This is a genomic window from Neomoorella sulfitireducens (genome assembly GCF_024733845.1).
Lineage (GTDB): Bacteria > Bacillota > DSM-521 > Neomoorellales > Neomoorellaceae > Neomoorella > Neomoorella sulfitireducens.
The window spans coordinates 1-115,343 of sequence record NZ_JANRHG010000008.1 but is presented as its reverse complement, the minus strand read 5'-3'; the positions used below and the strand labels follow the sequence as shown (position 1 = coordinate 115,343).

Annotated in this window: 108 protein-coding genes, 2 tRNA genes, 1 other RNA gene, 4 pseudogenes and 3 riboswitches; of the genes and pseudogenes, 94 read left to right on the top strand and 21 right to left on the bottom strand. The window is 54.9% G+C overall.

The window, feature by feature from the left end:
- Positions 1–98: 98 nt before the first annotated feature.
- The 9 genes from NWF31_RS09785 to uppP all read left to right on the top strand — a co-directional run bounded on the left by NWF31_RS09785 (position 99) and on the right by uppP (position 9,420).
- Entirely contained in the window at positions 99–1,355 is a 1,257-nt protein-coding gene (locus tag NWF31_RS09785; protein WP_258360311.1) for a glutamate-5-semialdehyde dehydrogenase, read from the top strand.
- Positions 1,356–1,392: 37 nt separating this feature from the next.
- Positions 1,393–2,046: a nicotinate-nucleotide adenylyltransferase gene (gene nadD, locus NWF31_RS09780; RefSeq protein ID WP_258360310.1), complete on the top strand. Its 654-nt coding sequence runs from the start codon at positions 1,393–1,395 to the stop codon at positions 2,044–2,046.
- Between the two features lie 45 nt (positions 2,047–2,091).
- Entirely contained in the window at positions 2,092–2,337 is a 246-nt protein-coding gene (locus tag NWF31_RS09775; protein ID WP_258360333.1) for an RNA recognition motif domain-containing protein, read from the top strand.
- A 69-nt stretch (positions 2,338–2,406) separates the two neighbouring features.
- Positions 2,407–2,973, top strand: a complete 567-nt coding sequence (gene yqeK / locus NWF31_RS09770; RefSeq protein ID WP_258360309.1) for a bis(5'-nucleosyl)-tetraphosphatase (symmetrical) YqeK — start codon at positions 2,407–2,409, stop codon at positions 2,971–2,973.
- A gap of 3 nt (positions 2,974–2,976) precedes the next feature.
- Positions 2,977–3,324, top strand: a complete 348-nt coding sequence (gene rsfS / locus NWF31_RS09765) for a ribosome silencing factor (protein WP_258360308.1) — start codon at positions 2,977–2,979, stop codon at positions 3,322–3,324.
- Positions 3,325–3,459: 135 nt separating this feature from the next.
- Positions 3,460–5,949 carry a leucine--tRNA ligase gene (leuS, locus tag NWF31_RS09760; protein WP_258360307.1) on the top strand — a complete coding sequence of 830 codons (2,490 nt, stop codon included), beginning with the start codon at positions 3,460–3,462 and terminating at the stop codon, positions 5,947–5,949.
- Positions 5,950–6,182: 233 nt separating this feature from the next.
- Positions 6,183–7,631: a sodium:proton antiporter gene (locus NWF31_RS09755; protein WP_258360306.1), complete on the top strand. Its 1,449-nt coding sequence runs from the start codon at positions 6,183–6,185 to the stop codon at positions 7,629–7,631.
- Positions 7,632–7,874: 243 nt separating this feature from the next.
- Entirely contained in the window at positions 7,875–8,543 is a 669-nt protein-coding gene (locus NWF31_RS09750) for a ComEA family DNA-binding protein (RefSeq protein ID WP_258360305.1), read from the top strand.
- A gap of 91 nt (positions 8,544–8,634) precedes the next feature.
- Positions 8,635–9,420: an undecaprenyl-diphosphatase UppP gene (uppP, locus tag NWF31_RS09745; protein WP_258360304.1), complete on the top strand. Its 786-nt coding sequence runs from the start codon at positions 8,635–8,637 to the stop codon at positions 9,418–9,420.
- 74 nt (positions 9,421–9,494) lie between these two features.
- Here the strand turns inward: uppP and NWF31_RS09740 are convergent, their stop codons facing one another.
- Both NWF31_RS09740 and NWF31_RS09735 read right to left on the bottom strand, forming a co-directional pair.
- Positions 9,495–9,665 (bottom strand): hypothetical protein, encoded by a 171-nt coding sequence (locus NWF31_RS09740; protein WP_258360303.1) that lies wholly within the window; start codon positions 9,663–9,665, stop codon positions 9,495–9,497.
- Positions 9,666–9,667: 2 nt separating this feature from the next.
- Positions 9,668–9,790: a hypothetical protein gene (locus tag NWF31_RS09735; protein WP_258360302.1), complete on the bottom strand. Its 123-nt coding sequence runs from the start codon at positions 9,788–9,790 to the stop codon at positions 9,668–9,670.
- A gap of 145 nt (positions 9,791–9,935) precedes the next feature.
- Positions 9,936–10,025: riboswitch (cyclic di-GMP riboswitch) on the bottom strand.
- 488 nt (positions 10,026–10,513) lie between these two features.
- Between NWF31_RS09735 and NWF31_RS09730 the strand changes: the two genes are divergently transcribed.
- The 8 genes from NWF31_RS09730 to NWF31_RS09695 all read left to right on the top strand — a co-directional run bounded on the left by NWF31_RS09730 (position 10,514) and on the right by NWF31_RS09695 (position 18,793).
- Entirely contained in the window at positions 10,514–12,124 is a 1,611-nt protein-coding gene (locus tag NWF31_RS09730) for a sensor domain-containing diguanylate cyclase/phosphohydrolase (RefSeq protein ID WP_258360301.1), read from the top strand.
- 258 nt (positions 12,125–12,382) lie between these two features.
- Positions 12,383–13,138, top strand: coding sequence for a phosphate ABC transporter ATP-binding protein (locus tag NWF31_RS09725; RefSeq protein WP_258360300.1), 756 nt, complete (start codon positions 12,383–12,385; stop codon positions 13,136–13,138).
- A gap of 2 nt (positions 13,139–13,140) precedes the next feature.
- Positions 13,141–13,935: an ABC transporter permease gene (locus tag NWF31_RS09720; protein ID WP_258360299.1), complete on the top strand. Its 795-nt coding sequence runs from the start codon at positions 13,141–13,143 to the stop codon at positions 13,933–13,935.
- Between the two features lie 209 nt (positions 13,936–14,144).
- Positions 14,145–14,248, top strand: a riboswitch (SAM riboswitch).
- Between the two features lie 97 nt (positions 14,249–14,345).
- On the top strand, positions 14,346–15,548 hold the full coding sequence (locus tag NWF31_RS09715) for a homocysteine biosynthesis protein (RefSeq protein ID WP_258360298.1): 1,203 nt from the start codon (positions 14,346–14,348) through the stop codon (positions 15,546–15,548).
- Between the two features lie 34 nt (positions 15,549–15,582).
- A complete protein-coding gene (locus NWF31_RS09710; protein WP_258360297.1) occupies positions 15,583–15,990 on the top strand; it encodes an NIL domain-containing protein in 408 nt (135 codons plus the stop codon).
- 2 nt (positions 15,991–15,992) lie between these two features.
- Positions 15,993–16,754 carry a UPF0280 family protein gene (locus NWF31_RS09705; protein WP_258360296.1) on the top strand — a complete coding sequence of 254 codons (762 nt, stop codon included), beginning with the start codon at positions 15,993–15,995 and terminating at the stop codon, positions 16,752–16,754.
- A gap of 375 nt (positions 16,755–17,129) precedes the next feature.
- Positions 17,130–18,416: an ammonium transporter gene (locus tag NWF31_RS09700; RefSeq protein ID WP_258360332.1), complete on the top strand. Its 1,287-nt coding sequence runs from the start codon at positions 17,130–17,132 to the stop codon at positions 18,414–18,416.
- A gap of 38 nt (positions 18,417–18,454) precedes the next feature.
- Complete coding sequence (locus NWF31_RS09695) at positions 18,455–18,793, top strand: P-II family nitrogen regulator (RefSeq protein WP_054936376.1); 339 nt, start codon at positions 18,455–18,457, stop codon at positions 18,791–18,793.
- A gap of 174 nt (positions 18,794–18,967) precedes the next feature.
- Here the strand turns inward: NWF31_RS09695 and folB are convergent, their stop codons facing one another.
- Positions 18,968–19,339 carry a dihydroneopterin aldolase gene (gene folB, locus NWF31_RS09690; protein WP_258360295.1) on the bottom strand — a complete coding sequence of 124 codons (372 nt, stop codon included), beginning with the start codon at positions 19,337–19,339 and terminating at the stop codon, positions 18,968–18,970.
- Between the two features lie 39 nt (positions 19,340–19,378).
- Positions 19,379–19,936, bottom strand: coding sequence for a GTP cyclohydrolase I FolE (gene folE, locus NWF31_RS09685; protein WP_258360294.1), 558 nt, complete (start codon positions 19,934–19,936; stop codon positions 19,379–19,381).
- A 136-nt stretch (positions 19,937–20,072) separates the two neighbouring features.
- On the opposite strand from folE, the gene NWF31_RS14625 reads away from it, so the two are divergent.
- The 6 genes from NWF31_RS14625 to NWF31_RS09650 are packed head-to-tail and all read left to right on the top strand — an operon-like array spanning position 20,073 to position 25,648.
- Entirely contained in the window at positions 20,073–20,807 is a 735-nt protein-coding gene (locus NWF31_RS14625) for a globin-coupled sensor protein (protein WP_277998942.1), read from the top strand.
- Positions 20,808–20,814: 7 nt separating this feature from the next.
- Positions 20,815–22,251, top strand: a complete 1,437-nt coding sequence (locus tag NWF31_RS09670; protein ID WP_258360293.1) for a menaquinone biosynthesis decarboxylase — start codon at positions 20,815–20,817, stop codon at positions 22,249–22,251.
- Complete coding sequence (locus NWF31_RS09665; RefSeq protein ID WP_258360292.1) at positions 22,238–23,095, top strand: UbiA-like polyprenyltransferase; 858 nt, start codon at positions 22,238–22,240, stop codon at positions 23,093–23,095. The genes NWF31_RS09670 and NWF31_RS09665 overlap by 14 nt, the downstream gene beginning before the upstream one ends.
- A gap of 28 nt (positions 23,096–23,123) precedes the next feature.
- Positions 23,124–24,107, top strand: a complete 984-nt coding sequence (locus NWF31_RS09660) for an ABC transporter substrate-binding protein (RefSeq protein WP_258360291.1) — start codon at positions 23,124–23,126, stop codon at positions 24,105–24,107.
- Complete coding sequence (locus NWF31_RS09655) at positions 24,104–24,844, top strand: ABC transporter ATP-binding protein (protein ID WP_258360290.1); 741 nt, start codon at positions 24,104–24,106, stop codon at positions 24,842–24,844. The genes NWF31_RS09660 and NWF31_RS09655 overlap by 4 nt, the downstream gene beginning before the upstream one ends.
- A gap of 57 nt (positions 24,845–24,901) precedes the next feature.
- Positions 24,902–25,648, top strand: a complete 747-nt coding sequence (locus NWF31_RS09650) for an ABC transporter permease (protein WP_258360289.1) — start codon at positions 24,902–24,904, stop codon at positions 25,646–25,648.
- Position 25,649: 1 nt separating this feature from the next.
- On the opposite strand, the gene NWF31_RS09645 is transcribed toward NWF31_RS09650, so the two are convergent.
- Complete coding sequence (locus NWF31_RS09645) at positions 25,650–26,258, bottom strand: phage terminase large subunit family protein (RefSeq protein WP_258360288.1); 609 nt, start codon at positions 26,256–26,258, stop codon at positions 25,650–25,652.
- A 103-nt stretch (positions 26,259–26,361) separates the two neighbouring features.
- Here NWF31_RS09645 and NWF31_RS09640 point away from each other — a divergent pair, with 103 nt between their 5' ends.
- Positions 26,362–27,597: a D-alanyl-D-alanine carboxypeptidase family protein gene (locus NWF31_RS09640; RefSeq protein ID WP_258360287.1), complete on the top strand. Its 1,236-nt coding sequence runs from the start codon at positions 26,362–26,364 to the stop codon at positions 27,595–27,597.
- 62 nt (positions 27,598–27,659) lie between these two features.
- On the opposite strand, the gene NWF31_RS09635 is transcribed toward NWF31_RS09640, so the two are convergent.
- Positions 27,660–29,078, bottom strand: coding sequence for an FMN-binding glutamate synthase family protein (locus NWF31_RS09635; RefSeq protein WP_258360286.1), 1,419 nt, complete (start codon positions 29,076–29,078; stop codon positions 27,660–27,662).
- Positions 29,079–29,186: 108 nt separating this feature from the next.
- On the opposite strand from NWF31_RS09635, the gene splB reads away from it, so the two are divergent.
- From splB to holA, 4 genes are all read left to right on the top strand, one after another.
- Positions 29,187–30,218: a spore photoproduct lyase gene (gene splB / locus NWF31_RS09630; RefSeq protein WP_258360285.1), complete on the top strand. Its 1,032-nt coding sequence runs from the start codon at positions 29,187–29,189 to the stop codon at positions 30,216–30,218.
- A gap of 239 nt (positions 30,219–30,457) precedes the next feature.
- Complete coding sequence (locus NWF31_RS09625; RefSeq protein ID WP_340674371.1) at positions 30,458–32,761, top strand: DNA internalization-related competence protein ComEC/Rec2; 2,304 nt, start codon at positions 30,458–30,460, stop codon at positions 32,759–32,761.
- A 103-nt stretch (positions 32,762–32,864) separates the two neighbouring features.
- Positions 32,865–32,972: riboswitch (TPP riboswitch) on the top strand.
- Between the two features lie 53 nt (positions 32,973–33,025).
- On the top strand, positions 33,026–34,324 hold the full coding sequence (gene thiC / locus NWF31_RS09620; protein WP_258360283.1) for a phosphomethylpyrimidine synthase ThiC: 1,299 nt from the start codon (positions 33,026–33,028) through the stop codon (positions 34,322–34,324).
- 195 nt (positions 34,325–34,519) lie between these two features.
- On the top strand, positions 34,520–35,515 hold the full coding sequence (gene holA / locus NWF31_RS09615) for a DNA polymerase III subunit delta (RefSeq protein WP_258360282.1): 996 nt from the start codon (positions 34,520–34,522) through the stop codon (positions 35,513–35,515).
- 13 nt (positions 35,516–35,528) lie between these two features.
- On the opposite strand, the gene NWF31_RS09610 is transcribed toward holA, so the two are convergent.
- The 3 genes from NWF31_RS09610 to spoIIP all read right to left on the bottom strand — a co-directional run bounded on the left by NWF31_RS09610 (position 35,529) and on the right by spoIIP (position 37,237).
- A complete protein-coding gene (locus NWF31_RS09610; RefSeq protein ID WP_258360281.1) occupies positions 35,529–35,732 on the bottom strand; it encodes a hypothetical protein in 204 nt (67 codons plus the stop codon).
- Between the two features lie 139 nt (positions 35,733–35,871).
- Positions 35,872–36,135: a 30S ribosomal protein S20 gene (gene rpsT / locus NWF31_RS09605; protein WP_258360280.1), complete on the bottom strand. Its 264-nt coding sequence runs from the start codon at positions 36,133–36,135 to the stop codon at positions 35,872–35,874.
- A gap of 52 nt (positions 36,136–36,187) precedes the next feature.
- Positions 36,188–37,237 (bottom strand): stage II sporulation protein P, encoded by a 1,050-nt coding sequence (gene spoIIP, locus NWF31_RS09600; RefSeq protein WP_258360279.1) that lies wholly within the window; start codon positions 37,235–37,237, stop codon positions 36,188–36,190.
- Positions 37,238–37,365: 128 nt separating this feature from the next.
- Here spoIIP and larB point away from each other — a divergent pair, with 128 nt between their 5' ends.
- The 18 genes from larB to NWF31_RS09510 all read left to right on the top strand — a co-directional run bounded on the left by larB (position 37,366) and on the right by NWF31_RS09510 (position 55,736).
- Positions 37,366–38,121: a nickel pincer cofactor biosynthesis protein LarB gene (gene larB / locus NWF31_RS09595; RefSeq protein ID WP_258360278.1), complete on the top strand. Its 756-nt coding sequence runs from the start codon at positions 37,366–37,368 to the stop codon at positions 38,119–38,121.
- 52 nt (positions 38,122–38,173) lie between these two features.
- Positions 38,174–38,512, top strand: a complete 339-nt coding sequence (locus NWF31_RS09590; protein WP_258360277.1) for a phage holin family protein — start codon at positions 38,174–38,176, stop codon at positions 38,510–38,512.
- Positions 38,513–38,651: 139 nt separating this feature from the next.
- Entirely contained in the window at positions 38,652–40,457 is a 1,806-nt protein-coding gene (lepA, locus tag NWF31_RS09585; RefSeq protein WP_258360276.1) for a translation elongation factor 4, read from the top strand.
- Positions 40,458–40,460: 3 nt separating this feature from the next.
- Positions 40,461–41,804: a radical SAM family heme chaperone HemW gene (gene hemW / locus NWF31_RS09580; protein WP_258360275.1), complete on the top strand. Its 1,344-nt coding sequence runs from the start codon at positions 40,461–40,463 to the stop codon at positions 41,802–41,804.
- A 97-nt stretch (positions 41,805–41,901) separates the two neighbouring features.
- Positions 41,902–42,936, top strand: coding sequence for a heat-inducible transcriptional repressor HrcA (hrcA, locus tag NWF31_RS09575; protein ID WP_258360274.1), 1,035 nt, complete (start codon positions 41,902–41,904; stop codon positions 42,934–42,936).
- A gap of 76 nt (positions 42,937–43,012) precedes the next feature.
- Positions 43,013–43,741: a nucleotide exchange factor GrpE gene (gene grpE, locus NWF31_RS09570; protein WP_258360273.1), complete on the top strand. Its 729-nt coding sequence runs from the start codon at positions 43,013–43,015 to the stop codon at positions 43,739–43,741.
- A 99-nt stretch (positions 43,742–43,840) separates the two neighbouring features.
- Positions 43,841–45,685 (top strand): molecular chaperone DnaK, encoded by a 1,845-nt coding sequence (gene dnaK, locus NWF31_RS09565; RefSeq protein ID WP_258360272.1) that lies wholly within the window; start codon positions 43,841–43,843, stop codon positions 45,683–45,685.
- Positions 45,686–45,701: 16 nt separating this feature from the next.
- Entirely contained in the window at positions 45,702–46,850 is a 1,149-nt protein-coding gene (gene dnaJ / locus NWF31_RS09560) for a molecular chaperone DnaJ (RefSeq protein WP_258360271.1), read from the top strand.
- A 54-nt stretch (positions 46,851–46,904) separates the two neighbouring features.
- On the top strand, positions 46,905–47,645 hold the full coding sequence (locus NWF31_RS09555) for a 16S rRNA (uracil(1498)-N(3))-methyltransferase (protein ID WP_258360270.1): 741 nt from the start codon (positions 46,905–46,907) through the stop codon (positions 47,643–47,645).
- 314 nt (positions 47,646–47,959) lie between these two features.
- Complete coding sequence (mtaB, locus tag NWF31_RS09550) at positions 47,960–49,339, top strand: tRNA (N(6)-L-threonylcarbamoyladenosine(37)-C(2))-methylthiotransferase MtaB (RefSeq protein ID WP_258360269.1); 1,380 nt, start codon at positions 47,960–47,962, stop codon at positions 49,337–49,339.
- 16 nt (positions 49,340–49,355) lie between these two features.
- On the top strand, positions 49,356–49,700 hold the full coding sequence (locus tag NWF31_RS09545) for a histidine triad nucleotide-binding protein (protein ID WP_258360268.1): 345 nt from the start codon (positions 49,356–49,358) through the stop codon (positions 49,698–49,700).
- 87 nt (positions 49,701–49,787) lie between these two features.
- Entirely contained in the window at positions 49,788–49,964 is a 177-nt protein-coding gene (rpsU, locus tag NWF31_RS09540; RefSeq protein ID WP_106004464.1) for a 30S ribosomal protein S21, read from the top strand.
- A gap of 144 nt (positions 49,965–50,108) precedes the next feature.
- Complete coding sequence (gene yqfC, locus NWF31_RS09535) at positions 50,109–50,387, top strand: sporulation protein YqfC (RefSeq protein WP_258360267.1); 279 nt, start codon at positions 50,109–50,111, stop codon at positions 50,385–50,387.
- Between the two features lie 96 nt (positions 50,388–50,483).
- Entirely contained in the window at positions 50,484–51,734 is a 1,251-nt protein-coding gene (gene yqfD, locus NWF31_RS09530) for a sporulation protein YqfD (RefSeq protein ID WP_258360266.1), read from the top strand.
- 70 nt (positions 51,735–51,804) lie between these two features.
- Positions 51,805–52,809 (top strand): PhoH family protein, encoded by a 1,005-nt coding sequence (locus NWF31_RS09525; protein ID WP_422880272.1) that lies wholly within the window; start codon positions 51,805–51,807, stop codon positions 52,807–52,809.
- Entirely contained in the window at positions 52,791–54,956 is a 2,166-nt protein-coding gene (locus NWF31_RS09520) for an HD family phosphohydrolase (RefSeq protein ID WP_258360265.1), read from the top strand. The genes NWF31_RS09525 and NWF31_RS09520 overlap by 19 nt, the downstream gene beginning before the upstream one ends.
- The gene (ybeY, locus tag NWF31_RS09515; protein ID WP_258360264.1) at positions 54,925–55,395 is read left to right on the top strand and encodes an rRNA maturation RNase YbeY; all 471 of its coding nucleotides are present in this window, start codon (positions 54,925–54,927) and stop codon (positions 55,393–55,395) included. Before NWF31_RS09520 ends, ybeY begins: the two co-directional genes overlap by 32 nt.
- Positions 55,395–55,736 carry a diacylglycerol kinase family protein gene (locus tag NWF31_RS09510; protein ID WP_258360263.1) on the top strand — a complete coding sequence of 114 codons (342 nt, stop codon included), beginning with the start codon at positions 55,395–55,397 and terminating at the stop codon, positions 55,734–55,736. The genes ybeY and NWF31_RS09510 overlap by 1 nt, the downstream gene beginning before the upstream one ends.
- A 26-nt stretch (positions 55,737–55,762) precedes the next feature.
- On the opposite strand, the gene NWF31_RS09505 is transcribed toward NWF31_RS09510, so the two are convergent.
- Positions 55,763–56,245 carry an NUDIX hydrolase gene (locus tag NWF31_RS09505; protein ID WP_258360262.1) on the bottom strand — a complete coding sequence of 161 codons (483 nt, stop codon included), beginning with the start codon at positions 56,243–56,245 and terminating at the stop codon, positions 55,763–55,765.
- 87 nt (positions 56,246–56,332) lie between these two features.
- Between NWF31_RS09505 and NWF31_RS09500 the strand changes: the two genes are divergently transcribed.
- The 11 genes from NWF31_RS09500 (at position 56,333) to NWF31_RS09450 (ending at position 68,086) form a co-directional block, all read left to right on the top strand.
- Complete coding sequence (locus tag NWF31_RS09500) at positions 56,333–56,722, top strand: cytidine deaminase (RefSeq protein WP_258360261.1); 390 nt, start codon at positions 56,333–56,335, stop codon at positions 56,720–56,722.
- A gap of 12 nt (positions 56,723–56,734) precedes the next feature.
- The gene (era, locus tag NWF31_RS09495) at positions 56,735–57,640 is read left to right on the top strand and encodes a GTPase Era (protein ID WP_258360260.1); all 906 of its coding nucleotides are present in this window, start codon (positions 56,735–56,737) and stop codon (positions 57,638–57,640) included.
- Between the two features lie 71 nt (positions 57,641–57,711).
- Positions 57,712–57,930, top strand: a complete 219-nt coding sequence (locus NWF31_RS09490; RefSeq protein ID WP_258360259.1) for a hypothetical protein — start codon at positions 57,712–57,714, stop codon at positions 57,928–57,930.
- Between the two features lie 2 nt (positions 57,931–57,932).
- Complete coding sequence (gene recO / locus NWF31_RS09485) at positions 57,933–58,736, top strand: DNA repair protein RecO (RefSeq protein ID WP_258360258.1); 804 nt, start codon at positions 57,933–57,935, stop codon at positions 58,734–58,736.
- Entirely contained in the window at positions 58,687–59,121 is a 435-nt protein-coding gene (locus NWF31_RS09480; protein ID WP_258360257.1) for a DUF4342 domain-containing protein, read from the top strand. Before recO ends, NWF31_RS09480 begins: the two co-directional genes overlap by 50 nt.
- Positions 59,122–59,245: 124 nt before the next feature.
- Complete coding sequence (gene glyQ / locus NWF31_RS09475) at positions 59,246–60,175, top strand: glycine--tRNA ligase subunit alpha (protein WP_258360256.1); 930 nt, start codon at positions 59,246–59,248, stop codon at positions 60,173–60,175.
- Positions 60,176–60,178: 3 nt separating this feature from the next.
- Entirely contained in the window at positions 60,179–62,263 is a 2,085-nt protein-coding gene (gene glyS, locus NWF31_RS09470) for a glycine--tRNA ligase subunit beta (protein WP_258360255.1), read from the top strand.
- A gap of 92 nt (positions 62,264–62,355) precedes the next feature.
- A complete protein-coding gene (gene ccpN / locus NWF31_RS14800; protein ID WP_258360254.1) occupies positions 62,356–62,991 on the top strand; it encodes a transcriptional regulator CcpN in 636 nt (211 codons plus the stop codon).
- Between the two features lie 15 nt (positions 62,992–63,006).
- Positions 63,007–63,819 (top strand): pyruvate, water dikinase regulatory protein, encoded by an 813-nt coding sequence (locus NWF31_RS09460; RefSeq protein ID WP_258360329.1) that lies wholly within the window; start codon positions 63,007–63,009, stop codon positions 63,817–63,819.
- Complete coding sequence (ppdK, locus tag NWF31_RS09455; RefSeq protein WP_258360253.1) at positions 63,809–66,481, top strand: pyruvate, phosphate dikinase; 2,673 nt, start codon at positions 63,809–63,811, stop codon at positions 66,479–66,481. The genes NWF31_RS09460 and ppdK overlap by 11 nt, the downstream gene beginning before the upstream one ends.
- Before the next feature lie 348 nt (positions 66,482–66,829).
- Complete coding sequence (locus NWF31_RS09450) at positions 66,830–68,086, top strand: MFS transporter (protein WP_258360252.1); 1,257 nt, start codon at positions 66,830–66,832, stop codon at positions 68,084–68,086.
- 194 nt (positions 68,087–68,280) lie between these two features.
- Here NWF31_RS09450 and NWF31_RS09445 read toward each other — a convergent pair whose 3' ends face one another.
- Positions 68,281–68,862, bottom strand: coding sequence for a hypothetical protein (locus NWF31_RS09445; RefSeq protein WP_258360251.1), 582 nt, complete (start codon positions 68,860–68,862; stop codon positions 68,281–68,283).
- Positions 68,855–69,097 carry a hypothetical protein gene (locus tag NWF31_RS09440; RefSeq protein ID WP_258360250.1) on the bottom strand — a complete coding sequence of 81 codons (243 nt, stop codon included), beginning with the start codon at positions 69,095–69,097 and terminating at the stop codon, positions 68,855–68,857. Before NWF31_RS09440 ends, NWF31_RS09445 begins: the two co-directional genes overlap by 8 nt.
- Before the next feature lie 308 nt (positions 69,098–69,405).
- On the opposite strand from NWF31_RS09440, the gene NWF31_RS09435 reads away from it, so the two are divergent.
- Both NWF31_RS09435 and NWF31_RS09430 read left to right on the top strand, forming a co-directional pair.
- The gene (locus tag NWF31_RS09435) at positions 69,406–70,101 is read left to right on the top strand and encodes an Hsp20/alpha crystallin family protein (protein WP_258360249.1); all 696 of its coding nucleotides are present in this window, start codon (positions 69,406–69,408) and stop codon (positions 70,099–70,101) included.
- 59 nt (positions 70,102–70,160) lie between these two features.
- A complete protein-coding gene (locus NWF31_RS09430; RefSeq protein WP_258360248.1) occupies positions 70,161–70,628 on the top strand; it encodes an Hsp20/alpha crystallin family protein in 468 nt (155 codons plus the stop codon).
- A 69-nt stretch (positions 70,629–70,697) separates the two neighbouring features.
- Here NWF31_RS09430 and NWF31_RS09425 read toward each other — a convergent pair whose 3' ends face one another.
- Both NWF31_RS09425 and NWF31_RS09420 read right to left on the bottom strand, forming a co-directional pair.
- Entirely contained in the window at positions 70,698–70,889 is a 192-nt protein-coding gene (locus NWF31_RS09425) for a hypothetical protein (protein ID WP_258360247.1), read from the bottom strand.
- Positions 70,890–70,965: 76 nt separating this feature from the next.
- On the bottom strand, positions 70,966–71,964 hold the full coding sequence (locus tag NWF31_RS09420) for an SDH family Clp fold serine proteinase (protein WP_258360246.1): 999 nt from the start codon (positions 71,962–71,964) through the stop codon (positions 70,966–70,968).
- A 157-nt stretch (positions 71,965–72,121) separates the two neighbouring features.
- Here NWF31_RS09420 and NWF31_RS09415 point away from each other — a divergent pair, with 157 nt between their 5' ends.
- A complete protein-coding gene (locus NWF31_RS09415) occupies positions 72,122–72,367 on the top strand; it encodes a YlcI/YnfO family protein (RefSeq protein ID WP_258360245.1) in 246 nt (81 codons plus the stop codon).
- The gene (locus tag NWF31_RS09410) at positions 72,368–72,781 is read left to right on the top strand and encodes a type II toxin-antitoxin system VapC family toxin (protein WP_258360244.1); all 414 of its coding nucleotides are present in this window, start codon (positions 72,368–72,370) and stop codon (positions 72,779–72,781) included.
- Positions 72,782–72,799: 18 nt separating this feature from the next.
- On the opposite strand, the gene NWF31_RS09405 is transcribed toward NWF31_RS09410, so the two are convergent.
- Complete coding sequence (locus NWF31_RS09405) at positions 72,800–73,291, bottom strand: 2-thiouracil desulfurase family protein (RefSeq protein ID WP_258360243.1); 492 nt, start codon at positions 73,289–73,291, stop codon at positions 72,800–72,802.
- A 111-nt stretch (positions 73,292–73,402) separates the two neighbouring features.
- On the opposite strand from NWF31_RS09405, the gene NWF31_RS09400 reads away from it, so the two are divergent.
- From NWF31_RS09400 to NWF31_RS09280, 26 genes and pseudogenes are all read left to right on the top strand, one after another.
- On the top strand, positions 73,403–73,717 hold the full coding sequence (locus NWF31_RS09400) for a YbjQ family protein (RefSeq protein ID WP_258360242.1): 315 nt from the start codon (positions 73,403–73,405) through the stop codon (positions 73,715–73,717).
- A 126-nt stretch (positions 73,718–73,843) separates the two neighbouring features.
- On the top strand, positions 73,844–74,302 hold the full coding sequence (gene rnhA, locus NWF31_RS09395; protein WP_258360241.1) for a ribonuclease HI: 459 nt from the start codon (positions 73,844–73,846) through the stop codon (positions 74,300–74,302).
- Between the two features lie 106 nt (positions 74,303–74,408).
- Complete coding sequence (gene rd / locus NWF31_RS09390; protein WP_258360240.1) at positions 74,409–74,567, top strand: rubredoxin; 159 nt, start codon at positions 74,409–74,411, stop codon at positions 74,565–74,567.
- A gap of 196 nt (positions 74,568–74,763) precedes the next feature.
- Positions 74,764–75,369 (top strand): flavodoxin family protein, encoded by a 606-nt coding sequence (locus NWF31_RS09385; RefSeq protein ID WP_258360239.1) that lies wholly within the window; start codon positions 74,764–74,766, stop codon positions 75,367–75,369.
- Positions 75,370–75,381: 12 nt separating this feature from the next.
- Positions 75,382–76,371 carry a deoxyguanosinetriphosphate triphosphohydrolase gene (locus tag NWF31_RS09380; protein ID WP_258360238.1) on the top strand — a complete coding sequence of 330 codons (990 nt, stop codon included), beginning with the start codon at positions 75,382–75,384 and terminating at the stop codon, positions 76,369–76,371.
- A 727-nt stretch (positions 76,372–77,098) separates the two neighbouring features.
- Positions 77,099–78,919 carry a DNA primase gene (gene dnaG, locus NWF31_RS09375; RefSeq protein WP_258360237.1) on the top strand — a complete coding sequence of 607 codons (1,821 nt, stop codon included), beginning with the start codon at positions 77,099–77,101 and terminating at the stop codon, positions 78,917–78,919.
- 2 nt (positions 78,920–78,921) lie between these two features.
- Positions 78,922–80,007, top strand: coding sequence for an RNA polymerase sigma factor RpoD (gene rpoD, locus NWF31_RS09370; RefSeq protein WP_258360236.1), 1,086 nt, complete (start codon positions 78,922–78,924; stop codon positions 80,005–80,007).
- An 81-nt stretch (positions 80,008–80,088) separates the two neighbouring features.
- Positions 80,089–80,163 (top strand) — tRNA-Asn (locus NWF31_RS09365).
- A gap of 4 nt (positions 80,164–80,167) precedes the next feature.
- Positions 80,168–80,242: transfer RNA gene (locus NWF31_RS09360), tRNA-Ile, on the top strand.
- 47 nt (positions 80,243–80,289) lie between these two features.
- Entirely contained in the window at positions 80,290–81,066 is a 777-nt protein-coding gene (locus tag NWF31_RS09355; RefSeq protein ID WP_258360235.1) for a tRNA (adenine(22)-N(1))-methyltransferase, read from the top strand.
- On the top strand, positions 81,039–82,151 hold the full coding sequence (locus tag NWF31_RS09350) for a Nif3-like dinuclear metal center hexameric protein (RefSeq protein ID WP_258360234.1): 1,113 nt from the start codon (positions 81,039–81,041) through the stop codon (positions 82,149–82,151). The genes NWF31_RS09355 and NWF31_RS09350 overlap by 28 nt, the downstream gene beginning before the upstream one ends.
- A gap of 87 nt (positions 82,152–82,238) precedes the next feature.
- Positions 82,239–82,584: RNase P RNA component class A (gene rnpB / locus NWF31_RS09345), an RNA gene on the top strand.
- A gap of 226 nt (positions 82,585–82,810) precedes the next feature.
- Positions 82,811–83,206 carry a HEPN domain-containing protein gene (locus tag NWF31_RS09340; protein ID WP_258360233.1) on the top strand — a complete coding sequence of 132 codons (396 nt, stop codon included), beginning with the start codon at positions 82,811–82,813 and terminating at the stop codon, positions 83,204–83,206.
- Complete coding sequence (locus tag NWF31_RS09335; RefSeq protein WP_258360232.1) at positions 83,170–83,514, top strand: nucleotidyltransferase domain-containing protein; 345 nt, start codon at positions 83,170–83,172, stop codon at positions 83,512–83,514. Before NWF31_RS09340 ends, NWF31_RS09335 begins: the two co-directional genes overlap by 37 nt.
- A 97-nt stretch (positions 83,515–83,611) precedes the next feature.
- Entirely contained in the window at positions 83,612–84,517 is a 906-nt protein-coding gene (locus NWF31_RS09330; protein WP_258360231.1) for an alpha/beta hydrolase, read from the top strand.
- Positions 84,518–84,858: 341 nt separating this feature from the next.
- Positions 84,859–87,534 carry a site-specific DNA-methyltransferase gene (locus NWF31_RS09325; protein WP_258360230.1) on the top strand — a complete coding sequence of 892 codons (2,676 nt, stop codon included), beginning with the start codon at positions 84,859–84,861 and terminating at the stop codon, positions 87,532–87,534.
- Positions 87,531–90,647, top strand: coding sequence for a BPTD_3080 family restriction endonuclease (locus NWF31_RS09320; protein WP_258360229.1), 3,117 nt, complete (start codon positions 87,531–87,533; stop codon positions 90,645–90,647). Before NWF31_RS09325 ends, NWF31_RS09320 begins: the two co-directional genes overlap by 4 nt.
- A 24-nt stretch (positions 90,648–90,671) precedes the next feature.
- Positions 90,672–90,888: pseudogene (locus NWF31_RS15000) on the top strand (IS3 family transposase); the annotation flags it as partial.
- Positions 90,889–91,032: 144 nt separating this feature from the next.
- Entirely contained in the window at positions 91,033–96,543 is a 5,511-nt protein-coding gene (locus NWF31_RS09315) for a metallophosphoesterase (protein WP_258360228.1), read from the top strand.
- A gap of 339 nt (positions 96,544–96,882) precedes the next feature.
- The gene (locus tag NWF31_RS09310; protein ID WP_258360227.1) at positions 96,883–97,080 is read left to right on the top strand and encodes a hypothetical protein; all 198 of its coding nucleotides are present in this window, start codon (positions 96,883–96,885) and stop codon (positions 97,078–97,080) included.
- Positions 97,081–97,648: 568 nt separating this feature from the next.
- Positions 97,649–100,738: an SIR2 family NAD-dependent protein deacylase gene (locus NWF31_RS09305; RefSeq protein WP_258360226.1), complete on the top strand. Its 3,090-nt coding sequence runs from the start codon at positions 97,649–97,651 to the stop codon at positions 100,736–100,738.
- Complete coding sequence (locus NWF31_RS09300) at positions 100,735–101,265, top strand: DUF4020 domain-containing protein (RefSeq protein ID WP_258360225.1); 531 nt, start codon at positions 100,735–100,737, stop codon at positions 101,263–101,265. The genes NWF31_RS09305 and NWF31_RS09300 overlap by 4 nt, the downstream gene beginning before the upstream one ends.
- 391 nt (positions 101,266–101,656) lie before the next feature.
- A complete protein-coding gene (locus NWF31_RS09295; RefSeq protein ID WP_258360224.1) occupies positions 101,657–102,580 on the top strand; it encodes a nuclease-related domain-containing protein in 924 nt (307 codons plus the stop codon).
- A gap of 50 nt (positions 102,581–102,630) precedes the next feature.
- Entirely contained in the window at positions 102,631–104,205 is a 1,575-nt protein-coding gene (locus tag NWF31_RS09290) for an MBL fold metallo-hydrolase (protein ID WP_258360223.1), read from the top strand.
- A gap of 356 nt (positions 104,206–104,561) precedes the next feature.
- Positions 104,562–104,834 carry an AbrB/MazE/SpoVT family DNA-binding domain-containing protein gene (locus NWF31_RS09285; protein ID WP_258360222.1) on the top strand — a complete coding sequence of 91 codons (273 nt, stop codon included), beginning with the start codon at positions 104,562–104,564 and terminating at the stop codon, positions 104,832–104,834.
- Positions 104,831–105,241, top strand: a complete 411-nt coding sequence (locus tag NWF31_RS09280) for a putative toxin-antitoxin system toxin component, PIN family (protein WP_258360221.1) — start codon at positions 104,831–104,833, stop codon at positions 105,239–105,241. Before NWF31_RS09285 ends, NWF31_RS09280 begins: the two co-directional genes overlap by 4 nt.
- A gap of 68 nt (positions 105,242–105,309) precedes the next feature.
- On the opposite strand, the pseudogene NWF31_RS09275 reads toward NWF31_RS09280, so the two are convergent.
- Positions 105,310–106,098, bottom strand: a pseudogene (locus NWF31_RS09275) (serine hydrolase).
- Between the two features lie 351 nt (positions 106,099–106,449).
- On the opposite strand from NWF31_RS09275, the gene NWF31_RS09270 reads away from it, so the two are divergent.
- Both NWF31_RS09270 and NWF31_RS09265 read left to right on the top strand, forming a co-directional pair.
- Positions 106,450–106,926 carry a MarR family winged helix-turn-helix transcriptional regulator gene (locus tag NWF31_RS09270; RefSeq protein WP_258360220.1) on the top strand — a complete coding sequence of 159 codons (477 nt, stop codon included), beginning with the start codon at positions 106,450–106,452 and terminating at the stop codon, positions 106,924–106,926.
- A 15-nt stretch (positions 106,927–106,941) separates the two neighbouring features.
- Positions 106,942–108,327, top strand: a complete 1,386-nt coding sequence (locus NWF31_RS09265) for an MATE family efflux transporter (protein ID WP_258360219.1) — start codon at positions 106,942–106,944, stop codon at positions 108,325–108,327.
- A 7-nt stretch (positions 108,328–108,334) separates the two neighbouring features.
- Here the strand turns inward: NWF31_RS09265 and NWF31_RS09260 are convergent, their stop codons facing one another.
- The 5 genes and pseudogenes from NWF31_RS09260 to NWF31_RS14795 form a co-directional block, all read right to left on the bottom strand.
- Positions 108,335–108,505, bottom strand: coding sequence for a hypothetical protein (locus NWF31_RS09260; protein ID WP_258360218.1), 171 nt, complete (start codon positions 108,503–108,505; stop codon positions 108,335–108,337).
- A 167-nt stretch (positions 108,506–108,672) separates the two neighbouring features.
- Positions 108,673–108,879, bottom strand: a complete 207-nt coding sequence (locus NWF31_RS14995; protein WP_422880271.1) for a hypothetical protein — start codon at positions 108,877–108,879, stop codon at positions 108,673–108,675.
- Between the two features lie 163 nt (positions 108,880–109,042).
- Positions 109,043–109,159, bottom strand: a pseudogene (locus NWF31_RS14990) (aminofutalosine synthase MqnE); the annotation flags it as partial.
- 53 nt (positions 109,160–109,212) lie between these two features.
- Positions 109,213–109,614, bottom strand: a complete 402-nt coding sequence (locus NWF31_RS09250) for a phosphorylase family protein (RefSeq protein WP_340674372.1) — start codon at positions 109,612–109,614, stop codon at positions 109,213–109,215.
- Positions 109,551–109,862 carry a phosphorylase family protein gene (locus tag NWF31_RS14795; RefSeq protein WP_340674370.1) on the bottom strand — a complete coding sequence of 104 codons (312 nt, stop codon included), beginning with the start codon at positions 109,860–109,862 and terminating at the stop codon, positions 109,551–109,553. The genes NWF31_RS09250 and NWF31_RS14795 overlap by 64 nt, the downstream gene beginning before the upstream one ends.
- Before the next feature lie 17 nt (positions 109,863–109,879).
- Here NWF31_RS14795 and NWF31_RS09245 point away from each other — a divergent pair, with 17 nt between their 5' ends.
- From NWF31_RS09245 to NWF31_RS09225, 5 genes and pseudogenes are all read left to right on the top strand, one after another.
- Complete coding sequence (locus tag NWF31_RS09245) at positions 109,880–111,247, top strand: TrpB-like pyridoxal phosphate-dependent enzyme (RefSeq protein ID WP_258360328.1); 1,368 nt, start codon at positions 109,880–109,882, stop codon at positions 111,245–111,247.
- Positions 111,248–111,709: 462 nt separating this feature from the next.
- Positions 111,710–111,997 carry a hypothetical protein gene (locus NWF31_RS09240; RefSeq protein ID WP_258360216.1) on the top strand — a complete coding sequence of 96 codons (288 nt, stop codon included), beginning with the start codon at positions 111,710–111,712 and terminating at the stop codon, positions 111,995–111,997.
- Positions 111,991–112,278, top strand: a pseudogene (locus NWF31_RS14985) (DUF1015 domain-containing protein); the annotation flags it as partial. The gene NWF31_RS09240 and the pseudogene NWF31_RS14985, both read left to right, overlap by 7 nt.
- Before the next feature lie 520 nt (positions 112,279–112,798).
- Entirely contained in the window at positions 112,799–113,929 is a 1,131-nt protein-coding gene (locus NWF31_RS09230) for a flavodoxin family protein (protein WP_258360214.1), read from the top strand.
- A 52-nt stretch (positions 113,930–113,981) separates the two neighbouring features.
- Entirely contained in the window at positions 113,982–115,208 is a 1,227-nt protein-coding gene (locus NWF31_RS09225; RefSeq protein WP_258360213.1) for an MFS transporter, read from the top strand.
- The last annotated feature ends 135 nt before the right edge of the window (positions 115,209–115,343 follow it).

Genomic DNA, 115,343 nt, shown 5'->3' with positions numbered 1-115,343 from the left:
ACCACAAAAGTTGAAAATTTACCTGGACGTTTAGAGCGGGGATATGTCCCCACCAAAAGGTACCGATAGAACCCTATTTGCGGAAAGGAGTGTTTGCCGTGAATGTAGCTGCAGAAGTGCAGGCCAAGGGTAAGCTGGCCAGGGAAGCGGCGCGCGTACTGGCCAACCTGAACACCGGTATTAAGAATGAAGCCCTGCTGGCCATGGCCCGGGCCCTGGAGAAAGAACAGGACTTTATCCTGGAAGCCAATGCCCGGGATATGGCCGCCGGCAAAGAAAAGGGGTTATCCCGGGCCCTGCTGGATCGCCTCCTCTTAAATGAGAAGCGCATCAAAGATATGGCCGTGGGCCTGAGGGAACTCTCAGCCTTACCCGATCCCGTGGGTGAAGTTACTTCCATGTGGAAGCGGCCCAACGGCCTGGAGATCGGCCGCGTGCGGGTACCCCTGGGAGTGATCGGCATTATCTATGAAGCCCGGCCCAATGTGACGGTAGATGCGGCGGGCCTGTGCCTGAAAACTGGTAATGCCGTCATCCTGCGGGGTGGCTCCGAGGCCTTTAATTCCAACCAGGCCCTGACCCGGGTCATCAGCCGGGCGGCGACGGCCGCCGGTATACCGGAGGGTGCCATCCAGTTAATTGAAACCACCGATCGCGAAGCGGTCAACCTTTTGCTAAAGGCCAATGAATACCTGGACGTCCTGATACCCCGGGGGGGCGCCGGCCTCATCCGGGCGGTGGTAGAAAACGCCACGGTACCGGTGATTGAGACGGGTGTGGGCAACTGTCACGTCTACGTCGATGCCGCAGCCGACCTGGAAATGGCCAGGAATATTGTGATCAATGCCAAGACCCAGCGCCCCGGTGTCTGCAACGCCATGGAGACCCTGCTGGTTCACGAAAAGGTAGCGGCGGCATTCCTGCCTTCCCTGGCGGGGGCCTTGAAGGAAAAAGGAGTTGTCCTGCGTGGCTGCGAGCGTACCCGGGAACTTGTCCCCTGGGCGGAAGCAGCTACCGAAGAGGACTGGGCCACCGAATACCTTGACCTGATCCTGGCTATCAGGGTGGTCAACAGCCTGGAAGAGGCGCTGGAGCATATCCACACGTATGGTACCAAACATTCCGAGGCCATCGTCACCAGTGATTACCGGACGGCGCGGGAATTCCTGGCCCGGGTTGACGCCGCCGCCGTTTACGTCAATGCTTCTACCCGCTTTACCGACGGTTATGAATTCGGTTTCGGGGCCGAAATCGGCATCAGCACCCAGAAGCTCCATGCCCGCGGTCCCATGGGTCCGGAGCAATTGACAACTTTTAAGTATATTATCTTTGGTAGTGGACAGATTCGTCAGTAATTGTTAAAATAACAGCATGGGGAACCGGGAGGGTGTCATGAAAACCTTTAACGACTACCGGCGGGTAGGTATAATGGGGGGAACCTTTGACCCCATTCATTTCGGTCACCTGGTAACGGCCGAAGCCGCCCGCTGGGAATTTGCCCTGGAAAAAGTGGTGTTTGTCCCTTCCGGGCGACCTCCCCATAAAAAGGGCTACCCGGTCACCGATCCGGAGCACCGTTATCAAATGACAGTCCTGGCTACGGCCAGCAATCCTTACTTTGAAGTGTCCCGGAGCGAGATTGACCGGCAGGGTTATTCTTATACCATCGATACGGTACTTGAGTTTCGCCGTCTTTACGGTCCTGAAGTCCAGCTTTTCTTTATTACCGGTGCCGATGCCATCCTGGAGATCTTGACGTGGAAGGATGTCGACAGGCTCCTGCAAGAGTGCCGTTTTATTGCCGCCACGCGTCCCGGTTTTCAGTTGAACCGCTCAGGGGATTCCGTGCCCATGTTAACGGTTGAGGGTAGGCACCGTATCCATCTCATTGAAGTCCCGGCTCTGGCCATATCTTCTACCGACATTCGCCTGCGGGTACAAAATAAAAAACCCATTAAATACCTGCTCCCGGAGGCGGTGGAAGATTATATCCACTTCCACGGGCTGTACCGGCCCCGGGACGGTGGTGTATACGAAAAGAGCTAGGACTATATACTACTATTAATATTGAAGAAGAGGTGAAGTGCATTGGTGCGTACCCTGTATGTGGGCAACCTACCCTGGGCCACAACTGAAGAAGAACTGGCCAGGGCGTTTGCTGCCCACGGCGAAGTGTTGAGCGCGCGGATTATCACCGACCGCCAGACAGGCCGGTCCCGTGGTTTCGGTTTCGTGGAAGTTAACGATGCCGACGCCGAGCGCATGATTGCCGCCATGAACGGTGCGGAACTCGGCAACCGGGTCTTAACCGTCAACGAAGCCCGGGCCCGTTCTTAAGACCCGGATTGAGGCCGACCTCCTATTAAAAATAGGGGGTTTTTGTTAGCTGCCGGGCGGGGGTTAAAAATGAAAAAATACCTGCAGCTTCTAGCAGCCAGGCTGCCGGCAGGCCGTTACCGCCACAGCCTGGGTGTAGCTGATACCGCAGCCGGACTGGCAGTAAAAAATGGTGTTGACCCGGAACAGGCCCGCCTGGCGGGCCTGTTACATGATTTCGCCCGGGATATGCTGCCGGAGCAGCTCCTGGAACTGGCCGGGAAGGCGGGGCTAATAACTTGCGACCTGGAAAGGCGGGTACCCGTTTTACTCCACGGCCCGGTAGGAGCCCTGCTCCTGGAACGGGAGCTGGGAATAACCGATAGAGCCCTCCTCCAGGCTGTAGCCCGGCATACGGTAGGAGCACCGGCCATGACGGCCCTGGATAAAATTATTTACCTGGCGGATATTATTGAACCCGGGCGCCAGTTTGCCGGCGTCCAGGCAATTCGTAAAGCAGCGGCCACCGACCTGGAGGCAGCTTTGTTGAAGGCTTTTGAAACCAGCATTATTTACGTTCTCGATAAAGAGCAACCCCTTCACCCGGCCACGGTGGAGGCCCGCAACTATATTTTACTGGCCAGGGGAGGTTACTAATTAATGGATGCAGCCCGGGTAGCTGAGCTGGCGGCCAGGGCAATAGTCGAAAAAAAGGGACTGGAACCGGTAATCCTGGATCTTAGAGGTATCACCCTCATTGCCGATTATTTTGTTATCGCCAGCGGCACATCGGCGACCCAGGTCCAGGCCATTGCCGGCCGGGTAGAAGAGCTCCTGGAGGAAAACGGGATCAAGCTCCTGCACCGGGAAGGCTGGGATGGGGCCCGCTGGATTTTACTCGATTTCGGCGCCGTTGTGGTACATATCTTTAGGGAAGAAGAACGCCGTTTCTACGACCTGGAGCGCCTCTGGCGGGACGCCGGGGTGATAAAAATAGATTCCGTGTAGCACAAGATAGCTATGCCGGTGATGCGGTACCAGCAGAAGGATTAAAATAACGGGCTGGCATTTGTTTGGAGCGAGCAAAAACAATGCCAGCTTGGGGCGCAGTTATTTTAGGGTAAATTTTGGGAGTGAAAGGTCATGGAAGCAAGGTACAATTTTAAAGAAATCGAGCCCAAATGGCAGCGCCGCTGGGAAGCGAGCGATCTTTACCGGGTAACGGAAGACAGGAGCAAGCCCAAGTTTTACTGCCTGGAGATGTTCCCTTACCCATCCGGCAATTTACATATGGGTCATGTGCGTAATTATTCCATCGGTGATGTAGTCGCCCGTTTTAAACGCATGCAGGGCTACAACGTTCTCCATCCCATGGGATGGGATGCCTTCGGGCTGCCGGCGGAAAACGCGGCCATCAACCGGGGTATCCCGCCGGCGGAATGGACCTGGAGCAATATTGCCAACATGCGCCGCCAGCTTCATACCATGGGCATCAGCTACGACTGGGAGCGGGAGGTGGCTACCTGCCACCCGGGCTACTACCGCTGGACCCAGTGGCTCTTCTTGCAGATGTACAAACACGGCCTGGCCTACCGCAAAAAAGCCGCCGTCAACTGGTGCCCTTCCTGCGCCACCGTCCTGGCCAACGAGCAGGTAGTTGACGGCGCCTGCGAGCGCTGCCATACTCCCGTCATGCGTAAGGACCTGGAACAATGGTTTTTCCGCATCACCGCCTATGCCGAGCGGCTTTTGCACGACCTGCAAAAGCTGCCCGGCTGGCCGGAAAAGGTTAAAATCATGCAGGAAAACTGGATCGGCAAGAGCACCGGTGCCGAGGTAATTTTCCGGGTGGAAGGCAGCGACGAGGAAATACCGGTATTTACTACCCGTCCCGATACCCTGTATGGCGTCACTTATATGGTCCTGGCTCCCGAACATCCCCTGGTGATGAAGCTCGCGGCAGGGAAACCCCAGGAAGAGGCAGTAAAGCAATTTGTTGAGGCAGCACGCTTTTTAAGCGACCTGGACCGGACGGCTACCGAGAAGGAAAAGGAAGGCGTATTTACCGGCGCCTACGCCTTAAACCCTGTAAACAAAGAGAGGGTGCCCATCTGGATTGCCAATTATGTCCTCATGGAATACGGCACCGGGGCGGTCATGGGGGTGCCGGCCCATGACCAGCGCGATTTCGAGTTCGCCCGCAAGTACGGCCTGCCGGTCAGGGTAGTCATCAAACCCCGGGGTCAGGAACTCGACGGCGCCACCATGACGGAGGCTTTTGTTGAGGACGGCATCATGGTCAACTCCGGTCCTTTCAACGGCCTGCCCAACCGGGAAGGTATTCATAAGATTACCGAATACCTGGAACGTACAGGCAAAGGCAAAGGGCGGGTGAACTACCGCCTGCGGGACTGGCTGATTTCCCGCCAGCGTTACTGGGGTGCGCCTATACCCATGATTTACTGCGACTGCTGCGGCCTGGTACCCGTGCCCGAGGAAGACCTGCCAGTCATCCTGCCCGAGGGGGTGGAGTTCAAACCGACGGGTGAATCGCCGCTAAAGAGCTGCCCTGAATTTGTTAACACCACCTGCCCCCGCTGCGGCGGCCCGGCGCGGCGGGAAACGGACACCATGGATACCTTCGTCTGCTCTTCCTGGTACTTCCTGCGCTACACCAGTCCCCGCAGCCAGGAGAGGGCCTTTGAGCGGGATAAAGTCGACTACTGGATGAACGTAGACCAGTATATCGGCGGGGTGGAGCACGCCATCCTGCACCTCATGTATGCCCGTTTCTTTACCAAGGCCCTGTACGATTTTGGCCTGGTTGGGGTTGAGGAGCCCTTCCAGAACCTGCTGACCCAGGGTATGGTTTTAAAGGACGGCAGCAAGATGTCCAAATCCAAGGGTAATGTGGTCAGCCCCGAGGAAATAATCGAACGCTACGGCGCCGATACCGCTCGCCTCTTTATCCTCTTTGCCGCTCCCCCGGAGCGAGACCTGGAATGGAGCGACCAGGGGGTGGAGGGCTGTTACCGCTTTTTAAACCGGGTCTGGCGCCTGGTGGCCGCATATGCCGATGGCGTGCGCCACGACGGCGGTAGCCCGGCGGTAAAGACTCCTGCCGACCGGGAGCTCTGGCGTCTCCTCCATGCCACCATCAAGAAAGTTACGGAGGACATCGAGCAGCGTTTTAATTTTAATACGGCCGTCAGCGCTATTATGGAGCTGGTTAACGGCTGCTACCGCTACCAGGATACCGTCCCGGCAGGAGAGCAGAACCTGCCTTTAATGGGCGAGGTCCTGCGCAAGCTTGTAACCCTGCTGGCGCCCTTTGCCCCCCACATCGCCGAGGAGTTGTGGCAGGGCCTGGGAGGCCGGGAAAGCGTTCATTTAGAATCCTGGCCCGGCTATGACCCCGAAGCCCTGGTGGAGGAAGAGGTAACCCTGGTGGTACAGGTGAACGGTAAAGTCAGGGACCGGGTGCAGGTCCCGGTTGGGCTGCCGGAAGAAGAGGTTAAGAAGCTGGTCTTAAAAAGGGAGAAAGTGGCCGGGCTCCTTGCCGGCCAGGAAGTAGTTAAGGTCATTGTAATCCCGGATAAGCTGGTCAACGTCGTCGCCCGCCGGGCGAGTTAAAAGCGATCCGGCCATCAGGGTTGGTAGGCTCCGGGAGGGCAGTCACAGGTCTACCTGCGACCCTCCCGGCTTACAGCACAGGGCGTGATTATAAAAGGCGGTATCCCACCCCATTGGTAAAAGAGGGTATCAACGGTTCCTGCCCTGTTTTCGTCAAAAAGGCTGGAAAAAATGGCTCTAGTAGGGTTAAAATGTTGCGCGTATCGAGGGAAACTGGAGAAAGGATGGATGGGATGTCTCTTAAACGAATTCTACAGTTAGTGCTGCTGGTGTTCGGTTCTTTTCTCGCCTTGAGCGATGTGGCGTGGGCATCGGGCGGCAATGAGCTGGGTCATTTTTTACCCTTGTGGAGCGTACTGCCCTTTGTAGGCATGTTGCTGTCCATAGCCATCTTCCCCCTGGTTAACGTCCACTGGTGGGAGCACAACATGGGCAAGGTAAGCGCCTTTTGGGCCCTGGTTTTCTTTATTCCCTTTTTTATCGCCTTTGGCAGCGGGACTGCCATTTACCAGGCTTTAGAAGTATATCTCCTTGATTACCTGCCCTTTATCATCCTCCTTTTTGGCCTCTTTGTGGTGTCGGGGGGTATTATCCTGCGCGGGACCCTGCGCGGGAGTCCCACCGTCAACGTCCTGCTCCTGCTGATTGGTACTGCCCTGGCCAGCTGGGTAGGAACGACGGGCGCCAGCATGCTCCTCATCCGGCCGGTGATCCGGGCCAACGAATGGCGACGTTACAAGGCCCATATAATTATCTTCTTTATCTTCCTTATCTCTAATATCGGCGGCTCCCTTACACCTGTCGGCGACCCGCCCCTGTTCCTGGGATATTTGCGGGGCGTACCCTTTTTCTGGACGATGCGCTTGATCGTTCCCATGGGTTTTAATGTGATCATTCTCCTGGCCTTGTATTATTTCCTCGATAATTACTTTTACCGCAAGGAAAGCGCCCCGGAATTGAAGGGCGGGCGGGAACCCCTGCGCGTCGAGGGGTTACACAACCTTATCTATCTGGGCATTATCCTTGCTGCCGTCATTTTAAGCGGCGTCCTGGCCAAGAACCCCGCCTTCGCCGATCTGAAAACAGGCGAGCTTTACGGCGTTACCCTGTTCCGACACGGTGAGGAAAAGGTAGTGTTGCCCTTTACAAATCTAATCCGTGACGTGGCCATTCTCCTGGCGGCCTTCCTGTCTATAAAAACTACACCCCAGATTATCCGCAACGATAATCGCTTCACCTGGGGTCCCATCAAGGAAGTGGCTATACTGTTTGCCGGCATCTTCATGACCATGATCCCGGCCCTGGCCATCCTCCACGCCCGCGGCGCCGAGCTGGGCTTAACCCATCCAGCCCAGTTTTTCTGGGCTACGGGGGTCCTTTCCAGCTTCCTGGACAACGCCCCTACCTACCTGGTATTTTTGACCACCGCCGCCAGCCTGGGAGCGACTGCCGGTGTCCAGACCACAGTAGGAATGGTGGCTTCCAAGATGTTGATGGCCGTATCCTGCGGCGCGGTGTTTATGGGAGCCAATACCTATATCGGCAATGCGCCTAACTTTATGGTGCGCTCCATAGCGGAAGAGAACGGCATCCGCATGCCGAGCTTTTTCGGCTATATGGCCTGGTCGATTGGGATTTTAATTCCCCTCTTTATCCTGGACACGCTTCTCTTTTTCCGTTAAATCCTTACATGTTTACCTGCGGGTAATAGCCTGTCACAAAGCCGGTAGTGAATTACCGGCTTTGTCCGTTTATTTACCCTGGTGGCACCACGTTAGCAGGTAGCGGGATTATATTATAGCTTCTTCCTTCTATAGGGAACTTTTTTACTTCATTGGTGGTATAATATGGCGTCGATGGCAGGAAAAAGACGATTAGAGGCGTATTGTTAATTACTTAAAGGACTTTTCCCGGGGTGATAGGAAGTGTGGGAATGGGACGGCCGGGTGCGCTGGCTGGCTATAGGTCTTGTGGCCGCCTTCCTCTTTGGCGCCGGGCTCCAGTACGGCCGCTGGCAGGAACGGCAGGCAGCGAAAGAGGTACCGTGGGTGGTGGCGGGGGACCAAGCCGCGGCAGCTCTCACTGGCGCCGAAGCTGTCGCGGGGGAAGGGTTGGCTGACGATTCTAAACCGTCAACCATCCAGGTCCACGTAACCGGCGCGGTGCAGAGACCCGGGGTATATGAGCTCAAAGCCGGGGCCAGGGTCAATGAAGCCGTCGGCCTGGCAGGTTTATTGCCGGAAGCGGATGCCAATGCCCTGAACCTGGCCGCGCCTTTATATGATGGCCAGCAGGTGATTGTTCCCCGCCAGGGAGAAGCTGGCGGGGTGGGGGGCAGCAGCCTGCCGGCGGCTCAGGGATTTTCCGGGGGAAGTTCAGCCGGTATCGCTAAGAGCGGCGGCAAAATTAACATAAACACCGCCGGCCTTGCAGAGCTGGACAGCCTGCCCGGGATCGGCCCCACCCTGGCACAGCGCATCATAGACTACCGCAACCAGAAGGGACCCTTTCGCACTATCGAAGACCTCCAAAATGTTTCCGGTATCGGGCCCAGCCGGTTTAACGACATCAAGGATTTGATAACCGTATATTGATTTACCATAATTTAAACCCCTTCATACTTGACACTGTGGCGGGGTGAAGATAAACTGGCTATGTAACTTAAACTTTGAAGGAGCGCATGCGATGAACGTTATCCAGGCCGTTGTCCTTGGCCTGGTCCAGGGTCTCGGAGAGTTTTTACCTATATCCAGCTCCGCCCACCTGGTCTTGCTCCCTTGGTTTTTCCGCTGGCCCGACCCGGGCTTAACCTTTGACGTGGCCCTGCACCTGGGGACCCTTATTGCCGTAATCCTTTATTTCTGGCGGGATCTTATTGAACTGGTTGTTTGCGGTTTATTTCAGCCTCGCAGCCAGGACGGGCGCCTCTTCTGGTACCTGGTTGTTGCTTCCATACCGGGGGCAATCTTTGGCTACCTCCTGGAAGACCAGGCGGCTACAGTTTTCCGCTCGCCCCTGCTCATTGCTTTGGCCCTGGTCCTGATGGGCGCCGGCCTGTGGTGGGCCGACCGGGTGGGGCGCAAGACCAGGCAAATGGATGATATTACCCTGGCGGACAGTATTATTGTCGGTATTTCCCAGGCCCTGGCCATAATCCCGGGCGTCTCCCGTTCCGGGATCACCATGTCGGCTGCCCTTCTTACCGGGATGCAGCGCGAAACGGCGGCCCGCTTTTCCTTCCTCATGTCGGTGCCGATTATTGGCGGGGCGGCCCTGCTGCAGCTAAAGGATTTAACCCCGGCCGACATCAACCAGGCTTTTATTTTAGGTGTCCTGGCGGCAGCCGTCGTCGGCTTTTTAGCCATTAAGTTTTTACTGCAGTACCTGCGCCACGGCAGTTACCTCCTGTTTACCTGGTACCGGATTTGCCTGGCCGCCCTGGTGGTAGCTGTTTTTTATTTACGACGTTAAAAACGGTGGCGACTTCCCTGCCTCCTCAAGCGGGAAGATTGCAAGGATATTTTAGTTAAAGCAGTGGTTTTATGCTAGTCCTGCCGGAATACAGGTCCAGCTCTAAGCACGGCTGCTGCCATCCTGTCAGGGGCGATTACCAGCTGCCAGCTCCCCTCCAGGCGTTCGTTCTGGGGGATGAGCGTAACGCTGTCCTGCCGGGTAACTACAATTTTATCCTGGCGCTCGTTACCGTTAACGATCACCTTTAATCACCTTTAATCCCTTTTCCGGGGATAATAACGGGATAGGGACCACCTTCAGGGTGCTCGATTACAAGTTTACCGTCTTTAACTGCAGCCCAACACTGGTGCCCTTGCCAGCCGTTCACAGCAATCACCGCCTTTTAAAGGCCGTACCGTGTTATTTTAGAAGGCACCTCTGCTCTCTACCGCAGCAAAAGACAGTGGCTTAAATAAAAAACCAGGCAACCGCCGTTATTTTTGACTGCGCCTGGTGCTGTCCCGCCGCTTCCTACCGGCAGCCCGGCTGCCGTATCTCAAAGATGAGATCAAGGCCCGTGGCTTTGCGTCCCCGTCTTTCGAACGGGTTTGCCCTTGGTGGTAGAGAAAACTTATTTTTCAATTTGTTGTGCTTTCATATTAACTTTACAAGCTCCCTTTGTCAAGGGGAGTCTAATGGCTTATTACCAGGAATACGGGGCAAGGAAAAAGACTGCTTCTCCTGGCAGTTAAACGTAAAAAGTATAAACTCTTTGCGAAGATCGGATAACCTTAGAGGAAACTGGGAGGTTGTGTCGAATTTTTAACTTGATTAGCGGGAACGGAAACATAGCAATATGAACTTTTAGACGAGGAAGCCGGGGCAAACATTTCGATCCGGCATTTATCCCTGGGGGATAAAAAGGGATAAAACCTTTGACAAATTTAAAATAGATTCCGGTACCGGAAACGGTCTCGAAGGGAGGGCTGAAAATCCTGCTAGCCTTGCCGGAAAAGAGCGTCCTGCTTGTGGAAGACTCGACCCTCACCAGATTTTTATGAAAAAGAAAAAATAGTCATAAAAAAGATGCGCAAAGGAGACGGCGGAGCGCATGAACCCAAACCAGCAAAAAGATGAACTTCACCAACTAGTGGATGCTCTCCCGGAGGAAAAAACCGGGACGGCCAGGAGACTTCTGGAACTCCTGCTCAGTGACAGCAGCGGGGTTCATCCGGAAAGCTCAGAGGAGAGGCTGGAACTTTTTGAAAGGATCATCGATTGCCTCCCGGACGCCACCCTTGCCGTGGACCGCGAGGGGAGGGTGCTAGTGTGGAACCGGGTCATGGAGGAAATGACAAGGGTCAAGAAAGAAGAAATCCTGGGCAAAAGCGAATACGCTTACGCGGTTCCATTTTTCGGCAAACAGAGACCCATTCTCGTGAACATCCTGCTCGGTAACGGTAATGATTGGGAGCAAGAGTACGAGAAAATAGAGAGGAAGGGTCATATTCTTGTCGGCGAAGGTTTTGCCCCTTTCGCCTGCGGCGGCAGGGGGCTTTATTTCTGGACCCTTGTAGCCCCAATCTACGACGATAAGGGAAACCTGCTCGGGGCAGTCCAGTGCATCCGCGACATTGGCGAGCGCAAGAGGATGGAAGAGGAACTGAAGCGCTTGAGTACCCGTGATGCCCTCACCGGGCTTTACAACCGCACGTTCTTCGAGGAAGAACTGGGGCGGATGGAGAAGAGCCGCTCTTTTCCCATCAGCCTCGTTCTCTGTGACCTCGACGGCTTAAAAATAGTCAACGACATGCTGGGGCACGAGCAGGGCGATGAGCTTTTACGCCGTGCGGCAAAGGTGATCGCGAGCAGTGTCCGGGAGTCTGATGTTGTGGCCCGGGTTGGCGGGGACGAGTTTGCAATAATCCTGCCGCAAACAGGCCGGGAGACTGCTGAGGAAGTGGCCAGGCGCATAATTGAAGTAACGGAAAGGGACGCCGCCCAGCACCCGGATCTTCCTTTAAGCCTCTCTGTGGGGGCGGCGACGGCAGAAGATGCGGCGCGCCCCCTGCGGGAGGTCTACAAGGAAGCAGACGATGCGATGTACATGAACAAGCTGGCCAGCGTGAAAGACCCGCGGGCGACGGTAATCCGCGCCCTCAAGGCAGCCTTAGAGGAGAAAGACTTCCACAACACGGAACGCATGAAAGAGATTGCCTGCTTGCTGGGAGAAGCGGTGGGTTTATCGCGCGAAGAAATGGATAATCTCCGCCTCCTGGTGGACGTGCACGACATCGGCAAGCTGGCAGTACCGGATAGTATCCTATTAAAGCCCGGTCCTCTTACAGAAGAAGAATGGAAAGAAGTACGGCGGCATCCTGAGGTGGGGTATCGTATTGCCCTCTCTTCCGGGGAACTGGCTCCGGTAGCCCCTTATATTCTTCAACACCATGAACGGTGGGACGGGCGGGGTTATCCCCGGGGCTTGCGGGGAGAGCAAATTCATCTTTTGAGCCGCATCCTGGCTATAGTTGACGCCTACGATGCCATGACGTCGGAGAGGCCCTACCGCCGTGCGCTGGCGCACGAGGAGGCCTTGGAAGAGCTTAAGAGATGCGCGAGAAAGCAGTTTGACCCGCATCTCATGGAGATTTTTGTAGAACTGCTGTCAGGGAAAAAGGACGCCGGGGCAAAAGTAGCACCGCGCCTGTGTGGAATTTAAAGTATGCCCATTTGGATATTGTAGTTTAATAGTAAACCCGCCAACTCCGGTATTGAGCCGGAAGGTGCCAAGTGTCACAGGAAAACTTCTGCTGGAAACCTTCTGGAAGATAAAGTGACCAGGCTCCAACCTCTTCTTATATCCGGGAAGAGTTTTTATTTTACCCGGGATGGAAGATTTCCTGAAATGTAGTTCTGATTGGCGGGGGAGAACTTTTGCCCGGGACGAAGCGGTTCCCTGGGTGGGAGGGGAGTATATATGGGGGAAGCAAAATTTGAGCTAAATGAGGTAACCCTGAAGCGTCCCGGCCGTAATACCGCCGGGAACGTAACGACCGTCATTATCCTGAACAGGATAACTACATCCTTTCTTAAAGGGAAAATCACCGCCGTTCTCGGGCCCTCCGGTTCCGGTAAATCCAGCCTGCTCAGGCTTCTAAACCGGTTGGAGGATCCGGCTGCCGGCCGTATTACCCTTGACGGCCAGGACTTGAAGGGCCTCAATATATTTACCCTGCGCCAGCGGGTGGGGATGGTCTGGCAGCTACCAACCCTCTTTCCCGGCACAGTGCTGGAGAACATCAGCTTCGGTCCTCGCCTGCGTGGCATCTCGCTGTCCCGGGCCAGGGCCAAGGAATTAATCCTGATGGTGGGCCTGGGGACAGAACTCCTCGACCGCCGGGCGGACAGCCTCTCCATTGGCCAGCAGCAGCGGGTCTCCCTGGCCCGCACCCTTGCCAACGAACCGGAGGTTTTGCTCCTTGATGAGCCGACGTCGGCCCTCGACCCTACGGCGGCGGCCAATATCCTGCACTTGATGGTTGACCTGAAATCCCGTTTAGGACTAACCATTATCTTTGTTACCCACATCCTGGACCAGGCTCGCCAGGTTGCCGATGAAGTCCTTTTTCTGCATCACGGCGAAATAGTCGAGGCAGCTCCGGCCCAGCAGTTTTTTACTGCCCCGCAAGACCCCCGCAGCAGGCTTTTCCTGTCCGGGCAGTTGGAGGGATAAGGATGCAGTATATCAATATCGGCTACGGCAATCTCCTCCTAGCCCTGATCCTCGTAGGAATTACCCTGGCCGTTTCCTTGTGGCAGCGCCTGGACCTCCACGGGGATCTATTTATCGGTACCCTCAGGACTTTTATCCAGCTCACGGCCGTCGGTTACCTTTTGCAGGTGATCTTTAACCTTAACCGCTGGTACCTGGTGATACTGGCCTTAGGTATTATGTTACTGGTGGCTGCCGCCAACGCCTACCGCCGGCAACAGGAGCGCTGGCCCGGCCTATTTTTCATTATGCTCCTGGCCATAGCTCTGGGCGGGATTATAACCCTGGCCATTGTCATCGGCATTGTTTTAAAGGTAAAACCATGGTATCAGCCCCAGTATATTATCCCTATCGCCGGAATGATTGTGGGCAACGCTATGATCGGTGCCGCTCTGGCCATCAACCGCCTGACAGGGGAGATCAAGGCCCACCGGGGAGAAATCGAGGCGGCCCTGTCCCTGGGGGCGACTGCTTACCTGGCGGTCCTGCCATACCTGCGTTCAGCCCTGCGGGCGGCCATGTTACCGACCATCAGCACCATGATGACGGTGGGCATCGTCCAGTTACCGGGAATGATGAGCGGCCAGATCATTGCCGGGGCCAGCCCGGCGGCAGCCGTCAGGTATCAGGTGGTCGTCACTTATATGGTGGCCGCCGCCACGGCCCTGACTACCATTATGGCCACCCTGCTGGCCTATCGCTATTACTTTACGCCCAACCACCAGCTAAAACCTCCGGCGCAAAATAACAAAACTTAAAAGCCAGATTAGGTGTTTGCCGTTAGCTTAAAAACCCGTCAACCCTAAACAGTGTAGTGGTAACAAAGACTAGGTTTCGGGCTAGATGGTGAAGCTTATTTCGAAAAAAAATCCTACAGTGGCTTGACACTATCGCCATTTAATTTCTTCTTGACACCTTAACCCCGGCATGATATTAATTTAATAGTAAAATTGCATAACTGCCTCACGGCTTATCGAGAGCAGGTGGAGGGAAGGCCCCGATGAAACCCGGCAACCCCGGTACTTTGCCGGAAGGTGCTAAATGCCGCAGGAAGACCCTGAGAGATAAGTTGATGGCTATTCAACCTCTTCTTATACTTTCGGGAAGGGGTTTTTATTTTTCATATAGCGTTTTAGAGAAACCGGCATAGTTCAGGGAGGGAACAGCAGTGGCAGTGGAAAAGTCCCTGGCTGAAATCAACGCCAGGATAAAAAGCGGCAAGGTTGTAGTCCTGACGGCCGAAGAGGTCATTCCCCTGGTCCGGGAAAAGGGCGTCCGGCAGGCGGCAGCTGAAGTTGACGTCGTAACCACCGGCACCTTTGGTACCATGTGCTCATCGGGCGCCTATTTCAATTTCGGCCATACCAAACCCAGGATGAAAATGAGCAAGGTATGGTTAAATAATGTCCAGGCCTACGCCGGCCTGGCCGCCGTTGATGCCTTTTTGGGAGCCACCGAGGTCCCGGATAATGATCCTTTGAACAGCATCCACCCCGGGGAATTTCGCTACGGCGGCGGCCATGTCATCCATGACCTGGTAGCCCGGAAACCGGTAAGCTTAAGGGCCATTGCCTACGGTACCGATTGCTACCCGCGCCGGGAAATCAATACCGTCATTACCATAGATGACCTGAACCAGGCCGTCCTTTTTAACCCCCGTAACGCTTACCAGAATTATAACGTTGCCGTCAATCTATCCGACCGGACGATATATACTTATATGGGTGTTTTAAAACCTCATATGGGGAATGCCAATTACTCAACCTCCGGGCAGCTAAGCCCGCTCCTCAAAGATCCTTACTTTCGGACCATCGGCATCGGTACCAGGATATTCCTGGGCGGCGGTACTGGCTATGTGGTCTGGCAGGGTACGCAGCATTGCCCCGGCCTGACGCCCCTGCCTGAAGGTGGCCAGCTTGTATCCGGCGGTACCCTGGCGGTGATCGGTGACCTCAAACAGATGCGCCCGGAGTGGCTGGTCGGCGTTTCCTTCCTGGGCTACGGCGCTTCCCTTACGGTAGGCCTGGGTATACCCATCCCCATTCTCAACGAAGAAATCATGTACTGGGCCTCCCGCAGCGATGAAGAAATCTACGCCCCGGTAGTTGATTATGGCCTCGACTATCCGGCAGGTAATCCTCAACCCCTGGGTTATGTAACTTACGCCCAGCTAAAGTCAGGGACCATTAACTTGCAGGGACGGGAAGTACCCACGGCGCCCCTATCGAGCTATCCCCGGGCACGGCAGATCGCTGCTATCTTGAAAGATTGGATTCGCGCAGGCGGTTTCCTCCTCAGTGAGCCGGTAGCCCTGTTACCTTCTATTAATGAAGTTACGCCTTTAAAATCCTTGCAGGAAAAAGAAGCCTGAGCACCTCTGATCCTGAGAAAGGAGGGTGGGGAAATTGTCCCCCAAACGGGTAGTCCTCCGTTTCATGGCCGAGACGGCCGATAAACCCATCATCTACCAGCTAATTCGTAACTATGACCTGGTGGTCAATATCCTCAAAGCCCACATCAATCCCCACAAAGAAGGGATGATGGTCCTGGAAATCCAGGGCGAACCGGAACAGTATGCCCGCGGCCTGGAATACCTGCGCTCACTGGGTGTTACCATCCAGCCTTTGAGCCAGGATGTCCACCGCAATGAAACCATCTGCAGCCATTGCGGTGCCTGCATTAGTGTCTGCCCCTCCGGCGCTCTATACCTGGAACGTCCGGATATGACCGTTAACTTTGATGAAGATAAATGCGTCGTCTGCCTGATGTGCGTCAGGGCCTGCCCTTATAAGGCCATGGAGGTCCGTTTCTAAAGTTGGCCTACGAAGAGAGAAGCTACCGCCGGCTTTTTGCCCAGGAAGACCTGGTCCATTTCCAGGTGGCCTATAAAGAAACCGACCTGGACATCGGCATCCCTAAGAAGCAGTTTAAACCGGAACTGGTCAGGCAGGCGAAAGAGATCATTCGCCATTATCGCCGGCAACTGGAGGCTTATCTCGCCAGGGACCCTGTTTTTGCCCGTACCCTGGCACCCCATGATGTACCGGGGGAAGCCCCGCCTATAGCCAGGGAAATGGCGGCCGCAGCCAGTCTGGCTGGCGTTGGACCCATGGCGGCGGTAGCCGGGGCCATGGCCCAGTATGTTGCCACCGACCTTGTAGGGCCAGGGGGAGAAATCATTGTGGAAAACGGCGGCGATATTTATTTAAACAGCAGCCGTTCCCGGCTCATCGGCATTTTTGCAGGCGCTTCACCCTTCAGCCACCGCCTGGCCTTAAAGGTTGAGCCACGAATGTGCCCTTTAGGCATCTGCACCTCTTCCGGCACCGTTGGCCCTTCTTTGAGTTTTGGGCGGGCCGATGCGGCCGTTATCCTGGCCACTTCCGCAGCCCTGGCCGACGCCGTGGCCACAGCTGCCGGTAATACCGTCCAGGAACCCGCTGATGTGGAAAAGGCCGCCCGCCTGGCCGCAAAAATTCCCGGTGTCCTGGGGGCGGTAATCATTGCCGGTGATAAACTCGCCGCCTGGGGCTGGGTAGATCTGGTTCGTATTGAAGGTCAAACAAAAACCCCATAGGAAAGGAGTGCCCCCATGAATAAGAATAGCACGGTAAGAGCCTTTTATTTATTGACATTGGGGTTCCAGGTAGTTATAATAAAAACAAAGTAAATAACGTAAGCAATGGTGTTTACAAGGCGATGAAGCCGCTATCGTTTATAAAATAGCGGCTTTATTATTTTCCTAATGATGGGAGAAAGCAAAGGCGCTAACCGGGGGGTGAAACCTCCTGGGGTAGCGCCTTTTTTAAACTCTTTAATACCAGGGAGGAGGTAGCCATGGGCAAACAGGTTAGGAAGAGCTGGTAATTTTCGTTTAAAAAAGTTTTGGGGAGGTAAAATCATGCAAATTTCAAGATGTAGAATCTGTCTGGTTCTTCTCGTTGTAAGCGTAATGTTATTTCTCCCTTCTGTGGCCTGGGCCGAGGAGCCGGCGGCTGCCGGCAACGCGACTGCCCTTGATACCGTATGGACTTTAATAGCTGCTTTTCTAGTTTTCATTATGCAGGCTGGCTTTGCCATGGTCGAAACCGGCTTTACCCAGGCCAAAAATGCAGCCAATATTGTCATGAAGAACCTCATCGACTTTTGTTCCGGTTCTATCATCTACTGGCTGGTTGGCTTTGCCATCATGTTTGGCGTTGATGCCGGCGGCTTTATTGGGACCACCGGCTGGGGAACAACAGGCACCTTCGAACACCTGGGACTGGAGATCCCCCTCTACGCTTTCCTGATTTTCCAGACGGTCTTTTGCGCTACAGCAGCTACCATCGTTTCCGGCGCTATGGCTGAAAGGACGAAGTTTGTTGCTTACCTGGTTTACAGCATCTTTATCAGTGCCGTCATCTACCCTGTAGTTGGCCACTGGGCCTGGGGCGGCGGCTGGCTATCCCAGCGCGGCTTCATCGATTTTGCCGGTTCCACTGTAGTCCACTCGGTCGGGGGCTGGACGGCCCTGGTAGGCGCGGCCATGGTGGGTCCCCGGCGCAGCAAGTTTGGCCCTGACGGTAGTGTGAGGGCTATTCCCGGCCACAGCATTACCCTGGGAGCCCTGGGTGTCTTCTTACTCTGGTTCGGCTGGTTCGGTTTTAACCCGGGCAGTACCCTTTCCGGTACCACACCGGACATTGCCCGCATCGCCGTCACGACTAACCTGGCTGCGGCGGCAGGGGCCTTTGGCGGCCTCATCCTGCCCTGGCTGCGTTTTGGGAAACCCGATGTCAGTTTGACTCTGAACGGTACCCTGGGTGGACTGGTGGGCATTACGGCCGGGACGGCTGCCGTCAGTCCCCTGGGAGCTGTGATTATCGGCTTCCTGTCGGCCTGCGTAACGGCCCTGGGAGTGGAATTTATGGATAAGGTTTTAAAGGTTGATGACCCCGTTGGCGCCGTTTCGGTTCATGGTTTTAGCGGTGCCTTTGGAACCATTATGGTCGGTCTTTTCGCCGTCGAGGGAGGCCTTTTCTACGGCGGCGGCGTCTCCCTGTTGATCACCCAGTTAATTGGCGTGGTGGCAGTTTTTGCCTGGACTGTACTTACAGCAGCCATCCTTTTTGCAATCATCAAAGTTACTGTAGGTTTGCGGGTATCTGAGGAAGAGGAAAGCGAAGGGTTGGACATTTACGAGCACGGTATCCAGGCCTACGGTGATTTCGTCCTGCGGGGTACGCAAGTTCACTGAGGCAGGATACCGTAGTTAAAAGGAAAGGCGGGGAAAAAATGAAAAAGATCGAGGCCATTATCCGGCCGGCCAGGCTGGAAGCTGTGAAAGAGGCCCTGGGTAAATACGGCATCAATGGGATGACCGTAACCCATGTTACCGGTTGCGGCCTGCAAAAGGGCAAGACTGAAGTCTACCGCGGCAGCCAGTATACTATTGACTTGTTACCTAAAGTTAAGGTAGAAATTGTTGTCCTGGATAAAGATGTAGATGAGGCGATTAACCTCATCTTGAGGGAAGCCCGTACCGGTTCCATCGGCGATGGTAAAATCTTTATTTATAATATAGAAAATGCCATCCGGATTCGTACCGGTGAAATGGGTGAAGCAGCTATTTAAGGCAGGAGCTTGCCTGCGTGCTGGAGTAACTTTTTATTTTGTTGCCAGCGGTCTCAGGTTATCCCTTCACGAGGGTAGCCGGACCGTCTTTTTTATCCCAGCCCGGATATTTAAGCCCGGCTCAAATGGTAAAATAAAATCAAAACCGCGAAAAAGGGTGGCCTGCCTGGAAGGCTAAGGGCCTTTCCGGCTGCGCCGGATTTCAACGGCGGCGTAATTGAAGGTCCCGGGCAGGGGTGCCCGGGGTTTTTTTACCCGCACCAGCACCTCTTCCACCGGGAAACAGGTGAGGATTTTTTGCGCTACAGATTCCGCCAGGGCTTCCAGGAGCTTGTAGCGTTGCCCGGTTACTATCTCGCGGATCAACTGGTAAACCGTGTCATAGTTAACAGTGGCCTGCAAATCGTCGGCCTGCCCGGCCGGGGCCAGGTCCAGGTAAAGTTCGACATCGACGATGAAGGGCTGGCCGAGCTCTGCCTCGGCAGGTTGGCAGCCGTGGTAAGCATAGAATGCCAGCCCGTCCAGGATTATTTTGTCTTTAGCCATAAAGCCCTCCATGAAGATAGTGGTGATAGCCATGGACGTTTATTTACCACGGATCAGCGCCATGGCCTCGGCCCGGGCGGCCTGGTCACGGCGGAAAAGGCCGCGGACGGCGGAGGTGATGGTTAGATGGCCGGGCTTTTTAACCCCGCGCATGCTCATACATAAATGCTCGGCTTCAATAACTACTACCACGCCGTAGGGATTGAGCTTCTCCATGATAATGTCGGCAATCTGGGACGTTAAGCGCTCCTGGACCTGGGGCCTCCGGGCAGCGATGTCTACTACCCGCGCCAGCTTGGAAAGGCCCGTAATCCTGCCGCGCGGGATATAGGCGACATGGGCTTTGCCCAGAAAGGGGAGAAAATGGTGTTCGCAGACGGAATAAAGGGGGATATCTTTGACCAGCACCATTTCTTCATGGTTCTCATCAAAGACGACAGTGAGTTCTGCCCCCGGGTCGCGATTAATACCGGCGAAGATTTCGGCATACATATCGGCGATGCGGCGCGGTGTTTCCCTTAAGCCTTCCCGCTCCGGGTCTTCACCTACAGCCTCAATGATCATCCTTACCGCCTGGCGGATCTTTTCTTTATCCATAGTTCTTCCTCCCCGGCCAATTACCACTATTTTTTTGTCATTAAAACACATATCTTGAGGCCAGTCAACTCTGGAGAAGGAAAATGGTTTTCAAAAGCGAAATATGTTTCTTAAGTAAAATGCGGGGGGTGACAATATGGCTATTGCGGCTAACTATACCGAGCAGCTACGCTTTTTGGGCATTGGTGAGGCGGAGCTGGCTCTTATGCACGGGCAAAAGGATATTTTTGCCCAGGAGGCTGATACTGTAGTTAAAACCTTTTATGATGAGCTTGTTCGGCATCCTTACCTGGATGCTTTAATTAAAAACCACAGTACAATAGAGCGCCTCTCCCGGACCCAGAAGGAATATTTTATCAGTCTAACTGCGCCGGTTATAGATGAAGAATATATCTCATGGCGCCTGCGCATTGGTAAGAAGCACCAGGAAATTGGCCTTTACCCCCGGTGGTACCTGGGGGCCTACCGTATCTATCTCACTGAAATCCGCCGGATAATCTGGCGATATCACGGCGGGGATCCTGAACTGGCCTTGAGGCTGCTGGAGGCCTTTACTAAAAGGGTTGTCTTTGATATGCAACTGGCCATTGAAAACTATATCGTTGACCAGCTCCAGCACCTGACCCGTTTCCAGGATGAAATTGCAGCGGTGGCCGGTATTATCGACGATATTGCCGAGCAGACGAAGATCCTGTCCCTCAATGCCTCCATTGAAGCGGCCCGGGCCGGGGAACACGGGCGTACCTTTTCGGTGGTAGCCCAGGCAGTGAGGGACCTCGCAGCCAGGACTTCCCAGTCGGCCAGAGATATCACCCGGAAAGTCCAGGAGAACCACCGGCTCCTTGTCACGATGCAGCAAAAGGGGAAGTGAGAATAAGTTGCCCCATGATGATCTACAGGCCTATCTGGCCTGTCTGGAAGAAAAAGGATTGCTCCACCGGGTAAAGGTGGAAGTCGATCCGGTCCTAGAAATTGCCGCGATAAGCGACCGGGTAGTGAAAAAAGGGGGACCGGCCCTCCTTTTTGAAAGGGTGAAGGGTTCCCGGCTACCTGTAGCCACCAACCTTTTCGGCAGCGTGGAGCTGGTAAAAGAGGCCCTGCAGATTGCCGACCTAGAAGAGCCGGCCGCAAGATTGAGGGCTTTACTCGATTTACCCGGCAGGGGAGGCGGCTGGCTGGAGAAGATAAAATACCTGCCGCAGCTGGCCGAACTGGGCCGTTACTTCCCGCGCCGGGTTAAAACCGCCCCCTGCCAGGAGGTGCGGGTCGAACCGCCTTCCCTGGCCGAACTGCCGGTGCTGCAGCTGTGGCCGGAGGATGGCGGCCGCTTTATTACTTTGCCCCTGGTTTTCACCCACGATCCGGTCACCGGCCGCCGCAATGCCGGCATGTACCGCATGCAGGTATTTGACGACCGCACCACCGGCATGCACTGGCAGCTCCATAAGGACGGGGCGGGGCACCTGCGCAAAAGCGGGGACCGCCTGGAAGTGGCCGTAGCCCTGGGGGCCGACCCGGCGGTGATTTATGCCGCGACTGCCCCCCTGCCGCCGGGATTTGATGAAATGCTTTTCGCCGGGTTCTTACGCCGGGAGCCGGTGGAGATGGTCCCGGCCCTGACGGTGAATGTTGAGGTACCGGCCCGGGCGGAAATCATCCTGGAAGGTTATGTGGACGCCCAAGAGAGGCGGCTGGAAGGTCCCTTCGGGGACCATACGGGTTATTATTCCCCGGCCGACTATTACCCCGTTTTCCACCTTACCTGCATGACCATGCGGCGCCGTGCCGTTTACCCGGCCACGGTGGTGGGGCCGCCGCCCATGGAGGATTTTTATATAGGCAAGGTAACGGAACGCCTCTTTTTGCCCCTGATCCAGCTCCAGTTGCCGGAGGTTGTGGACATAAACTTTCCCGCCGAGGGAGTATTCCACAACTGCGTCATCGTTTCTATCCGCAAGAGCTATCCCGGGCAGGCGCGCAAGGTCATGCACGCCTTCTGGGGCATGGGGCAGATGATGTTTACCCGCCTGATCATCGTTGTTGACGACGACGTCAATGTCCATGACCTTAACGAAGTGCGCTGGCGGGTCCTGGGCAACATAGAACCCCGGCGGGATACGGTGATTGTAGACGGGCCGGTGGACATCCTCGATCATGCCTCTGCCTTCACGGGATACGGCAGCAAGATGGGCCTGGACGCTACCCGCAAGCTGCCGGAAGAAGGGCACCCGCGGCCCTGGCCCCGGGAAGCGCGTATGAGCCGGGAGATTTTAGAACTCATCGACAGGAAGTGGCACGAGTATGGCCTGCCGTAAGTTGAAAATCTTCCTGGAAATGATCAAGTTTGAGCATACCATATTTGCCCTTCCCTTTGCTTACCTGGGTGCCTTCCTGGCGGCGGGCGGCCGGCCGTCCCCGGCCCAGCTCGGCTGGATTACCCTGGCCATGGTCGGGGCGCGGACGGCAGCCATGTCGTTGAACCGCCTCATTGACCGCCATATTGATGCCCTGAACCCGCGTACGGCCGGACGGGCCCTGCCCCGGGGTCTCCTGTCTGTTGCTGAAGTATGGCTTTATACCCTGCTTTCCTTCGGGCTTTTGTTTTACGCCGCCCTGCAGCTCAACTGGCTCTGCGTAAAGCTGCTGCCCATTGCCGTTTTTATTCTGGTTATCTATTCCTATACCAAACGCTGGACCTGGGCCTGTCATCTGGTACTGGGCCTGGCCGACGCCCTGGCCCCCGTCGGGGCATGGGTGGCCATGCGGGCGGCCGTAGAAATGCCGGCTGTAGTCCTGGGACTGGGTATGGGGAGCTGGGTGGCTGGGTTTGACATTATTTACGCCTGCCAGGATTATGACTTTGACCGGCAGCACAGGATTCATTCTATACCGGCGCGCTTTGGCAAAGCCCGGGCCCTGATCGTCGCCCGTGGCCTGCACGCCTTCGCCGTCCTGATGCTGGCCGGTGTGGGCTTACTCCTGCACCTGGGCACAATTTATTTCCTGGGGGTAATACTGGCGGCTGCCATCCTGACCTATGAGCACCGTATCGTCTCCCCGGAAGACCTGTCCCGTTTGAACCTGGCCTTTTTAAACCTGAATGGCTATTTAAGCGTGCTGATGTTTGTTTTTACCTTTTTAGCGTTAACCTGGCGCTAAGGAAGCAGGCTAAAAAAGGAGTGGAAAAATGAACGGGAAATCTTTAAGATTTTTTTTGTTTATCTTATTGCTTGTATTCGTGGTCTCCGGCTGCAGTAAGCCGGCGGGAAAGGCAGGGGGCGGGGAAAGCCTGAAGCTGGGCCTGATCCCGGTTGAAGATAACTTTCCCTTTTTTGTCGCCGAAGCGGAAGGCCTTTTTAGCAGGGCCGGGCTGGAGGTCGAGTTAGTTCCCTTCAACAGCGCCCGGGACCGCGACCTGGCCCTGCAGGCTAAAAGCATTGACGGGGAAGTGGCCGACATCGTGGCCACGGCCCTCCTGCGGAAGGGCGGGACGCCGGTCAAGATCGTCTCCCTGACCATGGGTTCGACACCGGCCGAAGGACGCTTTGCCCTGGTCGCCCGGCCGGGTACTAATATCGGCCGCCCGGAACAGCTGGAGGGCGTAACAGTCGGTATATCAGAAAATACCATTATTGAATACGTGGCCGACAGGCTCTTAGAGGGCGCAGGGGTAGATCCCGGCAGCGTGCAGAAGGTGGCCGTGCCCCAGATCCCGGAACGCCTGCAGCTCCTGCTGGGAGGCAGGCTGGAAGCAGCCCTTCTGCCCGATCCCTTTGCTACCCTGGCCGAGAAGAAAGGCGGCCGGGTCATCCTGGACGATACGAAAATTGACCGCAACCTGTCCCAGGTGGTCCTGATCTTCCGGGAAGAAACCCTCAAGGAGAAAGGGCCCGCCATCAAGAAATTGTTGGAGGTCTACGCCGAAGCGGCCGGCCTGGTAAGCAGCAATGCCGATAAGTACCGGGAACTCTTTGTCGCCAGGGCCCGGATTCCCGAGGAACTCAAGGACACGTACCTATCACCAAAATTTTCACCACCCCGGCTGCCGGCAGAAACCGAAGTGACCGACGTCCAGCAATGGATGGTGGCGAAAAAGTTGCTTCCCGCGGCGTACGGCTATGATGAACTGGTGGATCCAACCTTTGTCCCTGCCGGCGGGGAGAATAAGTGATCCGGGTTATTAACCTCGATTACACCTACTACACTGCCGGGGGAGCCGTGCCGGCATTGATTAACCTTAATTTTACCGTGCCGGCGGGGCAGACGTGTGTTCTTATAGGCCCCTCGGGCTGCGGTAAAACGACCCTGCTTTACCTGCTGGGCGGCCTTCTGCAGCCTGCCCGGGGAGAAATATGGATCGGCGGTGAAAAAATAAAAGGGCCGCGGCAGCGGACGGCGATGATTCTCCAGGATTACGGGCTCCTGCCCTGGAAAACTGTATGGGAAAACGCCGCCCTGGGCCTGGCCTTGCGTAAATTAACCTCCCGCCAGCAGCGGGAGCGCCTGCAGCCTTTGCTGGCCGGCCTGGGGTTGTCCGGCCTGGAAAAACGCTACCCGTCCCAGCTGAGCGGGGGGCAGAAACAAAGGGTAGCCATTGCCAGGGCCCTCTCCCTGGAACCGGATGTCCTGTTGATGGACGAGCCTTTTTCCGCCCTGGATGCCCTGACCCGGGAGGGCCTGCAGCAGACCCTGGTAGAAATACAAAACCAGCGCCGGTTGACTACGGTGCTGGTTACTCATAATATTGAGGAAGCCGTTTTCCTGGGACGGCAAATTATCGTGTTGACGGGCCCCCCGGGCCAGGTAAAGGCGGTCCTGGCCAACGAAGGAGCCGGCAGGGAGGATTACCGCTTTGCACCGGAATTCCATCAGCTTTGCACCCGTGTACGCCAGATCCTGCAAAGATAGGGCTCCGGGGCTGTATGCCTGATAACGGCGCGGGCAGTGCGGGAGGTGGATAAATAAGTGCCGGATTGCCGCCGTGCTTTGTCTTACCTGGCATCCCTTTTCTTTTTGTTTGCTTTCTGGTGGTTCCTGGCCACCATCATCAACAACCCGGGCCTGCCGGGCCCCCTGCCGTCCCTCCAGAGCCTGGTTGAGGTGTGGTGGCCGGACCTGGCACGGCACCTTTGCATCAGCACCTACCGGGTGCTGGGGAGCCTGGCCCTGGCCCTTATAACCGGCGTGCCTTTAGGTCTCCTGGCGGGGCGCCATCCGGTTTTAGATTCCTTCCTGGCGCCCCTGGTCTATTTACTCTACCCGGTTCCCAAGGTGGCCCTGTTACCAGTAGCCATGGTTCTTTTAGGTATTGGTGACGCCACCAGGATGCTGGTCATTTACCTGGTTATCGTCAACCAGATCTTGATTACGACCAGGGACGCGGCGCGGCAAATTCCCCCCCAGTTGCTGCTGTCCGTCGCTTCCCTGGGTGCCGGGAAAATCAGCCTTTACCGCCAGGTAATAATACCTGCCTGCCTGCCGGAGATCATTACAGCCGGCCGTATATCCCTGGGTAGCGCCATTTCCGTCCTTTTTATAAGCGAAACTATTGCCGGGAACAGCGGGGTGGGCTATTTTATCCTGGACGGCCTTTTCCGGGCCGACTTCGGTGCCATGTTTGCCGGGATAATGGCCATGGCCGGCATGGGGCTGGTGCTGTACATGATGCTTAATTTAGTGGAGTATCTCCTCTGCCCTTGGCAGCGGCAGTAGTTTATTTTTGCGGCTGCCGTCCCGCAAGGGCTTTATTGGCCAGGTAGCGCGCTTTTTGCACGACCTGCCAGGCAGGGTCGTCCAGGTCCCTGTCTCCGGCGGCTATAATCTTCGTCACCTGTTCGATTATCCCGGGTTCAAGGCCGGCCCTGGCCATGCTCTCCCGGGTAGTGGAACTGCCGGTCCCGTTTTCCCCGGCTTTCTCCACGTCGTAGAACAGGCAGGCGGCGATGGCCACCAGGGGCTGCACGCCTTCATCCCTGGCTATTTTTTCGGCAAAGGAGGCGGCCTTTAAGGCCAGGCTGAGCAATTCCCGGTGATGGGAGAGGTTTTTCCGGGCTTCCACTTCCAGCTTATCTCGTATTACCCGGGGCTGGTGCTGGTAAACCGCCGCCATTTCTCCCAGGCACTTGCTTGCGTAGGAGCACCAGGCGGCACAGCCGGGGTCAAAGCGGGGATTGGTTACAACCCTGCGGCAGTGGGGACAGCGCAGGGTGACGTCGTCTTTCCAGAATTCAATCATCCCGCCGCAGTGGGGGCAAGGTTCCTCGAAAATATCCCCGGGTTTCCAGTAGCGCCGGTCCTGGCCGGGGCAGCGTCCCACACTCATTCTTAAGTCCCCCTTTGTAAAATTAACGTTACCTCTATTCTAACACCCGTCCTTCCAGGCAGCTATGACGGAGATCACATGGAAAGGGGATTTCACAGGATTAATGCCTCTGGCAGACAGAGCAAAAAACGTTGCTTTCGCGGTCATTACCATCGTGCTCCTTATTTTTATCGCAGCAGCTCCCGCCCCGGCGGCAAGTACTACCGCGACCCTCGAACTCACGGCGGCGGCAGCGGTACTTATGGATAGAGCTACAGGGGAGATCCTCTTCGCGAAAAATCCCGACGAGCGTAAGGCCCCGGCCAGCACCACGAAAATCCTTACCGCATTGATTGCGCTGGAAAAAGGACATCTTAATGACTTGATCACCGTAGGAGCAAACCCGCCCCGGGTGGAAGGGACCCGGGTTTACCTGGTGGAAGGGGAGGAAGTCACCCTGGAAAACCTCCTGTACGCCATGCTTCTTAACTCCGGCAACGATGCCGCCCTGGCCATAGCCGAACATTACGGTGGTTCCCAGGAAGGCTTCGCCCGGCTGATGAATGAAAAGGCAGCCGCCCTGGGCGCCCGGGATTCCCATTTTGTAACCCCGAACGGCCTCTCGGAACCGGGCCATTATACCACCGCCAGGGACCTGGCAACAATCGCCCGGGCCGCCATGGAGAATGAAACCTTTCGCCGGATCGTAGCTACGAAAACCAGGCCCTGGCACGGCCGGGAATGGGAAACGACCCTGATCAACCAGAACAAGCTCCTCTGGAACTACGAAGGTGCCGACGGGGTAAAAAACGGTTATACTTCCGACGCCCGTTTTACCCTGGTAGGCGCGGCCAGCCGCCAGGGACAGGGCTTCATTGCCGTTGTCCTGGACGAGCCCAGTTCCCGGGAGGCCGAAAAGGACGTAGCCGCCCTCCTGGATTACGGTTTTAAAGAGTTCCGCTCTTTCCAGCTGGCCCGGGAGGGAGAGGTAATGGGGGTAATTGACCCGGGAAACGGCAAGAAGGTAGAACTGGTCGCTGCCGGTGACCTGGCCGTAGTCCGTAAAAATGATAATGGCGCCGGCCTTCCTGCCGGCCGGCTGGAAATACATTCCCTGCGGGGGCCCCTGGCGGCGGGCACGCGGGTAGGGGAAATGGTATTCCTGCAGGATGGAGAAATAATTGGCCGCGTTGATATCATCAACCGCCAGGCCATCCCGGCCCGGCCCTTGAGCCCCGGCGACTGGTGGCTGCGGTTGAGCCTGGCAATGGCTGTCCTATTCGTGTTATACCGCCGGGTTTTGGTGAGGCGACAGCGACGCCGTGTCATCAGGAGCAGGGTTTTCAGCGATTATTCCTGAGTTTATAAAGACTTGCCCGGTCCGCAGCCGGCCCCCTCTGGTCACACGGCTATCCGGCCATATCAGGAGAGGAAGCTGCTTCCGGCCCGGGTAGCCAGGGGGATACCCAGGGCCCTGGCCGTTACCGGGTCCAGGGCAGCCAGGTCGGTCTTGTTGACCTGCCGGACGGATTTCTTGCCCAGGGCGCGGACTCCTTCCATGATCTCGGCGTTGCAGGCCCGCAAGAAATTGGCAAGGTTGTGGGCGGCCTTATCAACGTCCAGCCGGTCCTGATAGCGGCCGCAGGCAAAAACTACTTCTACCGGGGGCTCCCAGGGCATGGCTTTCAAGACTTGAGTATGGGTGAGGGCGAAAAGGGCGATAGTACCGATATATACGGCGTCGGCCCCCAGGGCCAGGACCTTTAAAAAGTCGCCCGGGGTAACCAGCCCGCCGCCGGCGATGAGGCTTACCCTGTCTTTTACCCCCTGTTTTTTTAGAAAAGTGGCCGCGCGGTTGACGGCGTAGACCGTGGGCACGCCAAAGTCGTCCTGGATAATGGGCGGGGAGCCCTTGGAGGCCGCCCCGGCGCCATCGATGGCAATAAAGTCTACGCCTGCTTCCACGAGGACGGCCAGGTCCTTCTCCAGGTCATTGCCGGCACCAATTTTAGCGCCGATGGGGACACCCCCGGTCAGGCGGCGCAACCTGGTGACCAGGCGTGGCAGGTCTTTTTGCGGGTTTTTGATACCGGGCATACGGGCATGGGTAACAGCCGCCTGGCCTGGCTTGAGCCCCAGGAGGCGGCGGCCCTTGGGAGGTATCTCTGCATAATTGCTGCTATGGCCCAGGCCGCCGATGGCTGCCTGGCCGAACTGGATCTCTATCATGTCGGCCTGTTTTAGTATGTCCGGGTGGTGATTCCAGCCGCTGCGGGTGTACTGGAGGATGAGGTGCCTGGCAGCCTGTCTCTCGGAAGCCAGGAAGGGCCCCTCGCCGGTATTGGTGGCGGTACCGGCCAGGCTGGTCCCCCTGGCCAGGGCTATCTTGGTTTTTTCGCTTAAGGCCAGCCCGTAGGCCATGCCGGAAATGACGATGGGCATGCTTATTTCCAAGGGCCTGGCGGCCTGCGGCCCCAGGGTTACCTTCGTATCAACGGGAACACTTTCCTCAACAGGAAGCCTGGCCAGCTGCGCCAGGTTAAAAATAAGGCCGTCCGTACCTGGGGAACGCCAGGGGCTGCCGAAAGGGCGGTGGATGAGCTTCCCGTGGTGGGCACGTAAATTGGTTTCCACAATTTTCTGGAGGCCGGTCCGGGTGGCTGCCGACGCAAACTCCCATAAATTCTCTTCATAGGGATCGGTCATTACGGTTTTAAGAAAAGAATCGTGCAGGCGGTTCAACAGGGGGCGGCGTAATAGCCACAGTCCCAGCAAGGTCAGGCCTGCAGAGCCCAGCACCGGTTTCCAGATTAAGGTGTTGCCGGCTTTTTTATTTCCCATCTGGCCATCCGTTCCTTGAACAGTGTATGATCAGTATCTCCCTAAAGGGGAAAATTATATTCCCTGCTCATCACATCGCCTGGAACTGGACAGACTAGGGCCAGGCAGGTGATAAAAACGAGCGCGGATATCAAACGGGTTGTTTTTGAGCCGGCAGCCCTCAATTATCCCCTGGGTAAAAAACTATACCATGATTTTCGTAAAAAAGGCCTGGAGATACTTTTTACTCCATCCCACAACCGGGTAACCTGCATCCCGGGTAAATCTGTGCAAGAAAGTTTCGTGGAAGCCAAAGGAACCCTGGTGGTGGGGGTAAGACGAAGCAGGCGTTTAGAAACCTGCAAACCTTCTGCCCACTTCCAGTTACCCCTGGCTACCAGTTGCCCGGCGATGTGTGAATACTGCTACCTTTTTACCCATTTTGGACGCAGGCCTTACCAGAGAGTTTACGTAAATATAAGTGAGATCCTGGAGCTAGCCGGGGACTATATTGAGCGCAGAAAACCAGAGATTACGGTTTTTGAAGCGGCGGCTACTTCAGACCCCCTTCCGGTAGAAAAATATACCGGCAATCTGGCCCGTACCATTGAATTTATGGGTAATCAACCGTTAGGACGCCTGCGCGTTGTTACGAAATTTACAAATGTAGCCGGCCTTTTAGGATTAGACCACCGGGGACATACCCGCTTTCGCTTTAGTATTAACGCCGCGGATATAATTAAGCGTTTTGAGCATGGTACACCGCCCCTGGCGGAAAGGCTGGCAGCGGCCCTGAAAATAGTAAAGGCCGGTTACCATCCGGGTTTTATAATAGCCCCCATATTTTACCTGGACGGCTGGCAAGAGCAATACCGCGCTCTTTTTCAAGAAATTGCCCGGCAAACTTTACTGGCAGAACATGATGACTTGACCCTGGAATTAATAACCCATCGCTTTACAAAAAAAGCAAAAAACACCATAGAGACTTTATTTCCAAAGACAGAATTACCTTTAGATGAAGAAACCCGCACTTTCAAATACAGCCAGTTCGGCTACGGCAAGTATGTTTACCCCGCCGGGGTAAGAACAGAGATGGAAGCCTTCTTTAAAAAGATGGTAGCTGCTTACTTGCCCCGGGCGACCATTGAATACTTTATATAGCAAACAAGCACCACCGCCCCGGCCAGGCATTCCATATCGGCTACCTTTTCTCCTCCGGCATTGACAATTCAGTGTATCACAAAGTTTAAGAACCGGAATCATAAACGCCGGCAGGAATTTTGCCCCTCCCCGGCGAAATTTGCCTTATGCTGGAAGCACCTCTAGTCCGGGTTACCCTGGCGTATATTTGCGGTTTACTGCTGGCATCCCGGGTAACTGGGGAGCCTGGTTGGGCCCTTGTGCCAGCAGTTATTGCTTTCTCCCTGGCTTACCTGTTCCGGCGGCCGCCGCGGCGGGCGGAATGGCAGGCCTTCCTCCTGGCCGGTTTTATGGCCCTGGGCTTTTTTACCGGCACCTGGGACAGCAACTATCACCGGAGCCAGCTTACGGGCGACAGGGAGACCTTCCTCGATCTTACCGGGGTGGTAGTAGCGGAACCCCGGGTTTACGCCGGCCGGGTCGTCTATATCCTGGAGGCCCGGGAGATAAGGCAGGGAGACTACCATAAAAGGGTAAAAGAAAAGGTAGAGGTTGTTCTTTACCTGCCGGCAAGGGGCGAGATAGAAGTCCTTTACCATTACGGCGACGTCCTCCGTATCCACGGCCGGCTCACCGCGCCCCCGCAGGCCCGTAATCCCGGCGAACTGGACTACCGCGCCTACCTGGCGCGGCAGTACATCTATAACCGCATGTTAATCAACGACTCCCGGGCCATAGTAAAGCTGGGAACCGTACCGGGCCACCCCCTGGTGCGCCTGGCCCTGGCGGCCAAAGGGAGGATTGAAACGGTAATCACTGCCGCCCTGCCGCCGCGCCAGGCGGGGATCCTGGCGGCCCTTTTATTCGGGGATGTTAACGAACTGACGGATACCGACAGCGATACCTTCAAAAACCTGGGCGTCTTTCATTTCTTTGCCGTCAGCGGTTCCAACATGGCCCTGGTTTTACTGATCCTCATGGCCATAGCCGGCCTGCTGGGCCTCAGGCCGGGGGCGGCAGTGATCGTCGGGCTTGCCGGGCTTCTCTTTTATGCTGCCGTTACCGGCTTTACCCCCTCTGTCAGCCGCGCCGGCATCATGGCCGGCCTGGAGTTGATAGCGTACCTGCGCCGGGAGCGGCGGGATTTTTACTCCGCCCTGGCCCTGGCGGCCCTGGTAATCCTGCTCTTCCGCCCCCGTTTCCTGTATGACAGCGGCTTTCAGCTTTCCTTTGCCGCCGCCTGGGGAATTTTTTATCTTTACCCGCTGCTGGACGACTTCCTGGCCCGTCTCCCGTCCTGGCGGGCTTACCTGGTGGTCCCCCTGGCGGCCCAGGTTTCCACCCTGCCCCTGGTGGCCTATTATTTTAACTTTATACCCCTTTTAGGTGTCCCGGCCAACCTGGTGACTGCCGGCTTGGTAGGGGTCATTGTCACCCTGGGCCTGGCTGCCTCTACCCTGGCCCTTATCACCCCGGCCCCGGCAGTTATAATATTTGCCGCCCTGGAACCCCTTATAAACCTGCTGCTGGCCGTTCTGGAACGCCTGGCCGTTTTCCCGGGAGTAACATTGCCCCTGGCTACCCCTTCGCCCCTGGCAGTGGGCGGCTGCTACCTGGCATTAATTCTTTTTCGGGAATTCTGGCTGCACCGCCATGAACCCCGGTGGCAGGCTTTGTGGCAGTGGCACCGCCGCCGGCTGGCCCTGCTGGCCTTCCTTACCCTGGCCGTCCTCCTGGTTTTTCTTTATCCCTGGGACCGGCGGCAGGAACTCCGGGTCACGTTTATCGACGTCGGCCAGGGGGACGCCGCTTACCTGTCCACCCCTGCCGGCCGGCACCTCCTTGTTGACGGCGGCGGCCGGCCTTACGACCAGGGCGATTTTGACGTCGGGGAGAGGGTGGTAGTACCCTTCCTCCACCGCCAGGGTGTGCGCCGCCTGGATGTGGTAATCAGCACCCACCCCGACGCCGATCATCTAGGGGGCCTTATGGCCGTGATCCGGGAAATGCCGGTGGCCCTGGTGGTGGTCCCGCCCCTCCGCGGGGAAATGGCGGACGCCTACCGCCCTTTCCTGGCCGAACTCCGGGCCAGGGGGATCCCCTGGCAGCAGGCCGGCCGCGGCGACGCCCTGGCCCTGGACCCGGCCCTGAGTATCCAGGTCCTGCACCCTGGCATGGAAATCAGCGGCAGCAACTTCGACAGCAATAACAATTCCCTGGTCCTGAAGGTTGTTTACCGGCAGTTCAGCCTGCTCCTGAGTGGCGATATCGAGGCCGAAGCCATGGCCGATCTGAAGGCCAGCCGGGCAGACGTCTGCAGTACCGTTTTTAAAGTGCCCCACCACGGCAGCCGTTACGGCCTGGAACGGGAGTTTTTAAAACAGGTGAACCCTCAAGCGGTGGTGATATCAGTCGGGGAGAATAATAATTTCGGCCATCCGGCGCCGGAAATTTTGGCCTACTGGGAAGAGCAGGGGGTTCCCGTTTATCGCACCGACAGGCAGGGAGCAATTACCTTCAAGAGCGATGGGGAAAGCTGGCAGGTTAATACCACCATCCATTGACGATATATTGACCCTATTGCCGGAAAAATTCTTTTCCCGGGAGGAAAAAGTTAACCTGAGGCGAATATGTTATTACAAAACCGGCGGAGCCGGGACAATTGCATACTTACCCCGGGGGTGCCCGCAAGGGCTGAGAGGTGCGGCTGTGCACTAACCCTAGGAACCTGATCTGGGTCATACCAGCGTAGGGAAGTGGGGGCAAAGGTTTAATGAAGATCACCTGCTTGCCGCAGGTGTTTTTCTTTAAGAAGGGGGTAATAACAAATGACGCAGCTAGAGGCGGCCCGGGTGGGACAGGTAACGCGGGCCATGGAAAAGGTGGCGGCAAAGGAAGGCATCCGGGTAGAGGACCTGATGGCGGCGGTGGCGGCCGGACAGGTAGTGATCCCGGCCAATAAAAACCACCACAACCTTGAACCCTGCGGTATTGGTAAAGGTTTAAGGACCAAAGTCAACGCCAACCTGGGTACATCCACATCCTTCCCGGATATCGAGCCGGAACTGGAAAAACTTCAAGAAGCCCTGGACGCCGGGGCCGATGCCGTTATGGACCTGAGCACCGGCGGCGATATCGATGGGTGCCGGCGCCGGATTATAGCCCATTCCCCCGTGGCCGTAGGTACGGTGCCCATTTACCAGGCCACGGTTGAAGCCCAGGAGAAATACGGCGCCCTTGTAGAGATGACGGCCGAAGACCTGTTTAAAGTAATCGAAAAGCAGGCCGAAGACGGGGTGGATTTCATCACCGTCCACTGCGGCGTTACCCTGGAAGTAGTAGACCGACTGCGAAGGGAGGGGCGCCTGGCCGACATTGTCAGCCGGGGCGGTTCTTTCCTGACGGGGTGGATGCTGCACCACGGGGAGGAGAACCCCCTTTATGCCCGGTACGACCGCCTGCTGGAGATTGCCCGGCGTTATGACGTCACCCTGAGCCTGGGCGACGGTCTCCGGCCCGGCTGCCTGGCGGATGCCACCGACCGGGCGCAGATCCAGGAGTTAATTATCCTGGGCGAACTGGTAGACCGGGCCCGGGAGGCCGGCGTCCAGGCCATGGTCGAAGGACCCGGACACGTGCCCTTGAACCAGGTGCAGGCCAACATCCTCCTGGAAAAACGCCTGTGCCACGAAGCGCCATTCTATGTCCTCGGGCCCCTGGTAACCGACGTTGCCCCGGGCTACGATCATATCACGGCAGCCATCGGCGGTGCCCTGGCTGCGGCAGCAGGGGCGGATTTCATCTGCTATGTTACCCCGGCCGAGCACCTGGGCCTTCCCACCCTGGCCGACGTGCGGGAAGGGGTAATCGCCGCCCGGATTGCCGGTCATGCCGCCGACCTGGTCAAGGGCGTACCGGGAGCATGGGAATGGGACCGGGAGATGGCCCGCGCCCGCAAGGCCCTGGACTGGGAGCGTCAGCTGGAACTGGCCATTGACCCCAAGAAGGCGCGGCAGTACCGCCGGAACCGCAACGAAGCTGCCGCCGTTACCTGTTCTATGTGCGGCGATTTCTGCGCCATGCGCCTGGTAGGGGAGTACCTGGGCAAGGCAGTAGAAAAGTGCTAAAATGAAGGGGAACCGAAGGAACGGCATAGCATCCCCCCAGCAGGGGTTGCTATTGCGACAGGAGCCGCAAATAAGGCTAGGCGCCCGTCCCACGAAAGAGGAAAAATTGCGTAACTCCTGAGCGGCGGAGGGAAATATCCCACCCGACAGAGGGTATCATTTCTGGCGGTATTTTAGCCAGGGAGGGCTTATCATTTGGACTGGCAGGAACTGGACAGGGAGCTGGAACAGGGTAATATAGCTCCGGTATATCTCTTTTATGGCACCGAAGGCTATCTCCTGGAAAGGGCTATAAAAAAACTCCGGGTAAAATTAGTACCGGAGGAAGCCGCAGCCTTTGATTACCAGGAGCTTGATGGGAAAAAGATAACGACCGGAGCGATTGTTCTTGTAGCCGTCACCCTGCCAGCCCTGGCCGAAAGGCGGCTGGTGGTTGTTAAAGATCCAGCCCCGGAAATGCTGCAGGCCGGAGCCGGAGAACTCTATGACTACCTGCAAAACCCGTCCCCGTTAACCTGCCTTGTACTGGCAGTTAACGGCAGCATCGATAAGCGATTGAAAATAATAAGGGCAATCCAGCAGGCAGGCCGGGTGGTAGAATTCACACCCCTCAAGGCGGCAGAACTGGAGAAATGGCTGCAGCAGGAAGCCGGCGAGGAAGGTTATATTTTGCCCCCGGCGGCGGCCCGGGGCCTGGCCCTGGCCGCCGGGGGAGACCTGCGCCAGGCCAGGAACGAGTTGTACAAAGTTATGACTTATATAGGGCAACCGGGTGCCATCACCCCGGGAGATGTCGAGGCCCTGGTGCCGGCTGCAGCCGTAGAAGCTACCGTATTCCAATTGGTGGACGCCCTGGGAAACCGCAATGCCTCCCTGGCCGTCAGCTCCCTGCGCCGGCTACTGGAAAGGGGCGAAGCCCCTTTAGCTATCCTGGCCATGCTGGCCCGCCAGCTGCGCCTCATTTACCAGTATCACCTGGCGGCGGACAAGGCCGAACTGGCGGCCACCCTGGGACTGAAGCCTTTTGTCATGCAAAAAATTGCCACCCAGGCCCGTAATTTTTCCCCGGCCGCTGCCGCACGGGCCCTGGAGGAATTATTTAAGGCAGACACCGGCATCAAGACCGGCCAGGGAAGCGCCGGTGCCCTGCTGGAAAAGGCCATCTGGACTATTTTAAAAGGGGAGCATTAACGCTCCCCAACCTTTACTCTTCACCGGCGGGCCGCTTCTGATCCTTCCCCCGGGCTGCCCCGGCGGTACCCCTGGCGGTACCGGCTACTTTAGTACCGGGAGTGGTAATTTCGGTACCAAATTCATAGGCGGTATCACGGGTACCTTCGGCGGCATAGCCCTTCTGGGCGGCACCTTTTTCCGGGCGCTCCTTGGCGGCACCAGGTTTTTCCGGCAATTAAAATCCCTCCCTTCTAAAACCTGTTTTTATTATGGCATGCTGAAGGGAGGAAAATACCGACCGCAGCGCCATTTGTGCGGGGCAAATTTAAAACCCCCTTGTATAGGCGGGGGTTATGTTGCGGCATTATGCAGGATTAAGCAGAAGTTTTATTGAACAGGCGCTGCAGCCTTGATTTTTTCCGGGCAGCTGTGTTCGGATGGAGAACCCCTTTGGTAACGGCTTTGTCGATGGTACGAATGGCCTGGCGTAATCTTTCAGCAGCTGTACTATCACCCTGATCCAGTGCGGCCCGGAATTTTTTCATAGCCGTTTTTACGCGTGACTTGACGGCCTTGTTGCGCTCGGTACGAATGCGGGTCAGTTCAACGCGTTTAATGGCCGATTTAATATTGGGCATCCCAGCTCACCTCCCGCCTTATTTTATCACGGCAAACCGGTAAAAGCAACATTCAACCAGACTGGGCGGGATTTTCCCGTCGCAGTTCGTCAATTAATGCCGCCAGGACCCTGGCGACCAGGCGGGCGGAGCGTTCCGCTTCTTCCAGGGTATTGTTGTCGCTGCCAATTTCTAAGAGGAGGGCCCGGGGATGGAGGTGCTGGTTGTAGCGTCCTTCCTGGACCCGGACACCCAGGGATAAACCGGGATAAAATGCATCCATTTTACCCGCCAGCCGCCGGGCAAAGGCTTCATTCTGGCGCCATCCGGGGTGTTCCAGGCGGGCATCACTACCAACGATAATGAGCACCTGGGCCACTTTCTGGTTCTCGATTTCCACTACCGGCGGTGCCGGCAGGCCGGCGTTACGGTGGATATCCAGGACTACCAGGACGGAAGGATTTTCCGCCAGCATTCTTTCCAGGGTCTTTTCCGAGTTGGCATAGGACAGGGCGAAGTCCGGATAATCATGAATGGTAGTTGAACGTACGACCGGTACGCCGTAGTCCTTACTTAAAGTTTCGGCCAGCACGGCTGCCACCTGGCTGACACCGCCGTTTTTCCCGGGAAATTTAGCCTGCCCTTCACTCGCCTGGTAGGATTCGGCATTATGGGTGTTGTATATAGCCACAAGGGGCTGGGTGGCGTCGGGGGGTTCTATTTCTAACGGTGCCGGCGGTACACTTTCCACGGGCAGGGGCTGGGGTAACACATACTCTTCTTCGGTTAGAAGGCGCGTTGTTCCGTAGCTACCGGGCAAAACTACCAGGGGTGAGGCCAGGACCTGGACAGCGGCCGCCAGGGCTCTACCGGTGTCATCCTGCTGGTTGCCGGCGGCGTTTAAAGCAATCGCCGGCAGGCCGGCTTCTAAAACCCTTTCCAGCAGGGGCAGCGGGAGTTCCCCATGGTAAGGAGGTAATGCCAGGGAGAGCAGGGTGCCTTGTTTAAGAACGTGCCTTGTACCGGCAAGTAAGGAAATAATAATCAGGCAGGCCAGTATTATTTTTACCAGGCGCGACAGGATGAGCCTGGCCTGCCAGCGGGTAATAAGATGAATGCGCATGCTAATGCCCCCCTGCTGGTAGGCATTTTATTCCTGTGAGGTATAATTTAGACCTGGTGCAAAGGCAGGCAGGGCAATGGCCCGGGAATTACTTGAGATTAAATTTTATATCCGGAGGAGGTCGCCAAGTGACCGAGACCAGGCTGAAAAATCTCTTACAGGCTTTCAAAAACGGGCAGGTTGACCTGGATACCGTTATGGCGAATTTAAAAACTTTAATAGAAGAAGACCTGGGTTTTGCCAAGGTCGATCACCACCGGGCTTTGAGAAACGGCTTCCCCGAGGTCATCTTCGGCCAGGGAAAAACAAAGGAACAGGTAGCGGCCATAGCGGCCCGCCTGGCGGCCGCCGGTTCAACGGTCCTGGTGACCAGGACCACCAGGGAGGTATACCAGGAGGTTGCCGCCCGCCTGCCGGCGGCTGAATTTAACGACTTGGCCCGTACTATTGTAGTGAGTGCCGGGGAAATCGAATCTACCGGCGGCAGGGTGGCAGTTTTGAGTGCCGGGACGGCCGACCTGCCCGTGGCTGAAGAAGCAGCGGTGACGGCAGCGGTAATGGGCAACGAGGTAGAGAGGATTTACGACGTCGGCGTCGCCGGCATTCACCGCCTGCTGGGGCGGGTGGAATGCTTTCGCCGGGCCGACGTAGTCATTGTCGTGGCGGGCATGGAGGGCGCCCTGGCCAGCGTTGTGGCCGGTCTGGTAGACCGGCCGGTGATTGCCGTGCCGACAAGCATCGGCTACGGTGCCAGTTTCGGGGGGTTGTCAGCCCTGCTGACCATGCTCAACAGTTGTGCCGCCGGTATCGGCGTCGTAAATATTGACAACGGTTTTGGTGCTGCCGCCCTGGCGACGGCCATAACCCGCCTGAAAAAAGTATAATTTACCACCTTTTTGGGCAATGCTATAGGCAAAACCTAAGGAGGTGAATTATATGACCAACTGGGTGGGTACTATTGTCCGTTTTATTGTCTCGGCCCTGGTTCTGATGCTGGTAGGTTTTATTCTTCCCGGCATCAGGGTAGCGGGTTTCACCGGTGCACTGATTGCAGCCGTGGTTATAGCCCTCCTGGGCTGGCTGGCAGAAGCCGTCCTCGGCAAACGGATTTCTCCCCGTAGCCGCGGTATTGTCGGTTTTATCGTAGCGGCAGTAGTAATCTATCTTGCTCAATTTATCGTCCCCGCTTACTTAAGTGTCAATATCCTGGGAGCTTTACTGGCGGCTTTAGTTATCGGTGTAATTGATGCCTTTGTTCCGACCGAACTGCGCTAGAAAAAGGCAGCTGGAGCGGGCCGGGCTTTTAGCCCGGCCCGCTTTCTGTTATAATAATAAAGCTAACCACCGGCGGGATTAAAAACTTACGCCGGTGGGGGGATCTTGCTTCCGATTTGTCTGGGGAGGAACCTGTCCGGTGACGGAGCAGAACTACATCCGCAATTTTTGCATCATTGCCCATATAGACCACGGCAAGTCAACCCTGGCCGACCGCCTCCTGGAATATACCGGGGCCCTCAGCAAGCGGGAGATGGTGGACCAGGTCCTGGATACCCTGGAATTAGAGAGGGAACGGGGCATCACCATCAAGCTCCAGGCCGTCCGCCTGCATTATAGAAGCCGTGACGGCAAGGAATATGTTCTAAATTTGATTGATACCCCGGGGCACGTGGACTTTACCTATGAAGTATCCCGCAGCCTGGCGGCCTGCGAAGGGGCGCTGCTCGTGGTTGATGCGGCCCAGGGCATTGAAGCCCAGACCCTGGCCAATGTTTACCTTGCCCTGGAACACAACCTGGAAATTATCCCGGTCATTAACAAGATCGACCTGCCAAACGCCGAACCGGAACGGGTACGGCGCGAGATAGAGGACATTATCGGCCTGGATGCCAGTGAGGCCATCCTGGCTTCGGCCAAGACCGGGGTGGGGACGGAAGCGATCCTGGAGGCAATCGTTAGACGCATCCCTCCCCCCCGGGGCGACCGGGAAGCACCCCTCAAGGCCCTGATTTTCGATTCTATCTTTGACAGCTACCGGGGAGCCATTCCCTACATCAGGATAGTTGAGGGACGGGTGCAGAAAGGCGACCGCATTCGCTTCATGGCCACAGGGGCCGAATTTGAAGTCAATGAGGTCGGTGTTTTCACCCCGGCGCCGCGGCCGGTCATAACCCTGGCCGCCGGCGAGGTAGGCTTTCTTTCGGCCAGCATTAGAAATGTCAAGGATACCCGCGTCGGGGATACCATTACCAGCGCCACCCGGCCGGCGAAGAATCCCCTGCCGGGTTACCGCAAGGTCATGCCCATGGTATACTGCGGCCTGTTCCCGGTGGACTCGGAGGAATTCGACAGCCTGCGGGATGCCCTGGAAAAGCTGCAGTTAAATGACGCTTCTCTGCGCTTTGAACCGGAAACGTCGGTGGCCCTGGGTTTCGGCTTTCGTTGCGGCTTCCTGGGGCTCCTGCACATGGAAATTATCCAGGAGCGGCTGGAAAGGGAATACGGCCTGGAACTCATTACAACCGCCCCCAGCGTAGTTTACCGGGTGGTGCGTACCGACGGCCAGGTGGAGGAGGTCGACAATCCTACCGCCCTGCCGGCGCCAAACATGATTGACCATATAGAAGAGCCCTACGTGGAGGCCACCATTATGACGCCCAAAGAATATGTAGGGCCGGTAATGGAACTCTGCCAGGAAAAACACGGCACCTTCCTTAACATGGATTACCTTTCCGAGCAAAGGGTAGCCTTGAAATACGACCTGCCCCTGGCGGAAATTATCTATGATTTCTTTGACCAGTTAAAAAGCCGGACCCGCGGCTACGCCTCCCTGGATTATGAAGTCAAGGGGTACCGCCCGGCAGAACTGGTGAAGATGGATATCCTGATCAACAATGAAGTGGTGGACGCCCTGTCGGTGATCACCCACCGGGACCAGGCCTACCACCGCGGCCGGGCCCTGGTAGAACGCCTGCGGCAATTGATTCCCCGCCAGCTCTTCGACGTGCCCATCCAGGCCGCCATCGGCAGCCGCGTAATCGCCCGGGAAACCATCCCGGCCATGCGTAAAAACGTCCTGGCCAAGTGCTACGGCGGCGACGTCACCAGGAAACGCAAGCTCCTGGAAAAACAAAAGGAAGGCAAAAAACGCATGAAGCAGGTCGGCACGGTGGAGATTCCCCAGGAAGCCTTTATGGCCGTGCTGAAGGTAGGGAAGTCGTAGGAAATGGTAGCTGGCTTTGTTTTCGCTCGCTCCATGGCCCTTGCGGAGTGGCCTAATGTTTCAGCCGTAAGGCTTAAGGCGGGGTTCCCGGCCTATTCGGCATCCTTGCCTCAAAGGCCGGCCTCGGACCTCCTGTCCTCGGCCCCGCCCTCACTCTTCGGCTTCACCAAGGCCACTTCACCGCTCGGAGAAGCTCGCTCACTCCAAACAAAAGCCAGCCACGCCCTCTACATCCATATCCCCTTCTGCATCCGCAAGTGCCATTACTGCGACTTTGTCTCTTATCCCGGCCGTTCACCGGCGGAAATGGCCGCCTACTGCACGGACCTGGAGCGGGAAATGGCCTTAGTTGCCGGGAAGTGGCTGCCGGGACCGGCGGCCACCGTCTATATCGGCGGCGGTACCCCCACCGTCCTCCCGGCCTGTAATTTAGAGCAGCTCCTGGCCGCCGTGGATCGTTTCTTCGGCCGGCGGCAGGGGGCGGAGGTCACCATAGAAGCCAACCCCGGTACGGTGGACGGCGCCAAACTCAGGGCCCTGGCGGCAGCCGGGGTGAACCGCCTTTCCCTGGGCGTCCAGGCCTTTGACGACGACCTCTTGAGAGCCATGGGCCGTATCCACCGGCGCCGGGACATCTACCGGGCCTGGGAACTGGCGCGCCGGGCCGGTTTTAACAACGTCAACCTGGACCTGATTTTCGGCCTGCCGGGCCAGGATCTTGACGCCTGGCGGGCTGCCTTAAAGGAAGCCGTTGCCCTCCAGCCCGAGCATATTGCCGCTTACAGCCTCCAGGTGGAGGAAGATACCCCCTGGGGAAGGCTGGCGGCTGCCGGTGATCTACCCCTGCCCGGGGAAGAACTGGAACTGGTCATGTACCAGGAAGCACGGCAAATCCTCGCCGCCGCCGGTTACAAGCAGTACGAAATATCCAACTTTGCCCGCCCAGGTTACCATTGCCGCCACAACCTTACCTACTGGTTAAACGGTCCCTACCTGGGCTTAGGGGCGGCGGCGGCCTCCCACTGGCAGGGCCGGCGCTGGCGCAACTACAGCGAGCTACACCGGTACCGGCATGCCTTATCCAGCAGCCGGCTGCCCCGGGAGGAAATAGAAACCTTAACGCCCCGACAGCAAATGGCCGAAACCATGTTCATGGGCCTGCGCCTGATGGCCGGTGTCGACTTAGAGGCCTTCCGGCAGCGTTTTGGTGTTGACGCCTGCACGGTTTACGCCCGTGAGATTGAATGCCTTTACCGGGCGGGGCTGATAGAGGAAAAAGACGGCCGTTTAAAGCTTACCGAAAAGGGTTTGCCCCTGGCCAATGAGGTTTTCGTGGAGTTTATCTAGCTTTTACTTTCCCTTGACAAAACGAAAGGCCGGTGGTATGTTTTAAGTAAGCTCTTAGCACTCTTGGCTTAAGAGTGCTAAAAAAGAAGGTGAGATCATGCGGATGGATGAGCGGAAAAAAAGGGTCCTGGCCGCCGTAGTGCAGGATTATATCCTTACCGGCGAACCGGTAGGTTCCCGTACCATTGCCCGGCGGTACAACCTGGGAGTAAGCCCTGCTACCATCCGGAATGAGATGGCCGACCTGGAAGAGATGGGTTTGCTGGAGCAGCCCCACACCTCGGCCGGCCGCATACCTTCGGATTCCGGTTATCGTTACTACGTTGACTGCCTTATGGCACCGGAGAAACTGACACCGGCAGAAGAGGAATACGTGCGCCGGCGTTACAACCAAAAGATGCTGGAAATAGAGCAGGTCCTGGAAGAGACGGCCCGTTTGCTGTCCGAAATGACTGCTTACACGGCCGTAGCCCTGGGTCCCTACCAGAATAATGCCGTGCTGGAGCAGGTGCAGGTTTTACCTGTCTATTCGACCAATAAAGCCCTGCTGGTGGCTATTACCAGTACCGGTTTGGTTGAACACCGGCTTTTTGTAATCCCGGAAAACGTAACCCCGGAGGATTTAAGCCGTATCTCCAGGGTCCTCAATGCCAAACTCCAGGGGCTGGCCCTGGAAGAACTGCGCCTGGAAGTGCTGAAGGATATTTACCGGGAAGTAGCCGAGCACCGGGGGTTAATTAAACAGGTCATTGACCTTTTACAGCAGGTGCTGGCCCTTGAAAGCGGCGAGAAAGTTTACCTGGAAGGTATCCTCAACATCCTGAGCCAGCCGGAGTTTAAAAATTTGGAGAAGGTCAAGGACATCCTTGCCTTTCTTGAGCGGGAGGAGGCGTTAAGGCGTATTTTTAATGCCGCTCCCGGAAGTGGCCTGACGGTGAGGATCGGCCAGGAAAATAAAGAAGAAGGAATTGATAAATGCAGCGTAGTAACTATAAGTTATGCCGTCGAAGGGAGAATAAGGGGTAAAGTGGGCTTGCTCGGACCGACGCGGATGCACTATTCCCGGGCCATATCGGTCCTCCAGTGTGTAGCCGATAGTTTGTCCCGCGCATTAGAGCAATTTTATCGCTAAAAGCTGCAGGCCACCTGGATAAGGCCGGTGCCTTTGGGTGCTGGCCTTTTTTACGGAAGGGAGTGACCGAAAAGTTATGGAACCCAACCGGGATAATAAAATGAATAACGGGATGATAAATAACGAAAGGGAAGATGGGCCGGAAGCTCTCCGGGAAAGGCCCGCCGGGGAGGCGGGGGAATGTCACGGCCGGGATGAGGAGAGCCCGGGGGCAAGGGTTGAGGAGCCTGCTGGGGCTGGCGGCGAACCGGCCGGTGCAACCGGCCGGGAAGAATTGAGCCGCCTTGAAGAAGAACTGGCCGCCAGGGCGGCGGCTTTATCTGAGCTGCAGCAACGTTTTTTACGCCTGCAGGCCGATTTTGACAACTACCGCAAGCGTACCCGCCGCGAGCAGGAAGAGATGACCAGGCTGGCCAATGCCAGGCTCATCGAGAGCCTCCTGCCCGTATTGGATAACCTGGAGCTAGCCCTGGCTACAGCCGCGGGAACGGGAAAGCAGGCCCTGGAGACGGGGGTAGAGATGACCCTGCGGCAATTGCAGGAAATCCTGGCGCGGGAAGGTTTAATGCCCGTAGCCGCCCTGGGCCGGCCCTTTGATCCCGAGGTTCATGAAGCGGTAGCGCGGGAAGAAACTGCAGAGCCGGACAAGATCAACCAGGTGGTGGAAGAGTTCCGCCGTGGTTACACTTTGCACGGCAGGCTCCTGCGGCCTGCCATGGTCAAGGTGGCAGTGGCGGCCGGTGCCGGAGAACAGGAAAACCAAGAAGACCCTCATGCCGCCAACGCGGCAGCATCAGAAGAATGAAAATAAAGTGGCAGGCATTTGTTTGGAGCGAGGAAAAACAATGCCGGCCGGAGCGAATTTATTTTGGGTAGAAGCTGGGGAACAAGGAGGTAGATCATAATGGGTAAGGTAATCGGTATTGACCTGGGTACGACCAACTCCTGCGTAGCCGTTATGGAAGGTGGGGAAGCAGTAGTTATCCCCAATGCGGAAGGCGGCCGCACCACGCCTTCAGTAGTGGCTTTTACAAAGGACGGGGAAAGGGTCGTCGGCCAGGTGGCCAAGCGCCAGGCCATCACCAATCCCGACCGGACCGTCATGTCCATTAAACGCCATATGGGCACCAATTATAAAGTTAAAATCGATGACAAGGAATACACACCCCAGGAAATCTCGGCTATGATCCTGCAAAAGCTGAAGGCCGACGCGGAAGCCTACCTGGGAGAAAAAGTGACCCAGGCGGTCATCACCGTACCGGCCTACTTCACCGACAGCCAGCGCCAGGCTACCAAAGACGCCGGCCGCATTGCCGGCCTGGAGGTGCTGCGTATTATCAACGAGCCGACGGCTGCCTCCCTGGCCTACGGCCTGGATAAAGAAGAAGACCAGACCATCCTTGTTTATGACCTGGGCGGCGGCACTTTTGACGTTTCCATCCTGGAACTGGGGGACGGCGTCTTTGAAGTCAAAGCCACCAGCGGTAATAACCGCCTGGGCGGCGACGACTTTGACCAGCGGATTATGGACTACCTGGTAGACATCTGCCGCCGGGAGCACGGGGTGGACCTGAGGCAGGATAAAATGGCCATGCAGCGCCTGAAGGAAGCGGCGGAAAAAGCTAAAATCGAGCTTTCCAGCATGACCAGCACCAACATCAACCTGCCCTTCATCTCGGCAACGCCCAATGGCCCCATCCACCTGGATGTAAATCTTACCCGGGCCAAGTTTGAAGAATTGATAGCCGACCTGGTAGAAAAGACCGTGGGCCCCACCAGGCAGGCCCTGGCCGATGCCGGGCTGGAGCCCAAAGATATTGATAAGGTCTTGCTGGTGGGCGGCTCCACCAGGGTGCCCCTGGTCCAGGAGACGGTGCGCAAGATCCTGGGCAAAGAGCCCCATAAGGGCATCAACCCGGATGAGTGTGTCGCCCTGGGCGCAGCCATCCAGGCCGGGGTCCTGGCCGGCGAGGTCAAGGACGTCCTGCTACTCGACGTCACGCCCCTTTCCCTGGGTATTGAGACCCTGGGCGGCGTTTTCACAAAGATAATCGAGCGCAATACCACCATCCCCACGTCCAAGAGCCAGATCTTCTCCACCGCCGCCGACAACCAGACCACGGTGGAAATCCACGTCCTCCAGGGCGAGCGGGCCATGGCCGCCGACAATAAAACCCTGGGCCGCTTCCAATTGACGGGTATCCCGCCGGCGCCCCGGGGCGTACCCCAGATTGAAGTCAAGTTTGATATCGACGCCAACGGCATCGTGCACGTCTCGGCCAAAGACCTGGCTACCGGTAAGCAGCAGGCCATAACCATTACTTCTTCCAGCGGCCTGACGGAAGAAGAAATCCAGCGCATGGTTAAGGATGCCGAGGCCTATGCCGAGAGCGACCGCAAGCGTAAAGAGGAAATTGAGACGAGGAACCAGGCGGATTCCCTCATCTACCAGGCCGACCGCACCCTGAAGGAGTTTAAAGATAAAGCCAACAAGGCCGACGTGGACCGCATCGAACAGGCGAAGAAAGAACTCCAAGACGTCCTGGACAGCAAGAATTCCGCTAAGATCAAAGAAAAGATGGAAGCCCTTTCCCAGGCCCTCTATACCCTGACCACAAAAGTGTACCAGCAGGCCGGTGCCCAGGCCGGCGGCGGGTCCCAGGGTGGAACCGGTCCTACCGGCGGGGCGAAACAGGACGGCAATGTCTATGATGCCGACTACAAAATCGTCGATGACGATAAGAAATAAAAACCGGTGACCAGCCATGGCCAAGCGCGATTATTACGAGGTCCTGGGGGTTTCCCGGGATGCCTCCGAGGCGGAAATCAAGAAGGCTTACCGCCAGCTGGCGCGCAAGTATCACCCGGATATGAACCCGGGGAATAAAGAGGCCGAAGAAAAGTTCAAAGAGGTCCAGGAAGCCTACGAAGTCTTGAGCGACCCGGAGAAGCGGGCCCGTTATGACCAGTTCGGCCATGCCGGCATGGAGACGGGCGGGCCCGGCTTCGGCGGCTTTGACTTCGGCGGCGCCGGTGCCGATTTCGGCACCTTTGGCGACATCTTTGACATGTTCTTTGGCGGCGGTTTTGGCCGGACAGCCAGGCGCCAGGGTCCCCAGCGGGGCGATGACCTGCGCCTGGATATAGAAATTTCCTTTGAAGAAGCTGCCTTTGGCGGGGAAAAGGAAATCGGCGTACCGCGCCAGGAAAAGTGCCCTGCCTGTGACGGCAGCGGCGCGGCGCCCGGTACCAGGCCCAGGACCTGCCCCACCTGCCACGGCACCGGGCAGGTCCGCATCTCCCAGAGTACGCCCTTGGGCCATTTCCAGACGATACGCACCTGTCACCACTGCCACGGCCAGGGGACCATTATTGAAACGCCCTGTCCCACCTGCCGCGGCCGGGGTGTAGTCCAGCGCACCCGTAAGATAAAGATCAAAATTCCCCCGGGGGTGGATACCGGTGCCCGCCTGCGCATGGCCGGCGAAGGCGAGAGCGGCATCCGCGGCGGGCCGCCGGGCGACCTCTATGTCTATATTAACGTCCGGCCCCATCCCTTTTTCCGGCGCGACGGGTATGACGTCTTCTGCGAGGTGCCGGTAACCATGGTCCAGGCGGCCCTGGGCGACAGGATCCTGGTGCCTACCCTGGACGGTAAAGCCGAACTCAATATCCCTGCCGGGACCCAGAGCGGGGCCACCTTCAGGCTGAAGGGTAAAGGCATCCCCCGCTTGAACGGCGCCGGCCGGGGAGACCAGCATGTGCAGATTCACGTCGAAACGCCTACCAACCTCAATGAAAAGCAGAAAGAATTACTGCGGGAGTTTGCCCGCCTGTACGGCCGGGAACCTAAAGGCACCGGGGAGCAGGAGAAAGGTTTCTTTAAGAAAGTACGGGACGCCTTTATGGGTTAGTTCCTTTCCTGGCGGTTGATAGGTTTTAGCAATACAGCGGGAGGGTGAGCCGTAGTGGCCCACCATTTTTTTCTACCCGTGCCTGTTTTTCCCGGCGAAACGGCCGTCCTGGAAGGGGAAAATGCCCATCACGCCCTGCGCGTCCTGCGCCTGCGGGTGGGAGAAACCATTTCCCTGGCCGATAGCAGGGGGCAGGGATACCAGGCGGAAGTCGTCGCCATTCACAAAGACCGGGTAGTCGCTGCTGTCAAGGCCCCCCTGGAAAGCCCCGAGCCGCGGGTTAAAGTCACCCTTTACCAGGCCTGGCCCAAGGGTGACAAAATGGATTTGATCGTAGAAAAGTGTACAGAATTAGGGGTAGCAAGGATTGTCGTCATCAATACAGAGCGCTCTATCCCCCGGCCGGACCGGGAGGCCTGTGCCCGGCGGCAGGAACGCTGGCAGCAGAAGGCCCGGGCGGCGGCCAGCCAGAGCCGGCGGCACCTGATACCGGCGGTTGAGGGTCCCCTGGAACTTTCTGAGGCCCTTGCCGGCCTTGACCAGGACACCCTGTTGCTGGTACCCTGGGAAGAAGAACGTTCCTGTAACCTTAAGTCCGTCCTTGAGGCGAGCCCGGGGGTACAGGAACTGGCCGTACTCATTGGCCCCGAAGGGGGCTTGACCCGGGCGGAAGTGGACCTGGCACGTAAATTCGGGGGGCGATCCGTAACCCTTGGCCCCCGTATCTTGCGAACGGAGACGGCCGGCCTGGTCTGCCTGGCCGCCATCATGTATGCCCTGGGGGAGCTGTCATAAACCCCGCTATTGAGGCAAGCAAGACAAGATACCTGTGCCGCTGGCGCGGTACCAGTAGATGGCTGAAAACAACAAGCTGGCATTTGTCGGAAGCGAGCGAGCTTCTACCGAGTGGCGAAGCGGCCCAGGCGAAGCTGAGGAGCGAGGGCGGGGCCGAGGACAGGATGTCCGAGGCCGTCCTCTGAGGCAAGGAAGCCGAATAGGCCGGGAACCCCGCCCGAGCCCGAGGCTGAGCCGTAGGCCGCTCCACAAGGGCCATGGAGCGAGCGAGACATGCCAGCCTGCGATAGAATTATTTTCAGGGTAGATCAGAGGTGAAACTCGTGCCCATATCCCGGGTTGCCCTGGTGAGCCTGGGTTGTAAAGTCAATCAGAACGAGCTGGAAGCCATGAGACACCTCTTCCGGGAAGCCGGCTATGAGCCCGTGCCCTTCCCTGAGAAGGCGGACGTGTACGTCATCCACACCTGCACGGTCACCCACACCAGCGACCGCAAATCGCGGCAGCTTATCCGCCGCGCCGTCCGGGCCAACCCGGAGGCAGTGGTGGTTGTTACCGGCTGTTATGCCCAGGTAGCCCCGGAGGAGGTCCTGTCCATCCCCGGCGTCGACGTAGTAGTGGGCACCCGGGACCGGCACCGGCTGGTAGAACTGGTTGAAGAAGCCCGTAAGGGAGGCACTCCCCTTAATGCCGTGGGCGTTCATGAACCCGGCGAAGAATTTGAAGAGCTGCCCGTGGTGGAATTGAGCAGGGCGCGGGCTTTCCTGAAGATTCAGGAAGGTTGCGAGGAATACTGTACTTACTGTATTGTCCCTTATGCCCGCGGGCCCTTCCGCAGCCGGGCACCGGAAGCGATCCTTAACGAGGTGGAGCGCCTGGTAGCTAAAGGCTACCTGGAGATAGTCCTCACCGGCGTTCACACCGGCGCCTACGGCCGCGATCTTACGGGGGGGATAGACCTGGCCGGCCTGCTGAAAAAAATTGTCAGGATCCCCGGGCTGCAGCGCCTGCGGATCAGCTCAGTTGACCCCCTGGATTTTACCCCGGAATTGAAGGCGATGCTGACGGGAGAAGAGGTCATCTGCCCCCATTACCATATACCCCTCCAGAGCGGGGATGACACCATCCTGGAAAGAATGGGGCGCCGCTACAGCAGCAGTTACTACCTGGATTTAATAGCTTCCCTGCGTTCCAGGCGGCCGCGGGCGGCCTTTACCAGCGATGTCATGGTCGGTTTTCCCGGGGAGACGGAGGAACAGTTCCAGAACACCATGGCGGTAGTCAAAGAAGCGGCCCTGGCCGCAATTCATGTTTTTCCTTTTTCCCCGCGCCGGGGTACGCCGGCGGCGGCCATGCCGGGGCAAATAGCGCCCGAGGTAAAAAAAGAGCGGGAACGGCGGCTGCTGCAGCTGGGGCGCCGCCTGGCCCGCCAGTATGCCCGGGAATTTTTAAACGAAACCATGGCGGTACTGGTGGAAAGGCCTTTACCCGGACATCCCGGGGTATATGAAGGCCATACCGGCAATTACCTGAACGTAGCCTTTCTGGCGGCAGGGGATTTGACGGGACAACTGGTCCCGGTAAGGCTTGAAGAATTGCGGGGAGGTTTAATTTGGGGCCAATTAGAAAAAGATGTTAGGGAGAAGCAGGAAAATAGGCCTGGAGAGAGAAATAAAGATTTAGCACAGCACTGAGAAGGGAGCAAAAAAAGTGGCCGAGGAATGCATATTTTGCAAAATAGCCGGGGGCCAGCTCCCGGCCGAGATAGTTTACCAGGATGACCGGGTGGTGGCCTTTAAAGACATCCGGCCGGTAGCCCCGGTACATATTTTAATTATCCCCAGGAAGCACATACCCGACCTGACGGCTATTGAACCGGAAGACAGGGAACTCATCGGCCACATCCACCTGGTGGCGGTACAAATAGCCCGCGACCTGGGGCTGGCCGAACGCGGCTTCCGGCTGGTAAATAATTGTAAAGAAGAAGGCGGGCAGGTCGTTTATCACCTTCATTTCCATTTGCTGGGAGGAAGGCAGCTGCGCATCCTGGGTTGACGCCAGGAGGAGTATAGAGTATAATTTAATTTATGTTGAGCTTTAGAAGGACAGCGTCCACCGGGTGGCGGGGGGAGGGAAGTAAGGTTGAGCGAGGTTAGAATTGGCAAGAATGAATCCATCGATGCCGCTTTAAAGCGGTTCAAGCGCATCTGTCAGAAGGCAGGCATCCTTTCCGAAGCACGGCGCCGGGAACACTACGAAAAGCCCAGCGTCAGGCGCAAGAAGAAATCCGAAGCGGCCCGCAAACGCCGCTGGCACTAAAAAGAACAGGCATCTCCCTCTGGATGATAATCTTTCCGGTGGAACAGCTATCCCGGGTATAACAGGCCCGGTCCGTGAGGACCGGGCTTTTTTGCGGTCTTTTTTCCCCTGCTGCTGCATAAAGTATTGACAGGAGGGGGCAGGATGGGGAAAAACCGTTCCCGGCGCCTGGAAAAGGCGGTTACCGAATATTTAGAGCTGCCGGCAGATGCCGTCCTGGACCTGCCGCGCCTGACCCTGGTAGGGAACAGCCGGCTGGTAGTGGAAAACCACAGGGGCATCAGCGAGTACCGGCCGGATCTGGTGCGCCTGAAACTCAGTACCGGGGAACTGGCGATCAAGGGGACAGGCATCCTCCTGCGGGAAATACGGCCGGACGCCATTGCCCTTGAAGGTACCATCCAGTCCCTTTCCTTTTCCTGAGGGAAACCTTAAAGATCTGGCTCGCCCGGGACCCTCCCCGGGGTTTCATAGCGGGAGCGTCCTGGAAAAGGGCTTTTTTGGAGGGGGAAGAAACCGGTGGCCTGGAACAGGAGGCTGGCTTACCTGGAGGGCTACCTGGTGATCACCATCGAGGGTGACGATCCGGAAGCCTTTCTCAACCTGGCCCTGGCCAGGAGTATTATCCTTTGGGATATTACCATTAATAATAACGGCAGTATCCAGGCCAAAATGAAGGCCGGTGAATATCGTGCCCTGCGTTCCCTGGCCCGGCAGAGCCGCTGCCGGGTCCGTATTGTGGACAAGCGGGGCCTGCCCTTTTTCAGCCGGCGCCTGCGGGGCCGGCAGGTGCTGGTCCTGGGCAGTTTTTTCTTTTTACTGGCCATCTATTTTCTTTCTACCTTTATCTGGATAGTAGAAGTAAAACCGGGATGCGGGCCGTTACACCTGGTGACGCCGGACCAGGTCCTGGCCGCGGCCGGGGCAGAAGGTTTAAAGCCGGGAGCCAGGAAAAAGGACCTCGATACCCGCGCCCTGGAGCTCGCCCTGGAGCGACGCCTGCCCCAGGTGGCCTGGATAGGCATCAGCTTCCATGGCACCAGGGCCGAGATCACCGTGGTAGAAAAGGCGAATATTCCGGGAACGGAAGCCCCCGACCGGCCGGCGAGTATTATTGCCGCTAAGGACGGGGTAATAAAGGATATCCTGGTCATCGATGGTGAGGGCAGGGTAAAGGCCGGTGATACGGTGCGGCGGGGACAAATTTTAATCTCCGGCCTGATCCTGCCTCCCCGGCCGGAAAATAACCCGGGGGAAGCCGGTCTTACCGCCAAACCCGTGGCCCCGCGCCTGGTCCGCGCCCGGGGTATTGTGCGGGCCCGGGTGTGGTATGAAGGAGAAAAGGAGGTCAGCCGCCTCCAGGTCCAGGAAGTGCCAACCGGGCGGCAGCAGACGGCCGTTACGGTGCAGGTCCGGGGCCGCCGCTTTCTCTTGAAAGGGCCGGAACTGCCTGCCTATACCAGTTATCGCCAGGAAAATAAAGTGGTGGCCCTGCCGTCGTGGAGGAATTTTCTCCTCCCCGTCGAACTCATTATTACGACCTATTACGAAGTCCGGACCCGGTACCGGCAGCTTTCTTATGAAGAGGCTGTGAGGGTTGCCGGTGAGGAGGTCCTGGCGAGAATCAAGGAAAAAATACCACCCGGAGCCAGCATAACCGGGCAGAAGATCACCTCCTTAAGTAAGCCCGGGGATGCAGTTGTTCGTGTCCGGGCCTGGATCGAAACAGAAGAGGACATCGGCCAGGTTGTCCCCTTGAGTGGCAATTAGAGGCCGGGGGGGTCGCCTTTACTCCGGTTTATGTATATGCTAGAATAAAGAGATTAATGGTCAAAAGGAGATGATTGATAAAACCTTGACAAACAATTACGAAATGCGGCTGACAGTTGGCAGCAACGGTGAGGCGGTCAATCTTTTTGGTCACCAGGATGAGAACCTGAAATTTATTGAAAGCCATACCTCAGCCCGCATCGTGGCCCGGGGTAATGAACTGATCTTGACGGGGACGCGCCGGGAAGTCGAGGAACTGGAAAGACTATTCCGGCAGTTGATTAAACTGGCCCGTTCCGGCACGATTATCAACACGGCAACAATTAACTATACCTGGAATCTAGTCCGGCGCCAGGACGGCATGGCGGAAAAGACCGATCTGGCCCAGGCCCTGGGGGAGGTACTTTACGTTAACCCCCGGGGCAAGCAAATCCGGCCGAAGACCCTGGGACAGCTCCGCTATGTCCAGGCCATGCGCCGTTACGATATAGTTTTTGGTATTGGACCGGCCGGGACGGGGAAGACCTACCTGGCCGTAGTGATGGCCGTCAATGCCCTCCGGAACCGCAGCGTGGAACGGATAGTCCTGGCGCGGCCGGCGGTTGAGGCCGGGGAAAAGCTGGGTTTCCTGCCCGGAGACCTGCAGGAAAAGGTCAACCCTTACCTGCGGCCCCTTTATGACGGCCTTTATGACGTTTTAGGTATGGAAACGGCACAAAAGTATATGGAGAAAAATATTATAGAAGTGGCTCCCCTGGCCTATATGCGGGGGCGTACCCTGGATGATGCCTTTATTATCCTGGATGAGGCCCAGAACACGACTTCCGAACAGATGAAGATGTTCCTCACCCGGATCGGATTTGGCTCCCGGGCCGTCATTACCGGCGACGTTACCCAGGTGGACTTGCCCAGGGACACCACCTCCGGCCTGGTAGAAGCCCAGCAGATATTAAAGGGCATTGAGGGTATTGCCATTGAGCACCTGACCGAGGCCGATGTTGTTCGCCACCCCCTGGTCCAGGAGATCATCAAGGCCTATGAGAGGAGTGACCGGATGTGCCATGGCAGCGGTTAAAAGGGTTAATGCACCCGCTGCTGGCCTGGATTGGTCCTAATTTTATACGCGCCAGGGTCATCTGTGGTATGGCCCTGTTTGTCGTGGCCGTAGCTATTCTAGCCCTGGATTACCTGCCGCAAAAGCTGGATTTAAAAGAGGGCCAGCCCAGTCCCCGGGATTTTAAGGCGCCCCAGGGCATTGTTTATGAAAGTGAGGTCTTAACCCAGAAGGCCAGGCAAGAAGCGGCCGGGCAGGTTACACCCGTTTACCGGGTGGACAGCACGGTAGTTGCGGAGTTGACTACCCGGGTTGAAGGTATATTCCGGGTGATAAGGGAGATTAATGATAATACAGAAGCAAGCAGCGAACGGGTAACCAGGCTAAAGGAGCAGTTAAGCCAGCTGCAGCTGTCGGATGCCGCCTTTGAAGCCCTGGCAGGAGCCAGCAATGCCGAACTGGATAGCATTGCCGGGGCTATAAAAGATGTAATTGGCCGGGTAATGAATGAGGCCGTACCCCAGGATGCCGTGAATACCGCCCGGGACAAGATGCTGGCTGCCCTTGAGACGGCGGGAATAGAAGCCGGCTATAAACCTGTAGCGGCAGCAATAATCCAGGGCCTGGAATTAAAGCCCAACCTCATTTATGACGTTGCCGCCACCTTGCAGAAACAAGAGCAGGCCGCCGCCGAGGTGAGCCCGGTCCTGGTAACTATCCGCCAGAACGAAAAAATTGTCAGCGACGGGGAACTGGTGACGGCAGAAGACATTGAAGCCCTGCAGAAGCTGGGTCTCCTGCGCTCCGGGGCGTCCTGGGGAGCACTGTTTGGCCTTTTCTTTTTCCAGGTCCTCCTGGTAGCCCTGGGCCTCCTGTATTTACGCTTTTTCAAACCGCAGGTTTATAACAACAACAGATTGCTGCTCCTTCTCGGCCTGTTATGGGTAATATTTCTAATCTTTTTCCGGGGTATGGCCGCCATCAGCCTGGGCGGCCGGGCAGAATTTACCCGCCTGGCCGGGTTTCTCATGCCGGTAGCTGCCGGGTCCATGCTGGCGGCTATCCTCATCGATGCCCAGGTGGCCATTATTTTTACCATTTTCCTGGCTATGGAGGCAGGGATCATCGGCGGCATATACTACCAGTTTGCGGCCACGGGTATCGTCAGCGGCCTGGTGGGTATTTACTGCGTTACCCATTTAAGCCAGCGTTCCGACCTTGTCCGCTCGAGCCTCTATTTGATGCTGGCCAACCTGTTGAGTGTTGTCGCCCTGGGCCTCATGCTTAAATATACCGTTTCCCAGCAAAGTATTACTGCGATTATGGCCCTGACCAACGGCCTGCTTTCGACGGTTTTAACCATCGGCTTCCTGCCCTTTCTGGAGAACAGCTTTGGCATAACCACGGCCTTAAAGCTCCTGGAGCTTTCCGATCCCAATCACCCTCTTTTGAAACGATTGCTCCTGGAAGCCCCGGGTACCTACCACCACAGTATCCTGGTAGGTAACCTGGCCGAAGCGGCGGCCAATGCCGTGGGGGCCGATTCCCTCCTGGCCAGGGTAGGGGCCTACTATCACGATATTGGTAAACTCAAGCGTCCTTATTTTTTTATTGAAAACCAGGTAACGGCCGAAAACCCCCATGACCGCCTGGCACCGACTTTAAGTACCCTGATTATTTCCTGCCATGTGAAAGACGGCCTGGAAATGGCGCGGGAGCACCGCCTGCCCCAGGTAATCCAGGATATTATTGCCCAGCATCACGGCGAAACATTAATCACCTATTTCTACCAAAAGGCCCGGGAAAACAGCCGGGATGATAGTGTCAAGGAAAATGACTTCCGCTATGAGGGGCCGATCCCCCGGAGCAAAGAAGCTGCCATCGTTATGCTGGCCGACAGCGTCGAAGCCGGCATCCGTTCCATGCCCAGGTTCACCCCCGGCCGCATGGAAGGGTTTGTACGCAAGATTATCAGGGAAAAGCTGGAAGACGGCCAGCTGGAGGCCAGTGACCTGACGTTCCGGGAACTGGCTGTTATCGCCGAGGCCTTCATGCGCGTCTTAAACGGCATCTTCCACACCCGGGTGGAATATCCGGAAGTGGTTCTTAAGGAAATAGAAAGGAGAAAGAACCGCAATGGAGTGCTTCATAAACAATCAGCAGGATAGTTATCCCCTGGGTGAGGAAATGATATCCCTGCTGGAAAAGGTCCTGCAGGTGGCCGCCGCGGTAGAGGGCCTGGATCAGGAAACCGAAGTAGGGCTGACCCTGGTTGACGACGCTGCCATCCGGGAACTTAACAGGGCCTACCGGGGTATCGACGCTCCTACCGACGTCCTGTCCTTTGCTTTAAATGAGACCGGGCCCGGCGAACCTGTTTGTCTTGACCCCCGGGGAGACAGGCTCCTGGGCGATATCATTGTTTCGGTACCCACAGCAACCCGCCAGGCGCAGGATTACGGTCACTCCCCGGCCAGGGAGCTGGCCTTTCTCACCGTTCACGGTTTCCTGCACCTCCTCGGTTATGACCACGATACGGAGGAAGCAGCCGCCAGGATGGAGGCGCGCCAGGAAGAAATACTTGCCAGGGTGGGGCTGGGGCGGTAATGCTGGTTAAATTCAAGGCCGCCCTGGCCGGGGTCGTCTACTGCCTGCGCACCCAGATAAATATGGCCGTCCACCTGGTGGCCACGGCGGCCGTCATTGGTGCCGGCCTGTATTTTCACGTGCAGCCGTGGGAGTGGGCGATCCTGGCCATAACTATTACCATGGTCCTGGCCGCCGAGGCCTTCAACACGGCGGTAGAAGTGACAGTAAATCTATATACCCGTAAATACCACCCCCTGGCGCGCGTTGCCAAGGACGTCGCCGCGGGTGCGGTTTTAATCACCGCCCTGGGGGCGGTAGCCGTGGCGTACATAATTTTTGGCCCGCGCCTGGGCTTGTAGACGGCCTGCACGGGTGCCGGCATATTTTAAAAGGCCTGGTTGTGGATGGTGTGGTAAAGGATCCCGGGCGGCGGCGTACCCTCAAGGAGATTCCAGGCAGCCAGGAGTTCCCTTAACCCCCTGGTGAGGGAATAAGCAGCTACCTCATGCAGGGGTATCCAGCCGGCGTCGGCAGCATCGGTAGCCGGGCGCAAGTTCCCGCCCCGGTATTCGGCCCAGAAGTCGATGAGGACGTAGTGATATTTAATCCGGCCGCTGCCATCGATATAGATGCTGTCCAGGACGGCTATGGGTGGCCCGGCAGTTACCCTGATGCCGCACTCTTCAAAAACTTCGCGCTCTACCGCTTCCCGGGCCGTTTCCCCCGTTTCCTGGGCGCCGCCGGGCAGGCTCCATAAACCTGCAGCCGGGGGCTTTCCCCGGCGGACCAGCAATATGTTCCCATCCTTAACGACCACTGCCCCTACTCCTACCACCGGGCGGGGGGAGTAGCTTCGTTCTACCGTCATGGCTAAACACCTCCAGCCAATATTATATCCCATAAAATTGACCGGCAGCTTAACCTGATGGTAAAATTAGATCGGGAGGTACCCGGGGTGACATATAATCACCAGGAACTTATCGCTGCTGCGGCCCGGGCTAAAGAGAAGGCCTACGCCCCTTACTCCCGTTTCAAAGTGGGAGCAGCCCTCTGCACGGCCGGGGGGAAGATCTATATCGGTTGCAATATCGAAAATGCCTCCTACAGCTTGACCATCTGTGCCGAAAGGGTGGCTTTATTTCAGGCCATAGCTGCCGGCGAACGGGATTTTGTCGCCCTGGCCGTAGTGGGCGGCGACCAAGCCGCCTGTTTTCCCTGCGGCGCCTGCCGCCAGGTCCTGGCCGAATTTGCACCCGAACTGGAAGTCATAACCGGCCAGCCCGGCAGCCCCCTTTATCGCCGTTTATTAAGGGAACTATTACCGGATACCTTTACCTTGAAATGAGGTGCCTGCTCCTTGGCCGCTGATTATGTTTCCGGCTTTGCCGGGCTTATCGGCCGGCCCAATGCCGGCAAATCGACCCTTTTAAACCGGCTGGTGGGCCGGAAGATTGCCATCATGTCCGACAAGCCCCAGACGACGCGCAATAAGATTCTGGGGGTACTGACGGCAGATAATTATCAAATTGTTTTTTTAGATACCCCCGGTATCCATAAGCCCCGGCACCAGCTGGGTGAGTATATGATGGCCGTGGCCCGTAGCACCCTGGCCGAAGTGGATGTTATCCTCTACGTGGTTGACGCCGCCGTCCCTCCGGGACCTGGCGAGGAATATATCATCGAGCAATTAAAAGGGGTGACCACCCCTGTCATCCTGATTCTCAATAAAATTGACCTGGTGGATGCCGCCACCCTGCAGCAGCGGGAGGAATTTTTCCGGGCCCGCCTGGATTATAAAGCCGTCCGGGCCGTGTCGGCCCTGGCAGGTACCAACACAGCTACCCTGCCGGAGATGATTAGTTCTTTCCTGCCACCGGGCCCCCGGTATTACCCGCCGGATATGGTAACCGACCAGCCGGAGAAATTCGTCATGGCCGAGCTGATCCGGGAACAGGTTCTCCAGGTGACCCGGGAAGAAGTTCCCCATGCCGTGGCCGTGGTGGTGGAAGAAATAGCCCAGCGTCCCAATGACTACCTCTACGTCGACGCCGTGATTTACGTCGAACGCGATTCCCAGAAGGGCATTATCATCGGCCAGGGGGGGCAGCGGTTGAAAGATATCGGCACCGAGGCCCGCCGGGAAATGGAAGCCCTGCTGGGCAGCAAAATTTTTTTAAACTTAAGGGTGCGGGTAAAGAAAAACTGGCGCCAGCAAGAATTGACTTTGCGGCAGCTGGGTTATGACCGCCGGCTTATCCAGTAGAAACCTGGTATAAGACCCGGCATTACGGCCAGCCTAATAAATACCTGACCACCAGGAGAAACCCGGAAAGGATGACACCCATGACATTAAACGAAGTGTGGTGGCATTTATTTACCCTGACGGGCAGTATTGAGGCCTACCTTCTTTACCGCGGCCTCCTGGAACCGGTTGAATCTTTACCTGCGGCAGATGGTAGCAAGGTAGCAGGGGCTCCCGCCCGGGCAGGGGACCGGATGCATGGCCAGGGACTGAAATTGGGGCAGGAGGGGAACTCTTTTCCGGAGGTATAGAAATGGCGGGCTATTTCCGGGATGAAGGTATTGTCCTGAAAAGCAGGGATTACCAGGAAACGGACCAGTTGCTGACCATTCTTACGCCCCGTCACGGCAAGCTAGACGCCATCGTCAAAGGGGTACGTAAACCCAAAAGCAGCCTGCGCAGCGGTACCCAGCAGCTCTGCCGGTCCCGCTTTTTATTTTATGCGGGTAAAAGCCTGGCCACCATTACCCAGTGTGAAGTACAGTCGATTTATGCCCCTTTGCGCCAGGACCTGAAGCGCCTGGCTTACGCCTTTTACCTGGTAGAAATAGCCGACAGCGCCGTCATGCCCGGCCAGGTGAACCCCGCCATGTACATTCTTTTAAAACAGGGACTGGAGATACTGGCCGGGGCGCCTCCGGTCCTGGTTGCCCGCGCCTTTGAAGCCAGGGTGTTAAAAATCCTGGGCCTGGAGCCCCGTTTGGACCGATGCGCGTCCTGCGGGGGGGATTTAGATGGAGGGGGCCGGCCGGCCCTGTCCCCGGCGGCCGGGGGTATCCTCTGCGCCCGGTGCCGCGGCCGGGAAGGACCGGAATACCAGGTAATGCTGGGCAGCATAAAGGCCTGGCAGCAGTTGAATCGCATGAACTGGCAGCACCTCCGGCGCATGCATCTCACCCCAAATCTAACCAGGGAACTGGAAGAAATTTTACCCGCCTTTTTGGAATACTATTTAGACAGGAAACTCAAATCCCGTGCTTTAATTAATGAAATAGGGGGCAGTGAAAATGACGGAACTGGAAAAGATCGACCAGCTACGCGAACGCCTGGGGATTAGCTACCGGGAAGCCAGGGAGGCCCTGGAGCGGGCCGGGGGGGATGTCTTAGAGGCCTTGATCCAGTACGAAGAAAGTACGAGGGCAGGGATGCAAAAGGAACTGGCCGGATGGAGCGAAAAACTTATGGAGCGTATTCGCGGTATCCTGCACCGCGGGAATGTAACACGGATTAAAGTGAAGAAGGATGGTAAAACCGTGGCCGAAATACCGGCCACCGTCGGCGCCCTGGGAGTGCTGGGCATTCTTGCCAGCAGCGAGCTGGCCGTCCTGGCCGGCTTGAGTACGGTAGCGGCCCTCTTTAACCGCTACACCCTGGAAGTAGAGCGCACCGACGGCAGGGTAGAAGAACATCCCCTGGACGTCGATGACCAAGTTGACAAGTAGAGGAGATTTTTGCTAAAGTATTGTTATGTCAGGCTGGCAGGGGCCGGCCGCTGTCTTGCCACGAAAAATTAGCTCCCGTCCCTGGCAGGGCGGGTGCTTTTTTTAATGAGGGGAGTAATTGCATTTGAATTTCCAGGAACTCATCATGAACCTGCAGCAGTACTGGGCGGCCCGGGGCTGCGTCATCCAGCAGCCCTATGACCTGGAAAAGGGCGCCGGCACCATGCACCCGGCCACCTTTTTACGGGTCCTGGGGCCGGAGCCCTGGCGGGTAGCATATGTCGAACCCTCCCGCCGGCCCACCGATGGCCGCTACGGCGAAAACCCCAACCGCCTTCAGCATTATTACCAGTACCAGGTCATCTTAAAACCTTCCCCAGACGATGTCCAGGATTTATACTTAAAGAGCCTGGAAGCCATCGGCATCAACCCCCGCGAACACGACATCCGTTTTGTCGAGGACAACTGGGAATCACCGACCCTGGGGGCCTGGGGGCTGGGGTGGGAAGTCTGGCTGGACGGCATGGAGATAACCCAATTCACCTACTTCCAGCAGTGCGGCGGGTTTGACTGCCGGCCGGTGAGCGCCGAGATCACCTACGGCCTGGAACGACTGGCCATGTATATCCAGCAGGTGAACAGCGTCTTTGATATTGAATGGGTAGACGGCATCACCTACGGCGATATTCACCACCAGACCGAGGTCGACTACTCCCACTACAACTTTAATGCCGCCGATACCGCCATGCTGGCCACCCTTTTCAATGCCTACGAGGCCGAAGCCCGGCGGGTAGTGGAACAGGGCCTGGTCCAGCCAGCCTACGACTACGTCCTCAAGTGTTCCCACACCTTTAACCTACTGGATGCCCGGGGAGCCATCAGCGTCACCGAGCGGACGGCCTACATCGGCAGGATACGTCACCTGGCGCGCTTGTGTGCCGCCGCCTACCTGGAGCAACGGCAAAAACTTGGCTATCCCCTGCTTGCCCCATCCCCGGCCGCCGCAGTTTCCGGCCAGGACCATAAAGACCCCTACGATGTCAAGGAGGGATAGCCCGTGACCCGCGATCTTATCTTTGAATTAGGTACCGAAGAGATCCCGGCCCGCTTTATGCCCGGGGCTTTGGAACAAATGGCGGACCTTGCCGGGAGGCTTTTGGAGGAATATCGTTTAAAATACCGGCAGGTGACAACCTACGGCACCCCCCGGCGGCTGGCCCTCTACATAAGCGGCCTGGCCGAAGTCCAGGAGGAACGGGTCCAGGAGATCAAGGGACCGCCGCTAAAAGCCGCCTTTACTGCCGACGGCCAGCCCACGAAGGCCGTCCTGGGTTTTGCCAGGAATAACGGCGTAGAGGTAGGGGAACTGGTCACCCGCAGCATAAGCGGCGGGGAGTATGTCTTTGCCGTCAAGAAGGAAGCCGGGCGGCCGGCCCCGGAGGTCCTGCCGGACCTGCTCCTGGCCGTAGTCAATGGCTTGAGTTTTCCTAAACCCATGCGCTGGGGAACCCTTGACATGCGTTTCGCCCGCCCCATTCGCTGGGTCCTGGCCCTCTTCGGCGAGGACGTCGTTCCCCTGGAGGTGGCCGGCCTTCAGGCAGGCCGTGTCACCTACGGCCACCGCTTCCTGGCTCCCGGGCCCCATGAAGTACCGGCTGCCCCTGCCTACCTCCAGGTCCTGGAAAAAAACTACGTCCTGGTCGACCAGCACCGCCGTCGCAAGCTTATCTGGGAGCAGGTAACGCAACTGGCCGCCCGGGAAGGAGGCCGGGTGGAGGAAGACCCCGATTTACTGGAAGAGATTAATTACCTGCTGGAGTACCCCACCGCCCTGGCGGGCCGTTTTAATCCGGACTACTTAAAGCTCCCGCAAGAGGTAGTCATTACCCCCATGCGCGACCACCAGCGCTATTTCCCCGTGTGGAATGACCGGGGCGAACTCCTTCCCGTTTTTATCACCGTCCATAATGGTACGGCCGACCACGTGGACATAATCGGCCGCGGCAATGAAAGGGTACTGGCCGCCAGGCTCGCCGACGCCGCTTTCTTCTACCGTGAAGACCAGAAAATCCCCCTGGCCGGCAGGGTAAACAAGCTGGCAGAGATTGTCTTCCAGGAAAGCCTGGGGACCATGCTGGATAAGACCCGGCGCATCATGCGCCTGAGCCGCTTGCTGGTCGCTGAGCTGGACCTGCCGGGGGATATGGCCGCGGTTGTCACGCGCACGGCGGAGCTGGCCAAGGCCGACCTGGTAACCTCCATGGTTTACGAATTTCCTGAGCTCCAGGGAATCATGGGCTCCTATTACGCCGCCCACGACGGCGAAGCCGCCGAAGTTTGCCGGGGCATCCGCCAGCACTACTGGCCCCGCTTTGCCGGCGACCGCCTGCCCGATTCCTTAATGGGAATGGTCGTGGGCCTGGCCGACCGTTTGGATACCCTGGTAGGCTGCTTCGGCGCCGGGTTAGTCCCCACCGGTTCTCAAGATCCTTACGCCCTGCGGCGCCAGGCCACGGGTTTAGTGACTATGGCCGTGGAGCTGGATTTAAAATTTTCCCTGGCAGAGGTCATTACCGCTGCTTATGAAGGTTATAAGGAAGGCGGCATCAGGCTGGCCCGTGATTTAGATACCGTCCAGGAACAGCTGGCCGCTTTTTGCCGCCAGCGCCTGGAGCATCTCCTGGACGAAAAGGGCATCCGTTTTGATGTCATCCAGGCCTGTCTGGCCGCCGGCAGTGACGACCTGGCCGGCGTCTACCACCGTGCCCGGGAATTAAACGCCTTCCGGGAAGAAGAAGGTTTTGCCGCCCTGCAGACGGCCTTCACCCGCGCCTTCAACCTGGCCCGCCAGGCGGGAGAAAGGTATGTCCTGGACCCGGGGAAATTAAAAGAAAAAGTGGAGTTCGACCTCTACCGGGCCCTCGAAGAGGTGCGGCGTCTGGCACGGCCAAAGCTTGAAGCAGGCAGCTACCTGGAAGCCTTAAAGGCCATGGCCCTCCTGCGGGAACCCATTGACGCTTTCTTTGACGGTGTCCTGGTCATGGCCCCGGAAAGGGAAGTTCGCACGAACCGCCTGGCCCTCCTCCAGGAGGTAGTGGACCTGGTCTTCCAGGTGGCCGATTTTTCTCGCCTGGTACCGTGAGGGGAAACTTTAAAAGTTTAGAAGGAAAATGCTCGGGTATGTGGTATACCTTACAGAGTATACAGGATGGGGGCCGGGAGGAGGGGTAAAAGGTGCAGCTTTCCCCGCGGCAACAGCAGATAGTAGCCATCGTTAAACGTTCCGGGCCCATTACCAGCCAGCAGATTGCCGAAGAGTTAAACCTTACCCGTGCCGCCCTGCGCCCGGATCTGGCCGTCCTCACCATGTCCGGCATCCTGGAAGCCCGCCCCCGGGTAGGCTATTTTTTAAGCAGCAAGCCTTCCCAGGCCCTGGTAGCAGAAGAGATTAAAAAGATCAAAGTAAGCGACGTCAAAGGCCTGCCACGGGTCATAAGGGCTAATGCAGCTGTATATGATGCCATTGTGAGCATGTTTATCGAGGATGTCGGTACCCTGGTGGTAGTCGACGAGGAAGGGCACCTTGAGGGCGTCGTCTCCCGCAAGGATTTGCTGAAGGCCGCCATTGGCGGCGGTGACCTGCACAGGATGCCGGTCTCGGTTATTATGACGCGGATGCCCAATATCATCTGCACCACGCCGGAAGAATCCGTCCTGACGGCAGCCCGGAAAATAATAGAACATGAAGTCGATGCCCTGCCGGTAGTCCGCCCCGTGGAGGGGCAGGGGAAAAAACTGGAGGTAATAGGCCGCCTGACCAAGACGACCATCACCAGGCTTTTTGTGGAACTGGGGGAAGGCGGACGCTAGGAAGGAGGGTTTACCATCGGCGTTATCTACATCATTTCCGATTCCTTGGGGGAGACGGCCGAATATGTGGTCCGGGCGGCGGCCAGCCAGTTTGACGGCGGCGAGCTGGACATCCGCCGGGTACCCTATGTAACCGACACCGAGCACCTGGAAGAGGTAATAAACGAAGCGGCCCAGGAAAAGGGCATTATTGCCTTTACCCTGGTCCTGCCAGAATTAAAAAAGCGGCTCCAGGAACTGGCTGCGGGGCGCGGGCTGACGGCAGTCGATCTCCTCGGTCCCCTGATGGATGCCATTGGCAGGGCAACCGGGGTAGAGCCGCGGCTGGAGCCGGGCCTCATCCGCCGCCTGGATGAGGAATATTTTCGCAAGATGGAGGCCATTGACTTTGCCGTCAAATACGATAACGGCAAGGATACCCGGGGCCTATTATATGCAGACCTGGTTTTAATCGGCGTTTCCCGGACTTCCAAGACGCCGGTCTGTATGTACCTGGCCCATCAACGCCTGCGGGCCGCCAATCTTGCCCTGGTGCCCGAGGTGCCCCTGCCCGAAGAATTACTTTCCCTGCCGCCGGAAAAGATAATAGGGCTGACTATAGATGCGGAAAAGCTGTACCAGATTCGCCAGGAGCGTTTGAAAACCCTGGGCCTTCCGGGTCAGGCCGGCTATGCCACCCGGAGCCGTATTGAACAGGAGCTGGCCTATGCCCGCCAGGTAATGGAGCGGCTGGGCTGCCCGGTGATCGACGTTACCAATAAGGCCGTCGAAGAGACGGCCGGTAAAATACTCCAAATATATTATCGGAGGGAAGGTTATGGCAAATAAAAAGTATGTCTACCTGTTCAGCGAGGGTAGGGCCGACATGCGGCGCCTCCTGGGTGGTAAAGGCGCCAACCTCGCCGAAATGACCAACATCGGCCTGCCCGTGCCCCAGGGGATTACCATTACCTGCGAGGCCTGCAATGAATACAACCGCCTGGGCCAGCAGTTCCCACCCGGCATGGAGGAAGAAGTTGCCGCTCGTCTGAAGGATCTCGAGGCCATTAACGGGAAAAAACTCGGCGACCCCCAGAATCCCCTGCTTGTCTCCGTCCGTTCCGGGGCGCCCGTATCCATGCCCGGTATGATGGACACCATCCTGAACCTGGGTTTAAACGATGAGTCAGTAAAGGGCCTGGCCGCCCAGACCAACGACGAGCGCTTTGCCCTGGACTGCTACCGCCGCTTCATCCAGATGTTTGGCAATGTCGTCCTGGGAATCGAACATAACAATTTTGAAGCTGTCCTGGAAAAACATAAAGAACGCCTGGGTGTCAAATTTGACAACGAGTTGACCCCAGAAGCTTTACGAGAGGTTATTGCCGAGTACAAGGATGTCGTCAAGAACCACAGCGGCCGCGACTTCCCCCAGGACCCCCAGGAACAGCTTTACATGGCCATCCGCGCCGTCTTTGGCTCCTGGAACAACCCGCGGGCCATCGTCTACCGCAAGATTAATAAGATTCCCGATGACCTTGGTACAGCCGTCAACATCCAGACCATGGTCTTCGGCAACATGGGCCCCACCAGCGGTACCGGCGTGGCCTTTACCCGCAACCCATCCACCGGCGAGAAGGGCGTCTATGGCGAGTACCTCATCAACGCCCAGGGTGAAGACGTAGTGGCCGGCATCCGCACGCCCAAGCCCATCAGCAGCCTGAAGGAAGAAATGCCGGAAGTCTACCGCCAGTTTGAAGATATCTGCCAGCTCCTGGAGAAGCACTACCGCGACATGCAGGATATCGAGTTTACCATTGAGAAAGGCAAGCTCTTCATCCTCCAGACCCGCAACGGCAAGCGCACGGCGGCTGCGGCCGTTAAAATTGCCGTCGACATGGTCAACGAAGGCCTGATTACCAGAGAAGAAGCCGTCCTGCGCGTCGACGCCGATCAATTAGGCCAGCTCATGCACCGCCGCATCGACCCCAAAGCCAAACTGCAGGTGGTAGCCAAAGGCCTGCCGGCTTCCCCCGGCGCCGCCTCCGGCCAGGTGGTATTTGACGCCGATGAAGCCGAAAAAATGGGCCTCGACGGGCAAAAGGTCATCCTGGTGCGTACCGAAACCACCCCGGATGACATCCATGGCATCGTCCAGGCCCAGGGCGTGCTGACGGCCCGGGGCGGCATGACCAGCCACGCGGCCGTGGTGGCCCGGGGCATGGGCAAACCGGCCGTCACCGGCTGCGACGCCATTAAAATTGACGTCGAAAACAAGCGCTTCTTTATTGGCGACCTGGTGGTTAAAGAAGGCGACATCATCTCCATCGACGGCTCTACCGGTAACGTCATGCTGGGTGAAGTCCCCTTGATTGACCCGCAGCTGACAGGTGAATTTGAAACCATCCTGGAGTGGGCCGATTCCTTCCGCCGGCTCAAAGTCCGCGCCAATGCCGACACGCCGGAAGACGCCCAGAGGTCCCGGGAATTCGGCGCCGAGGGCATTGGCCTCACCCGTACCGAGCACATGTTCATGCAGGTCGACCGGCTGCCCGTTGTCCAGGAGATGATCCTGGCTAAGACCAAAGAAGAACGCGAAGCGGCCCTGGCCAAGCTCCTGCCCATGCAGCAGGGCGACTTCTACGGTATCTTGAAGGCCATGGAAGGGCTGCCGGTGACCATCCGGCTTCTCGACCCGCCCCTGCACGAGTTCCTGCCCAATATTGAGGAACTGCTGGTGGATGTCACCCGCCTCCAGGCTACGGGTGGCGATCCCAAAGAGCTGGAAGCCAAGCAAACCCTCCTGCGCGAGGTGCGGGCGCGGCACGAATTTAACCCCATGCTGGGTCACCGTGGCTGCCGCTTAGGGATCACCTACCCGGAGATCTACGCAATGCAGGCCCGGGCTATCTTCCAGGCCGTCGCCCAGCTGGTCAAAGAAGGGGTTAAAGTCCTGCCGGAAGTGGAGATCCCCCTGGTCATCCATGTCAATGAATTAAAGCGCCTCCACGAGCTGGTGGATGAAGTGGCTGCGGCCGTCAAGAAAGAAACAGGCGTCGACTTCGAGTACAAGGTCGGCACCATGATCGAAATGCCGCGGGCCTGCGCCACGGCCGATGAAATTGCCAGGGAAGCCGAGTTCTTCTCCTTTGGCACCAACGACCTGACCCAGACCACCTTTGGCTTCAGCCGTGACGACGCCGAAGGCAAATTCCTGCACCAGTATGTCGATGAAAAGATCCTGAAAGAGGATCCCTTCATCGTCCTCGACCGCGACGGCGTAGGCAAATTCATGAAAATGGCCGTCGAACTGGGCCGCAGCACCAATCCCAAACTGGAAGTCGGCATCTGCGGCGAGCACGGCGGCGAACCCAGCTCGGTAGAGTTCTGTCACCAGATCGGCCTCAACTACGTCAGCTGCTCACCCTTCCGGGTGCCGGTAGCCAGACTGGCCGCCGCCCAGGCCGCTTTGAAGGAGAAAAAGGGCCAGCTGGAGCAAAAGGGAGAATAATAAGGCTTGCGGGCACTTTAAGCAGCCGTCCATTTAACTCATGCTAACCTGGCAGCGGCCGGTCGAAAAGATCGGCCGCTACTAATATCGCCCAACACGGGTGGTCAGGTTGCGTTCCCGCAGTGTCCGGATTGGATGAGGGCCTAGGGCCTGCCCTCAAAAGCAAGGGATTATTAAATAAGTAAACATAAAATTATGTATAATCAACTTTTCTCATTACACTGATTAATAGTTGATGAGTAATACTTTTTTTTGATAATAGGTATTCTCCTCTAGAATTTCCGTTATGACAAATAACATAGTAAAATATAAACCAGAAAGTTAAAACTAAATTTGGAGGGAAAAATTTTGTTTGAAAACCCTGCTTTTAGGAAGAGGGCGCTGCCGGTTCTGATCTTGGGTATATTCATGATGTATTTTTATTCCGGTCTCCAAAATGACCACCTCAATGTTTTAACGGCTTACTATCAGAACCTGGGGTGGAATGCTATTACCATCACCAATCCGGTGACAATTGCCGGCTTTATTATTATCTTAATTACACCCATAGTAGGTACTTTGATGATTAAATACGGCGTAACCAGGGTTATGGTACCCTGCACAATCGTCCTGGCACTGGCCACCATCGGTTTGGCTCTTGCCGGCACTAATGTCGTCATGTACAGCATATCTCTCTTCCTCGTGCGCCTGTTTGTGCTGCCTTTGCAGATGGGAGCATTCATGCTCTGCACCAACTGGTTCGTAAACTTTCGCGGCCGCGCCCTGGGCTTGATAACCATAGGCAACCCCCTCTGTACCGCAACCCTTATCGCCGGCCTCACTGCCGGTGTGGCTGCACTCGGGTTCACCTGGACTTATTCTATAGTCGGCATTATTGTTCTAGTACTAGCAATCCTTATCGGTATCTTTATTAAGTCCACCCCCGAGGAGTGCGGGCTGTATCCGGACGGTTATAATCAACCTCCTCGTACAACAGAAAATACCCACATCATGACCCTGAAAGAAGTCTTTGCCAATAAAGGTTCTTATCTCTTGATTATTTCCTTCGGTTTCCTCCAGTTCTGCATTGTCGCCATTATGGCCTTCTTCGTGCCCCGGATGAATATGACGGGTACCGATATGAGCGTTACTTTGACATGGTTGTCCATTGCCGCTGTCTGCGCTTTACCCGTCAGCTATATCCTAGGAATTATCGATGATAAATTTGGTACCGTAACCGCCAGTTTGATTCTGTGCCTTACTTACCTGTTGGCAATCATTTCACTGCTTAAGATGACCGCCAACAACATACCCCTAATAGCGATGGCTGCTTTCGGTATTGCCGGCGTCACGGGTGGTACCCCGAACCTGCATCCTTCCATTACGGCTTATGTCTACGGGCGGCAAAACTACCAGGCTGCCAACCGCTGGATCATGGCCATCCAGGCAATTATTATGGCCTTTGCCATTTACTTCATGTCCGCCATCCTTGATGCTACCGGCAGCCTGGACCTGGCTTATAAGATCATGGTTGTAATGGTTATCATCGCCATGTTCTGCCTGGTTTTAATCGGCAGGAAACCGGACTTCGACCGCGGCTACAAGGGTGCGAGAACCAGGAGTTAAGATACCAGGCATCACCTTAAAGTGCAGCTCGCTATGCCCGCCTATCTAACCAGGCGGGCTTTTATATTTCCTCGTGTAGAGAGGGCATTAACAACCGCAGTTCCGCGGGGAAGTCTGGCCAGGAAGTGGCTCCTTTTACCGTCGAATATCTGCTTCCTTGCTGAAAGCAAGAAGCTGGAGGAAGAATTTAAAATTTACGTTAGTTTCACATATCCTTTGCCCTGTTTAATAGCCTCTTTTAAAACATCGTCAACTTGTTCTTTGCCGGCTGCCTGTCTGAGATACTCCATATCTATTTCCTCTCGATGGAGAGCAAGCAGTTTCGCCGCCCACCGGGCATCGGCAGGGCTCTTCCAGAATTTTGCTGCCGCCAGCCGGTCAATTATCAAGTCTTCAACCCCGATTATATAAACCTCCAGGCCGTTTATTTCCACCGTCGTCAGCTTGTCTAAAGAACCGGCAAGGTATTCGACGGGTATTTCCAGTGCCAGGTCAAGCTCTTCATGATACCAGTGCCGCTCACCGGGCCGGTGTAAAAAACCCATTTCAGCAAGAACAGCCCCGGCCTGCTCCCTGCCGTTGACGACCAGGTCCATATCTTTGGTCGCGTACCCACCCAAGGTATAAAATTCCAGCGCCCGCCCACCTACCAGGATGGGTTTTATACCTAAAGGTTTAAGGGCTGACGTCAAAACAGCCAGTACCCCCAGGGCTTTTTTAAGCTGGTCTTTTTCTTGCATTAACGGTTCTAGCATTGTTATTAAATCCTTATCCATTCCACCTGTACCTCCGGGGTCCGATCTTTTCCAGGCGCTTGCTGGCCAGAGCTTGCTGCCAGCGGTGCCGGTCCAATAGAAAAAGGATTTTTTCCTCTTCAGGGTCGCGAGGTTTACGAGAATAATCGCCCCTGCCTGTATGTGCCGCCCAGCGGGTATAAAGGTGGAGCGATTTTTTGCGTAACTCTTTCATGTATTCATCGTAATCTATGCGTCGCATCAAATCACCCGTCATTTGTAATCTCCCGGTCGTTTTGTGGCAATACTTTCTGAAAAGTTTCTAGCGTTTTTCGTTCTCATACCTGTTTAACAATCGGCGAATTTTTATGGCACCTGGTGTTCCGGTGAAATTTGTAGTGCCTGGCTGGCTTTTTATTAGTTGCAACACTTTTATGCTAATCCATCCGGTAAATATTGTCAACAATAATTGAAAACCTTCGGGGTGTCACCCGCCGTCCTTTACCAGGCATGTTTACATATTTCCCGGTGGGAAGGGCAATAATATTCCCCGGATGGAAGCAGGACCGAAGGGGAGGTAGCTACATGTATATTAGCAACATCAGTCCCGGACCGGGAATGGGGATGCAGAGCGGTTTCGCCGGATTTTCCGGCTTTCCCGGCAGCGCGGTCTTCAATTACAGCTTTATCCCCACGGCGACAGGCTGGCGGGCCGGGGCGGGAACCGGCTATCCGGCCATGGGCTTGAGCTACAACCCGGCCCTCGGCTGGCATGCCGATATCCAGGCAGCGCCCTATTCCGGCATAGGACAGTACTGGGGCGGCTTCGGGCAACCAATGATCAGCGGCTTTAACCCCGCCATGTTCTCCGGGCAGTTTGCCGGTATGGGCGGGTTTGCCGCTTCGGGCCAGCCCTTGAGCAGTGGTTTTCCGGGTTTGATGGGCGGTATCGGCATGACCAGTGCCATAGCTCCTGCCGGCGGGATGATCCAGCCCCGCATTGAGCTGGCCGAGACCAACAGTGACGTAGTAGTCACTGCGGAACTGCCCAACATCAATCCTAACAACCTGCAGCTGACTGTAACCGACGACTCGTTAAGTATTTCCGCCCTGGCAATTTCCGGCGGCATGACTACCAGCCTGCACCGGACGGTAGCCCTGCCTTGCTCGGTAAGAGCTGAGCATGTCGATGCTACCTACAGCAACGGCATCTTGGAAGCACGCCTGCCGAAGTCGGACCTTACAGCCCGGCGGCGGGTCAAGGTAAACGTTACCGGTTAGAAAAACTGATTAAATCCGGGCCTGCTTCCATTCCAATCTTACCTTCGAGGTGAACTGATATGCTCCAAACCCAGGGTCACTGGCCCATGACGGCAATGCCCATGCCCGGATGGACGCCTGCCCCGGCCGATGTACTGGTAGCGCCTGTGAATGTTCTGGAAAGAGATAACGACATAATTTACATATTTGCCGTTCCCGGCGCCCGCCCGGAGGATATGCGGGTAGAGATCCGCCGGCAGATTCTAGAAATAAAAGGGAACGCCTCTCTGCCGGGCGATGGCCAGTATGTTTACCGGTACCAGGAATGGCCGGCAGGGAGTTTCTATCGCTTCGTGCCCCTTCCCCCGGAATTAGACCCTGAAAAGGCGGTGGCCAGCTTCAGCCAGGGCCTTTTGACGGTACGCTTTCCCAAACCTGGCGGCGGCCGGCAGGTAGCCGTTAACATCCAGGCGCCGGTACAGGAGCAGGGACAGGAAAGTACGCAGGATAGCCAACCTGGCCACCAGGTGCGGGCCCATTTGATTTAAACCCCGGTTAAGATATTTGCTCCTCAACAGGCAGCCACGATTAGCTTTCCTGCCTGGCGCGGCAGCTGGTTAAGGCCAGCTGCTGCTGTTTTCCTGGTCGTCCCGGATGACTAGGTAACTCCCGGAGACAGGAGCACCGAAAGTGGCCGGGTAACCCGAGGAGGACGTCAGGGCGCGGTAGGGATTGCGGGTCGGGATGACCCGGATGTTTGGCCGGGGCCGGCCGGGCTGCGACGGGTTGCTACTTGCGGTATTGTGCATATGTTTCTCCCTTCCTTCCCGTTTTCTTTGCGGTCAAGCCTTTACCCCGCCTCTCTTTTCTCGTCGCCGGAGGGTATTAAACCAGCCGGCGCCAGCCCTGGCGGGTAAAGGTGACGTTGACGGGCGGGGCGCCTTCCCGGGGCTGGTTTTCCCGGGTGATAGTGCCGTTAAAGATGAAGGCATCCAGGCAGGGGACACTTTCGATAATGCCGCCGGTGGCCTCAAATTCTACGGCGTATTCCTGGGGTTTCAAGAGGGCCGCCGGGTTAAAAGGTTCCAGGAGCTTCAAATCGGCTTCGTAATCCAGGTAAAGCTGCCATATTAATTCCTCGAGTCTCGCCGGTGGGGCGGTTATATTGAGTTTGATATCCTGCACCGCTTCCCTCCGGGAAATCATGTGGTTGTGGGCATATAGCCTCTCCGTCAGGTTTTTGATGATATCCTCCACGCGGCCGCCTTCGTCTGCCGGCATGTGCAGTTCCAGGAGTTTCCTGGCCAGGGAGCGGATCAGGGCGTAGTTGCGGTGCACGTTGCCCAGGGCCAGGGGATGAACCTTTTCAACCAGGCGGTTAAACACTGCCGCCAGGCTGTTTTCACTTTCCAGGCCGGCAATTTCCCGGGCCAAGGAAAGGTAGGCCATGACGTCTTCCACGCTGACGGGCAGGCGGGCAACCGGATTGGCCGGATCCTCGGGGTTAAAGGCGTTGGCTACGCTGGGGTCGATAGGCCCCAGCTCGCCCAGGGGACCCATAACGATTTCGTCCGCTCCCAGGCAGATGAGGGTGCCGGCGCTGGCGGCGCGAAAGGGCACCAGGACGCCCAGGTGCCGGGTAAATTCCCGCAGCAGGTTTACCAGGCGCCAGGGGGTCAGGATATCGCCGCCGCGGGTATAGAGGAAGAGATCGAGACGGGGCCGGGGGCCTAGGGCCAGGAGGTGGCGGTAAAAGACGCGGATGACGTCGGGAGCTATGCGGGTACCAAGGTTTTCCCGGTCGCCGGTAAAATAGCAGATAAGCGCCGCCTGGCGTTCGGCTTCGATCTGCTGTAAAAGTGGCAGGCGTTCGGCCCTTCCCACATGTATCGCCCTCCCGAGGCGAGGTTAAAGATAGTATTTCCCGCCGGGGGATGAAAAACACTTCGTTGATCCTTAATCCTTTAATTGTTATACTATAAGTAATACAAAAAGAAGGGGGTGATATGTCATGGCTAGTATTTCCGGCAGGGTTTCCAAAATGACAGCAGTAAGATTGCCTTTAAAGGTTATTCATGAAATTGATACCATGGTCGGTAAGGGAAACCGGTCGAAGTTCATTGCCATGGCTATTGAAAAAGAACTCAAACGGCAAAAACGCCTGGCCTATGTACAAAATTCCGAAGGCCTATTCAAAGAGGACCTGGTACCGGATAAGAAGCCCGGGGAAGATGACACTCTGGCTTTTGTGAAACGCTTGCGAGAGTTAGATGCGAGGGAAGAGTAAATGATCCTGGAGGTAGAAGCCGGCGGGGCTTTGGTTGACACGGACTTCTTGATTGATTTAAACCGTGGTAAGGGCAGCAAATGGCGCCAGAAGGCAGAAAAATTGCTGTATGATATTAATTACGAGAATCTTTTTGTATCCAATATTACCGTGACAGAATTCATAACTGGCATCCCGCGAGATAAGCGGGAAGAAGTTCAAAATATGCTACGCCAGTTATATTATTATATTGCCCCAACCTATGATGAGGCTTTCCTGGCCGGCACATTGCGGCAAGAATGGCGGAGTAAAGGGTATTCTATATCCATCGCTGATGTAACTAACGCTGCTATAGCCATATCGAGGAAACTTGTATTGGTTACAAGAAATACGAAACACTATCCCTTTGAACAACTTCTGATTAAAAGCTGGTAAATATAATAGTTGTATCCATCATGGAGCGATGTCTTCGCTACCTGATTTGCAGTCTTTAAAAACAAATCCCACTTCACTGATCACCTTAAACCCATGTTCCCTGAGTAGAGCCGCCGTCACGCCGGGGCCGGGACGGGTAGTACCGGTAAAAGAACCGTCATAGATTAGTTTGCTTCCGCACGAGGGGCTTTTTTCTTTTAAGACCACCAGTTCCGTACCCATCTCCCGGGCCTTTGCCAGGGTGGCTACCGCACCGCGGAGGAAGGCATCCGTCACATCCCGGCCTTCCTTATCCACCACCCGGGCCCTGCCGGCCAGGACGTCATGGCCGTCGCCGCCCTGGATTTCCGCCGGCGGCCGGGGTATGGTTAAACCTCCCAGGGTTTCCGGGCAGACAGGTGTGGCCTTTCCCTCCCGGACCAGGGCAGCTATAGCCGGTACCAGGTTGTGGCCGCCGCTGTATTTACACTTTTCGCCTGCCAGGCAGGCGCTGACCAGGATTCTCACCATTTAATCACCCTATATCAATTTAACATTATTATTACCGGTGCGTCAAATTTCAGCTTACACCGTAAACAGTCTGTGGTAAAATAAGAAAAATGCCTGTGCGGGGGGAGAGTTATGATTATTACTACCACCAATACAATAGAGGGTCATCAGATACGGGCATACCTGGGGATAGTGGCTGGCGAGGCCATTATGGGAGCCAATATCGTCCGCGATCTTTTTGCCAGCATTACCGATATTGTGGGCGGCCGCTCGGGAGCCTACGAAACAAAACTGGCCCAGGCCAGGGAGATTGCCCTGCGGGAAATGGTCGACAAGGCCAGGGAACTGGGCGGGGATGCCGTAGTTGGGGTCGACATTGACTATGAGGTAGTAAGGGAAGGCATGCTTATGGTGACGGCCGCCGGTACGGCCGTGAAGCTTGATTAGAGGTGCGGTTTATTTTAAAAGGTATCGGCCCGGGGATTTGATGTGGACGGACATCACTGCCGGTACTGCAGCCTGCGCCGTACCAGTCATTTAAGCCGTGCAAAGGGGGCCGGTTGAAGCGGGAAAATGAAAGAAGTAACCATCTACACCGACGGCGCCTGTTCCGGCAACCCCGGTCCCGGGGGATGGGGGGCCGTCCTGATCTACGGCGACAAACGCAAAGAGATCTCCGGGGCCGAAACCCGTACTACCAACCAGCGCATGGAGATCACCGCAGCCATCGCCGCCCTGAAAACATTGAAGGAGCCGTGCCACGTCCGCCTTTACAGCGACAGTGCCTATCTTGTCAACGCCTTTCGCCAGGGGTGGCTGGACCGCTGGCAACGTAACGGCTGGTTGACGGTTAAAAAAGAACCGGTGGAAAACCAGGATTTGTGGCGGGAACTGCTGCAGGTCGCTTCCCGGCATCAGGTGGAATGGTTAAAGGTCAGGGGCCATGCCGATAATGCTGAAAACAACCGCTGCGATGAACTGGCCCGGGCGGCAATTAGGCAGTTATTACAGCAGGAAATTCCATCTTTATAGCGAATAGTAAATATTATCAACTATCTCCGGTGCCTCCGGCGGTGCCTGTTCCTGCCGGGCATGACATCTTATAAATGGACGAAAGCTTAATAAAGGGGGGCCTCTAATGGCCAAATGGTCATGTTTAGCCTGCGGTTATATCTATGATCCCGGGGAAGGGGATCCAGACGGCGGCATTGCCCCGGGGACGGCCTTTGCAGACCTGCCGGAGGATTGGGCCTGTCCTAACTGTGGCCTGGGTAAAGAGAACTTTGAACCCCTGTAGCCGGTTATGGGCGGCGCTGCCAGCGCCGCCTTAATGTTATCCATCCCCTGGCAACCGGCGTACCGGGTGCGGTTATACGACCGTTTTAAGCAGGAGAAGGAGTTCTCGTGGCGAAAAAAGTATTAATTGCCGGGGTGATAAAGCAGGCCGGTCCGGTCGCCCGGGCAAGGAATATTAACAAAAGGGGAAATGGGTCATGTTAATTGTCGGCATTAACGGCAGCCCCAAAAAAGAAGGCAATACAGCCTTCCTGGTACGGGAAGGGCTGGCGGCTGCCGCTGCATCCGGGGCAGAGACGGCCCTCATCCATGTTGCCGATGCCCTGGCCGATCAGAAAATACCTTATTGTACCCAGTGCTCAACCCCCTGCCGGGGAGCCTGTTCCCGGGATAATCTCCTGGGTGAGGCCTTTAACCTCCTGCGACTGGCGGACGGGGTTCTTATCGGCAGCCCGGTATATTTCGGCAGTGTTTCGGCCCAGCTTAAGGCCTTCTGGGATAAAGGCCGGGTCTTACGCAAAGAAAAGGCCCTGTACAACGTCGCCGGCGCCGGGGTCACCGTGGGCGGCAGCCGTTTTGGCGGCCAGGAGACGACCCTTAAAGCCCTTTTTGACATGATGCTTATCCAGGGCATGATGATTGTCGGCGACGGTTTCATCGAGGCCGACTGCGGTCACCAGGGCAGTTGCGGCCAGGCCCCGTCCGGAAGCGATGAATTTGCCGTCACCAGGGTTCGCCTTACGGGCAAGCGCCTGGCCGAGGTGGCGGCGGCCACCACAGCCTTACGCCGGCACCGCGGTTAGGGGGGTGAGGGTATGCTCCTGCGGTTGGAAGCCGAAAAACGGGAAGAAGCCATTTTAAGCCCCCTGGCGAGTTTAAGCAGCCGTACCAGGGGCCGTCAAGTACCGGAGGAGCCCTGCCCCGTCCGTACCGAATACCAGCGGGACCGCGACCGGATTATCCACTCCAAAGCCTTCCGCCGCCTGAAGCATAAAACCCAGGTTTTCATCGCCCCGGAAGGAGACCATTACCGCACCCGGCTGACCCACACCCTGGAAGTAGCCCAGATCAGCCGTACCATTGCCCGGGCACTGCGTCTCAATGAAGACCTGACCGAGGCCATTGCCCTCGGTCACGACCTGGGCCACACCCCTTTTGGCCATTCTGGTGAAGAAGCTTTAAACGAAGTAGTGCCGGGCGGCTTTAAACACAACCTCCAGAGCCTGAGGGTGGTTGAATTCCTGGAAGACGGCCGCGGTCTTAACCTTACCTGGGAAGTCCGTGACGGTATAGTCAACCATACCGGGCCGGTCAAACCGGGGACCCTGGAAGGCCAGATTATCTGCTATGCTGACCGCATCGCCTACATTAACCATGACATTGATGACGCCCTGCGGGCCGGCATTATTACCCGGGAACAACTCCCGGCCGATTGCCTGCAAATCCTGGGCGACACCCACCGCCAGCGCATTGATACCATGGTGACGGACATAATCCGCTTCAGCTGGGAGCACGGCCGTATCGCCATGAGCCCCGGGGTCCAGAGGGCCACGGATAAACTACGCGAATTCCTTTTTAAAAATGTCTACATCGGTTCCCCGGCCAAGGTAGAGGAAGGCAAAGCAAAAAATCTCTTAAAACAGCTCTACTTTTACTACCTGGAGCACCCGGATGCCCTGCCGCCTCCCGTCCACACCGGTGACGAACTGCCCCGGCGGGTCTGTGACTATATAGCCGGAATGACCGACCGTTTTGCTATCATCCAGTATACCCGGCTTTTCGTTCCTTCCGGCTTTCCCTCCTGAAACAGCTAAAAGCGCAAAAGCCAAAAGGCCGGTTCAACCAGGTGGCAGGAGGTGCTTCAAAGGCATAAAAAATGGGAAGGCGAAGGAACCTCTTCGCTCGTCAGGCTATCCGCTCGCTGACGATACGGCGGCAGGATTCCTCTCGCCTTCCGGAACATATTTTAACCATATAATGCGAACTTTATACCAGACAAAAAAGGAATACCTCAAACGGTACTCCTTGAAAAATAGAAAAAGGGAGGTTGAGAAAAGGATGAAGGTTGCCCTTCAACGTATAGTATAGCATACAAATATATAAAAGTCAGCACCCGGATCACCGTGGCTGTCGCAAGGCAAGATTTGGCATAAATATAGGCGCCTATCCGGGCCCCTACTGCCGGGTCTTGAAATAGGGCTGGAAGATGGCCAGGAGAACGCTCCGGTAGAGGACATAGAGAATACTGCCGCCTATAAGGGCGATTAGAATTAAAGCCACGCCCTTGCCCACTTTTCCACCTCCTGTTAATCCTTCTATTGCCCGTCCTGTTGATTCAGGTTGGGTCGAAGTACCGGCATCTTCATGTTTTCAGTTTACCGCCGGCAATCAAGCTGTATGCAGCCGGGAGGAGGTATAATCTGGTAAAGCCGGACAAATAATAGGAAAAAGCGAAAATAAGGCCCCAAAAAGAGGATATTGCGTTCTGATAGCGAATTGTATTAGCACATGTGGTCCCGGGAGGTGGTTTCCGTGACAGCCTCCTTCAGCCAGGAAGTGATCGATGAGGTAAAGGACAGGGTAGACATCGTCGAAATCATCGGTAGCTATGTCCGGCTTAAAAAAAGCGGTCGCAATTACGTCGGTCTTTGCCCTTTTCATAACGAAAAGACCCCCTCTTTTACCGTCAGCCCTGATAAGCAGATGTTTTACTGTTTCGGCTGCGGTACGGGAGGCGATGTTCTCGCTTTTTTGATGAAGCAAGACGGCCTCAGCTTTCCCGAAGCTGTGAAAGCCCTGGCCACCAGGGTGGGGATTGACCTGGATGGCGCCGGAGATTCACCGGCCGCCAGGCGCGAGAGGGAATGGAGGGAACGCCTGTACCAGCTGGGGGCATTAGCTGCCAGCTTTTATTATCGCCTTCTTATAAGTCACCCGGCAGGAAAACCGGCCCGCTCATATCTCCGGCAGCGGGGGGTGAGAGGAGAAACGGCACGGGTTTTTGAGCTGGGGTATGCCCCGGACGCGGGGAAGGCCCTGGTAGATTACCTGCAGCGCCAGGGTTTCAGTAACAGTGAAATTGAGCAGGCAGGCCTGAGCATTACCCGGCCATCCCTGGGGACGTCCGATCGCTTTCGTGGGCGCCTCATGTTCCCCATAAAAGACAGCCGCGGCCGGGTGATAGGTTTCGGCGGCCGGATTTTACAGGAAGGGCACCCCAAATATTTAAATTCCCCGGAGACAGCTCTATTTCACAAAGGCCGCCACCTTTACGGGCTGCATTTGGCCCTGCCGGGGATGCGGCGGGAAGGCCGGGCCGTCCTTGTTGAAGGGTATATGGACGTAATTGCCGCCTGGCAGCATGGTATTGATAATGCCGTCGCCTCCCTGGGAACGGCTTTGACTCCCGAACAGGCCCGGGAGCTGAAAAAATATGTACAGGAAGTGATTATCGCCTACGATGCCGACAGGGCGGGGGAAGCCGCCACTTTAAGGGGTATGGACATCCTGGCTGCTGCCGGCCTCCAGGTACGCGTCCTGCAGCTCCCGGAAGGGAAGGACCCTGATGAATTTTTAGCCGTGCGGGGAGTAGCGGCATTCCGGGAATTAATAGAAACCAGCCAGGCCCTGATGGAATTTCGCATCAATAAAGCCGTTGCCGCCAACGACCCTACCAGGCCCCTGGGCAGGAAAGCCATTATGGCCGCAGTTCTTCCCGGCCTGCGCCGGGTTAAGGATGTCGTCGAACAGGAAGCCTATGTCCGGCTGTTGAGCCGTCATACAGGGATATCCGAAGCCGCCATCCTGAAAGCCCTGAGCCAGGCACCCGCCGGGGACAGGGTAAGAGGAAAAACAGCAGTAAAAGGACCCCGGGTAGAAGCCCCCGTGGCGGGAAACCGGTCCATAAACCCGGGAGAGTTATTCTTGCTCCAGGCATATTTAAGCAGCCCCGGCCTGGCGGCCGGCATTGACGGCGAATTGGGAGAAGAATGGGGTGACAGCCCGGCGGTCCGGAGTCTAACTGCCCTCGTCCGGGAAAAGCGCCGGGAAACACCGGAACTGGCCGGCCTGCAACTGGCCCGGTTTTTAACCGGGCGGGGGGTGCCGGAATGGGACGCCCTCATTGCCCGTATTACCCTGGCCGGCGGCCTTGGACCCGTCCGGGAACAGGCCGTCAAAAAAGCAATCCTCCTCTACAAGCTCCAGCGCCTGCAAAAACAGGAAAAGGAAATAAGAATTGCTCTGGCACGGGCGGAAAACAGCGGCGCCACCGGCCAGGTTCAAGAACTTCAGGAACAAATCTTTCACCTGCAGCAGACGATAAAAGCGTTAAAATCCGGAAGGGGGGAGTAACGGTGAAAGAAGAACAGAAGAGACAAAAAGTCAAGGAGTTGATTGAAAAGGGCAGGAGTCACGGCGCCTTAACCTACCGCGAGATAATGGATGCCCTTGAGGGAATCGAACTCTCCCCCGAACAGATTGACGATATTTACGAGCAACTCAACCAGATGGGGATTGAGATTTTGCCCGAACCGGTAGAGCTGGAAACCCTGGAAAAAGAAGAGGGCGAAAGCGTCGACGCCGACCTTGATCTATCGATTCCTGAAAACGTGGCCATTGACGATCCGGTACGTATGTACCTTAAAGAGATTGGCCGGGTACCGCTGCTGACGCCGGAAGAAGAAATCGAGCTGGCTAAAAGGATGGAGCAGGGCGACGAAGAAGCCAAAAGACGCCTGGCGGAGGCCAACTTACGCCTGGTGGTCAGCATCGCCAAGCGCTATGTCGGCCGCGGTATGCTGTTTTTGGACCTCATCCAGGAAGGTAACCTGGGCCTGATCAAGGCGGTAGAAAAATTCGATTACCGCAAGGGCTACAAGTTCAGCACCTATGCCACCTGGTGGATCCGCCAGGCCATAACCCGGGCCATTGCCGACCAGGCGCGGACCATCAGGATCCCGGTGCACATGGTAGAAACCATCAATAAATTGATCAGGGTGCAGCGCCAGCTGCTCCAGGAGCTGGGCCGTGACCCCACGCCCGAAGAAATCGCCAAGGAAATGGATGTCTCCGTAGAGCGGGTGCGCGAGATTATGAAGATCGCCCAGGAACCGGTATCCCTGGAGACACCTATTGGCGAAGAAGAAGACAGCCACCTGGGGGATTTCATCGAAGACGAGGACGCCCAGGCCCCGGCCGAAGCAGCTTCCTTCATGCTTCTCCGGGAACAGTTGGAGGAAGTGCTGGATTCCCTGACGCCCAGGGAAAAGCGAGTTTTGCGCCTGCGTTTCGGCCTGGATGACGGCAGGGCGCGTACCCTGGAAGAAGTTGGCCAGGAATTCGGCGTCACCAGGGAACGCATCCGCCAGATCGAAGCCAAGGCCCTGAGAAAGCTACGCCACCCCAGCCGCAGTAAAAAGCTGAAAGACTACCTGGAGTAGCCGCAGGCCGGTTGCAAGTTTCAGCATCTGGCTGTTGACCGGCGCGTCCTTTCCGGGTATAATATACCTGTCTGGTGGTTTTCCTCGGTAGCTCAATGGTAGAGCGCCCGGCTGTTAACCGGGTGGTTGCAGGTTCGAGCCCTGCCCGGGGAGCCATAAAGGGCCCATAGCTCAACGGTAGAGCTGCCGGCTCATAACCGGTTGGTTCCTGGTTCGAATCCGGGTGGGCCCACCATAAAGTGAAGACAAGGCCAGCAGCGGGGGTCAGGAGGTGACCGTGAAATGCTGGCCTTTTTTAATTATTGCCATGACCCATCTTGCAGTAGCGCGGCTGCCGGCGGGATCGCCGGTATCAGGCTCCCGGCACGCCTGGAGGCCGTAGCCCGTATGGTGCCGCCGGGAAGCCTTGTCGCCGATATCGGCACCGACCACGCCTATCTTCCTCTATACCTGGTCGCTAGCGGTCGCTGCCTGCGGGTTATTGCCGTGGAAGCGGCGCCGGGCCCTTACCGGCGCGCCCTGGCCGCTGTGGCGGCGGCAGGCCTCCGGGAACAGGTGGAAGTGCGCCTGGGAGAAGGCCTTACGCCGCTGCGGCCCGGGGAAGTAGATACGGTAACCATGGCCGGCCTGGGCGCCCTGACCCAGCAAAAAATCCTGGAGGATGCGCCGGAGGTAAGGCAGGAGTTAAAACTCTTGATCCTCCAGCCCCAGGGAGAAGCCGGGCCCCTGCGCCGCTATCTCGCCGCCGGCGGCTGGTATTTATGTAACGAAGACCTTGTTTACGAGAAAGGTCATTATTATGTCATCCTTGCCGCCGGCCGCGGCCCTAGCCCGGCTTACAGCGAACTGGAGTGGGATGTAGGCCCCCTCTTGCTGCAGCGCCGCCATCCCCTGCTGCAGGATTATCTCATACACAAGATGGAAAAGCTATCAGCGGCCGTCAAGCAACTGGCTTCCGGCCGCGGAACCCGTGCCAGAGACAGGCTGGCGGACTTAAGCCGGCAGCTGGAAGAGATACAGGAGGTGCTAGCATGGCTGCCAGGTGCAGCGAGATCATAGCCGTTATGGAGGGACTGGCGCCGCCGGAACTGGCCGCCGAATGGGACAACGTCGGCCTGATGCTGGGCTCGCCCGAGGCGGAAGTCCGCCGGGTCTTGGTCTGCCTGGATGTCACCATGGCGGTAGCCGCGGAAGCTGCCGCCAGGGGGGCCAATCTCATTATCAGCCATCACCCCCTTTTTTTCCGCCCTGTTAAATCCTTGCGTTTTGATAGAGCCCCGGGTGATCTGGTCCGGCGCCTCATGCAGGATAATATCATGGTCTACTCGGCCCATACCAATTTAGACAGCGCCGATCTGGGCGTCAGCTATCACCTGGCGGTGAAACTGGAACTGGAAGATATCCAGGTCCTCCGGCCAACCCACCGGGAGAAATATTACAAGCTGGTTACCTTTGTACCCGAAGACCATGAAAAGGTTGTACGGGAAGCCATTACCCGGGCCGGAGCCGGCTGGATCGGCAACTATTCCGACTGCACTTTCCGGGTGGCAGGCACCGGAACATTCCTGCCCCTGACCGGCACCAGGCCTTATATAGGCCATGAAGGGGAAGTTACAGAGGTTAAAGAATACCGCCTGGAAACCATTATCCCCACCGGCAGGCTACATGAAGTGGTCCAGGCATTGCTGCAGGCCCACCCTTACGAGGAAGTAGCTTACGACATTTATCCCCTGGCCAACGAAGGCCCGGCTGCGGGTATCGGCCGTATAGGGGTTTTATCCCAGGCCGTGCCCCTGCAGGAATTTGCCCTGCAGGTAAAGGAAACCCTGGGTGCAGCCCGGGTCAACGTGGTAGGGGAAAGGGAGCGAAAAGTTAAAAAGATAGCCGTCTGCGGCGGGGCCGGCAGCGACGTCATGAATACCGCCCTGGCTGCCGGGGCCGACGTGCTGGTCACCGGCGATTTAAAATTTCACGAAGCCCAGGCTGCCATAAGTATGGGCCTGGCAGTCATTGACGCCGGTCACTTTGCCACCGAAAGGCTGATCGTCCCGGCCCTGGTGACCTACCTGCAGGACCAGCTGCAGGAGCGGGAAGTAATGGTCCTGGCTTCCCAGAAAGAGCAGGAACCGTGGTATGTAATCTAGCAAACGCGAGGTTACCGTTCGTCCTTGACAGGATGGTATAAAGGGTGTTATATTTAAATCCGCTGAAGAAAACTACACAGGTGCTTTTGAGTAAACCGGATGGTCGCGGGCGCGCACGCGCCTGAGGAAAGTCCGAGCTCCGCAGGGCAGGGTGCTGGATAACGTCCAGTGGAGGCGACTCCAAGGATAGTGCCACAGAAACAGACCGCCCAGCACTCTAGTGCCGGGCAAGGGTGGAAAGGTGAGGTAAGAGCTCACCAGCGGTTAGGCGACTAACCGGCTCGGTAAACCCCACCTGGAGCAAGACCGAATAGGGGGACAAAAGGGGTGGCCCGCCCTGTCCCCGGGTAAGGTCGCTGGAGGCGCCAGGCAACTGGCGTCCAAGATAGATGACCATCCAAGACAGAACTCGGCTTACAGGTTTGCTCAAAAGACCTTTTGCTGGACTTATGGGTTATCACCTCTTCTTACGGGTCACATTTTAGGACCCGGGAAGGGGTGATAATCTTTTTTAACGGGCTCTGATAAAAAACTCCCTCAGAGTCTGCGCAGTAGCTCGTAATGTGGTATTACCGCAGGAAGGGCAAAGCATTGCGGTGGGTTAGATTAAGGTTTACCCTTCTTACAGAATGTGGTATTATATAAATGAGGTGTTATGGGTGTCGCCAGAGATCAGGGAATGGTTGGACCAGGCCGAATACGATTTATCGACTGCCAGGGCCATGTTCCACTCAAGAAAATATATTTATATGATTTATATATGCCAGTTAGCTTTAGAAAAAGCCTTGAAGGCTGTCGTTGCACTGCGGACAAATAAAACCCCGCCTAAAACTCATAAGTTATTACTTCTTGCGAAAATGGGTCAGATATCTTTGTTGGATGATCACCTTGAATTTTTAGGAATCTTAGATGCAATAGGTTCTGGAGCACGTTACCCAAAAAATTTTGCTGCCGCTCGAAAAACTTATACCCGTACTGTTGCCCAGGATTATCTGGTAAAAACGGAGGAACTATTGGAATGGATAAAGAAAGAGATGATATTCAAACAATCATAAAACAGTTTGCTGAAGCATTAAAAAGCCAGGGTATTCATATCGATAGGATCATCCTGTTTGGATCCCAGGCCAGAGGCGATGCCAGAGAAGATAGTGATATAGATTTGCTGGTAGTATCGCCTGATTTTGCAAGAATGCCCCTGTATCGCCGCTATGAGGTGCTGGGTAAAGCCCTGGCCAAGGTGATGCAGCCGATTGAACCGCTAGCCTGTACACCCGAAGAAGTGCAGCTAGAAAAATTAAGCAAAGTCAGCTTTCTTTATGACATCCTGGCGCGACAGAAAACTGTTGAGTATCAAATATTATAAGAAAGGATAGGCGTAATTCCCGCCACTCGTTCTTCTTGGCGCGATATGCTTCTGTGCGTCCTTCAGAATACAAGAAAGAAAGGAGATTTCCTCTGTGATGAACCTCCAGGAACAACTCCAAGCAGCAAATCGGGCGCGCAGATTTTTTGAACGGCAGCCTTATCAATCTTTTGAATGGGAAATCGAAAAACAAATACTTCGCGAAGAACGCGTCATCAAAACCTCGACGGGCAATACGCGCGTCCTCATCTACGTCCCCCTGGACAGCATCGTGCCCCCTTACCCCGTCTATGTGCATTTTCACGGCGGCGGTTTCGTTTTAGGAAAAGCTGAAATGGACGACTTTTACTGCAGGATAGTGGCCGGCGGCGCGGCTTGTCTTGTGGTAAACGTGGACTATCATCTGGCGCCGGAACACAAGTTTCCTGCCCAGCTGGAAGAAGGTTATGATGTAATAGATTGGCTTTATAAAAACCCCGGCGCGCTGAACATCCGACGCGAGCATATTGCTATTGGCGGGTTTAGCGCAGGCGGAAACATGGCTGCCGCTATCTGCCTTTTGGCCAAAGAACGAAAGGATTTCTCATTAATTCATCAGATATTAGGCTATCCCCTGCTCGATTTATGTACGGATCCTTTTGAGAAAAAAACTGTTCAAGGAAAGCCTGTAATCACGCCAGAAATGGCAACCTTTTTTAGTGCCTGTTACTTAAAAAGCCGGGAAGATGCCTGCCTTGCCCTGGCTTCGCCGGTTCTGGCCCGGGACCTGACAGGGCTGCCGCCAGCCTGCGTGATCACGGCTGAATACGATGTGCTGGCTGTCGAAGGTGAACAGTATGCGCTAAAACTCAGGCAGGCCGGGGTGCCGGTCGTATATAAAAACTACAAGGGTTGCGACCACATTTTCACTGCCTATGGCCCTGAAGAAGCTGCCAAAGATGCCTTCGATTTGATATGTGCCGAATTGAGGAATGCTTTCGCGGGTAAAAAACGGTCAAAGTGATTGCTAGTTATCTTCAACGCAACCCGCAAACTTCTCCAGTTGTCCATCTGCGACCATCAAATCTTAAGTTATGGCTCACTGAGTGGAGTTACGTCTCGCTTAAGTGAGCCATTCTTCTTTTCTTATATAGGTTCCGGGACAAAGATTGTTAATCAAATATATTGCAGGATTTATGTTTTTTCATGGCGAATAATACCTCTCAAGTAAAATTTAACTATAACACCTTATCTCATAAAGGCCCGTAAGGGGGAATAGCAGTGGCCAGACGGCGCCAGCAGCCTGCGCAGGAAGATATAGTGACGAGAACTGAAACCTATCGGCACCCTGAGGCCGAGAGCCCATTGCGCCCTGATGTGGGCACCCAGGCGCAGTTCAGGAAGAAAAAGCCACCTGTTACCTATCGTTATGATTTTTCGCTCTCCCCGGCCCTTGATTGGGATGGACAAAACCCGGCACGGGAGCTGGGCGAGTGGTTGCTGGCGATGATCGAAGAAGCTAGCCGGCTGGACCCGCCTCATATTTTCCCTCATCCCAGGGATTTTAACGGTGGCCAATACAAGGTGTATGGCCTTCAGGATGCCGTACAACTTCTGAAAAGGATAAGTAAACCTTTTCTCAACTGGACCGGTAAAGCCGAGGGCCTGTCCTTCGAAGTACCTACGCTACCGTTGTTCGTTCACGAGCGTTTGTCAACCCGGGCCATTATCGAGACCCTGCAGGGGCACCGGAAAAAGGGTGCCCAGCAGATGACTCTTTTCGATCTCTTCGGCGATCCCCAGCGGCCGGTGATAGACCAGATTCTGAAAGCGTACGAATACAAGGATAAGTGGGTTAACCGTATGATCCTGGGCGATTCTCTGGTAGTAATGAATTCACTCTTACACTACGAGGGCCTGGGCGGGCAGGTCCAGATGATTTACATGGACCCGCCCTACGGGGTTAAGTTCGGATCTAATTTTCAACCCTTTGTGCGCAAGCGCGACGTTAAACACAATGATGATGAAGACATGACCAGGGAGCCGGAGATGGTCAAGGCTTACCGCGATACCTGGGAGCTGGGTCTGCACTCCTACCTGACCTACCTGCGGGATCGGTTATTACTCTGCCGGGAACTACTAACTCCATCAGGAAGTATTTTCGTGCAGATAGGTGACGAAAATATACATCATGTTAGAGAATTATTAGAGGAGTTGTTTGGTGAAGAAAACTTCGTAGCATTGATCACATTCCGTAAGAAGGGGATGCCACTAGGTTCTAAATATTTGGAGGGAACTGTTGACTACTTGATCTGGTTTGCAAAGGATAAAGAACTACTCAAATTCCACCCGCTATTTCAATTTAAATCTGTGGAAGGCGATCCGCATTGGGATCATGTTGAATTGCCTGATGGAACTAGGCGAAAGATGACCCCTGAAGAAATTAACAACCATGACTTACTTCCGAAGGGATCATGTGTTTATCAATTACATCAACTTTACCCAGCTGGTGTAAATGAAAATGGTTTATTTGAGTTTGAATATGATGGGAAAGTTTACTATCCACCTCCAGGAAGAAGCTGGAAAACAAGTTTTGATGGAATGAAACGTCTCGCTGATATGCGCCGTTTAGAGCCTTATGCAGATGGTAATACATTACGATATGTACTTAAACTGTCAGATTATCCAGTGAGTCCAATTAATAACTTATGGGCTGACCTCGGGTCAGCAACTAATACAATCTATGTTGTTCAAACTAATGTAGAGGTAGTTAAGCGTTGTATCTTAATGACCACCGACCCCGGCGACCTTGTCCTGGACCCCACATGTGGCAGTGGAACAACCGCCTATGTGGCCGAGCAATGGGGCCGGCGGTGGATAACCATTGACGTGAGCCGCGTGCCCCTAGCCCTGGCCCGGCAGCGGCTACTGACGACGACCTTTCCTTATTATCAGCTCAAGGACGAATCCCGGGGCCCTGCCGGCGGTTTTGTGTACGTTCGCAAGCAGAATCGCAAAGGAGAAGAAATAGGTGGCATTGTACCGCATATTACCCTGGAGAGCATAGCCAATAACGAGCCTCCGAAGGAAGAGATCCTGGTGGACAGACCCGAAGTCGTCCCCAAAGTTGTGCGCGTCACAGGACCTTTTTGCGTAGAGGCCACTATACCCACCCCGGTCGATTGGGAAGATGTCGAGACAGATCAGATTGTGGCTGAGACTCCTGAAGGATACGGTTCGTTCATGGGGAGGATGCTGGAAATCCTTCGCAAGTCGCCGGTATTGCATTTGGGAGGCGGGAAAACGGTCACTCTGAAAAACGTCCGCCCGCCGGCCAAGACTCTGGCACTATCGGCCGAAGCGGTAGTAGTAAATGGTGAAGAAAAGCCGGTGGCCATAGTCTTCGGGCCGGAGAACGGCGCCGTGAGTGAAAGATTAGTTTATGAAGCTGCCCGGGAAGCCTATGCCAAAGGCTACGGCCATCTCTATGTCATCGGGTTCGCCATTCAACCTAACGCCCGCGTGCTTGTAGAAAACTGCGAAGCCACAGCAGGCATTCCGGCAACTTACGTCCAGGCCACTCCGGACCTGCTGATGGGCGACCTGCTTAAAAATATGCGCAGCAGCCAGATTTTCAGCGTCTGCGGCCTGCCGGAGGTTAAAGTTAAGAAGGTAAAGGATAAGTCGGCAAAGCAACCGGCCAGGTATCAGGTCGAGCTGCTTGGGCTGGACGTGTTTGATCCGGTAACAATGCAGCCAGACCACCGTAAAGGCAATGACGTCCCCGCATGGTTCTTGGATTGCGACTATAATGGTCTTTGTTTTCATGTAGATCAAGCCTTCTTCCCCCGCACCAGCGCCTGGAGCAACATTAAGCGAGCCCTTAAGGGTATTTACGAGGATAGCGTGTGGGATCATCTGGCCGGCACCATCAGCGCGCCGTTCGAAGCGGGCGAACACGGCCAGGTAGCGGTGAAAGTAATAGATGACCGAGGTAATGAACTTATGGTTGTCAAGCGCCTCGAGGAGGCCGAGCAATGAGCAGCTACGAAGTTCCCGAACCAATTCTTAATTCCCCCTATGAGGAGCCGCAAGCGTACTGGTGCCTGGAGGAAGGAAAGGAGCCGGAGCTCCGGACCGGACGACGACCGGCAGGTTACTTTTATCGCGACCCAAAAGCGCCTTTAATTGCTGACGAGCAGGAGGTCCGGGGCCAGTGGAGAGAATTAAAGCGTGTTAACCTGATCCGGCAGCGGCTCAAGGACTGGCGCGAGAAGGGCTGGCCCGGGGTCACAAGGACTACCCTTGAGCTGCTGAACTACTGGCGGCGAGAGGGTCGCCAGCAAAGGTTATTCTACGCCCAGCTGGAGGCTGCGGAGACAATCATTTTCCTAACTGAAGCCCGGCCGGACTACCTCCAGGGGATTGAGATTCCCCTGGACGAACCAAGCGAGGAGCGCAAAGCCGAGGGATACCGGGCTTTCCGGCGTTATGCCTGTAAGATGGCCACAGGTACGGGGAAGACCACGGTGATGGCTATGCTGGCTGCCTGGAGCATTTTAAACAAGATCAACGACCGTAAAGATGCCCGGTTTTCCGACGTGGTGCTGGTAGTCTGCCCCAACGTCACCATCCGCAACCGCCTGCAGGAGCTGGATCCCAGGCGCGGGGAGGCCAGCCTTTACCGCACACGTGACCTGGTACCCCGGCATATGATGTCCGACCTGACCCAGGGGAGGGTCCTGGTGACTAACTGGCACGTTTTCGAGCCGCAGGCAGTGCAGAACGGCGGGAATAGCGCCAGAGTGGTTAAGGCTGGCGTGCCGGTAAAAACTATAGAGACAATCAATATTGCAGATAAAACCACCACCGCGCGCGGCAAGCGCTACCTGACTTTTGAGGATTTTAACCGCCAGGTGGCGGCAGGCCTTCTTACCGTAATAAGCGAAGAACGGGATGAACAGGGTAATTTAAAACGTGTCAAGGTAGAAGCCAATAAGTACCTAAAAAGCGATACCGCCTGGATTTACGACGTATTAGGCCGGGAGGTAGGCAGCAAGCAAAACATTCTTGTTTTTAATGACGAAGCCCATCATGCCTACCGCATCCGGCGACCTGAACCGGAGGAAGGCGAAGGAGACATCTTCGGCGAAGAAGAGGAAAGCGAGGAGTTTTTTAAAGAAGCTACCGTCTGGATAGACGGGCTGGACCGCATTCACAAACTTCGCGGCATTAATTTTTGCGTCGATTTTTCCGCCACGCCTTATTTCCTCGGCCGGATGGGTGAGGAAAGCAACCGCATTTTCCCCTGGGTGGTGAGTGACTTCGGTCTCACAGACGCCATCGAGTCCGGGCTGGTGAAAATCCCGCAGCTTGCGGTACGCGATACCACGGGCGCCGAGATCCCGGGTTACTTTAACATCTGGCGCTGGATATTGCCCAGGCTAACACCGGCAGAACGCGGCGGACGCAAGGCTAATCCCAAACCAGAGGCCATCTTGAAGTGGGCAAGCACTCCCATTGCCATGCTGGCCGGGTTGTGGGAAGAACTGCGCCGTGAATGGGAAGAGGTCCGTGACGACCCGCGGCCGCCGGTTTTTATCATCGTGTGCAAGAATACCAAACTGGCTAAGGTGGTCTATGAATGGCTGGCTGAAGATAAGCCGCCGGCAGGTATTCCACCGGCCAATATTGAGGGATTCCGCAACAGCGCCGACCACTTGAATACCATAAGAGTAGATTCTAAAGTAGTTCACGAAACAGATACAGGGCAGGCCAAAAGTGATGAGGCAAGGTGGATGCGCTTTACCTTGGACACGGTAGGCAAAACCGAGTGGCCGAAGGATTCTCAAGGTCGCCCTATCTACCCCGAAGGCTTCGAGGAGTTGGCCAAAAAACTTAAGCGTCCCCTGCACCCCCCTGGCAGGGATGTACGCTGCATTGTCAGCGTAGGCATGCTTACTGAAGGCTGGGACTGTAATACAGTAACTCACATCGTAGGCTTACGCCCCTTTATGTCTCAGCTTTTATGCGAACAGGTAGTAGGACGCAGCCTGCGCCGCTCAAATTATGAACCCCGTGAGGACGGGAAACTTACCGAGGAAGTCGCCAAGATTTTCGGCGTGCCCTTCGAGGTGATACCGTTTAAGGCCAATCAGGGAACCCCCCGGCCCAGTGAAAAACGGCACCATATTTACGCCGTACCGGCAAAATCCCAATATGAGATTATTTTCCCCAGGGTAGAAGGCTACCAGCAGGCCATCCGTAACCGTATCACTGTGGACTGGCAGGCGGTGGCCGAACTTACCCTGGACCCCACCAAAATCCCCCCTGAAGTTGAAATGAAAGCAGGGCTGGCCAACAACCGGGGCAGGTACAGCCTGATAGGCCCGGGAAAGATTGAGAATGTGAATCTTAACCCCTACCGTTCCGGCCGTCGGTTCCAGGAATTGGTTTTTGATTTAGCCTTGGACCTTACCAGAACTTATGTCTCCCAGCAGAATTGCGAGGCTCCGGCGCATATATTATTCCCCCAGTTGTTCCGGATCGTTAAACGTTATCTACGGGAAAAAGTACACCCCGTTTTCCCGGCCAACATCCTGGACGTATTTCTTTCTCCCTATTACGGCTGGGTCATTGAGCGGCTGGTGGAGGCTATAAGACCTGACACATCACAGGGAGAAACTCCGGAGGTCCCGCGTTATGAGACCAATCGAGGTCCCGGCTCCACAGCCGAGGTTGACTTCTGGACGAGCCGTGACGTCCGCGAAGTTGTGCATAGTCACGTAAACTATGTAGTTGCGGATACGAAAAAATGGGAGCAATCGGCTGTCTACTTCATTGATACCCATGAAATGGTTGACGCCTTTGTGAAAAACGCCGGGCTGGGCTTTGCCATCCCTTACCTGCACAACGGCCAGGTACACGACTACGTGCCCGACTTTATCATTCGCCTGAAAAATAATGCCGGTCACCTGATTCTAGAGACTAAGGGTTATGACGAGCTAACCGAGGTTAAAGCCCAGGCCGCCAGGCGGTGGGTAGCCGCGGTCAATACCGACGGGAGCTATGGCAGATGGCATTATGCCATTGCCAGGAAACCTGCGGAAATTGCTGAGATAATCAGGAAGGTGGCTATATCGTTGGGTGATTGATTAGTTAGCAAGCATTGGTAAATTTATAGAATTATTGCCAGCATGAGCCGTAAGGGGTACGGTTATGACAATGCCTGTAAGTAATTATTCTTTGGGACACTGAAAAGGGAACTTATAGCAGCCGTTTCAAGACAAGGGAGGAAGCCCTGCTGGTTATTTTAAATAAATTAAGGTCTTTTGCAGCCGAATACTCCTGCACTTAGCACTTGGATATATGTTCCCGGTTGAATATGAGCAAGCTTCTATAAATACTATGAAAGCAGGAAGGAGGCCCCATATTTTTCTATGTCTATTTTATCGGAGTAACCTCATTTTTTTCACTTAACATGTTTTCTTGGGTTAATCTGGTTCGGTACAGGACTGGATTTTTGAGAGGGTGACGGACGTGAGCGTAGTTATTCTTCATTTATCTGACCTGCACTTCGGGGCTGAAAAGGGCAATGTTTCAGGCCTGGATGTGCGAGATATCGTTCTTAGGAGTTTGATCGACTGCATCATGACGCTGCCTCAAGAATGGCATCCCGAAATCGTCTGCATTTCTGGAGATATCGGGTATGCAGGCAAGGAAAGTGACTACGCGGCAGCCGCCGAATGGCTTAACCAGTTGATCAATGCAACGAGTCTTTCTCCTAATGATATAATTCTATGTCCAGGAAACCACGACGCAGATTTGGATATTCGAGGGATTGGTTATCCACCAGATGCCAACGAAGCTGATGAATGGCTATCTTTTCCAGTACCTGACCACTTTCAAAACCGGTTCGCTGCGCTATCTAGGTTTTGCAAGGACTTTGGGATACCCCCAGTTAAGATTAAAGGCGAAGATAATTACCTTTATGGTTCACGGACCCACAAGGGCATCAGATTTATCGTGCTGAACTCGGCGTGGTTCACCCAAGGCAAAAGCGAGGGCGAAAGGGGAAACCTCTGGATAGGCAGGCCTCACATTATTAGTCTTGAGGCAGAGGGGATCATCAAAGAAACAAATGCAGGAGAAGATGTCCCGTGTATTGCCTTGATCCACCATCCTCGGGAGTGGCTTCATGCTAGTGAACACACACCCTACGCTACAAGCAACCGTCCTAGCACTATGGACTACCTGAGCCAGCGCTGTCACATTATCCTGACTGGACATACGCATGGAGGAATCCGGCCTCCAGACAGAATAGCGGGAGCTGCGTGGTACGTCACGTCTGGGGCGGCATTTGAGAATGCCGGCCATTTCAACAACTTTGCCCTTCTGAAGGTCGAGTCGCATAGCTTTACCCTCCACCAGTTCGAATTTGATCGGAGAGCCATTAGTAAACCGTGGAGTCCTAAGGGCGAAGCCAAGTTCTTCCCGTTTTACGAGTCAGAGTCGCCGGGCGGCCCCGAAGCGCCTCGTTATATGACCCATGGAATCACTGTGGAAGATTTGAAGGAACGCGCTGCGAGATTCGCCGAACGTGAGATAGAGAAAAAGTCCCGGGCGATCCAGAGAGAAGGTGAGCTGCCGGAACCCATTAAACGTTCGGTGACTCCGTATGTCCGCCACGAGCGGTACTACCGGGACGAAATGGGCCGGATCCCACCCAAGTACAGAGAAGTGAAAGATAGTCTGCATAATGCAATCGCGCGCAGTTCAAGGACACTGCTCTTTGCTGAGCTTGGCGCCGGGAAGAGTACGCTAGCGGCGCAGCTGGTCGTTTACCTTGTTCGCCAGCAAGGAGTGCTAAGCTTTTTCATTCCTGGCGGAAAGCTGAAGGGCTATCTATTTGACACTGTTGCCGATGCCCTCGACTCCCTTTCGTCGTTTATCAAAGGCCAAATTGTCCCTGAACGGGGCGACTTTCACCTCCTTGACTTACTACGCCAGAGAACAGAGCTGACCCTTGTGCTTGACGGCTTAGACGAACTGAGCCCTTCAACAGCCCGAAAGCTACTGGAGCGGATGTCTGACCTCGTTAACTATTGGGTAAACGTTCGCATAGTAGCCACGGGAAGACCCTTAGAACTCATTGGGTTCAACTACAATGAGTGGCAGCTGCTGGAGTTACCGAGCCTTGACGAAGATGAAATGTTTAGATTGTTGCAGAACATTGCACTATCAAACGGATGTTCGACAGAGGACGCCAGACAAAAAGCACATACTCAACTGTCGATTATAAGAAGAAGGAGCGAACTCGCTGCGGTTGTCTCCACTCCTTTGTTTCTTCGCCTGCTTTGCCCGCGTTTGGTAGAAGATGTAACCTTAAAGGAGTACACCCTGGGTGATCTCCTGTTTGATTTGCTGGAGGAACGGCTAATAACCTGGAGTCACCGGGAAGGACGCGAACCATTAGAGCCAGAACTGGAACAGGCATATCCAACTGCACTGGACAGGCTCGCCCTGCTCGGGCGGGCAGCCAAGGAAATATCACTCGCCCAGCATGGAGTGGTCAGGCGCGAGGCTCTCGAACTGGCAATTCAAGAGGACTTAAAAGCCCGAGGACAACCCCAGCACCTCGCCGTCCAGGGCGTTTCTTTTCTGGTCCGCCAGGTTTTGATAGAAGAGGATGGAACAATCAGCTTTCCGGTTCAACCTTTGTTTGAGTGCGCGTTAGCAGCCTATCATTTCTACCGTCTTGTTTCTGGCAATCTAGGGGAGCCAGATCTAAATATTCCATGGCGGGTTGTATCGTTTATGGCTACCCTGGCGCGCCGAACCAACAGGGTTAAACCTTGCCGGGAATGGTTTGCTGGCTATCTATCCCGACTTCTGAATGAAAGCCGGAATATCCCTGCGGCAGCGTATATCGTTGCCGAAGCTGGTGACCGGGACCTTGCATCCCATGTGTTAAAGCAATTCTCAAGTTTAGAATTTCGGCCCCTTCGTGTTTTCAGGGATGATCGTAGTTATTCGGCCCAGTGCCTGGCACGGACTATCCAGCTGGCTGGGGATGAGGGCATGCTTTGGTTTTGGGAACAATACCTGGACCCGGCCAAACCTGTTTCGGATTACATCTACGAATTGGGTGGCGAAATTCTGAGCTATTGGGTAGCGATGCATCCTGATGATATCTCCACTCCAATTAGGGAACGACTGCTAACGATCCTTCCGGCCCACATGGCCGTAGGCTATTATGCCAGCAAGCGGATCTTGGCGTCCATTGCGCTTATGTTACCTCAAGCATTTCCGGTGAAGCAACGAGTTGAACTGTTCATTGAGTTGCTCTGGAGAGGCCCGTTGCAGGATAGAGCCAGGTCTGCGATATTTAGGGAAGTGGAGTCCGGCCATATAAAAGAAGTGTTGGACGCCTTGGGAAAGGCTGCTCGCGCTGGGTATGAATCTAGCGGACCGGCCGCGGAAATATGGCTAACGCTGAAACCTGTTGCCTTACCCCCGCTGGATATCTTACGTGCGGCTATCAAGGGCGGCTATGGAAAAAGAGCCAATAGCACTGTTGCTGCAGCCTGGTCAACTTGGGCGGGTAGGGTCTCCCGCGAACGCGTTCGGGCTCTCCTTAAAGCCTGGTTGTCATCCGAAGATAGTGAATTGGCCTGTGTTGCAGCATGCGTCCTCTACGAAATGGGGGAAGATGGCTGGCGCGAGCTGGCTCCGGCTCTTCTTCGGGGACTTCATGACGGTGGCAAAGTTGAACAAGGCGAAGTTGTTCTTAGAAAGCTAATAGTGAGCGGTGGAGAGCAAGCCCTCAAATGGCTGGTCGATCAATTTGACCCTGAAGCTACTAGATTTGATCTCCGCCACTCCAGTGAGTGGAGAATTCTGATCGGTTGTCTCCTCAGTATGGAGGAACCAAGACCAGAATGGCTTTGTCGTGCCGTCGCCGGTATGAACGACTATATCCTGTCGCGTTACCCTGAAATACGGCAAGGCCTTGGCGACCTGCTAAATGGTAGGCACGGTGCGGTTTATACTGCCGCGCTGCGAGATCAATTATATTCTGTTGATCCAAACGTCAGGAAACGTACAGCTTGCGTGCTGGCCACAGTTTTTCCTGACAGCGAGGCAAAGGCACTTGAAATTGCGATTCATGGAACTTATGAGACTGGCGTTTTAAACTGGCAGGCATACGCTCAACGTCTTCGATTTGGCCCCTCTGTCTTATCTTACCTTCGCGCCCGCTATAATGAATGGAGCGAAAGAGCACGGGTTTTTTCTCTACTCCTTCTTTACCGTAACGGGATCGACCTGAGCGAATCCGAGTGGGCACAGCTAGTAGATGGGTTCCTGAAGGGTCATCGTTTTGTTGATTTCAATTTACCCAGGGATGTTAGCCCAGCGCACCGCCCTGTTCTCGCTGATACTCGGGCATACCCTCATTTGGTCCGGGCATTACTTGGGACTGAAAGGAAAATAGCTAAGGCAGCAGCTGCTGAACTTCTGACGTACCACTCCCAAAGGCTGACACTTGAAGAGCGAGCCAGAGCTTACCTGCTGATTTCAATTTCTTCTATGAATCTGAGTATGTTACTTAAAGAACGAGAACTAGCTGCCAAAGACGATGAATATCTTCGGACGATCACGAAAGTGAGCGCCGAGTATGGTGGTAAAGGTGAGGAGGAACCGGCTCTTTTCCTCTTAATCCGGACGCTAGAGGATCCCAGCGCGTGGAAGAAAGTTATATGGTCTAGCTTTTTTGCAAGGGATGTATTATCTCCCTTTGAGATTGAGCAAATTGGCGAGCTGTTGTATGAGTTGGCGATAGATGATCCTGCCTGTAAACTTGGAATTTGTAATGCCGCTGTAGAATTCCTTGATGACCCGCGAATAATGAATCCTCGCTCGGTGCACGCACGCCAAATGCTCGGATTGCTCGGACACTGTTTTGGTGCAGTCAGCGATGACCGACTTCGCCAACTGTTGCTCTCCTCCAGTAGCTCGATTGAAGGGGCAATCACGGTTTGCATGGTCGCCCGCCTTGGTGGTGCGGTGCCTGAGTATACGAATGCAGTTGAGCGACAAGGGAATGAAGCAGAGGTTAACTTGTCAAGCGAGTCTCTTACATTGTCCGACTTGGAGAACAGGATTGATAATGCCCTACTGCCATCAGAGGAATTACACCCCGATTTCTTCAACCTCCTTGAGCTTCGGTTACTAGCTGATGATCTACAGCCAGAACGCTTGACGCACTACTACAGGGCTGGACATTGGGGCGGTTGGTTCAGTGTTTTGGCCGAATATTATAGCTATGGGACAATAAATCTCTTTCGGTTGGCGTCTTTAACCCATTGGTGGCGGCCAGCAGTAGATAATCGTCTTGAGCCGCTCTACCGCAGGATGATTACTGTGCAAAGGAAACTATACCAGCACATACGCAACAATGCCGAAGCACGTGAAAAGTTCATCTCGGAGTTGCGGACTCTTGGGACTTTAGAGTACGGCGACGAATCAATCCGGGTTATGTTGTTGCTTGCCAATAAGGCAGAACTCTCCGATATGGAGATAGACTCGATGTTCGACCAAGTGGCGACTGCCGAGTTTGGGTTCGAATGGCCGGAATTCCTCGAGCGCTTCGTTAATTGGATAGTTGAAGATGCTGAGAACCACTTGGAAATCGTTCGCCGGGCTGTCCAGCGCGGGCTATACACGTTAGCAAACCACAAACCTTTGCATGAGGAAGACGGCTTAGCACGCGTTTTATTACCTTCCATAGCCTGGATGATCGGGGAGTCAGTAGATGATTTAAGCGTTGGAGTGTTCTTTTATGGGCTTCATAAAATCTTGCACTTTGGATATGGGGCTAGGAGGCATCAACTTGACGACGTTTACTACCTTATTGAGCCAATATGGAATCGTATACCAATAGAAGTATTCCGAACTACAATATTCAAAGGCCTTCAGTCAGAGCAACCCGAGGTTCGCATGTTATGCCACTTGTTGGCCGCTTTAGCAAGACAAAATACTACAGCCTAAGAAGTAACTCTGAATGATATTTTGGACTTAATCCGAATCACTTTGCGGTCTGGCTGTTGGAAGAGAATGCCAGGTGGGCGCTGTTATTCCCCAATAAGCTTCTGGCAGAGAATTTTGCAGCGGGGAAAAACCTAATTGTATATGAAAACAGCAGTCTTTTTGGAGATACGGTGGCCGTCTTTCCGCCCGGTAGGGAGATGTTTGGGCCAAAGGGAGAAACGGTGATCAGCCACGGCGGTATCCACATAGAAGAAGTTATTATTCCCTTTATCGAAGTGCAGGGATAAATTTGATGAAGGGGTAGGGGTATCCATCCGAACTTTAACGGGAGGAAAGCAATTGTCGAGAAATATTATAATTGGCTTTGACCGGCCGCTCAGGCCGCACTGGATTTACGAAAGCCTGCTCCTGGCCAGACCAGGCCAGCGACTGGCAGAATTGAATGTTCCTTTTGAGCAGATAGTGAAAGAATTGACAGGCCGGGAAGGCAAGCGCAAGGTTCGTACCGTTCTCTTTCGCTGCTTTTTACGCGACTAACAAAACAAGACCAAGGTAAAGCTGAATCTGGTATTGAAGGATTTGAGCCTGCAGCATGGCCTAGATTTTATGACACCAGTTTACCTTTTTTACCTGGTAGCCCGGACAGAGGTATTAAGAAGGATATATCCGACCACATCTTCCGGCTTTACGATTATGGTAGCAAAATCAGGTTGGGATTTCTCAAAGCCAAGATGGCAGAAAGCTTTGGAGAAAGAGACGTAGTGCTTCGTTCTGCGGGGGCCTTTATATAGACCCTTGAATATTTCGGCGTGGTAGCTAGACTGGACGGCCGATTGGTCTTATATAGGAAGATGCAGGTTAGCGAGGAACAGGCCATTATTATGCTGCGGCTCTTAGCTTCTGAGATACTAGGTTCACCCCAAATCTCCTTAACTAACCTTCCGCGAGCCGTGTTTAATTACTTTGATTTACCGGACATAATGGCGATAGCGCAAAAACATAACGGTGAATTGTGGGATTACCAATATCGGATGATGGATGCCTACCTAGTGCTGTATTTAGGCGATTTCCTGGGAAGGTAAGACAGGCTCTTGGAGGTTCTGTGATGTGGATCAATGCGCATGTTAATTTACCTGGAGAGCTGATCACAGCCCAAGGAGAAGGCAGGTTGGTTATCTTTGCTGGAGCCGGGATTTCCAAAGGCTTTCCCTCCAATTTTCCGGACTTTGAGGGACTGGCCGATGAAGTAATGAGCAGGTCGGCACAAACATTGATCAGAGGAAAAGCGGAACCAGTTGACCACTTTTTTGGCCGGCTTAAGAAGAAAGGCGTACGCGTGCATCAGATAGTAAGAGAAATATTAACCCGTCCGGATGCAAAGCCAACCAAGCTGCATTATGAGCTCTTATCGTTATTCCGTAACCCACAAGAAGTCCGAGTTGTTACTACCAACTTCGACCGGCATTTTTCCACGGCAGCCAGCGAGCTTTTTGGCGATAATAAAATTCCGGTATACTGGGCGCCGGCGCTGCCCCTGGGCCACCGGTTTAATGGCATCGTTTATTTGCATGGATGTGTAGATCAAGAGGCCGAGGAATTAATTCTAACCGATGGCGACTTCGGTCGCGCCTACCTCACTGAAGGGTGGGCCACCGGCTTTCTCAAAGGATTGTTTGGGATCACAGGCGATCAAACCTTCACAACACCCATTACAAATACCAGCTTACACAAAGTTTTGGGAGGTTATGTAGTTCTTTTTGTCGGTTATAGCCATAATGACCAAATAATGGAATATATCGGCAGGAGTTTGCCTCCCAAATCTTTGCGGTTTGCCTTGGTACCAGAAGATATAGGTGAAGAAGAACGGGAGAAGTGGAAACTCAGAGGTATAGAGCCCATTCTTTATCCTCACACAAAGGAAGATATAAACCATCAGGCTTTGATCGAAGCCGTAGAAGCCTGGGCAACAAGGACCAAGATGGGTCTTATAGAACATGAGCAACGCATTAAGGAGATTGTACAAAATGCACCACCAACGCCAATAGAATTAGAAAAAGTTGACTATATTTTAGAAACTTTGCGAGACCCGGCCAGGGCACGAATTTTCTCTAGGTACGCCAAAACACCGGAATGGCTGCGCTGGGTTGAGGAAAAGAATGTGATTAAACCGCTATTTATGCTGGAAACAACTGCAGACGATCTAGCACCGGTTTTTGCTGATTGGTTTACGGATAAATTTGCCCTTGATCATGCTGAGGAGGCTTTGGCTGTAGTCCACAGACAAGGTCTGACATTTTCACCCGTACTTTGGTGGCGGATAGCCCATGCGCTAACTTATCCTAAACAACCGCTAGATTCGGCGGTTTTGGGTAAATGGGTTTCCTTATTGCTTCAATCCATTCCGCAAATTGAAAGGCGGACAAGAGATATCTTGAGCATTATACTGGATCGTTGTCGGTATCCACAAGATATTACTACAGCTTTGCTTTTGTTTCGGAAGCTGACCGAACCCATGTTCATTCTTGAACCCCACATTCCCTTGGTAATTCAAGATGACCACAGAAAGGTTAACTTTGAGATAACCATTCCCGGTGAGTTTTACTGGCTAGAAAGAGCGTGGAATGGGCTATTCAAATCTAATCTAAATGTCCTCGCAGATGAATTGGAAGCAATACTTACCGCCCATTTGCGGGAGGCTCACCGTCTCGTATGTAGTGTTGGAAGCGCTGACAACAAATGGGATCCGATGAGTTTTAGCCGAATTGCTATAGAGCCCCATGAGCAGGACGAGTATCCCAGGAATGTAGACGTGTTAATCAACGCCGCCAGGGATGTTTTAGAGTGGCTGGTTGCCAACAACCATGAGGGTGCTAACAAAATTATAGAGGAATGGGCTGCCTCAGATGTTCCCTTACTCAAGAGGCTGGCGGTTCATGGTATAAGGGTTTGCAGTTACCTGCAGCCAGACGAAAAACTTGGGTGGCTGTTGGAAAAAGGTTTTCTTTTTGCCTACGGTTTGAAGCACGAAGTTTTTCAACTGCTTAAGACTGCCTACCTGCTGGCCAATGGAATTGTGCGTCAACAACTCTTAGATCAGGCAGAGCAATACCTGGAATATGATAAGGACGATGAGCGAAAAATACGGCCTTATGAAGTTTATAATCTTGTTGTTTGGTTAAATCAGGTAGCGCCGGATTGCACGTTGGCCGCCGGGAAGCTTCAGGAACTCAGCGAAAAATACCCCGATTTTAAACCAAGGGAGCATCCTGATCTAGATAGAAGTATATCTGTGGATTGGCATAGCCCGCAGAGTCCGCTGACAACCGATGAGCTTCTTGCCAGGCCTCCTCACGAGATAGTCGAGTTTCTGCTTACGTATCAGGGAGAAGAATTTTTCGGTCCTGACCGGGAAGGACTATTGTATACACTTAAAGAAGCGGTAGCAAAATCGTTTACCTGGGGCTGGAAATTGGTTGAAGAACTTAAGGCGAGGGGTAAGTGGACAACCGACCTGTGGGGCGTTATTATTCAAGGCTGGCAGTTTGCTTCTAAAGATGCAGCCCAGTGGGAACAGGTACTGGAGTTACTGAAGAGCCACCCCGAACTGCTACGGCGATTCGGCTACAAAGTGGCCGAATTATTCCTCAGCGGAGTCAAAGATGAGCGCGGGTTACCTGTTTCGCTCTTGGGTCGTGCAGAAGCCTGTGCTGATTTACTCTTTATAACAACTGAAAATGAAGCTGTTATAGAAACGGAAGATTGGTGGACGCGGGCTATCAATCACGTTGGAGGCAAGCTTACCGAGTTCTGGCTGCATGCTCTTGCCAGGCATCGAAAGGAAAAAGGAAACGGGTGGGTATCACTGCCAGAAGAATATAAGAACAGGTTTGCATGCATTCTCTCGGGGCAAACGGTCGGGGCAGAAATGGGTAGGGTACTGCTTGCCAGTCAGCTACATTTTTTGTTTGCCCTTGATAGTGATTGGACCCGCGAAAACATTATTCCTTTACTCGATTGGAGTGGTAATCCTAGGATAGCAGAGCAGGCCTGGCATGGTTATCTTTTCTGGGGTAAGTGGAGCGAGGCGTATTTGCCAGAACTACTACCTTTGTATGAACAAGCATCTCAGGAGTTACCTGCGGAACCTGAGAAGATACGTGAACGGCTCTATGAGCATCTAGCTAATATAGCATGAGAAGTTCAATAAATCCACTAATAAATGGCTGGCTTAGTAAATGCCTTGATGCTGCCAATGAAGATGAAAGAATAAAATGGGGCAATAAAATAAGTTATGAACTTTCCTCTTTGCCCAAGGAGGCTGTTAGCCAACTATGGGGGAAGTGGATAGATAAGTACTGGGAAAACCGTTTTCTCGGTATTCCTGTACCCCTGAGTCCAGGTGAGGCTGGTACTATGGTGAATTGGGCCCTCGAACTGGAGCCGGTTTTCCCATTAGTGATTGAAAAGATTGTCTCTGGGCCAACTCCCAGGTTAGAGCGCGAGGGAGGAACTTTTTATTACCGGTTAAGTGAGAAAGAAATAGCCAAAAAATATCCAGAGGATGTTACTAAACTTCTAGTTTTTCTACTTTCGGGAACTGATTTGCCTTTCTATTGGTGTGGAGAAGTAAAAAAGATTTATGAGCAGATATTAACAGTTAATTTGTCGCCTGAAAAATTAAGGCCGCTGAACGAGCAATTAATTCGTCTAGGATGTTTGTGATAATTTGGAAGGGATCCTCACTGTATTAAAGTGTTTTTGCAGTTTTAGTAAAACATGGTTTAGTGGCGAAAAACGTGATTATCGAAACCTATAATGAAACATTAATAGAAAAAAGTAATTATTTTAGCAAGTTAAGTTTATCATGATAAACTTACTGCCCGTCAGAGTATTGGCAAGCAATTAATGTTACTTCTAATGAATGATGGATAGATGGCGTATAAAGGATTAAACTCAACGGCACTAGCTATCGGTTCAAAGGGAAACTGAAAGTAGCAAAAGGCTATTAATTCGACAACAAGACTACCCTATCAATACTTTAAGCTTATTATTTTATTTTTGTTCCCCGGTGGGTCAATTCTATTTACAATCAACAGAAGGGAAGTACTAGATAATGCCAGCTCGTATAGTTAAACAAAATCGCGAGATTAAAGAGCTTTTTCGAAAAAAAATCCAGGAGAAAATTGAACGCCAGAAAAGAGAGATGCACGAGCGTATAAATGAGGAAGTTCCTTCATGGATAAGGTGGGCTGTCAGGCCGCTGGCGGAGTGGCGGTTTAATGCGGTGCAGGCCCGGGACGAGGCCAAGGGAGAAGGTGGGGAGGACAACGCCTTTCTGCACTTCTGGCTACTTTTGTCTAATAGCTGGGTAATAGTTAATGATGTTGTATTAGAGCCAGAGCCAAATGAGTTCGCCCAGATAGACCACGTGCTCATCGGCCCGCCAGGAATATTCCTGGTCGAGACAAAAGCCTGGGAAGGGGCTTTCCTTGGTTATAAAGACATGTGGAAACGGAAAGAGGGAAATTCCTGGGTGCGCTGCGAAAGCCCCACAAAGCAGAACCTGCGTCACAAGCGATTGTTTGCAGATTGGCTTAAAGGGTTGGGCTCAGATTTACCGGGAGACTTAGAAAATAACATATTTCCGGTGGTTCTATTTACTCGATGCCAGTGGCTTAAGGCTGAAGAGTGTTCTATGCCAGTTTTCAATAATGGAGCGGGATTAGTGGGATATCTGCGCCGTTGTGCAAAAGAAAAAGCAACGTTTTCACCAGATCAAATCGAACAAGTGGCAAAAGCCCTTAGCGATGCCAAACCACTGTGCATGCATTTTGGAGTTGAATGTATGGAAAAAGTTGAAATACAGCGGGGGAAGAAATGCATACGAGTCTTAGGTCTGGAGGAAAAGGCGGCGCTGGTGCGGGAGATGTACATAAATAGAGGCAGGACTGTATCCAGGCTTTTTTCGGATAAGCGTGAGGTAGGATGGTGGTGTTTTTACGTCCTCCCTGGCCAAAGCCAGAAAAAATACTGCTAAAACAGATACTCAACTAACTAACCTGCATTTTTTAAATAAAGGTGATTTCCGTGCCAGTCAACCTCACCTTCTACGACGGCGCCGGCTGCATTGGCGGCAACAAGATCCTCCTGGAGGATGGTGGTGCCGCCCTCCTGCTGGATTTCGGCACCAACTTCAAGGCCGAGGGCATGTACTTCGACGAGTTTTTAATCCCCAGATCCATCTTTGGTTTCTTTGACCTGCTGGCCCTGGGCATCCTGCCGCCACTGAAGGGCCTGTACCGTCCTGATCTCGAGTACCCGGGCGTCTGGGATAAATATTCCGGCCACAACCTGTTCCGGGAGGTGGAAGTACAGGGTATCCTGCTTTCTCATGCCCACTATGACCACTGCGGGCATTTTTCATACCTGCGGGAAGATTTGCCCGTATTTACCGGCCTGACGAGCGCCCTCACCTGCAAAGCCCTGCAGGACACCGGCGGGGGTTCCAGGCTCCAGGAAATATGCTACACTGTGCGCCGCGAGTTTAAAGACGGCATGCTCAGGGCTACTTATTACCGGAATTGTCCTCACGAACAGCGTACCTACCGGGCCTTCTACGATAAAGCCGCTATACCAGGCGAAGCCTCTGCCTTCTGGGCACGCTGTGACAGTTCGCGAGGGCTAAATTGCCGGCCCCTCCAGGCCTGCGGCGGTGAAATTGAGATCGCCGGCCTGACCGTTCGCTTCTGGCCGGTAGACCACTCGATTCCCGGCGCGGGAGCCTTCGGCATCAAGACTACTGCTGGCTGGGTGGTTTACACCGGCGATCTCCGGCTCCACGGGAAAAAAGCCTTCCTCACCAGGCAGTTTATCAAAGAAGCAGCCGCCCTGAAGCCGGCCGTTTTGATATGTGAAGGGACTCATCCTCAAGCGGAAAAGCCCGTCACCGAAGATGAAGTCCTGGCCAATTCACTGGAGGTTATCAGGAAGTCGGACGGTTTAGTAATTGCCGATTTCGGTCCCAGGAATATAGAACGGCTGCTGTCCTTCCTGGAGATAGCGGGGGATACAGGTCGCCGGCTGGTACTCACGACGAAGGACGTCTACCTTTTAGAGGCCCTGCGGGCGGCGGGAGAGCCGGGTGTACCTGATCCCTGCGTTGAGGAACGGATAATGCTCTACGTTCGCCCGAAGGCTGTGCGCCAGAAATGGGAAGAGGTGCTCCTGGAGAGATTTAAAGCCAGGGCACCGGAAAGAGTAGTAGATGCCCGGGCGGTGCATTCCGACCAGGGGAGCTACATACTCTGCTTCTCTTACTATGACTTCCACGCCCTGCTGGACATAGAACCCTGCGGGGGGACTTACATCTATTCCTCCAGCGAGGCCTTTGACGAGGAGATGCTGATCGACCACCGGCGTGTACGGAACTGGATAGACTTCTTCGGCTTCCACCTCTACGGCACCCTGGGCCGTGACAGGGAAAAATCAGGTTTCCACGCCAGCGGCCACATTCACGGGCCAGGGCTGGAAGAAATGATAGAGACAATAAAACCGGGGATGCTGGTACCCGTGCATACAGAAAACCCGGACTTCTTCCACCGCTTTGAGGGAAGATACCCGGTGGTATTCCCGCAGAAAGGGCAAAGCGTAGCTGTGGGTTAGAGCAGGTTAAGGGCTAACAAGGATGAAGGGATATGGCCGATGTGGACGTATCCGGCGACTTAATCGCTATAGACAGCTGCTAGTGTTTTGCTTCTGCGTTCTTGACAGGAAATGGGCAATACTAAAGACATTTATACTTCCCGAAAACCAACTGGAAGATTACTGCCAGGGTTCTTTTATATTGATTATGATGTGAGTGGGGGAGGAGTTTGGGTAGTGGATTCTTGCGGGTGGATTGAGTTAAGAGAGAAACGTTTTGAGTTTCGGGCACATATATGAGCATCATACCAGGTTTGTTTACTTATTGCTTACGGTAAGAATTCCTGATATCATACTATAAGAGGGGAGGTATCACAGTGGAAGAACAATTCGTTAAACCCACTGAACGCGGGCAGGTAACCATACCCAAAGAAATGCGGGAAAAACTCCAGATCACCCGGGATACCAGGCTGCGTATTTATGTCGATGGCAATAAAGTCGTCCTGGAGCCGGTTTCCTCACTGGACCTTATCTTTAAAGAGCTTGAAGCTGAAGCCCGTACAAAAGGGTTTACCAGGCAGGAGCTGGATGCAGAAATAACGTTGGTACGCGAGCGCCTCATGAAAGAGCTTTATGGTGAAGGCCAATGAGGGTAATGCTCGACACCAACATTCTTATATCCGGGATGGTCTTCCGCGGGCCTGAACGTCGTTTGCTTGAAATTATCCATCAACGCCAGATAATCCTGGTAATGAGCAGCTATATTGCTGAAGAAACTAAAGAAGTTTTGCGGCGCAAGTTTCCTGCCCATGTCCCGGCCTTCGATAAACTATTATCTTTTCTTAATGTAGAATATATATCCATGCCTTCTCCTGCGTATCTGTCTAAGGCTCGTCCCATCATAAGAGATCCCAAAGATGCCGCCATTCTTGCGTCTGCTATTGAAGCCCGGCCTGACATTTTTGTCAGCGGTGATCTGGACCTGCATACCCCTGAAGTAAGTTCTTTAATAAAAGTCATGACCACCACTGAGGCTTTAAAGCACCTGTCTGAATAATCTGTAACTCGGCTTACAGGTTTGCTCAAAAGCCCTTATTTTTATACCATTTGATATAACCTGGTATTTTATCTGCCATATGCAGATAAGGAAACTAAGCAAACTTCTTCTGGTACCTGTAAACGAGGTTTGAAATCATGGCGATTACTGCAAAACCGGTCGTCCAGGCCCTGGGTTAAAACCGTCAAAATGTAAGGGCGGTTTTCCAGGAAGACGATGCCGATATCATTGGCTACCTGGTAAATGGAACCGACCTTGTGGGCCACGCGCACCCCTTCCTGTACGCCGCCGGGTATCCCATCCTGGTCCCAGATCGTATGGGACAGGTAATCAAGCAAGCGCTCGCCCAGTTCCGGATTTTTATTTTTAAAATTTAACAGCTCCTGCAGGTAAATCCCCATATCCCGGGCGGTTGAGATATTCTGCCCGTCCGGGTAAACCGTCCTGCCGCCAATAGAGCGCAAATAATTGGCGATGTTTTCCCTGCCGAGACGTCTATCCAGCATTCTCCAGGCGATATTATCACTCAGAGTAATGGCCAGGTTGGCAAGCACTCCCAGGGAGTAAAGGGTGCCCTCACCGGCAAAAAACTAGATGGCCCCGGCCCCGCCGCTGTAGTCGGTTTCCGGCTGGTAGGCCATTTTTTCATCAAGGCTGATTTTGCCATCCGCCACCTGCTGGAAAAGATACAGTACTATCGGAGCTTTGATAGAACTGGCAGCGGCAAAAGGTTCGTGCTCGTTTATACCAAAGCTGACCCCTGAGGAGAGGTCGCAAAAATAGATCCCGATTCTACCACCCTGGGTACTGATATACTCGCTTAATTCTTCCCGGAGGGGTGAATAATCTGGACCCATAAGGGGTTTCCGCAAAACCTGGCATGCAGTTAGCATGCATAAAGAAAAAACGGTAAAGAAAACTATGGTAAAAATTTTTCGCACTTTGCCGCCTATCCTTCCGGTACAGGTTTTCTAGAGAGGTATTATACCCAGAATTGCCCTGCAAGTATGGTAGGAACAATTACCAAAGCGAACCAAGCAGTTTACAGGGCCGCGGGTTTATCTCGAAGGCAGTAAAGCCGGATGGAATATAATTGATTTTTACCTTCAAAATATGTTAGAATTCATACTGTAATAATTCTAACTAAAATCGAGGAGAATATTCAGGTATGAATGAAGGCGGGTATAAACCTCAGGGAGGTAAATATTTTGGGACCTGATCCGGGTAAAGATACAGGTATCGATATGGAATTGGCCAGGGAACTGCACAGGACTCTGATAAGGTTTACCGGCCTGCACCACAAGAAATTCCTGCGCGCCTTCCGCGCCGGCGCGGGCGGGGATGCCAGGCTGAAAAAGAACCAGGAAAGGCTTATTGCCTTTCTTTACTGCGAGGGGAAGGCCACCCCCAGCGAGCTCAGCAAGAAGCTTGACATGGAAAAGGGAGGGGTTACTACCCTTATAGATTCCCTGGAAAAGATGGGCTACGTTGCCCGGGTGGACGCACCCGGCGACCGCCGGAAAAATATAGTTTTACTTACCGGCCAGGGCAAAGTTCACATGGAAAAGGTCATTTCCGCCCATCAGGAGATACTCTTCCACATGCTCAAGAAACTGGACAGGAGAGACGTAGAAGAATTAATAACGAATTTAAAAAAGGCGATAGCGATAATCGAACGTTTGTGAAAGGAAGATGCAGCAGTGAATACAAGACGATCGCGGGAACTGGAAACTGCCCCTGTGGGGCGTCTGCTGTGGCGCTTTTCCTGGCCGGCCATCGTGGGTATGCTCTCAAATGCCCTGTACAATGTTATCGACCGGGCCTTCGTTGGCCGCGGGGTAGGGCCCCTGGCCATTGCCGCCACGACTGTGGCTTTTCCCCTGATGATTATCCTGATGGCCCTGTCGCTCCTGGTCGGGGTGGGGGCCACGGCCCTGATTTCCATCCGGCTGGGGGAACAAAAAAAAGAAGAAGCGGAAGAGGTAGCCGCCAACGCTACTACCCTGCTGGTACTGCTGCCCCTGGGTTTTTCCCTTATCTACCTGGCGTTCCCGGAACCATTCTTGCGACTTTTCGGGGCCAGCGACGAGGTTATGCCTTATGCCCGCGACTTCATGCATATAATCATGCTGGGTGCCGCGTTCGGCAGCCTTGGCATGGGCATGAACAATTTTATCCGGGCGGAAGGCAATCCCGTCATGGCCATGTCCACCCAGGTGCTGGGCGCCCTGATCAACGGGGTCTTAAACTATATATTCATTTTCCACCTGGGAATGGGCATCAGGGGCTCGGCCCTGGCCACCGTCGTGGGCCAGTTATTCGCCACCCTCTGGGTATTGAGTTATTATTTAACCGGCCGCAGCCTGATTAAATTAAAGTTAAAGAACTTCCTGCCGCGGCTGCCGGTCGTCCTGAACATCGTTGCCATAGGTTTTGCCCCCTGTGCCATGCAGCTGGCGGGTTGCCTGCAACAGGCGATTCTGAATAAAACCGTCCTGGCCTACAGCGGTGACCTGGGCCTTTCGGCAGTAGGAATACTTATGAGCATCATCACGCTATTTTTCATGCCTATCCTGGGAATAAGTCAGGGAGCGCAACCCCTGATCGGCTTCAATTACGGCGCCCGCCGTTATGATCGCGTCAGGGCTACTTTGAAAAAAGCGGCGGCGGCTGCAAGTTGCATTTCCGTAACCGGTTACCTGGTTATGCGCCTCTGGCCGGATAAGATTGCCGCTATATTTACCAAAGGCGACCCGGTTCTTACCGGTATGACTGCCGGCGCCATGTGTGTATTTTTCAGCATGGTATTTATAATAGGTTTCCAGATTGTCTGTGCCCATTATTTCCAGGCCGTGGGCAAAGCGACCCAATCTGCCATGTTGAGCCTTTCGCGCCAGTTCCTCTTTTTTATCCCGCTGCTGCTTATTTTACCGAGCTACTGGGGTATTGACGGCGTCTGGCGGTCTGCCCCCATTGCCGACGGCCTCTCGGCCGTGGTAACGGCCGTGTTCATTTTCCGCGAGATGAAGCAGTTATCCATGGAAAAACCCCTCCCCGGCGCGCAGGTGGCTCCGGGCAAGATCTAGCGCCGGCTTACCGGTGGTGGATTTGCCCCCGGGCTAACGAGGCGAAAATGCCGCCCACAGAAAAAACGGCAAAGGCCAGGAAGGCCACTTTCATGCTTAAGACCAGCAGGGGGGCTGACGCCGGGTTAATCTGGTTTCCTTTTAAATAAAAGTTGAAGATCACGGCCACGATTACCATGCTGAAGGACTGCCCCAGAAGGCGCATGGTGCCCAGAAGAAGCGACGCCGTAATAAGCCCTGGGCACCGCGCTCATAACTGCATTGGTGTTTGGGGATGAAAAAAGGGCAAAGCCGAAGCCCATGAGGATGAGATTGGCGACGACCAGGGCGATGGGGGTCCGGGCGTTAAACAGGGAGAAAAGGAACAGGCCTAAAAGAGGTGAGGGCCATACCGGCCGAGGCCACGACCCGCGGCTCGATCCTGTCCGACAGGTGGCCGGCCGGGGGCGAGAGCAGCACCTGCACCACGGGCTGGACCAGCAGGATCATCCCGGCCGCCTGGGCATCGAGGCCCCTGGCCACCTGGAGGTAAAGGGAAAGGATGTAGCCCACGGCAAAGGTGGCGCTGTAGTTGATAAGGGCGGCCAGGTTGGAAAAGGTAAAGGCAGAACTGGATTTAAACAGGTGGACGTCCAGCAGGGGAAAGGAAGTCGCTGCTTCCTGGCGGATAAACAGGAAAATGCCTGCCAGGCCCAGGAAGAAAAGCAGCCTGGGGAAGGTTCCCAGGGAGAAAGAGGTCCTTGCTTTCCCAGAGGCGGATGCCGTCCTCCCTGGTAAGCCTTTCCCCCGCCTCCACCTTGGCGGCTATCCCCGCCAGCTCCCCGCGGTCCAGTTCCCGGCGGATATATTCTGCTGCAGTGGTGGACAAGACCGGTCAAACTCCTTTCATAACGGGCGCTTGCCTGTATTTTCCGGGCGCAGGAGGGTGGGCTTCCGCAGGTCGGCACAGCCGCAGTCGTCGTCCAGGGTTACCCGCCCCAGGGCCTTCAGGACGATGCGGCCGAAGGCCGGAGCCGCCGCAAAAAAGATCTCCTCCAGCTCCCTGTGCTCCCAGGGTTTCACCACGCCCTCCCCGTAATTTACAACCAGGTAAATGCCGGCATAACAGGCCCCCATTTCCCTTGCCAGGTAGACTTCGGGGCACAGGGTCTGGCCCACCACGTCCGCCCCCCACTGGCGGAAAAGGTTTACCTCGGCCGCGCTTTCAAAGTGGCGCCCGTCCGTCACCAGGTAGACGCCGCGGTCAAAGACTCGCCCAAGGGGAGCCTCCCTGGCCGTTTCGACCAGGGTCCTGTGCAGGGAAGGGCAGATCGGCCGGGCATTATCGACAGGTAGCCCTCCTGGAGCCCCACATCCCGGCGCATGGAAAAATCGATGTAGTCGGTTACCACTACAATATCCTGGGGGTCCAGCATGTGATTGACGCTTCCCACCCCGCCCTCGGCGATAATCTTCCGCACGTTGGCCTGCATAAAGGCGTGGAACAAGCGCTGGGAACTTTCGCCCCAGGAGACGCCGGGAATCCGCCCGTGCATTTTAGCCGCCAGGAAAAATATTCCTGGCTGACAGCGAGATGCCCCGCAGGTGGTACAATATCCAGGCCGACATGCCCAATCCTCTCCAGCCCCCGCTTCACCCGGCTACCGGCGAGCCTGTAAAGCCCGAGGACCTGGCCGCCATCTTTCCCATGAGTCTCATTGAGCAGGAAATGAGCCAGGAACGCTTTATTGAAATACCCGAAGCAGTTTTAGAAAAGCTGCTGCTATACCGCCCCACCCCCCTGCAGCGGGCATACAACCTGGAAAAATACCTGGACACCCCGGCGAAAATTTTTTATAAAAACGAGAGCGTAAGCCCGGCCGGCAGCCACAAGCCCAATATAGCCATTGCCCAGGCGTATTACAACAAGCGGGAAGGAGTAAAAAGGCTCACCACCGAAACGGGCGCCGGCCAGTGGGGAAGCGCTCTGAGCCTCGGCTGCGCCATGTTTGGTCTGGAGTGCAAGGTCTACATGGTAAAGGTGAGCTACGAGCAAAAACCCTACCGCCGCCTGATGATGAAGACCTGGGGCGGCACGTGCGTGGCCAGTCCCAGCATGGATACCAATTTCGGCAGGAAAATACTGGCTGAAAACCCGGACACCCCGGGCAGCCTGGGCATTGCCATCAGCGAAGCCATCGAAGACGCCGTGACCTCGGAGAATACCAAATATTCCCTTGGAAGCGTGTTAAACCATGTCATGCTGCACCAGACGGTGATAGGGCTGGAAGCGCAGCGGCAGATGGAAAAAGCGGGTGTCTACCCCGACGTGGTTATCGGCTGTGCCGGAGGCGGCAGTAATTTTGCCGGTCTTTCTTTCCCCTTCGTCCGGGATAAGATTTACGGCAGAGACGTACGTATCGTTGCCGTAGAACCGGCGGCCTGCCCCAGCATGACCAAAGGTCCTTTTGCCTATGATTTCGGCGACACGGCAGCCACCACGCCCCTGCTTCCCATGTTTACCCTGGGCCATAATTTCGTGCCCAAACCCATCCATGCCGGCGGCCTGCGCTATCACGGCATGGCCCCCCTGGTCAGCCAGCTCGTGCTCGATAAGCTGGTGGAACCCAGAGCGATCGATCAAATAAAAACTTATGAAGCCGGGGTTCTATTTGCCCGCACCGAGGGGATCATCCCGGCCCCGGAAACAAACCACGCCATCGCCGCAGTCGTTGAAGAAGCCCTCAAAGCCAGGGAAGAAGGCAGGCCGAAAGTAATACTCTTCTGCTTCAGCGGGCACGGCATCCTGGACCTGGCGGCCTACGACAAATTCTTAAACGGCGAGCTGGTAGAATACCACCTGTCGGATGAAGAAATCAAAGAGAACCTGAAAGTGCTGCAGGATTATCCAAAGCCGCGAATTAACCGGCAGGAAAAATAAGTTAAATCATTCCTTGCAAGTCCCCGGCCGGCGCCACCGGCCGGGGACTTGTTTTGTGTGCCCGGCATGGGCGTTGGCTATAGGGTGGAAGTCCCGAACGACGAAGGTAGCAGTAGTCGTTAGCTTGAGGCAAGGGTGTCCGTCGTGAGGCGGAATCCGAAGGAAGCCGGCGGCAAACCTCCGGCCCGACGAATAGGAACCGCATAGGAGGCTAGCAGCAGTTGGATGAGCTTGCGAAACAAAGCGAAATCCTTGCTACCGAAGGCTGCTGAGAGTATATGCGGCGGGTGGATGGAGGGAAAGTCAACGTTCTTACCCGGGGAGGCCTGCCAGGTAGGCCAGGTAACCTGGTAACCCGCACTGAAAGGTGCGGCTGAACTGGCAGGAGTCAGCAGAGGTCATAGTACCCCTTTTAGGCGCTGAAGAGGGGGAAGGACCGAACATAAGGACAGGAGGCACTTTATGAGTTCGAGAGGAGGGCGAAGACAGCCGAAAATCCCGAGAGGGAGCTACCCGCGGGAGGAAGCGGTGAAACTGCGGGGGACCGTGGGAGCGCCTAGTCCTTCTCCGGCACGAATAGGGGAGCCACCCTGCGGAGGCTGTACCGACCTGATGGAGAAGGTAGTAGAGCGGAGCAACATGCTCCGTGCCCTGCACCGGGTAGAAAGCAACAAAGGAGCGGCTGGGGCAGACGGTATGGAGATAAACTGTTCGCCGGGGAGGAGATCACCAGAGGGCTGGGGCCGGTAGAAAGCCTGGACGTATCGATCCTCCAGGATAATATCCTGGGGCCCATCCTGGGCATTAAAGACCCGCGGACCGACAGAAGGATTGATTTTGTCGGCGGCATCCGCGGGCTGGAAGAGCTCGAACGCCGGGTGCAAGAAGGGATGGCCGTCGCCTTCGCCCTGTTTCCCACCACGGTTGAGGAGGTAATGAACATAGCTGACGCCGGGGAAGTAATGCCGCCCAAATCCACCTGGTTTGAGCCCAAGCTAAGAAGCGGCTTGTTTATCCACTCCCTGGATTGAAAGTTAAAACACCTCAAGCAGGCCCCCTGTCTCTACAACGGGGCCTGCTTTATTATCCCGGCGGGCGGTACCGGCGGCAAGTTTTTCCGCAAGCCCCCAGTAGCGCAGGAGGCCTATTTTTTCTTGCGTCAGGCAGCAAAATTTGTTACCTAGCAATTTTCGAACTTGGAAGTATTATGCAGTAAAAAGATAATCAATATACAAAAATGGCATTACACTTTTAAAAAGTCGTTGCTATGATGGAATTAGAGGGTATAAATAAAAAAATAGCATAACAATAAGAGTTAAATTAAAATGCAAAGACAGATTAGAACTTAGATGTAATAAAAAATTAACTGATTAAACAATGATATTAGATAAAGAAACTAACAAACTATATAAATGGTTATAAACTATAACAATAAATAAAATTATTTATGGGGAGGTAAAAAATAGCAAAACACAGCATTATGTATCATTGGCAGACCAGTTGTAAAGTGATACCAGTAAAGTTTACCTGAGGGAGGCAAGAAGCAGATTTATGAAAGGATTAGTGGTATATTATTCAGCAACTGGAAACACGAAAAAGATTGCGAAAGCGATCTGGCGGGGAATGAAAGAAATAATAGAGACCGATCTTGCTTCGGTCAAAGAGATCTCACCGCAAGACGTAGCAGGCTATGATGTAATCGGTATCGGTGCACCTATATGGTACTTTCGCGAGCCCGCTAACGTCCGTCTTTTCATCTACAACATGCCCCGGTTAGACGGGAAAATGTGTTTTACTTTCTGTTCTCATGGTGCTGATCCAATGGGCATTTTCTTTAGCATGATGCCGGTATTGCAGAAAAAAGGCTTGAGCATTATTGGCTGGGGCAATTGGTATGGCGGTGTAGAACAGGTACTTCATGCACCTAAACCCTATTTTACCGACGGGCATCCCGACGAAATCGACCTGAAGGAAGCGGAGGCTTTCGGCAGAGAGATGGCCGAACGTGCTGGCAGGATAGCCGCGGGCGAAAGGGATTTAATTCCTGCAATACCCAAAGGCGCGAAGGCCGACCCGCTGTTTCGCCCGGCTTTGCCCCCGGAAGGGGCGGTCATACCGGAACGGTGGGTGGACCGGGAAAAGTGTAAATATCCCGAGTGTACTCTCTGCCTTGATAATTGTCCGGTGCACGCTATTACATCCTCTGCCAAGGGGCCGGTATTCAGGAAAAACTGTATAAACTGCAACCTTTGTAACAGGATGTGCCCGGAAGATGCTATCGAAATGGACCCTGAAATACGCTGGCGCAGCCTGACACAAAAGCGAATTGATATGACGAAGTGTATTTACCCTGAGTGCACACTTTGCGTGGATCACTGCGCGATGAATAGTATAGATTTTTCAGGGGATTCGCCTGTAATTAAGCGTAACTGTGAAGGGGACGACCTGTGCTGGGTAATCTGCCCGAAAGATGCTATAGAATTGCTAAATATCGAAGACATTCATCTAAAATTATATGGATTTTTCTTGCAGGAAAAAGAAAACCATGGTTTCCTAAAACACCTGGCCGAAGCAGAGGCAGAAGGGAAATTCCGTCGTTTGGTACCATTAGATAAAGTGGGTTGGGACAACCCTGTCTTTAAGAAACAAAACGTTCCTCGCTTTGTACCTGAAGAAGATTGATTTGGGCCTGGAGAAGACAACATTTTAATCTTATGCTAAGGGGGAAAGAAAAATGGATAACAGGAGTAGCTCGCTATATTTAAAGTTAACCATTTTACTGCTTAGCTTGGCTCCTGTAGAAACGTCCGCAATCGCCATGCCTACGTTAGGGGCTATCAATCAGGCTTTTCCTAATACAGATTTTACATTAATTGGATTGATAATGACATTGCCGGTAATTACAATGTTCATATTTAATATTGTTCTTGGCAAAATATCTCTTAAATACGATCGCAAGACGTTATTAACAATTGGGTTGATTATCTACATCATTGGAGGCATTGGTCCTGCTCTCTTCGAAAATATATACTGGATCCTTGCAATGAGGGCCATATTAGGTATTGGCGTTGGCTTCTGTGCCCCCCTGGCCATGGGGCTTATTGCCGAACTTTTCGAAGACCCCCACGAAAAAGCGTCGCTCATGGGATATAGCCAAGCTATAAGTAGCCTTGGTTCTGCAGTGCTGACAGCCGTTGCCGGATTCGTTGCGGTAGTTAGCTGGCGCTTAACCTACTTGTTGTACCTCATGTTTGCGATTGTTCTCATCCTGGAATTGGTCTTTCTCCCCAGCATTAAACCCGGAGCTCTTAAGGGTGGACCCGGGCCAGAAGAAGGCCGGGCAGAAGCTTTACCTAAAATTAAATTGCCATTGGAAATGTATGCTCTGATTTTTATCGCTTTTGTTCTTACCATCTGCATAGGAGCCCAAGCCCAAAAGACACCGCTTTTCATTATGGATGAAAAATTGGGGAATCCGGCCACCATGGGCCTCTTGCTGTCAGTTCTAAATATTTGCGGTTTCCTGGCAGGTTTATTATTTGGCCAAGCGTTTAAATTGTTTAAGAAATACCTGTTGCCATCCGTTATTCTCCTCCAGGCAGTGTCTGCATTCTTGCTGGCCATTGCCCGTCAACTAAGTTATGTAGTTGTCTCCCAGGGTTTGATGGGATTTGCCGGAGCTATAGTCAACCCGTATATGAATAACCATGTAACCTCAATTGTGCCCAAGACCCATAAGACAATGGCGGCAGGATACATGTTTGCTGCTAACGCTTTAGGAACTTTTGCCTCAACATTTGCAATTAGCCTGTTAGTTATGATAACTAATAATCCTGCCACACGGTTCCTGTACAGCGTAATCACAGTTATACTAGTAGTTCTGGCTGTAATTGCTACCATTCTAGCAGCACAAAGCAAGGCAAGAATTGATATCTCACCGGGTAAAGACGCTGGTGCCTAAAAAGGGTATGTGGCCGTATTCGTTACGAATACACCTCAATCAGGTCTCCCGCTTTTGGAGCAACTTTACCGCCATCCGGTGCCTTAACCCTTACTTCAGTTAATTTCATATTAAAAAAAGAAGGAATGAAGCAAC

Coding starts and splice junctions, on each gene's coding strand:
- nadD (WP_258360310.1), top strand. CDS start 1,393: ATGAAAACCTTTAACGACTACCGGCGGGTAGGTATAATGGGGGGAACC.
- yqeK (WP_258360309.1), top strand. CDS start 2,407: ATGAAAAAATACCTGCAGCTTCTAGCAGCCAGGCTGCCGGCAGGCCGT.
- rsfS (WP_258360308.1), top strand. CDS start 2,977: ATGGATGCAGCCCGGGTAGCTGAGCTGGCGGCCAGGGCAATAGTCGAA.
- leuS (WP_258360307.1), top strand. CDS start 3,460: ATGGAAGCAAGGTACAATTTTAAAGAAATCGAGCCCAAATGGCAGCGC.
- NWF31_RS09755 (WP_258360306.1), top strand. CDS start 6,183: ATGTCTCTTAAACGAATTCTACAGTTAGTGCTGCTGGTGTTCGGTTCT.
- uppP (WP_258360304.1), top strand. CDS start 8,635: ATGAACGTTATCCAGGCCGTTGTCCTTGGCCTGGTCCAGGGTCTCGGA.
- NWF31_RS09730 (WP_258360301.1), top strand. CDS start 10,514: ATGAACCCAAACCAGCAAAAAGATGAACTTCACCAACTAGTGGATGCT.
- NWF31_RS09725 (WP_258360300.1), top strand. CDS start 12,383: ATGGGGGAAGCAAAATTTGAGCTAAATGAGGTAACCCTGAAGCGTCCC.
- NWF31_RS09720 (WP_258360299.1), top strand. CDS start 13,141: ATGCAGTATATCAATATCGGCTACGGCAATCTCCTCCTAGCCCTGATC.
- NWF31_RS09700 (WP_258360332.1), top strand. CDS start 17,130: ATGTTATTTCTCCCTTCTGTGGCCTGGGCCGAGGAGCCGGCGGCTGCC.
- NWF31_RS09695 (WP_054936376.1), top strand. CDS start 18,455: ATGAAAAAGATCGAGGCCATTATCCGGCCGGCCAGGCTGGAAGCTGTG.
- folB (WP_258360295.1), bottom strand. CDS start 19,339: ATGGCTAAAGACAAAATAATCCTGGACGGGCTGGCATTCTATGCTTAC.
- folE (WP_258360294.1), bottom strand. CDS start 19,936: ATGGATAAAGAAAAGATCCGCCAGGCGGTAAGGATGATCATTGAGGCT.
- NWF31_RS14625 (WP_277998942.1), top strand. CDS start 20,073: ATGGCTATTGCGGCTAACTATACCGAGCAGCTACGCTTTTTGGGCATT.
- NWF31_RS09665 (WP_258360292.1), top strand. CDS start 22,238: ATGGCCTGCCGTAAGTTGAAAATCTTCCTGGAAATGATCAAGTTTGAG.
- NWF31_RS09660 (WP_258360291.1), top strand. CDS start 23,124: ATGAACGGGAAATCTTTAAGATTTTTTTTGTTTATCTTATTGCTTGTA.
- NWF31_RS09645 (WP_258360288.1), bottom strand. CDS start 26,258: ATGAGTGTGGGACGCTGCCCCGGCCAGGACCGGCGCTACTGGAAACCC.
- NWF31_RS09640 (WP_258360287.1), top strand. CDS start 26,362: ATGCCTCTGGCAGACAGAGCAAAAAACGTTGCTTTCGCGGTCATTACC.
- NWF31_RS09635 (WP_258360286.1), bottom strand. CDS start 29,078: ATGGGAAATAAAAAAGCCGGCAACACCTTAATCTGGAAACCGGTGCTG.
- thiC (WP_258360283.1), top strand. CDS start 33,026: ATGACGCAGCTAGAGGCGGCCCGGGTGGGACAGGTAACGCGGGCCATG.
- rpsT (WP_258360280.1), bottom strand. CDS start 36,135: ATGCCCAATATTAAATCGGCCATTAAACGCGTTGAACTGACCCGCATT.
- spoIIP (WP_258360279.1), bottom strand. CDS start 37,237: ATGCGCATTCATCTTATTACCCGCTGGCAGGCCAGGCTCATCCTGTCG.
- NWF31_RS09590 (WP_258360277.1), top strand. CDS start 38,174: ATGACCAACTGGGTGGGTACTATTGTCCGTTTTATTGTCTCGGCCCTG.
- hemW (WP_258360275.1), top strand. CDS start 40,461: ATGGTAGCTGGCTTTGTTTTCGCTCGCTCCATGGCCCTTGCGGAGTGG.
- hrcA (WP_258360274.1), top strand. CDS start 41,902: ATGCGGATGGATGAGCGGAAAAAAAGGGTCCTGGCCGCCGTAGTGCAG.
- grpE (WP_258360273.1), top strand. CDS start 43,013: ATGGAACCCAACCGGGATAATAAAATGAATAACGGGATGATAAATAAC.
- dnaK (WP_258360272.1), top strand. CDS start 43,841: ATGGGTAAGGTAATCGGTATTGACCTGGGTACGACCAACTCCTGCGTA.
- dnaJ (WP_258360271.1), top strand. CDS start 45,702: ATGGCCAAGCGCGATTATTACGAGGTCCTGGGGGTTTCCCGGGATGCC.
- yqfC (WP_258360267.1), top strand. CDS start 50,109: ATGGGGAAAAACCGTTCCCGGCGCCTGGAAAAGGCGGTTACCGAATAT.
- NWF31_RS09525 (WP_422880272.1), top strand. CDS start 51,805: ATGATTGATAAAACCTTGACAAACAATTACGAAATGCGGCTGACAGTT.
- ybeY (WP_258360264.1), top strand. CDS start 54,925: ATGGAGTGCTTCATAAACAATCAGCAGGATAGTTATCCCCTGGGTGAG.
- NWF31_RS09510 (WP_258360263.1), top strand. CDS start 55,395: ATGCTGGTTAAATTCAAGGCCGCCCTGGCCGGGGTCGTCTACTGCCTG.
- NWF31_RS09505 (WP_258360262.1), bottom strand. CDS start 56,245: ATGACGGTAGAACGAAGCTACTCCCCCCGCCCGGTGGTAGGAGTAGGG.
- NWF31_RS09490 (WP_258360259.1), top strand. CDS start 57,712: ATGACACCCATGACATTAAACGAAGTGTGGTGGCATTTATTTACCCTG.
- recO (WP_258360258.1), top strand. CDS start 57,933: ATGGCGGGCTATTTCCGGGATGAAGGTATTGTCCTGAAAAGCAGGGAT.
- NWF31_RS09480 (WP_258360257.1), top strand. CDS start 58,687: ATGACGGAACTGGAAAAGATCGACCAGCTACGCGAACGCCTGGGGATT.
- ppdK (WP_258360253.1), top strand. CDS start 63,809: ATGGCAAATAAAAAGTATGTCTACCTGTTCAGCGAGGGTAGGGCCGAC.
- NWF31_RS09445 (WP_258360251.1), bottom strand. CDS start 68,862: ATGGATAAGGATTTAATAACAATGCTAGAACCGTTAATGCAAGAAAAA.
- NWF31_RS09440 (WP_258360250.1), bottom strand. CDS start 69,097: ATGACGGGTGATTTGATGCGACGCATAGATTACGATGAATACATGAAA.
- NWF31_RS09435 (WP_258360249.1), top strand. CDS start 69,406: ATGTATATTAGCAACATCAGTCCCGGACCGGGAATGGGGATGCAGAGC.
- NWF31_RS09430 (WP_258360248.1), top strand. CDS start 70,161: ATGCTCCAAACCCAGGGTCACTGGCCCATGACGGCAATGCCCATGCCC.
- NWF31_RS09425 (WP_258360247.1), bottom strand. CDS start 70,889: ATGCACAATACCGCAAGTAGCAACCCGTCGCAGCCCGGCCGGCCCCGG.
- NWF31_RS09415 (WP_258360245.1), top strand. CDS start 72,122: ATGACAGCAGTAAGATTGCCTTTAAAGGTTATTCATGAAATTGATACC.
- NWF31_RS09410 (WP_258360244.1), top strand. CDS start 72,368: ATGATCCTGGAGGTAGAAGCCGGCGGGGCTTTGGTTGACACGGACTTC.
- NWF31_RS09405 (WP_258360243.1), bottom strand. CDS start 73,291: ATGGTGAGAATCCTGGTCAGCGCCTGCCTGGCAGGCGAAAAGTGTAAA.
- NWF31_RS09400 (WP_258360242.1), top strand. CDS start 73,403: ATGATTATTACTACCACCAATACAATAGAGGGTCATCAGATACGGGCA.
- rnhA (WP_258360241.1), top strand. CDS start 73,844: ATGAAAGAAGTAACCATCTACACCGACGGCGCCTGTTCCGGCAACCCC.
- rd (WP_258360240.1), top strand. CDS start 74,409: ATGGCCAAATGGTCATGTTTAGCCTGCGGTTATATCTATGATCCCGGG.
- NWF31_RS09385 (WP_258360239.1), top strand. CDS start 74,764: ATGTTAATTGTCGGCATTAACGGCAGCCCCAAAAAAGAAGGCAATACA.
- NWF31_RS09380 (WP_258360238.1), top strand. CDS start 75,382: ATGCTCCTGCGGTTGGAAGCCGAAAAACGGGAAGAAGCCATTTTAAGC.
- NWF31_RS09355 (WP_258360235.1), top strand. CDS start 80,290: ATGCTGGCCTTTTTTAATTATTGCCATGACCCATCTTGCAGTAGCGCG.
- NWF31_RS09350 (WP_258360234.1), top strand. CDS start 81,039: ATGGCTGCCAGGTGCAGCGAGATCATAGCCGTTATGGAGGGACTGGCG.
- NWF31_RS09335 (WP_258360232.1), top strand. CDS start 83,170: ATGGATAAAGAAAGAGATGATATTCAAACAATCATAAAACAGTTTGCT.
- NWF31_RS09330 (WP_258360231.1), top strand. CDS start 83,612: ATGAACCTCCAGGAACAACTCCAAGCAGCAAATCGGGCGCGCAGATTT.
- NWF31_RS09320 (WP_258360229.1), top strand. CDS start 87,531: ATGAGCAGCTACGAAGTTCCCGAACCAATTCTTAATTCCCCCTATGAG.
- NWF31_RS09305 (WP_258360226.1), top strand. CDS start 97,649: ATGTGGATCAATGCGCATGTTAATTTACCTGGAGAGCTGATCACAGCC.
- NWF31_RS09300 (WP_258360225.1), top strand. CDS start 100,735: ATGAGAAGTTCAATAAATCCACTAATAAATGGCTGGCTTAGTAAATGC.
- NWF31_RS09295 (WP_258360224.1), top strand. CDS start 101,657: ATGCCAGCTCGTATAGTTAAACAAAATCGCGAGATTAAAGAGCTTTTT.
- NWF31_RS09280 (WP_258360221.1), top strand. CDS start 104,831: ATGAGGGTAATGCTCGACACCAACATTCTTATATCCGGGATGGTCTTC.
- NWF31_RS09260 (WP_258360218.1), bottom strand. CDS start 108,505: ATGGTAATCGTGGCCGTGATCTTCAACTTTTATTTAAAAGGAAACCAG.
- NWF31_RS14795 (WP_340674370.1), bottom strand. CDS start 109,862: ATGCACGGGCGGATTCCCGGCGTCTCCTGGGGCGAAAGTTCCCAGCGC.
- NWF31_RS09240 (WP_258360216.1), top strand. CDS start 111,710: ATGAGTTCGAGAGGAGGGCGAAGACAGCCGAAAATCCCGAGAGGGAGC.
- NWF31_RS09230 (WP_258360214.1), top strand. CDS start 112,799: ATGAAAGGATTAGTGGTATATTATTCAGCAACTGGAAACACGAAAAAG.
- NWF31_RS09225 (WP_258360213.1), top strand. CDS start 113,982: ATGGATAACAGGAGTAGCTCGCTATATTTAAAGTTAACCATTTTACTG.